Annotated in this window: 82 protein-coding genes and 4 pseudogenes; 36 read left to right on the forward strand and 50 right to left on the reverse strand. The window is 68.6% G+C overall.

The genetic code is table 11. From position 1 onward, the window contains the following. Positions 1–54: 54 nt before the first annotated feature. Positions 55–162 (forward strand): hypothetical protein, encoded by a 108-nt coding sequence (locus tag ACWDO5_RS05270; protein ID WP_450528677.1) that lies wholly within the window; start codon positions 55–57, stop codon positions 160–162. Between the two features lie 31 nt (positions 163–193). Here the strand turns inward: ACWDO5_RS05270 and ACWDO5_RS05275 are convergent. From ACWDO5_RS05275 to ACWDO5_RS05290, 4 genes and pseudogenes are all read right to left on the reverse strand, one after another. Further along, positions 194–334, reverse strand: a pseudogene (locus tag ACWDO5_RS05275) (hypothetical protein); the annotation flags it as partial. Positions 335–524: 190 nt separating this feature from the next. Then, on the reverse strand, positions 525–1,454 hold the full coding sequence (locus ACWDO5_RS05280) for an ABC transporter substrate-binding protein (protein ID WP_450528540.1): 930 nt from the start codon (positions 1,452–1,454) through the stop codon (positions 525–527). Beyond that, positions 1,454–3,004, reverse strand: coding sequence for a phytoene desaturase family protein (locus ACWDO5_RS05285; protein ID WP_450528541.1), 1,551 nt, complete (start codon positions 3,002–3,004; stop codon positions 1,454–1,456). The genes ACWDO5_RS05280 and ACWDO5_RS05285 overlap by 1 nt, the downstream gene beginning before the upstream one ends. Before the next feature lie 75 nt (positions 3,005–3,079). Further along, positions 3,080–4,612 carry an aldehyde dehydrogenase family protein gene (locus tag ACWDO5_RS05290; protein WP_450528543.1) on the reverse strand — a complete coding sequence of 511 codons (1,533 nt, stop codon included), beginning with the start codon at positions 4,610–4,612 and terminating at the stop codon, positions 3,080–3,082. Between the two features lie 144 nt (positions 4,613–4,756). On the opposite strand from ACWDO5_RS05290, the gene ACWDO5_RS05295 reads away from it, so the two are divergent. Next, positions 4,757–5,692, forward strand: coding sequence for a LysR family transcriptional regulator (locus tag ACWDO5_RS05295; RefSeq protein WP_450528545.1), 936 nt, complete (start codon positions 4,757–4,759; stop codon positions 5,690–5,692). Between the two features lie 539 nt (positions 5,693–6,231). On the opposite strand, the gene ACWDO5_RS05300 is transcribed toward ACWDO5_RS05295, so the two are convergent. The 8 genes from ACWDO5_RS05300 to ACWDO5_RS05335 form a co-directional block, all read right to left on the reverse strand. Next, positions 6,232–7,614, reverse strand: coding sequence for an amidohydrolase family protein (locus tag ACWDO5_RS05300; protein ID WP_450528547.1), 1,383 nt, complete (start codon positions 7,612–7,614; stop codon positions 6,232–6,234). Positions 7,615–7,760: 146 nt separating this feature from the next. Continuing rightward, positions 7,761–8,537 carry a FadR/GntR family transcriptional regulator gene (locus ACWDO5_RS05305; protein ID WP_450528548.1) on the reverse strand — a complete coding sequence of 259 codons (777 nt, stop codon included), beginning with the start codon at positions 8,535–8,537 and terminating at the stop codon, positions 7,761–7,763. 280 nt (positions 8,538–8,817) lie between these two features. Then, complete coding sequence (locus tag ACWDO5_RS05310) at positions 8,818–10,557, reverse strand: amidohydrolase (protein ID WP_450528550.1); 1,740 nt, start codon at positions 10,555–10,557, stop codon at positions 8,818–8,820. A gap of 18 nt (positions 10,558–10,575) precedes the next feature. Further along, positions 10,576–11,436, reverse strand: a complete 861-nt coding sequence (locus tag ACWDO5_RS05315; RefSeq protein WP_450528552.1) for an enoyl-CoA hydratase/isomerase family protein — start codon at positions 11,434–11,436, stop codon at positions 10,576–10,578. Positions 11,437–11,476: 40 nt separating this feature from the next. Further along, the gene (locus ACWDO5_RS05320) at positions 11,477–12,928 is read right to left on the reverse strand and encodes an NAD-dependent succinate-semialdehyde dehydrogenase (protein WP_450528553.1); all 1,452 of its coding nucleotides are present in this window, start codon (positions 12,926–12,928) and stop codon (positions 11,477–11,479) included. Beyond that, positions 12,928–13,824, reverse strand: coding sequence for an NAD(P)-dependent oxidoreductase (locus tag ACWDO5_RS05325; RefSeq protein ID WP_450528555.1), 897 nt, complete (start codon positions 13,822–13,824; stop codon positions 12,928–12,930). Before ACWDO5_RS05325 ends, ACWDO5_RS05320 begins: the two co-directional genes overlap by 1 nt. Positions 13,825–13,851: 27 nt before the next feature. Next, positions 13,852–14,832 carry a transketolase family protein gene (locus tag ACWDO5_RS05330; protein ID WP_450528557.1) on the reverse strand — a complete coding sequence of 327 codons (981 nt, stop codon included), beginning with the start codon at positions 14,830–14,832 and terminating at the stop codon, positions 13,852–13,854. A 16-nt stretch (positions 14,833–14,848) separates the two neighbouring features. Beyond that, positions 14,849–15,649, reverse strand: coding sequence for a thiamine pyrophosphate-dependent enzyme (locus ACWDO5_RS05335; RefSeq protein ID WP_450528558.1), 801 nt, complete (start codon positions 15,647–15,649; stop codon positions 14,849–14,851). Positions 15,650–15,934: 285 nt separating this feature from the next. Between ACWDO5_RS05335 and ACWDO5_RS05340 the strand changes: the two genes are divergently transcribed. The 3 genes from ACWDO5_RS05340 (at position 15,935) to ACWDO5_RS05350 (ending at position 17,086) form a co-directional block, all read left to right on the forward strand. Further along, on the forward strand, positions 15,935–16,120 hold the full coding sequence (locus ACWDO5_RS05340; protein WP_450528560.1) for a hypothetical protein: 186 nt from the start codon (positions 15,935–15,937) through the stop codon (positions 16,118–16,120). Then, a complete protein-coding gene (locus ACWDO5_RS05345; RefSeq protein ID WP_450528561.1) occupies positions 16,093–16,485 on the forward strand; it encodes a hypothetical protein in 393 nt (130 codons plus the stop codon). Before ACWDO5_RS05340 ends, ACWDO5_RS05345 begins: the two co-directional genes overlap by 28 nt. A 115-nt stretch (positions 16,486–16,600) precedes the next feature. Then, the gene (locus ACWDO5_RS05350) at positions 16,601–17,086 is read left to right on the forward strand and encodes a hypothetical protein (protein WP_450528562.1); all 486 of its coding nucleotides are present in this window, start codon (positions 16,601–16,603) and stop codon (positions 17,084–17,086) included. 671 nt (positions 17,087–17,757) lie between these two features. Here the strand turns inward: ACWDO5_RS05350 and ACWDO5_RS05355 are convergent. Next, positions 17,758–19,881 (reverse strand): PQQ-dependent sugar dehydrogenase, encoded by a 2,124-nt coding sequence (locus tag ACWDO5_RS05355; RefSeq protein ID WP_450528564.1) that lies wholly within the window; start codon positions 19,879–19,881, stop codon positions 17,758–17,760. Between the two features lie 42 nt (positions 19,882–19,923). Continuing rightward, the gene (locus tag ACWDO5_RS05360) at positions 19,924–20,889 is read right to left on the reverse strand and encodes a LamG-like jellyroll fold domain-containing protein (protein WP_450528565.1); all 966 of its coding nucleotides are present in this window, start codon (positions 20,887–20,889) and stop codon (positions 19,924–19,926) included. Between the two features lie 132 nt (positions 20,890–21,021). Between ACWDO5_RS05360 and ACWDO5_RS05365 the strand changes: the two are divergent. Both ACWDO5_RS05365 and ACWDO5_RS05370 read left to right on the forward strand, forming a co-directional pair. Beyond that, a pseudogene (locus tag ACWDO5_RS05365) lies at positions 21,022–21,421 on the forward strand (glycogen debranching protein GlgX); the annotation flags it as partial. Positions 21,422–21,577: 156 nt separating this feature from the next. Beyond that, complete coding sequence (locus tag ACWDO5_RS05370) at positions 21,578–22,321, forward strand: DeoR/GlpR family DNA-binding transcription regulator (RefSeq protein ID WP_450528566.1); 744 nt, start codon at positions 21,578–21,580, stop codon at positions 22,319–22,321. 55 nt (positions 22,322–22,376) lie between these two features. Here the strand turns inward: ACWDO5_RS05370 and ACWDO5_RS05375 are convergent, their stop codons facing one another. Genes ACWDO5_RS05375 through ACWDO5_RS05405 form a run of 7 tightly spaced genes read right to left on the reverse strand, consistent with a single transcriptional unit; the run spans position 22,377 to position 29,259 of the window. Continuing rightward, a complete protein-coding gene (locus ACWDO5_RS05375) occupies positions 22,377–22,613 on the reverse strand; it encodes a hypothetical protein (protein ID WP_450528568.1) in 237 nt (78 codons plus the stop codon). Continuing rightward, positions 22,610–23,425, reverse strand: a complete 816-nt coding sequence (locus ACWDO5_RS05380; protein ID WP_450528570.1) for an FAD-dependent oxidoreductase — start codon at positions 23,423–23,425, stop codon at positions 22,610–22,612. Before ACWDO5_RS05380 ends, ACWDO5_RS05375 begins: the two co-directional genes overlap by 4 nt. Continuing rightward, positions 23,418–24,875 (reverse strand): FAD-dependent oxidoreductase, encoded by a 1,458-nt coding sequence (locus ACWDO5_RS05385; RefSeq protein ID WP_450528571.1) that lies wholly within the window; start codon positions 24,873–24,875, stop codon positions 23,418–23,420. Before ACWDO5_RS05385 ends, ACWDO5_RS05380 begins: the two co-directional genes overlap by 8 nt. Next, the gene (locus ACWDO5_RS05390; RefSeq protein WP_450528572.1) at positions 24,872–26,401 is read right to left on the reverse strand and encodes a xylulokinase; all 1,530 of its coding nucleotides are present in this window, start codon (positions 26,399–26,401) and stop codon (positions 24,872–24,874) included. Before ACWDO5_RS05390 ends, ACWDO5_RS05385 begins: the two co-directional genes overlap by 4 nt. Before the next feature lie 49 nt (positions 26,402–26,450). After that, on the reverse strand, positions 26,451–27,218 hold the full coding sequence (locus tag ACWDO5_RS05395) for an ATP-binding cassette domain-containing protein (protein ID WP_450528574.1): 768 nt from the start codon (positions 27,216–27,218) through the stop codon (positions 26,451–26,453). Further along, the gene (locus tag ACWDO5_RS05400) at positions 27,215–28,213 is read right to left on the reverse strand and encodes a sugar ABC transporter substrate-binding protein (protein WP_450528576.1); all 999 of its coding nucleotides are present in this window, start codon (positions 28,211–28,213) and stop codon (positions 27,215–27,217) included. The genes ACWDO5_RS05395 and ACWDO5_RS05400 overlap by 4 nt, the downstream gene beginning before the upstream one ends. After that, positions 28,210–29,259 (reverse strand): ABC transporter permease, encoded by a 1,050-nt coding sequence (locus ACWDO5_RS05405; RefSeq protein WP_450528577.1) that lies wholly within the window; start codon positions 29,257–29,259, stop codon positions 28,210–28,212. Before ACWDO5_RS05405 ends, ACWDO5_RS05400 begins: the two co-directional genes overlap by 4 nt. 324 nt (positions 29,260–29,583) lie before the next feature. On the opposite strand from ACWDO5_RS05405, the gene ACWDO5_RS05410 reads away from it, so the two are divergent. The 5 genes from ACWDO5_RS05410 to ACWDO5_RS05430 all read left to right on the forward strand — a co-directional run bounded on the left by ACWDO5_RS05410 (position 29,584) and on the right by ACWDO5_RS05430 (position 33,949). Continuing rightward, the gene (locus ACWDO5_RS05410; RefSeq protein WP_450528579.1) at positions 29,584–30,444 is read left to right on the forward strand and encodes a PIG-L deacetylase family protein; all 861 of its coding nucleotides are present in this window, start codon (positions 29,584–29,586) and stop codon (positions 30,442–30,444) included. Continuing rightward, positions 30,441–31,442 (forward strand): Gfo/Idh/MocA family protein, encoded by a 1,002-nt coding sequence (locus ACWDO5_RS05415; RefSeq protein ID WP_450528581.1) that lies wholly within the window; start codon positions 30,441–30,443, stop codon positions 31,440–31,442. Before ACWDO5_RS05410 ends, ACWDO5_RS05415 begins: the two co-directional genes overlap by 4 nt. A gap of 31 nt (positions 31,443–31,473) precedes the next feature. Beyond that, a complete protein-coding gene (locus ACWDO5_RS05420) occupies positions 31,474–32,397 on the forward strand; it encodes a hypothetical protein (RefSeq protein WP_450528583.1) in 924 nt (307 codons plus the stop codon). 269 nt (positions 32,398–32,666) lie between these two features. Beyond that, positions 32,667–33,146, forward strand: a complete 480-nt coding sequence (locus ACWDO5_RS05425; RefSeq protein ID WP_450528585.1) for a ribose-5-phosphate isomerase — start codon at positions 32,667–32,669, stop codon at positions 33,144–33,146. 5 nt (positions 33,147–33,151) lie between these two features. Further along, positions 33,152–33,949 carry a triose-phosphate isomerase family protein gene (locus ACWDO5_RS05430; RefSeq protein WP_450528587.1) on the forward strand — a complete coding sequence of 266 codons (798 nt, stop codon included), beginning with the start codon at positions 33,152–33,154 and terminating at the stop codon, positions 33,947–33,949. 464 nt (positions 33,950–34,413) lie between these two features. Here ACWDO5_RS05430 and ACWDO5_RS05435 read toward each other — a convergent pair whose 3' ends face one another. From ACWDO5_RS05435 to ACWDO5_RS05450, 4 genes are all read right to left on the reverse strand, one after another. Next, entirely contained in the window at positions 34,414–35,586 is a 1,173-nt protein-coding gene (locus ACWDO5_RS05435) for an acetamidase/formamidase family protein (protein ID WP_450528589.1), read from the reverse strand. A gap of 345 nt (positions 35,587–35,931) precedes the next feature. Further along, positions 35,932–36,117, reverse strand: coding sequence for a hypothetical protein (locus tag ACWDO5_RS05440; RefSeq protein ID WP_450528591.1), 186 nt, complete (start codon positions 36,115–36,117; stop codon positions 35,932–35,934). Positions 36,118–36,347: 230 nt separating this feature from the next. After that, complete coding sequence (locus ACWDO5_RS05445; RefSeq protein WP_450528592.1) at positions 36,348–37,634, reverse strand: MFS transporter; 1,287 nt, start codon at positions 37,632–37,634, stop codon at positions 36,348–36,350. A gap of 540 nt (positions 37,635–38,174) precedes the next feature. Beyond that, complete coding sequence (locus tag ACWDO5_RS05450; protein WP_450528594.1) at positions 38,175–38,348, reverse strand: hypothetical protein; 174 nt, start codon at positions 38,346–38,348, stop codon at positions 38,175–38,177. A 431-nt stretch (positions 38,349–38,779) separates the two neighbouring features. Between ACWDO5_RS05450 and ACWDO5_RS05455 the strand changes: the two genes are divergently transcribed. The 11 genes from ACWDO5_RS05455 (at position 38,780) to ACWDO5_RS05505 (ending at position 49,510) form a co-directional block, all read left to right on the forward strand. After that, positions 38,780–39,328 (forward strand): hypothetical protein, encoded by a 549-nt coding sequence (locus ACWDO5_RS05455; protein ID WP_450528596.1) that lies wholly within the window; start codon positions 38,780–38,782, stop codon positions 39,326–39,328. Then, positions 39,325–40,284, forward strand: a complete 960-nt coding sequence (locus ACWDO5_RS05460; protein WP_450528598.1) for an ABC transporter substrate-binding protein — start codon at positions 39,325–39,327, stop codon at positions 40,282–40,284. Before ACWDO5_RS05455 ends, ACWDO5_RS05460 begins: the two co-directional genes overlap by 4 nt. Continuing rightward, a complete protein-coding gene (locus ACWDO5_RS05465) occupies positions 40,281–41,363 on the forward strand; it encodes an ABC transporter substrate-binding protein (protein WP_450528600.1) in 1,083 nt (360 codons plus the stop codon). The genes ACWDO5_RS05460 and ACWDO5_RS05465 overlap by 4 nt, the downstream gene beginning before the upstream one ends. 20 nt (positions 41,364–41,383) lie before the next feature. Beyond that, a complete protein-coding gene (locus ACWDO5_RS05470) occupies positions 41,384–42,247 on the forward strand; it encodes an ABC transporter permease (protein WP_450528602.1) in 864 nt (287 codons plus the stop codon). Between the two features lie 4 nt (positions 42,248–42,251). Then, on the forward strand, positions 42,252–43,055 hold the full coding sequence (locus ACWDO5_RS05475; RefSeq protein ID WP_450528604.1) for an ABC transporter ATP-binding protein: 804 nt from the start codon (positions 42,252–42,254) through the stop codon (positions 43,053–43,055). Beyond that, a complete protein-coding gene (locus ACWDO5_RS05480) occupies positions 43,052–43,942 on the forward strand; it encodes a carbon-nitrogen hydrolase family protein (RefSeq protein WP_450528606.1) in 891 nt (296 codons plus the stop codon). Before ACWDO5_RS05475 ends, ACWDO5_RS05480 begins: the two co-directional genes overlap by 4 nt. A gap of 14 nt (positions 43,943–43,956) precedes the next feature. Beyond that, complete coding sequence (locus ACWDO5_RS05485) at positions 43,957–45,501, forward strand: amidohydrolase family protein (RefSeq protein WP_450528607.1); 1,545 nt, start codon at positions 43,957–43,959, stop codon at positions 45,499–45,501. Beyond that, a complete protein-coding gene (hydA, locus tag ACWDO5_RS05490; RefSeq protein ID WP_450528609.1) occupies positions 45,498–46,883 on the forward strand; it encodes a dihydropyrimidinase in 1,386 nt (461 codons plus the stop codon). The genes ACWDO5_RS05485 and hydA overlap by 4 nt, the downstream gene beginning before the upstream one ends. 41 nt (positions 46,884–46,924) lie before the next feature. Next, positions 46,925–47,647: a GntR family transcriptional regulator gene (locus ACWDO5_RS05495; protein ID WP_450528611.1), complete on the forward strand. Its 723-nt coding sequence runs from the start codon at positions 46,925–46,927 to the stop codon at positions 47,645–47,647. A 179-nt stretch (positions 47,648–47,826) separates the two neighbouring features. Then, positions 47,827–48,243, forward strand: a complete 417-nt coding sequence (locus ACWDO5_RS05500; RefSeq protein ID WP_450528613.1) for an allophanate hydrolase-related protein — start codon at positions 47,827–47,829, stop codon at positions 48,241–48,243. Between the two features lie 10 nt (positions 48,244–48,253). Beyond that, entirely contained in the window at positions 48,254–49,510 is a 1,257-nt protein-coding gene (locus tag ACWDO5_RS05505; protein ID WP_450528615.1) for a hydantoinase/carbamoylase family amidase, read from the forward strand. A 158-nt stretch (positions 49,511–49,668) separates the two neighbouring features. Here the strand turns inward: ACWDO5_RS05505 and hpxZ are convergent, their stop codons facing one another. Next, complete coding sequence (gene hpxZ / locus ACWDO5_RS05510; RefSeq protein ID WP_450528617.1) at positions 49,669–50,580, reverse strand: oxalurate catabolism protein HpxZ; 912 nt, start codon at positions 50,578–50,580, stop codon at positions 49,669–49,671. 47 nt (positions 50,581–50,627) lie between these two features. Continuing rightward, the gene (locus ACWDO5_RS05515) at positions 50,628–51,911 is read right to left on the reverse strand and encodes an amidohydrolase family protein (RefSeq protein ID WP_450528619.1); all 1,284 of its coding nucleotides are present in this window, start codon (positions 51,909–51,911) and stop codon (positions 50,628–50,630) included. A 439-nt stretch (positions 51,912–52,350) separates the two neighbouring features. Here ACWDO5_RS05515 and ACWDO5_RS05520 point away from each other — a divergent pair, with 439 nt between their 5' ends. From ACWDO5_RS05520 to ACWDO5_RS05535, 4 genes are all read left to right on the forward strand, one after another. Further along, positions 52,351–53,559 (forward strand): amidase, encoded by a 1,209-nt coding sequence (locus ACWDO5_RS05520; RefSeq protein ID WP_450528621.1) that lies wholly within the window; start codon positions 52,351–52,353, stop codon positions 53,557–53,559. A gap of 874 nt (positions 53,560–54,433) precedes the next feature. Then, positions 54,434–55,357 carry an acetamidase/formamidase family protein gene (locus tag ACWDO5_RS05525; RefSeq protein ID WP_450528623.1) on the forward strand — a complete coding sequence of 308 codons (924 nt, stop codon included), beginning with the start codon at positions 54,434–54,436 and terminating at the stop codon, positions 55,355–55,357. Further along, on the forward strand, positions 55,354–56,367 hold the full coding sequence (locus ACWDO5_RS05530; RefSeq protein WP_450528625.1) for an alpha/beta fold hydrolase: 1,014 nt from the start codon (positions 55,354–55,356) through the stop codon (positions 56,365–56,367). The genes ACWDO5_RS05525 and ACWDO5_RS05530 overlap by 4 nt, the downstream gene beginning before the upstream one ends. Before the next feature lie 102 nt (positions 56,368–56,469). Beyond that, the gene (locus ACWDO5_RS05535) at positions 56,470–58,266 is read left to right on the forward strand and encodes a gamma-glutamyltransferase family protein (RefSeq protein ID WP_450528627.1); all 1,797 of its coding nucleotides are present in this window, start codon (positions 56,470–56,472) and stop codon (positions 58,264–58,266) included. A 74-nt stretch (positions 58,267–58,340) separates the two neighbouring features. Here ACWDO5_RS05535 and ACWDO5_RS05540 read toward each other — a convergent pair whose 3' ends face one another. The 7 genes from ACWDO5_RS05540 to ACWDO5_RS05570 form a co-directional block, all read right to left on the reverse strand. Then, positions 58,341–59,345: an ABC transporter ATP-binding protein gene (locus ACWDO5_RS05540; protein ID WP_450528629.1), complete on the reverse strand. Its 1,005-nt coding sequence runs from the start codon at positions 59,343–59,345 to the stop codon at positions 58,341–58,343. Beyond that, positions 59,342–60,388 (reverse strand): ABC transporter ATP-binding protein, encoded by a 1,047-nt coding sequence (locus tag ACWDO5_RS05545; protein ID WP_450528631.1) that lies wholly within the window; start codon positions 60,386–60,388, stop codon positions 59,342–59,344. Before ACWDO5_RS05545 ends, ACWDO5_RS05540 begins: the two co-directional genes overlap by 4 nt. Then, positions 60,385–61,293, reverse strand: a complete 909-nt coding sequence (locus ACWDO5_RS05550; RefSeq protein WP_450528633.1) for an ABC transporter permease — start codon at positions 61,291–61,293, stop codon at positions 60,385–60,387. Before ACWDO5_RS05550 ends, ACWDO5_RS05545 begins: the two co-directional genes overlap by 4 nt. After that, positions 61,290–62,246: an ABC transporter permease gene (locus ACWDO5_RS05555; RefSeq protein ID WP_450528635.1), complete on the reverse strand. Its 957-nt coding sequence runs from the start codon at positions 62,244–62,246 to the stop codon at positions 61,290–61,292. Before ACWDO5_RS05555 ends, ACWDO5_RS05550 begins: the two co-directional genes overlap by 4 nt. 11 nt (positions 62,247–62,257) lie before the next feature. Further along, positions 62,258–63,871, reverse strand: a complete 1,614-nt coding sequence (locus ACWDO5_RS05560; RefSeq protein WP_450528637.1) for an ABC transporter substrate-binding protein — start codon at positions 63,869–63,871, stop codon at positions 62,258–62,260. Positions 63,872–64,007: 136 nt separating this feature from the next. After that, the gene (locus tag ACWDO5_RS05565; protein WP_450528639.1) at positions 64,008–64,742 is read right to left on the reverse strand and encodes an amidase family protein; all 735 of its coding nucleotides are present in this window, start codon (positions 64,740–64,742) and stop codon (positions 64,008–64,010) included. A 707-nt stretch (positions 64,743–65,449) separates the two neighbouring features. After that, the gene (locus ACWDO5_RS05570) at positions 65,450–66,046 is read right to left on the reverse strand and encodes an MBL fold metallo-hydrolase (protein WP_450528641.1); all 597 of its coding nucleotides are present in this window, start codon (positions 66,044–66,046) and stop codon (positions 65,450–65,452) included. A gap of 138 nt (positions 66,047–66,184) precedes the next feature. Here ACWDO5_RS05570 and ACWDO5_RS05575 point away from each other — a divergent pair, with 138 nt between their 5' ends. After that, the gene (locus tag ACWDO5_RS05575) at positions 66,185–66,337 is read left to right on the forward strand and encodes a hypothetical protein (RefSeq protein ID WP_450528643.1); all 153 of its coding nucleotides are present in this window, start codon (positions 66,185–66,187) and stop codon (positions 66,335–66,337) included. A 36-nt stretch (positions 66,338–66,373) separates the two neighbouring features. Here the strand turns inward: ACWDO5_RS05575 and ACWDO5_RS05580 are convergent, their stop codons facing one another. Then, positions 66,374–67,216, reverse strand: a complete 843-nt coding sequence (locus tag ACWDO5_RS05580; RefSeq protein ID WP_450528645.1) for a creatininase — start codon at positions 67,214–67,216, stop codon at positions 66,374–66,376. 88 nt (positions 67,217–67,304) lie between these two features. Next, positions 67,305–68,864: an amidohydrolase family protein gene (locus ACWDO5_RS05585; RefSeq protein WP_450528647.1), complete on the reverse strand. Its 1,560-nt coding sequence runs from the start codon at positions 68,862–68,864 to the stop codon at positions 67,305–67,307. Positions 68,865–69,657: 793 nt separating this feature from the next. Here ACWDO5_RS05585 and ACWDO5_RS05590 point away from each other — a divergent pair. The 3 genes from ACWDO5_RS05590 (at position 69,658) to ACWDO5_RS05600 (ending at position 71,677) form a co-directional block, all read left to right on the forward strand. After that, entirely contained in the window at positions 69,658–70,158 is a 501-nt protein-coding gene (locus ACWDO5_RS05590; RefSeq protein ID WP_450528649.1) for a hypothetical protein, read from the forward strand. 614 nt (positions 70,159–70,772) lie between these two features. Continuing rightward, positions 70,773–71,198, forward strand: a complete 426-nt coding sequence (locus ACWDO5_RS05595) for an Hsp20/alpha crystallin family protein (protein ID WP_450528678.1) — start codon at positions 70,773–70,775, stop codon at positions 71,196–71,198. Between the two features lie 83 nt (positions 71,199–71,281). After that, positions 71,282–71,677: a DUF2267 domain-containing protein gene (locus tag ACWDO5_RS05600; RefSeq protein ID WP_450528651.1), complete on the forward strand. Its 396-nt coding sequence runs from the start codon at positions 71,282–71,284 to the stop codon at positions 71,675–71,677. Positions 71,678–71,741: 64 nt separating this feature from the next. Here the strand turns inward: ACWDO5_RS05600 and mptB are convergent, their stop codons facing one another. The 3 genes from mptB to ACWDO5_RS05615 all read right to left on the reverse strand — a co-directional run bounded on the left by mptB (position 71,742) and on the right by ACWDO5_RS05615 (position 77,074). Continuing rightward, complete coding sequence (mptB, locus tag ACWDO5_RS05605) at positions 71,742–73,202, reverse strand: polyprenol phosphomannose-dependent alpha 1,6 mannosyltransferase MptB (RefSeq protein WP_450528653.1); 1,461 nt, start codon at positions 73,200–73,202, stop codon at positions 71,742–71,744. 488 nt (positions 73,203–73,690) lie between these two features. Next, positions 73,691–74,389, reverse strand: a complete 699-nt coding sequence (locus tag ACWDO5_RS05610) for a dienelactone hydrolase family protein (RefSeq protein WP_450528655.1) — start codon at positions 74,387–74,389, stop codon at positions 73,691–73,693. Between the two features lie 231 nt (positions 74,390–74,620). Next, entirely contained in the window at positions 74,621–77,074 is a 2,454-nt protein-coding gene (locus ACWDO5_RS05615) for a SpoIIE family protein phosphatase (RefSeq protein WP_450528657.1), read from the reverse strand. Positions 77,075–77,436: 362 nt separating this feature from the next. Here ACWDO5_RS05615 and ACWDO5_RS05620 point away from each other — a divergent pair, with 362 nt between their 5' ends. Further along, on the forward strand, positions 77,437–78,237 hold the full coding sequence (locus tag ACWDO5_RS05620) for an alpha/beta fold hydrolase (RefSeq protein WP_450528658.1): 801 nt from the start codon (positions 77,437–77,439) through the stop codon (positions 78,235–78,237). 116 nt (positions 78,238–78,353) lie between these two features. Here ACWDO5_RS05620 and ACWDO5_RS05625 read toward each other — a convergent pair whose 3' ends face one another. Together ACWDO5_RS05625 and ACWDO5_RS05630 are read right to left on the reverse strand one after the other, a co-directional pair. Further along, positions 78,354–81,272 (reverse strand): SpoIIE family protein phosphatase, encoded by a 2,919-nt coding sequence (locus ACWDO5_RS05625; protein ID WP_450528659.1) that lies wholly within the window; start codon positions 81,270–81,272, stop codon positions 78,354–78,356. A 597-nt stretch (positions 81,273–81,869) separates the two neighbouring features. Continuing rightward, positions 81,870–82,193, reverse strand: a complete 324-nt coding sequence (locus ACWDO5_RS05630; RefSeq protein WP_450528661.1) for a hypothetical protein — start codon at positions 82,191–82,193, stop codon at positions 81,870–81,872. A gap of 218 nt (positions 82,194–82,411) precedes the next feature. On the opposite strand from ACWDO5_RS05630, the gene ACWDO5_RS05635 reads away from it, so the two are divergent. Beyond that, positions 82,412–85,174, forward strand: coding sequence for an ABC transporter substrate-binding protein (locus ACWDO5_RS05635; protein WP_450528662.1), 2,763 nt, complete (start codon positions 82,412–82,414; stop codon positions 85,172–85,174). Between the two features lie 492 nt (positions 85,175–85,666). Next, positions 85,667–86,176 (forward strand): cupin domain-containing protein, encoded by a 510-nt coding sequence (locus ACWDO5_RS05640; RefSeq protein WP_450528663.1) that lies wholly within the window; start codon positions 85,667–85,669, stop codon positions 86,174–86,176. Between the two features lie 149 nt (positions 86,177–86,325). Here ACWDO5_RS05640 and ACWDO5_RS05645 read toward each other — a convergent pair whose 3' ends face one another. Then, positions 86,326–86,772, reverse strand: coding sequence for a nitroreductase family deazaflavin-dependent oxidoreductase (locus ACWDO5_RS05645; protein ID WP_450528665.1), 447 nt, complete (start codon positions 86,770–86,772; stop codon positions 86,326–86,328). A gap of 273 nt (positions 86,773–87,045) precedes the next feature. On the opposite strand from ACWDO5_RS05645, the gene ACWDO5_RS05650 reads away from it, so the two are divergent. Next, positions 87,046–87,402: a DUF779 domain-containing protein gene (locus ACWDO5_RS05650; protein WP_450528666.1), complete on the forward strand. Its 357-nt coding sequence runs from the start codon at positions 87,046–87,048 to the stop codon at positions 87,400–87,402. Between the two features lie 528 nt (positions 87,403–87,930). Here the strand turns inward: ACWDO5_RS05650 and ACWDO5_RS05655 are convergent. The 6 genes and pseudogenes from ACWDO5_RS05655 to ACWDO5_RS05680 form a co-directional block, all read right to left on the reverse strand. Beyond that, positions 87,931–88,125, reverse strand: a complete 195-nt coding sequence (locus ACWDO5_RS05655; protein WP_450528667.1) for a hypothetical protein — start codon at positions 88,123–88,125, stop codon at positions 87,931–87,933. 129 nt (positions 88,126–88,254) lie between these two features. Next, a pseudogene (locus ACWDO5_RS05660) lies at positions 88,255–88,716 on the reverse strand (hypothetical protein); the annotation flags it as partial. A 26-nt stretch (positions 88,717–88,742) separates the two neighbouring features. After that, positions 88,743–89,840 carry an acyl-CoA dehydrogenase family protein gene (locus tag ACWDO5_RS05665; RefSeq protein WP_450528668.1) on the reverse strand — a complete coding sequence of 366 codons (1,098 nt, stop codon included), beginning with the start codon at positions 89,838–89,840 and terminating at the stop codon, positions 88,743–88,745. Next, positions 89,837–91,054 carry an acyl-CoA dehydrogenase family protein gene (locus ACWDO5_RS05670; protein ID WP_450528669.1) on the reverse strand — a complete coding sequence of 406 codons (1,218 nt, stop codon included), beginning with the start codon at positions 91,052–91,054 and terminating at the stop codon, positions 89,837–89,839. The genes ACWDO5_RS05665 and ACWDO5_RS05670 overlap by 4 nt, the downstream gene beginning before the upstream one ends. Continuing rightward, positions 91,051–92,019: an NADPH:quinone oxidoreductase family protein gene (locus ACWDO5_RS05675; RefSeq protein WP_450528671.1), complete on the reverse strand. Its 969-nt coding sequence runs from the start codon at positions 92,017–92,019 to the stop codon at positions 91,051–91,053. The genes ACWDO5_RS05670 and ACWDO5_RS05675 overlap by 4 nt, the downstream gene beginning before the upstream one ends. Before the next feature lie 79 nt (positions 92,020–92,098). After that, a complete protein-coding gene (locus ACWDO5_RS05680) occupies positions 92,099–92,683 on the reverse strand; it encodes a helix-turn-helix domain-containing protein (protein WP_450528673.1) in 585 nt (194 codons plus the stop codon). Positions 92,684–92,763: 80 nt separating this feature from the next. On the opposite strand from ACWDO5_RS05680, the gene ACWDO5_RS05685 reads away from it, so the two are divergent. Further along, positions 92,764–93,675 carry an NAD(P)/FAD-dependent oxidoreductase gene (locus ACWDO5_RS05685; protein WP_450528675.1) on the forward strand — a complete coding sequence of 304 codons (912 nt, stop codon included), beginning with the start codon at positions 92,764–92,766 and terminating at the stop codon, positions 93,673–93,675. Between the two features lie 111 nt (positions 93,676–93,786). Here the strand turns inward: ACWDO5_RS05685 and ACWDO5_RS05690 are convergent, their stop codons facing one another. Beyond that, complete coding sequence (locus ACWDO5_RS05690) at positions 93,787–95,085, reverse strand: alpha/beta fold hydrolase (protein ID WP_450528680.1); 1,299 nt, start codon at positions 95,083–95,085, stop codon at positions 93,787–93,789. Positions 95,086–95,346: 261 nt separating this feature from the next. Beyond that, positions 95,347–96,002, reverse strand: a pseudogene (locus ACWDO5_RS05695) (glycoside hydrolase family 5 protein); the annotation flags it as partial. Positions 96,003–96,145 lie beyond the last annotated feature (143 nt).

A 96,145-nucleotide genomic window follows, 5' to 3' on the forward strand; every position in this document is an offset into this window, starting at 1 on the left:
CTGCAGATCCACGGCAGCGCCCAGCTGGCCCAGTCCCTGCTGGCCGCCGGGCTGATCGACACATTGCGGCTCGTGATCGCCCCGGTCGTGGTGGGACAGAGTCGACGCCTGTTTCCCGGACGGCGGAGCATCGGCCGGCCTGCGGCTCGTCAGCCATCGTGACGTGGTTGGTGCCGGCGGGCAGGGCCCGTACACCCACGATCGCCAGGCCGGCCATGATCGCGCCGGACCAGAATATCCAGTGGTACGAGGTGTGGTCGATCAGCAGACCGCCCAGCAGAAGGCCCCCTCCGGCGCCGATACCGGCGATCGCCGAGATCAGCCCGAGCGCACCCGGCCTGCGGTTACGTCACGTCTTACCGACCGGGGGACCGACCCCGCGGACGACGAATCCCGTCTGGGCACTCCCAGTAGGGCACCTTGAGAACAGGGCCTCTCGTGAGTCGTTCGGATTTGCCTCCACGATCAGACGAGAGGCCCTGCCTCACGCCCCTACCTGGGAAAGATCACCCGCGTGACCTCGGTCAGGCCATGTACGCGAACCGTTCGTCGATCAGGGCTCGCGGACGTCGCACCTCGGCTGCGATGTCGACGTCCTCGGCGAAACCTCCCCAGCGTTTACGGAGTTCGAGAATCGCTTCCAGTTGGGCCGACGTGATCACTGCGTCCGGTACCAAGCCGGTCCGGGCGTCCGCGGCTGCGTCGACCATGCGCTGAGCAATGTCAGGATTGATCTGCCATTCGCTCACGACCAGTTCGGTGCAGTCTGCGTGATGCGTTGGGTCGAGGCAGTAGTTCATCGCTTGCCGATATGCCGAGACAAACCGAGAGACCGTGTCAGGTGCTTCATCCAGATACTGGCCTCGGCCGGCGAGAACCATGGAGAGGTAGTCGGGGACGACATCCACGGTCGGGATGAGGAGGGATGCCCCCTCAGCCTGCGCCCGGACGTCGAAGCCGGCGTTGAGGAGCGTGGCCTCGAAGCTCCCGGAGAGGAGTGCCTCGAATCTGCCCGGGGTCCCTCCCGCTTCCACCACGCGGTAGTCGATGTCGAGCGACAGGCCCCGGCTCTGCAGGAGTTCGTACAAAAGAAACGCGAACCCCGAGTCCCACGCATCGACCGCGACGGTCCCATTTCCGACCTGGCCCGGCTCGTCCACCCCGGGCCGGCCCATCAGGGAGATGCCGCCCGCCTGGTCGACCGCGGCAATGATTCGTGCGTCGACAGGTCCGTCGCCGACTCTGTTCAGGCGGAAGTTCGCGATGTTGTCCGGCGAGGTCAGCGCCACATCCAAATCCCCGTCGCGCAGGGCCCGGAACAACCCTGCCGAAGAGGGAATGCGTTGCTGCTCAACCGTCACACCGCTGTCTTCGTAGTAGCCCTTCCGGACGGCAACGAGATGGGGCAGGGAGGGGCTGAACAGTCCGAGACGCAATGGCGTCCGGTCAGCCATCACCGACCACCCATGACCGTGGTCGGGTTGATGCCGGCGGCTGAGAGAACCGCATGTGCGGCGTTGCGGCCGGGCCACCCTGAAACCGAGCCGCCGGGATGCGCGGTGGAACCGGTCAGGAACAGCCCGTCCAACGAGGACGCGTGGGTCGGCCAGCCGAGGATGTACTCGCCGCTGGGCAGAAGGAACTCTCCGCCGTGGCACGAGCCCCCAATGTTCTGCGGATTGCGACGCGCGAGACCGGTGGGCGTCTCGGGAACCACGGCCAGCACATCGGCTTCGTCGAGACCCTCCACGTAACGCCCGGCGAGAGTCATGAGCCGTTCCGCGTAGCGGGGTCCGAAGCTCTCCCATGACTCACCGCTGGCGAGGCTGTGCGGTGCACACGTAAGGATCTTGAAGGTGCCCCCGCCCTCCGGTGCGCGGTCGGGGTCGACCGCGGTGGAGGAGACCAACAGCATCCAGGGATCGTCCATCTCGGGTTCACCAGTGGAGAGACCGGCGACTTGACGGCGGGTGCCCTCCGGGCTGCCGAGCCCACCAGAGGTGGAGAGGATCGACTCGCCGCCGACTCGGTACCGGACGTCCTGCCGCAGCGCCGCGTGGACTGCGAACAGCGAAACTCCGGGGCGCCACGAAGCCGCTGCCGCCGTCAGGTCTTCGGGCGTCTCGTCGCCGAGCATGCCGGGCAGGGTGGTCAGGTGCGCGGAGGACACGACTCCGATCCGAGCCTGGATGCGTCGGCCGTCGTGGGTCTCGACACCAAGGGCGCGCCCCTGGCCGACGAGGATGCGCGAGACGGCCGAGTCGACGAGGACCTGACCGCCGTGATCGGCTATGAGTGCGGCCAGAGCTGCCGGCAGAGCTCCGGATCCTCCGATCGGGGTCGCCCAACCGAACTCGAGCCGCCCGTTGGTGACGCTGACGGGGAGGGCACCGGTCCCACCGCGTGTCGGTGGCTGGAAGGTGGCGAAGCCCATCCACAGCATCATGCGGCGCGTGACTTCGTGCTCGAACGCGTTGTGGATCACGTCCCAGGCGCTCTGGCTGCGGAGCGCTTCGTAGGCGACCGCGCCCGCATCAGTGCCGAGAGGCAGGCCCGCGTTCCACCGCCGGTGAACGGCCTTCAGGACCGAGTTCCACTCCCCCACCATCTCGGTGAAACGCGAGGCGTCCTTGCGCGAGAACCTGGCGATCTCCTCCGCCGTCTCCTCGACCGACCGGTGCAGGACGATGGCGTCCCCGTCTTCGAGAGGGAGCACCGCGGCAGGCTCGGTATAGGCGTAGCGCAGGCCGTACTTCGAGATCAGGCCGAGTTCATCGTCACGCAGGACGGGGTTGGACTGGATCAACGCATGGGCGGACGAGCACGAATCGTGCTGCCACCCTTCGAAGGTCAATTCCTCAGTGACCGTGTTCCCGCCAATGATCGGTTTGGCCTCGAGTACGGCGACCTCGAGGCCGGCCTTCGCCAGGTAGCCGGCAGTGATGAGGGCGTTGTGGCCCGCGCCCACCACGATGACATCCACGCTCAGGTCGGATTCAGACATGTGCTCATCTCCAGGGGTTCATGCATGAGAGGCCGACGGTCTCGCCGGGCCGGACTTCAGGTCGCCGGTCGCCACTCACCGGCGCGGCGGCCAGGTGGGGACGACACCACGGCCGGATACGAATCGGACGTTCTTGGCCCGTACGAACTCGTGCAGGGTCTCGGGGGCGTACTCCCGTCCGAAGCCGCTGCCCTTCACACCGCCGAAGGGTGAGCCGATGAAGGCGCGGCGGGTGTAGTTGTTGACGAACACCATGCCGACCTCGAGCCGCCGGGCAAGCTTGGCGGCGCGGACCTCGTCACGCGTGCAGATCGCGGCTGTCAGCCCATAGTCGGTCGCGTTCGCGATCCGCACGGCCTCGTCGTCGGTGTCGAACCGCATCACACTCGCCACGGGCCCGAAGATCTCTTCCCGCGCCACGGTCATGTCCTCGGTGACACCGCCCAGCACCGCCGGGGCCACGAAGAATCCTTCGGCCAGCCGCTCATCGTTGGGAAGCAAGGCCTGGTACAACAGCTCGGCGCCCTCGGACAGGGCCACTTCGAGGTAGCCGTTCACACGGTCACGCTGGCGCGCGTCGACGAGCGGCCCGATGTCGGTCTCGGCGACCAGGGGGTCGCCGACGACGAGTGCCTCCGTACGTCGGACGAACTCCGCGGTGAACTCGTCGTAGAGGGACGAGTGCACCAGCAGGCGGGATGTCGAGGTGCACGCCTCGCCCTGGTTGTAGAACATGCCCTCGATGGCGACGTCCAGGGCGTTGTCGAGGTCGGCGTCGTCGAGCACGATGAGCGCGTTCTTCCCGCCCAGCTCCACCGTCGTGTAAGTGAGGTTCTCCGCTGCGCTCCGGAGTACCTTGCGGCCGGTCGCCGTGGCGCCGGTGAAGGTGATGCGTTCAACCCGCGGGTGCGAGGCCAGGGCGGCCCCGGCCTCGATGCCGCCCACCGCATTGATCACACCGGGGGGCAGAACCTGATTCGCCAGCTCTACGAGGCGCAGCACCGTCAGGGGCGCCTGCTCGCCGGGCTTGATCACGACCGTGTTGCCCACCGCCAATGCGGGGGCGGCCTTCTTGGCGAAGTGGATCGGCGGCCAGTTGAAGGGAAGGATCGCGGCCACAACGCCGTAGGGCTCGTAGTCGACCCGGGACTCGATCGCGCCCTGGTCGAGGATCTCGCCGTGGACGGTGTCGGCGATTCCGGCGTAGTAGTCGAAGCCGGTGTGACAGGACATGATGTCCACGCGCCGAGCGTCCCGCATCGGCTTGCCGACCTCACGGGCGACCAACTCGGCGAGCTCGTCGGCGTGGTCACGGATGACCGCGGCGACCTGCCTCATCAGATCGCCGCGCTCCTTCGGAGACAGGTCGCGCCAGGTTTCCTCATAGGCGCGACGCGCGTCCTTCACCGCACGGTCCACGATGGCCGCGTCGGCGGTCACGAGATCGGCCAGACGAGTCCCGGTCGATGCCTCCAGTACCGGGATGGTGGCCGCGCCGTCGGCGTCGACGAAGGCGCCACCGATGAAGGGGCCCCAAACTGGCCGGTCACGCAGCAGCTGGTCCGTCACGTCGGGTACCGCCATGGTTCGGGAGGCAGGCAAGCTCATGGGAGGACTCCTGATCGGTCTGTTGACGGGTCTGTGTCGATCGGACGGGACTTTCGCAGCCAAGTCCGGGTCGAACTCAGCCGGTTGTCCATCACCATGTCTGCCTGCGGTTATGCTGTCCAACGAAGAGTTTTCATGACTGTCATGAATCTGGAGAATGAAGTGGAGCTGCGTCACCTCAAGCACTTCGTCGCGGTCGCCGAGGAAGGCAGCTTCACGCGTGCCGCGGAGCGGATTCACCTCGTGCAGTCGGCTCTGTCCGTCTCGATCCGGTCGCTCGAACGCGAGCTCGGCAGTCGACTGTTCGAGCGCACCACCCACCATGTCGAACTCACCGACGCCGGCCAGGCTCTGCTCGTCGAGGCACGTCGCACACTACGTGCGGCCGATGCCGCCCGCGATGCCGTCGCCGCCGTACACGGCGGGGTCCGCGGCACCGTGCGCGTGGGCATCATGCACTCATCGGCGCTCATCGATCTCGGCAACCTGCTCGCGCGCTACCACCAAGAGCGGCCCCTGGTACAGATCGTGCCGAGCGCCGTGCAGGGCGGGTCCACCGAACTTGCCCGCCAGGTCATCGACGGCAATCTCGATCTTGCCTTCACCTCGCTTCCGGGTGGGTACCCGCCCGGCCTGACCGCGCACCTACTGGTGTCCGAGCCAATGTCGCTGGCCTGCCCCCCCGATCACCCGTTCGCCGGCCATCGCGTCGTCCCACTCGCGGAGCTCGACGGCGCACAGTTCGTCGACTTTCCGCCCGGTTGGGGAACGCGACGCAGCATCGACCAGCTCTTCCTGGAATCGGGCTTGCAGCGCGAGATCGCGGTCGAAGTGGCTGATATCGGCACCGTCGTCGAACTGGTGAGAGCAGGTTTCGGGTTCGCGTTCCTGAGCCCGTCCCTCGTTCCCGACACCCGCCGTGTCACCCTGCGCCCAGCGCAGCCGAGACCGGTGCTCTCCGTATCGCTCATCACGCCGAACGACCGTCCGCTGTCAGCAGCGGCCCGAGCGCTGATCGACTTGGTGCTGGCCACCTATCGCACCATCGACCCCCGCCAGGACCAGCCGGCAGAGGATTGACCCTGCGTGTGCGTGATATCCGCCGGCCCGCGCGACTGGTCCGACGGCTGCGGATCGGGTGCGGATTCCGCGGGAAGTCCATGACGACCTTTATCAAGCGTTCCTCCGCCCGGCATGCCCCCTCGAACTGCCGAAGCCGACCGATCAACCTCTCGTACCAAGCCACCGGCGGAACGAATCGGAGCCCGACGAAGGTCGCAAACGGCCCTTCTTCGAGGAACATCACAGAAACCGGCAACGGCCCGGAACGCCCGTTCATGACTTGGGCTGATACGGTTTCGCGATCCGCCGAGGGCCGCCCCGGCCGTGGCCTATAGAGTGAAGGCGCCGGCCTGGCCAACTACCGGTACGGTCGGCGGTTCTGGAGTACTGCCGTCGGCCCAAGTGCCGAAGTCCGTCCGGCGTACTGGGACCCGCGAATGTGCAAGTTGTCGGCCGTCCTGGCGACCCGCCGAACACGACAGGCCACGCACATGGGCGCGCATCAGCCTCTCAGTGATACGGCGACCTACGGGCTGGTAGTGCCAAGCCCAAGCGGCTCAATCAAACGAGGGGACCCAGCCGGGGCGGATTCCGGCGCGATTCAGCAAGTCGGCGCTGCGACGACTTCCTTCTGCGGCAAGTGATGTGGAGTCCAAACCCACAACGACACCGTCGGCCTTCAAACGCCGTCCTGCGACGAACACATTGTCGACCGCTCGACGACTTGCCTGCTGGACCACTGCAGACACCGGGTCAAGAACGGGGACCATGGAGATGTCATCGGTGCGGATGGTGATGATGTCGGCCTGCTTTCCCTCGGCCAGACTGCCGATCTTGTCCTCCTGCCCCAGAGCTCGAGCGCCCTCGACCGTCGCCATCTCCAGAACCTGACGCGCCGTGAGAGTCGAACTCCAGGGATTCTCCTGCTTGTCCAACGCCGTGGCATTGCTCTGTCCACGAGTGATTGACATCGCACATCGCATAGCCGTGAACTGATCGCCCCCGGCTGCCATACACGTGTCGATTCCGACGTTGGTTCCCACACCCGCTGCCAGGAGCCGTCCGATCGGCGGCCAACCGTGACCCATTCCCGCTTCGTCCTCGGGGGTGACGCTGGCTGTTACTCCCGCATCAGCCATCATCTTCATTTCCTCGTCCGTGAGCTGATTACAGTGCCCGAACGTCATGTCGGAGCCGAGGAGACCGGCTTCGTGCAAACGTTGAACAGCCGGCCTCCCGGGAAAGATCCCCTGGCCGATGTGAACGTTGATTCGAATGCCGAGGCTGCGCGCGAGGGACCATTCCTGCTGAACGATCTCCATTGTGGACATGTCCGGTCCCCTCCCCGCCAGACCGAGCGTGACCAGTGCGTCGTCGGAGGACAGGACCCCCTCCCGAAGCCTCCTCACCTCGGCTTCCGGCATGGGAGACGTACTCAGGAAAGGCTCCGCCAAACACTCGACGTACTGGTTCGCGGAGCCTCCGTAGCCGAAGGTGGCTCGAATGCCCGTTCCCTGCAGTGCCTCCACCATCGCATCGGTGTGTTCGGGACTGAGCTGGCTGTGCGACCAGTCGAATACTGACGTGACTCCCGAGTCGAGAGCGTCCAGTGCCCCCAGCTTCTCGCCGAGATGGACATCTTCGGGGGTGAAGTGATGGCCGATGGTGCCGAACATGGCGACGCAGTACTGGACCAGCGACCAGTCGGTGGCAAGCCCCCGCAGAAGAGCCTGATACAGGTGCCGGTGGCTGTCGATGAAACCCGGCAGGACGATGTGTCCGGACACGTCGACGATCTCGGCGTCATCGGCCTCCAATGTGGGGGCGATACTCCGAATCGTTCCCCCATCGATCAGGATGTCTCCGATGAGGTCGCCGGTGCCCGTGTCCATGGACACGATGGTCCCGCCTTTGAGAATGGTCTTCCGAGCTGAGGTCATTCCGTGCTCCCTTGATCGCGCCAGAGGCGGCCGAGCCAGAAGTGGATTAGCCACTAAGCTAGACCCGCGGTCAGACGAGAACAATGGGTGTGCACTAACTTGTTCGCCGACTCTGGAATCCCAGGCAGCGACGCCTGTTTGCCTCGCTAATGACTTTCGGCGAGATGCTCGGCCATGGCCTCATGGTGACGCAGCACAGCTTGCACGCCCATGGCGATGTCGCCGGAGCGCACTGCATCGAGGATCGGCTCATGGAGCGCATTGAGCGCCTCCGCCTCGGATTTCTCCAGCCAGGCGGGCACAGTCCCCCTTTCTACCCACGCCTGGTACTCGTAGTTGATGACTGTTGTGTGAACGCTCTCGAAGATGGATGACAGGTAGGGGTTCTGCGAAGCACGAACAAGGGTGGTGTGGAAAAGCGTGTCCGCGCTCATCCAGGCGGCGACGTTCCCCGCGTTGCTGCGAAGTTGCTGCAGTGCCGCCTCGCCGGCCGCTATTTCCTCAGGGGTCGCCCGCTCGGTCGCTCGCTCAATCCCAGTGGTTTCCAACCACAGGCGCAACTCAGTGAGGTGCAGTACGGACTCCTGGTTGAGGTCCAGCATGAGACCGACGGTCGTCGCCAATTCGGCTTCAGGGCGACGGGTGACATAAGCGCCGGAGCCACGCCGGGATTCGACCAGGCCGCGTACCACCAGAATCCTGATGGCTTGGCTCACGGTCGGCCGACTCGCACAGAGAATCCTGACCAGGTCACGCTCCGAAGGGATGCGAGCACCTTCCTGCAGCTCTTTGGCGGTGATGAGTTGCTGTATCTGCGTCGCGAGGTCTTCTGCCGCGCGTGGCCCAGTCTTGCTCCGCTGCAACGACTCCCGTTCGACTCTGCTCCACAAACGTTCGTCGGTCACGGGCTTTGAACGGGTCACGCTTCCTCCTGCATCGTTGGCCACCTCAGGATAGCGAGGCAGCGAGATGCGAGCCCAGTCGTCCTGGGCCCGAGCCGGGACAACCCCGACGCGGTATTCAGCGTGGTCTCGGTCAGTCCATGCAGGCCAGCGTTCGCCGACGTCCTGGGAGAAACAAACCTCCCAGGACGTCGGCCGAGTCGTCCGTGCGCTTACGCCGAAACAGGCGAGAGACCGGGCCAGTGGCGCAGTAGTAAGGCCGTCACGTCGGGTGCCGGCATGGATCGGGGCGCGGGAAAGCTCATAGGAGGACTCCTGATCGGTCTGTCGAGGGGTCCGTGTGGGACGGATAGGGACTTTCGCGACTCAGGTCCAGATCGAACGTGCCCGAGTTGTGCATCACAAAGCCACCGCAGACGGTCAGGTCGGACGTGATCTCCGCGATCTCGGACTCGTCGATGGTGAACACATCGTCCGACAGGACCGCTAGGTCCGCTGATGCTCCTGGACGGAGGTGGCCACGATGCTGTTCCTCGAACGAGAACCAGGCGCTGCCCTGTGAGTACGCATTCAGGGCTTCGGCTCGGCTCAGGAGATGCTCATTCGCACGACGCGGGCCCCCGTCCCACGGAATTCCCGTGATGAACCACGAAAGCGCGTGCCATGGGTTGTAGGAGGCGCCCCGTGTGCTGTCGGTGCCGGCTCCGATGGGGACACCCGCCCGCATGAGGGCCCCGAGTGGCGGCCCGTTCACGACCGCTTCTTCACCCCACCGGTCGGCGCACACGGCTGCCTTGTGGAGCAGGCGCCCTTGAAACGCCACACCGATGCCCAGATCGGCGATTCGGCGAATGTTCGCCTCCGTCAAGCACTCGGCGTGGCAAAGGTTCCAGCGCAGGGGGGCCAGGGGAACCTGCTGATTGACTAGCTCGAGGGCGTCGAGGATCCGCGTGATGGAGGCGTCCAGGATGGCATGGATGGTGTGCGGCCACCCCGAGCGAGCACCTGTCAGGCAGATCTCGACGAACTCCTCGAAGGATTCGTCACTGATCTCAAAGGGCGCCATGCCCTCCCAGTCATGGCATCCCATGACGAGCACCTCGCCCAGGCCGAGCACCGACAGCCATTCGTCACCGAAACCGGGGGCCATGAACTGCCGCCAGGCGTCGAGCTCTTCAGCCTCCGACCCAGGGCTGGTGGCGCAGAGATTGAGCCGCACCCTCAGTGGCAGCCGTCCCTGGGCCCGCGCGAGGCGAATCGCGTGATACCTGTCCGGGCGCATACCCAGGCCACCCGCGTCCACGATGCCGGTGATTCCGAGGGAGGACAGACGTTCCAGGAAAGCGACAGTGGAGTCGACAGTACGCTCGAGAGGGGGCTGAATGATGGCTCGATTGATGTGCTGATAGGCCTCCAGGCCCGAGAGACGCCCATCCGGTGCTCCCGAACCGTCGCGGTGGAGGATGCCTCCCGCCGGGTTGTCGCACCGGCCCTCCCACCCGAGTTCCGACAGGGCCGCGCTGTTGAGGACACCGAAGTCGTCGTAGCTGTAGAGCGGATGAACGAACACCGGATGATTGGGAGCCGCGGCGTCCAGTTCTGCCTTGGTGGGCATCCGTAGCTGTTTGAATTGCGTGGGGTGCCATCCGCCGAGCGCTGCGACCCATTGGCCTGCCGGACGGGCCGCGGCCAGGTCGCTGATGCTCTTCAGCGCCGCGTCGAGATCCCGGTAGAGCGTCCAGTCGAGCTCGTCGATGTAGGTGAGACCCGCGCGGACCGCGTGGATGTGGGAGTCGATAAGACCCGGGATCACTCGCCTGCCACCGAGGTCCAGGTGCGTGGTCGCCGCACTCGCAAACCGTTCGACATGCGTTCGTGTACCAAGGGCACGAACCCGGCCCCCGCTGAGCAGGATGGCCTCCGGGCCGGCCCCGGCAACCGGCGCCGACCCGCCGGGCCAGATCTGGCCGTTGTGGAGCAACAGGTCGGGGACATTCCGCTTGTCAGAGACCTCATAGGGCCCCTGGTTGTGTTGCATCATGCTCGGCGCCTCCCGTCGTCAGTCGAAGTTGTTCTTCCTGCCATCACGGACGTAGTCCACGGTTCCGGCGATGTGATCGCGTTCGTGAATGGTGTGCTGCTTGGCGACATGGCCGAACATCTGGATCCCGAAGCCGCCGTCGAGGTCGTTGACGATGCGTTGCTTCCACGGCCGGCGCACGATCTGTGTCGTGAGGCGACGAGTTGTCCGCGGCTGACTCATGATGTGATCGGCGATCTGGTAGGCCCGCTTGATGAGATCCGCGCGCGGCGTGATCTCGTTGACGAGTCCGTACTCGAGTGCCTGCGCGGCCCCAATGGCCTGTCCGGTCAGCAGGGCGTACGCGGCGCGCTTGGTGCCGAGGAGTTCCTGGAACGCGTTGTGGATGCCATCGGCGGGAACCGAACCGATGTCGAAGTGCAGGTCGAAGATGGTCGCGTCGTCGGCGGCCAACGTGATGTCGCACATGAGGACGATCTCGGAATGGAATCCGTGTCCGTTCAGGAGCCCGATCGTGGGGATCTCAAGGTCGTTGACCAGGGAGCTGACGTTGATCCGCCCGTCCTTGTAGGCGTATTCGTACGCCCAGTGGGGCAAGTCCTCGGCTTCGAGTTCGAAGCCCTGCGGGTCCGAGTCCATCATGAACTCGTCCCCTGAACCGGTCAGGATGAGGATCTCGTTCTCCGGGTCGGCACCGATGATCTTCAGCATCTGGCCGAGAGCTCGATGGTTCTGGACACTCAGCTGAATGGGTCCGCCCAGGGTGTGTGCCTCGGCCAGGATCACACCATCCTCTCGACGGGTCAGTCTGAAGAAGTCCTTGAAGGTCTCGGCGTACTCCTCGAACTTCGGTGTCGGGATGAATTCTTGAAGCGACATGTTCCCTGCTTCTTTCGGTCTGCTTCGCTGACAATGGTGCTCACCAAGAGGTGGCGATGTACTTGGTCTCGGTGTACTCGAGCATTCCTTCGTGGCCGCCTTCACGACCGATCCCGCTCTGTTTCATGCCTCCGAACGGTGCGCTGGGGTCGGACACCAGCCCGCGATTCAGTCCGACCATCCCGGAATTGAGACGCTCCGCCGTGCGCAACCCCAGGCCGACGTCGTCGGTGTAGACGTAGGAGACCAGCCCGAACTCCGTTGCGTTGGCTGCCTCGACCGCTTCATCGAGATCTTCGAATCGCACCAGCGGAGCCACCGGACCGAAGATTTCCTCGTCCAGGATCGAAGAAGACTGGTCGACCCGATCAAGAACTGTCGGCGGGTAGTAGAAACCGACTCCGCTGGGGGCCGACCCGCCCGTGAGTACTGTCGCGCCGCGGTCGACCGCGTCGTCCACGAGCGCCCCCACCTTTCCGCGGGCTTCCGCGTTGACGAGCGGGCCCAGGTCGGTGCCCGGCGCATACCCGGGCCCCATCTTGAGACCGGCCATGGCCCGGGCGAAGGACCGTGAGAACTCGTCTGCGAGTGATTCGTGCACGTAGAACCGGTTCGCGGCGGTGCACGCCTCTCCCCCGTTGCGCATCTTCGCCGTCAGCGCACCCGCAACAGCAGACTCCACATCCGCCCCGGGGAGCACGAGGAAGGGAGCGTTTCCCCCGAGTTCCATCGACGTGCTCAGCACCCGGGCGGCCGCCCCCTTGAGCAGATCGATGCCCACCTCGGTGGAGCCTGTGAACGAGATCTTGCGCACCGGCGACTGATCCAGCATGGTTCGGACGATCTCCCGCGACCGCCTGGCCGGCAGCACGTTCACCACGCCGTCCGGCACCCCTGCCTCCTGCAGCAGCGCCGCCAACGCGAGGGCGGTCAAGGGCGTGTCACTGGCCGGCTTGAGGACGACCGTGCACCCGGCAGCGAGTGCTGGACCGATTTTGCGCGTGGCCATCGCCGCCGGGTAGTTCCACGGAGTCACCAGGACGGCGACACCGATGGGCTGGTGTTCGACGACGATGCGGTAGTCGCCCGACGGGGCCGTGGACAGCGTGCCCGTGAGCCGAACGGCTTCCTCGGCGTACCAGCGGAAGAACTCGGCAGCGTAGGAGACTTCGGCTCGGGCATCGGCGAGTGCCTTGCCGTTCTCGAGTGAGATGAGGAAGGCGAAGTCGTCCAGTCGCTGTGTCAGGAGTTCGAACGCTCGTCGCAGGATTTCGGCACGTTTTCGCGGAGCCACGGACCCCCAGGACTCTTGGACCGCGGCAGCACTGCCGACCGCGACGATCGCGTCGGCTTCGCTTGCCGAACTGACCTCGACGATGGCCTGCTCGGTCGCGGGATCGATCACATCGAAAGTCGAGTGGTCAGATGCCTCACACCACTTGCCACCGATGAAGAGCTGCGTGGGCAGTCCCGCTATGACTTCGGGCGTCATCACTGAGGCTTCACCTCCATGCCCGAGGACAACGCCTGCACTTCGAAGAGGGATAGAAAATCGAGGTCCCTGTGTCCGCGCCCGATGGCGGCCTGGACAAGCTGAAGCACGCTTGCGGCGAGGGGCATCGTGACCTCTTGCTCTCTTGCGGCAGCGAGCCCGAGGTCGAAGTCCTTCCGGAGCAACTCCGTGGTGAAGGTGGGGGTCCAGTCCAGCGAGAGCAAGTCCGGAGTGCGCTTCCGCACCCAGTCAGTTGCCAGCACAGTCTCGTTGAGGAAGCTCAGGAAAGCCGCTCGCGGGACACCCGACTTCTCGGCCAGGGTGGTGACTTCCGAGACGGACTGGGCGATGAGTCCGAGATAAAGGTTGTGGCAGATCTTGACCAGTCGCGCCTGTTCGTCCTCCCCTACCCACACGGCGCTCTTGCCGATCTTGCGGAGATACGGCTCGGCAAGGTGGTAGCTCTCCTTGGGCCCGGACGCGACCAGCACGGCTTCGCCCTCCGCGACAACGTGCGGATTGCCGCTGATCGGTGCGGCCAGAAACATCACGCCTCGCTCACCGACAGCCTCTCGCACCTGTGCGGACGCCTCGGTGTTGACCGTCGAGCAATCGACAATCATGCGCGGCAGCCTGTCTGCAGAAAGCAGGCCCCGGGGGCCGTTCACGACCTCGTCGAGGTCCTTCGGTGTCGAGACCATGACGAAGACAATGTCGACGGCGGCGAGGTCCACGATGTCGTCGACGACGTGCGCGCCGGCTCGCGCGAGTTCATCGGTCTTGCTGCGGGTGCGATTCCACACTGTCATGTCGTAGCCGGCATCGACGAGTCGCCGAGCCATGGCCGATCCCATGCGCCCGGTGCCGAGCCATCCGAGGGAGGATGATGTGGTCATTCTGGGTCCTCACGTGTTCAGTAGGTATTAGACGGGTGAGTACTCGCCGATGGTGGCTTCGTTCGGCACGGCCCGAGGGGCCTCCCCGTCGCGCTGCAGAATCGACCACGTCTGGTCGACGACGTCCTGGGTCCCAAGGCCGTACTTCTGGAACAGCGGGGGGGCAGTCCGAGCCCCCTCAGCGAACGTGTCCTGAAGCCCCACCCTCCGCATCGGACGGCTGGCTCCGGACTCGGCGAGCACCTCCGCAATCGCTGAGCCCAGACCTCCGATGACCGAGTGGTTCTCGACGACGACGCTCGCGCGCGTGCTTCGGGCAGCGGCCAGGACGGTTCCGGCGTCCAGTGGTTTCACGACCGGAACGTTGACAACCCTGGCGGTGACGCCCCCCTCCGCGAGCACGTCAGCTGCCGCCAGCGCGGAAGCAAGCATCATCCCGTTGGCGAACAGCGTCACGTCGTCGCCGTCGGTGAGCACTTGCGCCCGGGTGAGTGAGAACTCGTGGTTCTCCTCGAAGATCACCGGGATCTCGCCACGCTTCAAGCGCAAGTAGACCGGTCCGGGCACATCCACGATCGCCGGGACGACGCTGGCGATCTCCACCGCGTCCGCGACGTCGATGACCATCATGTTGGGGATGGCCCGCATCAGCGCCACGTCCTCGATCGCCTGGTGGCTGGGGCCACCAGGGCTCGACACCCCGGGCATGAACCCCACGATCCGGACGGGGAGATTGGGGTAGGCGACCGCGTTGACGATCTGGTCGAGGGGCCGGCGCGTGGCGAAGACCCCGAAAGTGTGTACAAACGGCAGGAAGCCGCGCCGAGCCAGGGCGCCGGCCATGCCGATCATGTTCGCCTCGGCCATGCCCGCGTGGATGAACCGCTCCGGCAGTGCATCGCGGAACAGGTCGATCTCGGTCTGCTTGGTCAGGTCCCCACTCAGGCAGAGCACTTCCTCCCGCTCACGAGCGAGGGCGAGCAGAGCGTGGCCATAGGGCTTGAGCACGGTGGAATAGGGCTTGCTACGCAAGGCGGGCCTCGACTTCCGAGATGGCGGACGCGGCGAGATCCGCGGGGAGTTTGATGAAGTGGCCGTCCGCGTCCTCGGGGAGAACAGTCAGGCCGTGAACGGTCGAAGTCCGCCCGATCACCACGGCCGGCCTCGGATCCGCGATGGCGGATTCGAGAGCGGCGTGCACCGCGTCCACGTCATGTCCGTCGACGTCGAAGGCCGCCCAACCGAAGCTTTGCCACTTGTCGGCGATGGGCTCGATCGTGGTGATTTGGGACACCGGACCGTCGACCTGCGAGTTGTTCGCATCCAGCAGAACGGTGAGATTGCCGAGCCCGTTGTGGGCGGCGAACATCGCCGCCTCCCAGGTCTGCCCCTCCTCGAGCTCGCCATCGCTGACGAACACGAACACCCGTGCGTCGGTGTCGTTTCGCATCTGCCGGGCCAGCGCGAATCCCACGCCTCCCGACAGCCCCTGCCCCAGCGACCCGCAGGTGAGGTCCACAGCGGGAGACTTCTCCGTACCGATCGCCTCGAGCGACGAGTCGTCGTGCCCGTACGTCGCCAGGACCGCCTCGTCCAGGCATCCCACTTCAGGTGCGGCCGCGAAAACGCTGATGCTGTAGTGGCCCGGAGAAACGACCAGGTCGTCTCGCGAAGGCACGTAGTGTCCCGAGTAGAGCGCGGCGAAGAGCTCGGCGGAGGACAGAGCCTGACCCAGGTATCCGAATCCATGCGGGGCGACCATGCGGAGAGCTCTCAACCGGATCCGGTCGGCAATCGCCGTGCGTTCGGCGGACTGTATGGACACTGCACTACCTCCCGTAAGAGGCCGACCCATAGTGGCCTAGCCAGTAACGTCAGTGAAACACCCCTGGCCTACTGCGTCAACGGCATCGCTCGGATTTCCCAGGTCCGGACCGCCCGCCAGGTGCACGACCTCGACGCGCGCCACATCGCGCCCGACGGCACACAGACACCCCGACCAAGAGGGCATCTGATCCAGGTAGTTCGTGTTCTGGGATGGTCCTGTGAGCGCACGCCCCTGGTGGTCACTGCCTGGCGAGCGAGCGCTCGTCGCCCTTGTCGCGGTGCCGTGTCCTATGCCAGGTGGACATGGATCGAGCCGGTGTTCACCGCCTGGCGGGCCGCCCCGAGCGGGCCCGGTACGGCAGCAGGGGTCCACGATCTGCGGGAGATCGCGAATGCGATCCCGTACGTCGAGCGCAACAACTGCGGCGGCAAAGCGCCGACATGGTCAACGGCCCCGGCCACACCCTGAACGTCGACGGCCACGCCTACGCGTGGATCGCTCTCGTGGTCGAGAGCATCCCTCGCGAGACCACCCTGGAGCTCCAACCGATCGGCATGCCAGCCATCGCCGTGACCCGCCAAGACCCCGACTTCCTCTTCCACCAACTGCGCTCGACCACCGCCGTCCTGGACTACCTCTTCCGCGTAGCCCCCCTGCCCGCCGTATTGCTGGGCGAGGAACCCGTGCGCTACTACGAGCACGCCGCGGCCGACCTGAACACGCCTCCCGGGCAGATGAACCCCGACCTGGTCGACCCCGGCGGCCAGGTGGCCTCCACCCACAGCTGCCACAGGCTCCGGCCGGCGACGACGGCACCCAGGCGCACCTCATAATCCGTCTCGCCCTGGAGGACCTCGCCAACAGCCCGATGGACGGCTACCTCACCGTAGCCAACCGCCTCACCGTGCTCTGCGACATCGACCGGCTGCCCGTACCCACACGCACCGAGTGGGCCACCTCCTGCTGGACATGCTCGACGACGTCCGCCGCGTCCCCGACGGCCACTGCACGTGGCGATTTCGCCGCCATCTCGCCGAAGACGGCGCCCACCAGCTCATCTTCGGCGCCGCCACCCGCTACGACCCTGAAATCCAGGCAGCCTTCTCCGCCTACGTCCAGCTGCGCCACCACGAAGTCGGTGCACGCACCAGCCGCGCCGAGGAGTCCTCCACCCTCTGCGTGCTACTCACCCCGCGCCATGACGGGCACCGCCCCTGGGACACCACCATGGTGCGCACCCACGGCCCGAGCCAGTTGACCGAGGGAGAACTGCGCGCGTTCGATCAGGTATGGAACCGCAGCGGTGAGCCGGATCCGGTAACTGAGCTGGAACTCCATGCCGACGTAGGCCGAGTGCGGCCGCGGTGGTGGACAGGCCGCAGTCAAGGTTCCGCAAAGCCGGACCACGGGACCCCCGCCTTCCAGCAGGCGTGACCAGCACCAACAGCGAGGTGACGGACCGTCAGAACGTGCGTCAAACGTGCGTCACGTGCATCAAATATGCGTCAAGATATCGCCCGTAACGTCCACAACGCACATAATGCACACCACCTAAAACCGCAGGTCAGGACCGCTTTTCGGCAGGCTCAAGAATGGCCACGCACTCCACATGATGCGTCATCGGGAACAGGTCGAAGGCGGGTCAGCGAGGCACACGAGCCTCAACGCCGCATGCCAATAGTCCGCTGTCGACCAAAGCATCGCGGAGTCGATCCTTGGTCGCCCCGCAGGGCGACCGGGCCAGCGAGTGCTTACGACGTCGTGGCGGTCGCTCTCCTTCAGCGGGGGCGGTGACCTCGCCCAGGCATTCGGACAACCGAGGCGAGAATCCCGGCCATTCACGGACCAGCGCCCTGCCGGCCGCAGTCATCTTCGCCATTTCGACAGTTCAGCACTGGTGTGGCGTCTGTACCACCAGCAGACGAAGAACCTGCTGGTCAGCTACTCGCCGAAGAAGCTCGGCTTCTTCCAGGGACACAAGAGAAGGCGCCTGAACTGGGCTTATGCCCGTCAGGCGCCTTCTTCCTGGTTCATTGATGGCGCCAGTCTGCGGGGAGACGAGCCGGTCCCGGGAGCGGGCCGACGGTCGCGGCCCGCTCCGGCGTTCAGTCCCCGGCCGGAGTGCCCGTCACCTTCAGATGACGGATGCGGCCGGCATTGTCGAAGGAACCGAAGCCCACCCGGCCCGAGGCGAAGACCGGGTCGGTGGCGGTGATCAACGGGGTGCGGCTGCCGTCCATGTAGACCGCGGTCTCGCCGGTGTCCGCGCAGTGGGTGAGGCGCACCTTGTGCCATCCGGCGTCCTTGATGGCCGGGGGCGCGCCATAGGAGCCGTTCCACTGGTCGTCGATGCGCAGCCGGTCCGCGTCGTTGACCGTGAACAGGCCGTTGTGCGGATAGATGGTGTTGTCGCTCGACAGGTGTGCGTACTGGAACCGGGTGTCGGACTGGTAGTCCCAGACGAGGATGACATCACGGTTGGTGATCTCGACGGGGGTGTCGATCCGTACTTCTGCCTCGATGGTGACGGAAGAGTAGCGCGGGCCCGCGGTCAGCACGGCGTACTCGAAGGGGCGGCGCGGTCCCGGGCGGGAGACGCCGGGCTCGGTCAGGATGGTCTCGCGCTCGGTGTACGCCCACTTGGCCGGAGTGACCGGGGCCCAGTTACCAGCGCCTGTGGTGTGGGTGGTGGGGGTGTTGCCTATCTCGCAGTCGGCGAAGGTGCGAGTCCCGGTCACCTTCCAGACCTTGCCGTTGGCCTTGGAGACGAGGTAGAGGCCGCCGCTGCGGTCGGAGCCGAAGCGCAGGTCGACACGCTGGTCGCCGGCGAGGTCGCGCATGGTGACCTTCTTGCCGGTGGACTTGTCGAAGAGCATCAGCTGCTTGAGCGGCGCGAGGCCTGCGCCGCGGCGCATGTCGCGGGTGTCGGCGGCGAGGATCCGGCCGTCGACCAGGTCGCCGAAGATGTATGTGCCGCGCAACTCGGGCGCGTCCTTGCCGCGGTAGACGAAGCCTCCGGCGATCGCGCGGCCCACGTCGGAGCGGCAGTTCCAGTCGGCTCCCGGGTCGTGGTCGTAGGCGGCGACCGGATAGGTGTAGCCGTACTGGGAGTCCTCAGCCGGGAGAGGGAGGATACGGGCGCACGGGTCGGTGGTCTTCTTGTCGAACACGAAGGGGCCCTCGCGTTCGCTCCAGCCGAAGTTGTCCCCGGCCTTGACCTCGTAGACCGACTCGACGGCGTGCTCGCCTATGTGGCCGAGATACATGCGGTGGCTGCCGCCGGTGTCCCAGCTGAAGCGGTGCGGGTCGCGCATGCCGACGGCGTAGATCTCGCCGAGGGCGCCGGGCACCCCGACGAACGGGTTGGACGCGGGGATGCCGTACTTGCCGTTGGCGCTGTCACGGCCCGCCGGGTCGATGCGCAGGAGCTTGCCGTGCGGGAGTGCCATGTTCTGCGGCTCGCTGTTGCCGACGCCCTGCCCTCCGTCGCCGACCGCGAGGTACAGCAGGCCATAGTCCTTGTCGTGGGGCTTGGCCGTCGGGTTGAAGTCGATCTGCTGGATGCCGTGCACCTGGCCGGTGAAAGCGATGCGCAGGACCTCGCGGTGGGTGCCGTGGAAGACGGCCGCTGCCGGGTCGTCGGCGGTCCACTCGGTGATGATGCCGTGGTAGGCGGCCGTACCGGCCTGCTTGAAGTCCGGGGTCTCGGTGGCCTGCGAAGCGAGCTCGGTGTGGATGGTGTAGAAGCGGCCGTTCTTCCCGAATTCGGGGTGGAACGCGGCGTACCCGAAGCCCTGGCCGAGGCCGCGGCCCGAGAAGAAGTGCGGGAAAGCGGCCTTGACGTCGAGGTAGGGGTGCGGGGCGCCGGCGGTGGTCCGCGTTGCGGCGCCGCGGTCGGTGAAGTACAGGGTGCCGTTGAGGTCCGGGGTCGCCATCCGGCCGGAGCCGTCGGGGAGTTCGTTGATGGTGTTGATCCGGGCGTGGCGCATCAGACGCGGGTCCGTGGGGGCCGGGGCAGGATCCGACTTGGGGAACTGCGCGAACTCCTGAAGGACGAGGCCCGTCCTGGACTGGGCGGGCTTCTGCGGTATGGGGTCGGTGAGGGCCGCTGTCGCGGCGGCGGGCGCGGGCTCGTCGGCGTGGGAGGGCGCGGCGAGACCGCCCAGGGCGAGGGCGGCACTAACGGCCAGGGCTGCCCAGTTTCTCCGATACGTACGTCGTGATGCCATGCGGGTCCCTTCGGGATGGCGCGAACGGCTGGGGAAAGTGGGTCAGTGGCCCTGCGTCATCCGCCGGTACTCCGCGCCGACCTGCCCGGCCGGCACCGCGCGGTCAAGGAAGAGGAGGTCGTCCATGCGGCAGTCGCAGGCGTTGTTTTCTCGGGTGTTCTGCGGGAAGCTGCCGCCGATCTTGATGCCCCGGGGATCGGTGGGCGAGGCGCGGTGCGGTGCGGGCGTGGTGGTGAGCTCCCAGGGGTCGCCGGGCGTGACGTAGAAGCCGTCCACGGGCTTGCCGTCGCGGTACAGAGCCATGGTGCCGTCTCGGAAGTCGAAGGTCGCGGCCAGATGAACCCACTCGTCGCGGGGCAGCAGTTCCTGCCAGTCGGCGGAGGCGGCGAAGGTCTGGGAAGCGCCGCTGTCGAGGCGCCTGCCGAGCGCGACCAACTTCAACTCGCCGTTGACCTGGATGAGTTCAAGCAGCGCGCGCACCGCGTGGCCGTCGGAGGTGCCGGACAGAACACCGGCGAGCCCGATCGCGCCGTAGCGGTCGGTCGGGTTGGCCGTGTTGGAGTTGAGGGCGGGATTGTCGCCCGTCATCTTGAACCAGCCCATGACGGTGGCGCCCTTGGCGCTGTTGAAGGCCCCGAGGGACTTCATGCCGCCGGCGTCCCAGGTGCCGGCCTTCCAGTCGTCGTTTCCTGCCTTGGCAGGATTCTGCTGGCGCACCTGCAGGGCGGGCGAGCCGCCCGGGTACGCCTCGTCGGCCACGCGCATGGCGGAGCCGCCGTTGATGAGTGTGAGCGCGGTGCCGGAGCGCCCGATGTCCCGCTCGCGGCCGGGGTCGGCGGGTTCGGGGTGCCCGAAGTCGTACGCCGCCACGGCCTGGGCCCGCAGCGGAGTGCCTACGTCGACGGGGGCGGGGCCGCTCGCCTGCGCGGGGAGCGCGGCGGCAAGGGCGGCGGACGCGGCCAGTGCCGCGGCGGCGAGTGCGGAGCGTCTGGTGCGGGGCGGTGTCATAGAGCCTCCCAGCGGGAGCGAAGGGGTTGTCGGCCGGGAATTCCCAGCCGATAGAAAGCGCTTTCGTTCACGTGCGGAGACCATGTAACTCGCTCGCCGCAACCCTGACAATGGGCGTGTACTCGCCAATTTTTGCGTGCACGGCGGCCGTCGCTCCGCCGCGCCTTCTTCTCCGGTCGCCCACAAACGGCGGACGGCCTGCGGGACCTGGCGTGGTTCATCCAGCACGGTACGGAGATGACGCAGGAGGACTTGTACGCACCGGCCACAACACTCTGCCTCTACCTCTCCGGCCGAGACATCCCGGGCAGCCGGGACGCCCGGGGCGAACAGGTCACGGACGACAGCTTCCTGGCCGTCCTGACGCCGCCGACCGCCCGAGCCGCTTCCAACTGCCCGGGCCACCGGGGGCAGAGACATACGAACTGGTCCTGGACACCTCCCGCGAGGACCAGCCCCCCGTCCCGGAACGCTCCACCGCGGCGGCACGATGCTGACGGTGCCGACGCGATCGCCCAGTGCGTCAGCGTGAACGGGAGACCTCTGCCCGAGTTGACGGCGTACTGCCATTCGCCGGCCCCTCTTCGCACTCAGTTCGATAGACTTCTCACCGGATCTGAGATGAAGTTGGGGTCGTTAGATGGTGGATGCGCACTCGAGCGCGGCTGTGTCACGGCGGCAACAGCAAATGGCACAGCTCGTGATCGCCGATGGCCAGGCCACAATCGCCGACCTTGCGGAGCGGCTCGGGGTGAGCCAGATGACCGCGTACCGCGACGCCAATCGCCTCGCCGAACTGGGAATCGTTCGGCGCGTGCGCGGCGGCATCACCGCTCAGCCGTCGTCGATCTTCGAGAGCAGCCTTGAGTACCGCATGCACGTCTTCCGTGCTGAGAAGGAGGCCATCTCGGAGGCCTGCCTGACGTTGATCGAGCCGGGGATGTCGTTGATGATCGACGACGGGACCACATTGCTTCCGCTGATCGGACGGCTCCACGAGCGGACTCCGCTGACTGTGATGACGACCTTCTTTCCCGCCATCACGGAACTTTCCCAGGTGCCCGGCATCAATCTCGTGGTGCTGGGCGGCAGTTACCGCCGACACTACGACAGCCTCGGCGGTGCGCTCTGTGCCGACATGATCAGCCAGCTGCGGGCGGACCTGCTCTTCCTGTGCCCGTCGGCCGTCCACGGCGGCGTCGCGCTGCACCAGGAGGAAGAAATGATGGTGACGAAACGGGCGATGATGAATTCGAGCGAGCGGCGTGTGCTGGCCGCGGACCACAGCAAGCTGGGTCGCCTTGCCACCCATCGCCTCGCGCCGGTGGAGGAGTTCGAGCTCGTCATCACCGACGACGGCGCCGATGCGGACGGGCTGGCCCACATCCTCGACCGTGGAACGCCAGTCAAAGTCGTGCCAATGGGCCGCTGAGACGACCGTGCGGACGACCGGAGGACGGCCGCCCGCATCGTCCTGCGAACTCCTGTCAGAGCCAGAGCGCCCCGACGGCGACTCCGACGCCGACAAGGAGGAGGGCGGCGCTCCCCAGGATGACCGCCAGCGCAGGCGAAACCCGCCCGATCACGGCGGGAATGTCGCTGGGTACCGCTTCGACGGTCGCCGGCCACGTGCCCATCCTTCCGCGGAGAAGGATGTCGCGCTTGCGCAGCGACACGGATGTGACGGTGAAAGGGAAGCGCCCGACGGGCGAGTCGATGATCACAGTGCTCCTTCTGGGTGGGGTGACTCGAATGCGGCGCGACGTGCCCTCGACACCACAGCGTCGGCGTCGAGGGCGGGGTCGACAGGCTGGACGAACGTGACGTTCGCGGTGCGGTCCCGCACGGCCCCGTCGACGTTGCGGAGCGGCCTCGGGTCGGCGGCGAGCACCACGCAGTCGCAGTGGATGTCGAACTCGGCACGTCCGTCACCGACGACGAGCGTGGAAACGCGCTCGGTGCCGGTGAGCCGCAATGGCCGGTAGCCGGGCCACCAGTTGGTCGAGGCGGGAATAGGGGGGCCGGTCCAATCGCTGCCGGGAGCATCTCCGCCGACGATTGTGACCGTGCCGTCGTGCGACAGATGAGGGAGGACGAGACCCGCGGCGTGGGCGGTTCCGACGACCACAGGCCGACGACCGAGGACGACGCCGGCATCGAGCAGATGGTGGGCGACGGTCGCGGCGAATACTCCGGCGAGGCGTCCGCCGGCGATCCCGAGTTCAGCAGCGGTTGCCGGCCTGCTTCCGCCGGCGAACACGAGACGATCGGCCTCGAGCCACGCGATGCGCCCGGGGCCGAAGACGAGCAGGCGGCCGTCGCGCCAGCGGAGAGCGCTGATTCCGAGCAGGAACTCGACGCCGGCGGACGAGCATTCGGCAACAAGCGCGGCCATGAGCGGGTGATCGAACCCCCAGACGCCGCCAGGGGCGGGAAGCCGCTCCACCAGCGTGACGGATGCGGTGGGGGCGAGTTCGGCGGCAACTGCGAGGCCGCTGAGACCGGCTCCCACAACGATGATGCGTTCGTCAGCCACGACCGACCACCCCTGCTCCCGTCCCCATGCGCACGGCGCCCGGTTCGACCTGGCGGGCGTTGGCGCACATGAAGATGACTCCTGCCATGCACAGCGACCCCTGACAGCGCCCCCCTGTCGCTCTGGTGCGTTTGCGGACTCCCTCGATCGAAGCTGCCGGAACGGTGCAGTTGAGGGCGTGGTCGATCTCCGAAGCCGTGACTTGTTCGCAGAGACACACCACGAGCTCTTCGGTCGCGGTGCGGCTGGTGCGTGTCTCCGGCGACGTCTCCTCGCGTAGCCTCGGCGGGATGTCCAGACGGTCGATCGCATCGGAACGCGGTCGCACATCGACGCCGAACTCGCCCAGCATCCGGGCGATGCGGCGGCCGATGGCGGGCGAGGTTGACACTCCCGTCGAACGGTTGCCGGCGTGCAGGAGATTGGGGACGGTGTGATCCGGACGCACGCGCACAGGCTCGTCAGATGCCGGCCGGTTGCCCGCGTACGATTTGATGGCCCGGTCGAGCGAGACGGTCGGGATGAGCCGCTTGGCGAGTTCGAACACGTTCGCGAGGCCGTCCCGATCCGTCTCGGTGTCGGTGGGAGAGCCGCCTTCGACGGCGTCCGGTCCGAGCAGAAGCGAGCCGTTGGTGGTGGGGGCGATCTCGATTCCGCGGGTCGTGGCGGTCGGGATGGGGAGCACGATCCGCGAGACTGTCTCGCCGAAGTCGCGGTCGAGAATCCAGTACTGCCCGTGCCGTGGCCACATCCTGAGTTCGTCGCCGCCGGCGAGTGCGCTTACGTGCCCCGAGTGCATGCCGGCCGCATTGACGAAGAACCGCGCACGGATCGAGCCGTTCGGAGTGTGGACCGCCGTGAGCCTGCCGGTCTTGTCTGTGTCGAAGCCGGTTGCCGGGCTGTCGAACAGGAAGGCCGCGCCGTTGACTCCGGCCAGTTCCGCGTAGGCCCAGGTGAGCCGCATCGGGTCGATGATGCCTTCGTCGGGGTAGTAGATGGCGGCGATGCACTCGTTGCTGAGGAGGGGCTCGAGCTCGCGGGCCTGATCGCCGGTGAGACGGTTTACCTTGGCGCCGGCGGCATGGACGTCGGCTTCGAGGGCTTCGAGCCCGGGCAGATCGTTTTCGCTCAGCGCAACCGTGAGCGCACCGACCCGGTTGTACGGCACGTGAAGGCGCGCGCAGAGATCCTCCCAGTCGTCGTTCGACTCGTTCAGCAGCTCGCAGTCGATCGTCCCTTTCGGCGCGTAGTAGGAACTCGTGATTCCAGCATTCGCCTTGCTGGCGCCATCTGCGACATCCGCGCCGGCCTCGATAACGCAGACCGTGGCATTGCTGCGTGAAAGCTCGGCGGCGATCGCCGTGCCGATGACGCCTGCGCCGATCACGACCACATCGAAGGTTGTGCCGGCCACGCGGTCGATGTCGGTCCGTCCAAGGGGACGGCTCATGATTCGCCTCCCCCGGCGGGCCGGAAGGCCGAGGCGATGCTGTCGAAGGTCACCAGGTAGTCCTCTCGTATTGACGTGTATTCCCGGTGGGCGGGATCGTCCGGTTCGATCGCCCTGGAGTAGCGGACCATCCTCGAGGCCGCCTCCTCGGGGGACGAAAAGCACCCAGCGGCGGTCGCGGCGAGCACGGCCGCTCCCATGGCGGCGGCCTCGGTCACGACTGTGGTGCGGATCGGCCGGCCGAGGATGTCGGTCTTCAATGTCGTCCAGGGCAGGCTCGCGGCCTCGCCGTCGACCATGGTGAGCGGTTCTCCTGTCACCGCAACGTCCTGCCGGTCTACGAGCAGTTGGAGCGTGCGCGGATAGAGCAAGGCGATGCCTTCCAGCACAGCCCTCGCGAGGTGCTCGCGGCCGTGATGGCTGGTGATGCCGAAGAAGACACCGGAGGAATTCTCGAGGTAATAGGGCGCCCTCTGGCCGCCATCGACGAACGGATAGAACCGCACCCCGGCGGCGCCACGGGGCGCTGTCATCGCGACGTCGATGATCTGCGGATAGTTCAGCTCCGGGCAGATGCTGTCGCGGAACCAGCGCAGGGACGATCCGGCGCTGTCGATCGTCACTTCGCGAACGAAGGTCCCCGGCGTCACATGGGTGGCCGTATCACCGACGCCGGTCGTGTCGGGACAATACTCGGGAAGGACGAGACGCCAGTCGCTGCATGTCCCCGTCCCGAGGCAGATGTCGCCCGGCGCAGTGGCACCGCCGCCGAGCGTAGCTGCCTGGTCGTCCGCCCCGCCCACCGCGATCACGACTCCGGAGCCGAGCCCGAGCGTCTCTGCCCACCCGGAGTCGAACTCGCCCCACTGCTCCCAGGGTTGAAGCGAGGGCGCGCCGAAGAGCTCCGGCGGCACGCCTTCTGGTGCGAGGATCTCGTCGCTCCAGGCGTTCGCAGCGATATCGAAGGCCATGCTCCTTGTCGGGGTTGTCCGATCAGTCACCGTCCGGTGTCCGAACTGCCCAAGTACATAGTCCTTGGGTGAAATGGCGCGAGTGGCGCGCGCCCAGACGTCCGGGAGCTCATCCCTCGTCCAGAGCAGATTGCCGAGGCCGAGTCCGACGATCGGACGCGCGCCCGTGATGGCGATGAGACGCTCGTCGCCGAGGCGTTCACGAACGGCCGCGGTCTGCTTCCTCGCGCGTTGATCGGTCCAGCTGATCGCCGGTGTGAGGGGTCGTCCGTCTTCGCCGAGAAGTACGAACGGGTCGCGCTGGGCGACGAGTCCCACCGCCCGGACGACCAGTCCGGCGTTCCGGGCCGTCATGGCCAATTCAGAGACCACGCTCACGAAGGCGCGGCGCCAGTCATCTGGATCGTTTTCGTTCCAGCGGGCACGCGGCGAGAGCATCCGGTACTCGGAGCGCGCGCTGCCGTGCGAGGTGCCGTCCAGCGTGACGAGTACGGCCTTGGTGCTGCTCGTACCCAGGTCGACACCGATCACGGCTTCGGCTCCGGATGCTCCCATCGCCCTCTCTTCTCTGTCTCCACGTGCATAGGTGAATTTGTCGGGTCTCTCAGCTCAACCCGACGCCGGTGGTGATGTAGTGCACGAGCTCTTGCGTGCTGGTCTCCTCTGTCGGTATCCCAGCCACCATGCCGCCACCCCTCAGCACGAACACCTGGTCTGCGGTGTCCATCACCTGTTGCATGTTGTGACTGATGAGCAGCACGCCCAAGCCCGAATCGGCCAGGCTGCGCACTACATCCAGCACTTTCGCGGTTTCCTGTACGCCGAGGGCTGCTGTCGGCTCGTCCATCAGCACAGCCTGGGTGCGGCCGGTCCCGACGGCTCGCGCGATGGCGACTCCCTGCCGCTGGCCTCCGGACAGCTGGCGCACCTGCGCCCGTGCCGACGGCATGTTGATGGCATACCGCCTGAGAAGTTCCTCGGAGCGCCGGTCCATCTCCTTCGTGTTCAGCCGGTACAGGCCCCGGAGCCCGTGCCGCAGCTCTCGGCCGAGGAAGATGTTCGCGGAGACGTCGAGGTTGTCGGCAAGCGCGAGTTCCTGGAACACCGTCTCGATGCCGGAGGCGCGGGCGCCGAGTGGATTCGCGAACGCGACCGCTTCGCCGTCCACCAGGATCTTGCCCTCGTCGGGGGCATGCACGCCGGAGAGGCAGCGCACCAGTGTTGACTTGCCTGCGCCGTTGTCACCGACAAGCGCGGTGACTTTGCCGCGAGGAACGGTCATCGACACGCCGGCGAGAGCAACCACTCCGCCGAAACGCTTGACGACGTCGCGGACCTCGAGCGCATTGGCTGAGAGCTTCACCGTGCTCACGAGACGCAGCCGCTCAGGGTGGCACCGGCTTCCTTGGCCATTGCGGCGAGGTTGGACCGGTTCACCGGCTTGGCGGGGAACAGCACCTTCTTCGTGACGTCCTTGCCCGCCTTGATCGTCTTGGCCGTCTTGATGACCAGTTCGGCCTCCGCCTTGGGGAAGGTCGCCATGCTCTGTGTCATCTGCCCCTTGCAGATGGCCTGCAGTGCGGCGGAGGTGCCGTCGACGCCGATCACGACCTTCTTCGTCGGGTCCTGTCCGGCCGAGACCATGGCGCGGATGGCCCCCAATGCGACGTCGTCGTTCCCGCCGAAGACGGCGTCGACCTCGCCATGAGCCTGGATGGCATCGGTCATCTTCTGTTCGGCGTCGCGAAGCGTGTAATCCGTGTTGATCTCGGCGACCAATGTGATGCCCGGATACTTCTTCAGTGCGGCGTCGCATCCCTCGGCACGCTGCTTGGCGGCGAGAATTTGCAGCGGGCCCGTGAGGTTGATGACCTTCCCCTTGCCCTTCAGCGCCTCCGCGAGCGACGTGCATGCGTTGAAGCCGTCTTTGACGCTGTCGAGGTAGATGAGGGACGCGTATTCGCCGCCGGAGGGTTCGGCGATGAGGCTGATCACCGGGATGTTGGCCGCCTTCGCCGCGTCGAGCGCGGGAACGATGGCCTGCGGGTCTATCGCGTCGATCGCGAGCACGTCGACGCCGCGGGCGATGAGCGTGTTGACGTTGTCGAGCTGGGTCGCCGGGTTGTCGGAGGCCTGGGTGTCGATGATCGACACATCCTGCGTCTTTCCGAGCGCTTTCTCGGCCGCCAGTTCATCGGAGAAGAACTGGTTGTCGAGGTTCTGGTAGCTGTGACCGATGGTCAGCCCGCCGCTCGAGCCCGCGGAGCCCGCAGTGCCCGCGGAACAGCCGGTCAGGGCTGCGGCGCCGAGCATCATGAGGGCCGTCGCCGCGCCGAGTGAGCAATGGATGACAGGGGAACGACTCATCGAAGGGCCTTTCTGGCGAAGAGGGAGGCGATCGTTTTCTGGAGGGAGGCCTCTGGTGAGAGCAGCACGGCGACGAGCAGAGCGAGTCCGAGCGCCATGGTCTGCCAGAACCCGGATATACCGACGAGGTTCAGACCGGTCTGGAGGACGGTGAGGATGAGGACGCCGAGGAAGGTGTCCCTGAGGTTGCCACGGCCGCCGAACAGGCTCGCGCCGCCGACCACGACAGCTGCGATGACCTGGAGCTCGAGACTCTGGCCTGTCAGCGGGCTCGCCGTGCTGAGCCGTCCCGTGTAGAGCACCGAGGCGATCGCAGAGAGTACGCCGCTGACGACGTAGACGCCGATGAGCACGCGATCGGTACGGATGCCCGAGAGCTTCGCGGCCGCGGGGCCACCGCCGACGGCGTAGACGTGCCGGCCGAACGTGGTCTGGTTGAGCATCCAGTAGCCGACGGCGAGCGCGACCGCGAGCACGATGACCGGAATCGGGATCGGGCCGAGATAGCCGGAGCCCAGCCAGATGATGAACGGGTCATGCATCGGCAGCGGTCCACCGTTGTTCCACAGCTGCGCGCCCGCGATGAGCACGTACATCGTGCCGAGAGTCGTGATGAGGGGCGGCACACGGAACTTGGCGACGAACGTTCCGTTGACCAGGCCGGAGATCACGCCCATCGCGAGAGCGACCAGGATGACGACGACCGTGTTGCCGCCGAGTGCGAGGGTCGTGGCACACCCCATGCCCACCAAACTCACGAGGCTGCCGACGGAGAGGTCGATGCCCGCGGTGAGGATGACGAACGTCATGCCGATCGCCATGATTCCGATAGCCGACGACGCGCGGGCAATGTTGATGAGGTTCGCCTCGGTCAGGAACGATGGCGCAAGAACCGACCACAGCGCGATCTCCGCCGCGAGCACGGCCGGCAGGGCAAAGTCACGTCGCTTCCGAGAGATCGACTCTCCCAGGCGTTTGAGCAGGGCGGCGCGCTGTGCACGGATCGTGGCGGTGCCGTCGTGCATCGGGGACGACTGAGCGGCCATGTGACGCATCCTCCGGTCGGTGCTGTGCTCGGGCCTTCGAAGATGAGGGCTCGGAGAGTTGAACGAGACCTAACTACCATCCAGCGTGAGAAGTCAACGCCAGATTTGTAAAAACTAAGTTGCGCCGCTCCGGGTGAAGCGGCGGGAGCAGCCATCGATGCTGGTCAGAGGTGGTCCGTTATGCGTTTGGTGTCACGAAAAGCGGAGCCGGCAGACGGACCCGCTGCCCAAGAAGGCAGGTCCAAAGGCTTTCCTCTGGCGCAGGTCTCTTCACATCAGGCGTGATTTTCACGTACCTTCTGTTCACTCAACCAGGAGGTAACGATGGCCGAGCATCCCGGAGCACCGACGACGACACCCCGGCGGGTGGCCCTGGCCGTCGCCGCCCACGCTGACGACATCGAATTCATGATGGGCGGCACCCTCGTTCTGCTGGCCGAACGCGGCTGGGAGACGCACTACATCACCCTGGCCAACGGCTACGTGGGCAGCACGACCCACCACGTCGAGCAGATCGTTCAGGAGCGTGCCGGCGAGGCGAGGAACGGCGCGGACTTGCTCGGCGCCACCTGGCACCCCAGCCTGGTCAACGACATCGAGATCATCTACTCGGTCGAGCTGCTCAGGCGCGTGACGGCCGTGATCCGCGAAGTGCAACCGTCGGTCATCCTCACCCAGGCGCCCGACGACTACATGGAAGATCACATCGAGACGTCGCGGGTCACAGCCAGTGCCGCGTTCAACAGGAACATGCCCAACTTCCAGTCCACGCCTCCGCTTCCGGCGTACATGGACGACGTCACCGTGTACCACGCCGAGCCGCACGGACTGCACGATCTGCTCCGCCGCCTCGTGTATCCCGGCCTCTACGTCGACACCACCGCCGTTCAGGACCGGAAGCGGCAGGCTCTCGCGGCGCACCGAACCCAGGCCCAGTGGCTCGACGACACCCAGGGGTTCGGCTCCTTCACCGCCGAGATGGACGACGTGGCGCGAACGGTCGGACGGATGTCGGGCCGGTACGAGTACGCGGAAGGGTGGCGCCGCCACTCTCACCTGGGCTACTCCGCGAACGACATCGACCCGCTCGCCGACGCGCTCGCCGACGTGTCCTTCATCGACGAACTGTACGAGCAGGGGCTGAAAGCCCACCCGGTCAGCGGACACGACGGGGGCGCGCGGTGAGGATCGGAATCGCCGGCTGCGGCATCCGTGGTCAGCTCTTCGCCCGGGCTCTGGCGCACGAGCCCGGAGTGGAGGTCGTCGGGATGTGCGACCCCTCGCCCACTGCGCGCATACGCGCCTCGGAGATGTTCACAGGCGCGATCCACGACGACCACCTCGCACTGATCGCCGAGCGCCTCGACGCTCTCATCGTCGCGACGCCCGACTTCGCGCACCGCACGGTCGCGGTCGACGCGGCCAACGCCGGTCTGCAACTGATGGTCGAAAAGCCCATCGCCACCAGCTCCGATGACGCGCACGCCATAGAGGAGGCCGTCGCATCGGCCGGCGTGAGCTGTTTCGTGGCGTTCGAGAACCGATGGAACCCGTACTTTCGCAAGGTGCGCAGGATGGTCGCCGACGGCGAACTGGGCGACATCGTGTCCATCACCGCCGTTCTCTCCAACAGCTACTACGTCCCCACCACCATGCTGTCGTGGTCCCGGTTGAGTTCCCCGGCCTGGTTCCTCATGCCGCACATTCTCGATCTGTCGATGTGGATCAGCGATTCACAGCCCCGGTCGGTTGTCGCCAGAGGGCGGCGAGGCGAGCTGGACTCGCGGGGAATCGACACCTGGGACAGCGTGCACGCGCTGATCGACCTGGGGGGCAGCGCCGTCGCGAACCTCAGGACCGAGTGGGTTCTCCCTGACGGCCGTCCCTCGATCGTCGACTTCCGCGTGGACGTCGTCGGAACGAGGGGAACGGTGACCGTCGACCACGGGGACCAAGGGCTCCACCTGGCGACCGAGGGAGCCTATCGGTCGCTCGGCTCCCTTCCGGAGGACATCGACGGCGAGGAGCAAAGTATGGCGGCCTGGATGGTCCGCTCGTGGGCTCGTGGACTGAGAACTGGCGCTCCGGTCGGTCCTGACGCCTCCCACGGCGCGCTCATCACGCGTGTGGTCGAGGCCGCCCACCAGTCGCTCACCAGTGGCGACGCGTACACGCTCGACTGAGCCCAGGCGGGCCGATCGACCAGGAGGAACAATGACGAACGACTTCCGCTATGCCCCCGCCGCCTTCGTGGAGTTCCGCGACGTCGAGGCGTGCGAACGCGTGCGCGGTATCCGACGCGATCAGCTGTCCGCGCATCCAAACCCCGATTTCGCCATCGGCGTGATCGACGCCTCCGACACTTTCTACCGTGCGTTCGCGAACGACATCGTGGAGCGCATCGTCGAGGCCCGGGATGCTGGACGCCGGCACGTCGCAATCCTTCCGTGCGGACCAGTGCCGCAGTTCGCCATCGCGGCCGAACGTATCAATCGCGAGCGCATTTCGCTCTCCCACGTGCACACCTTCAACATGGACGAATACGCCAACGACGACGGGGTCACCGCCCCGATCGGCTGGGCCGGCTCGTTCCAGGCGGCGATGTACGCAAACTTCTTCGACCTCATCGATCCGGAACTGCGACCGCCGGCCAGTCAGATCCACTTCCCCACGACCGAGGCGATCGACGGCTACAGCGACGCCATCGCCGAGCTCGGCGGCGCCGACGTCTGCTACGGCGGCATCGGCTGGGGAGGACACATCGCCTTCTGGGAACCTCAGCTCGGCCATGAGTTCGGCGGAGACCTGGATGCATACCAGCAGGCAGGTGCTCGCCTGGTCGAACTGCATCCCATGACCATCATGCAGAACGCGCTCCACTCATTCTCGAGCGATTGGTCATGGGTCCCCCCGAAGGCGAACACCATCGGCCCCAAGGAAATCCTCGGAGCGAAGCACCGCAGCTTCTGGCTGGACGGCGACCTCGGCGGCGGCGCATCGTGGCAGCGGTTCATCGCCCGGCTCGTAGCGTTCGGTCCGGTCTCGGAGTTCGTCCCCGGCTCGTTGCTGCAACTGCGTCCCACCGACTACACGCTGCTCGGTGCAGTCGCCGACGACGTCATCATTTCAATGGCGTGACTGTGAAAGGGGGCGTGCGCGTTTTCGCCGGGCATTCCGGCCGCCCCTCGCCAAAGCAACGTGCGACCGTCGCGTCTCCACACCTCGGCAACGCCAAGAACACTGCCGCCTTCGCGCGAGTGCGGCACGCCGGCCGAAGGAGCGAAGGAGAGGCTCGAGGGACGACCGCGTCGTCAGCACCTCGCTCATCGGCTTGGTGAGCGGACGCGATGTCATCGTGCTCGATGACGAGATCGCGATCGAGCGCCAGATCACTGAGAGGAAACAACATGGCTGGACAGCTCCGCATAGTCGTCGGTTCCGACGACGCAGGATTCCGCTACAAAGAAGCGCTGAGAAGCGATCTCGAGACGAACGAACTCGTCGCATCAGTCGTCGATGTCGGTGTCGGTGTGGAAGGCCACACCCCTTATCCGGATGTGGCCATTGCCGCGGCCAAGCTGGTGGCGTCGGGCGAGGCCGACCGTGCGCTCTTGGTCTGCGGGACCGGACTCGGCGTGGCCATCTCCGCGAACAAGGTGCCCGGCATCCGGGCCGTGACGGCTCACGACTCGTTCTCGGTCGAGCGCTCGGTCCTCTCCAATGACGCCCAGATCCTCTGCTTCGGCGAACGGGTGGTGGGTCTCGAGCTCGCACGCAGACTCGCGCGGGAGTGGCTCACCTATCGGTTCGACCCGTCCAGCCCCTCGGCGGAGAAGGTCGCAGTGCTCAAGCGTTACGAGCACCGCGCCACCTCCGGCACAGCCTGACGACCGTGACGACCCGGAGGGCTCCCGCCCCATTCACGATCGGCATCAGCCTGAAGATGTATCTCGGGCACGCCCACACGCTCGAGTGGGCAGCTGAAGTCGCGCGCATCGCATCCAGCCATACCGCCACCAGGACCGGCATCGCCAAGCTCTTCGTCGCGCCCACCTTTCCTGCCTTGGTCCCCGTCCGCGGCGTGCTCGCCGGCAGCGGGGTGGCGCTCGCGGCGCAGAACATGTTCTGGCAGGACTGCGGGCCGTTCACCGGCGAAGTGAGCGGCCGGGAACTCGCCGACATCGGCTGCGTGATCGTCGAGATCGGGCACGCCGAACGGCGCGCCCTGTTCGCCGAGGACGACGCGATCGTCTCGCTCAAAGTGGCGGCGGCTTATCGCAACGGACTCATCCCGCTGATCTGTGTCGGAGAACCCGAGCAGGCGCAGCCGTCCGTCGCAGCGCTCGAGGTCGTCTCGCAACTCGAGTCAGCTTTCTCCGTGGTGGACGCTGAAGGAGGGGGCGGACAGGCTCTCATTGCCTACGAGCCGCAGTGGGCAATCGGCCGCGCTGAACCCGCGGAGCCCGGCTATGTGAGTCAGGTGGTGTCGGAGATCCGCCGATGGCTCGACGGCCGGCGCACCGAACGTGGAAGCGCTGTGCTCTACGGTGGCAGTGCCGGCCCTGGGGTGCTGGCCGCACTGGTCGAACGCACCGATGGCGTGGGCGGGCTTTTCCTCGGCCGGTTCGCCCACGATCCGGTTGCGGTCGCGGACGTGCTCGACGAGGTGATGGAGCTCAGGCGAGACTGACGCGTCGCTTGCTCCGCCAACTCAGGCTGCCTACGCCCGCGTGCTGTTGGCCACGTCGCGATCGAGCATGCCAGCGACTTCACGCGGCGTCAGCTCCGCGGTTCTCGAATGGCCGGGCGGGTGCCGGGTATGTCCAGTCGAGCGGCCGCCTTCCAGCCCGCGTGACCAGCACGGTCAGCGAGGTGACGGAGCGCGGGCCGCGACGTCACCTTCGGCGAGGACGCGTCCGGGGTGCGCACCGCAACGCACCCCGTGCCATGGCGTCCTTGCGCAACCTGTCGAGCCGGGCGTCTTGGCGACGGTGCGTCTGCTGACGGCTGGATGACGTCGGCGCGGGCAGGTGCCGGACTCCTCCGGACCTGACCGGACACGGCGCGCGGGGTCGGGATCGTTTCCCGGTGATCCTGTCGGGGAGATACCGGGATCGGTCGTATAGATGGTCGCACCCGCGCGCCGGGGCGGTGTCAGTGCGTAGTGGGGTCAACAAGCGTGCGAATCACGTCCGCCGGTGCGGCGGTGGGCGAGAGGGACGCGAAGTCCGCCTTCCTGATTCGGGCATGCACGCCCTTGACCTGGTCCACGACCTGGGAGATATCGAAATCGGCCGCCGCGCTGAGGTAGGCGTAGGCCAGTCGCCGGTCCATTCCGTACCGCCCGGCCAACTGCCCGATGGCATGCCGCACGCAGCTTCGCATCGCCTCGTCCAGATCTTCGTGCAGGCCGATCGGCACCACGTACTCCGGGGTTTCCGCGAAGGGCGCGACGACCGGGCCGTACCGCCGTTCGGCTTCCAACCGCGGGACCAGATCGAACCGGACGCTGGCCCGCAACGGAGCTTCCAACGCCGTCAGGGCGACCTCGCCGTTGCCCTGTGCGAAGTGCGGGTCACCGACGTAGGCCAGTGCTCCGGGCACCTGCACGGGCAGGTACAGGGTCGTACCCGGGACCAGCAGGGCGATGTCCAGGTTCCCGCCGTGTGCGCCGGGCGGCACGGAGTGCGGCCGCTCGTCGGTGTCCGCGGCGACACCCATGGTGCCGAGGAACGGCCGCAAAGGGAAACGTACGAGCTCCTCGGGTGCGTCCTCCCGCAGCGGAATGCAGCCGACCTCTCCGGACCCCGTCGGCTCCACCAGGCAGAACGCGCTGTACACCGGATCGTCGCCGATGACCTCGCCGGGCAGAGCGCCCTTGCCGTGGCGGCTGGACACAACCCCGTAGGGCACCCGCATCCGAAGGTCCAGAACCGTCATCGCCAGCAGGTCTCCCGGTTCGGCGCCGAGAATCTCGACCGGACCGGTGACCACGTGCGGTCCGTCGGTGGACAGGTCGCGCGGCACGGCGGAGGCGGCCAACGTGATCGCGTCGGTGAGCACGCCGTCGGCGGGCACGCCGTGCGATCCGAAGAACGCCAGCGGGTCGCGTCCCTGGTCCTCCAGAATGCCCTCGTGGCTGATGGTGTCGAAGGTGACCACCTCACCGGGACGCACCCGCAGCACAGGCTGATCCTTGCGGCCCGGCAGCCGGCCCCACATCGTGTTGCCCAGGGTGGCCGGCAGGTAGTGGTCACCGGCCGCGCCGTCGAGATCGAGGGCCTGTAGCGCGGGCAGCCACGAGAGAGCCTTGCTGACGTCAAACATGAATGATGACTCCTGGGTTGAGACTGCGGGGGATGCCGCTCGCGCGGACGCCCCGCATCGTCGGGTGGAGCGAAAGGGTGGAAGCGGCGGCCCGGATCAGTCTGCCGGTCGCCGCGGGCCCGCCGAGGTCAACCGGTCGACCTCGGCGAGATGCCGGGGCATCGCATTGGCCGCCTCTGCGGCGCTGCGGTCCAGGACCGCCGCCGAAGATCGCCCGGTGGCCGGCCACGGGGATTCGGCGTCCCTGCCGCGTCCCGTGTGAGTCCTTCTTGACCGGGGGGTCCGCGAACCCGACCATCGTGGCCGGCGCCACCAGCAGCGGATTGTGGCTCGCTTGCGCCAGGCTCAAGTGGAACTGCACGTCGAGCTCTGCGACTTGGCGGCCAGGCTCCAGTGCGAGCCGTGCAGGATGTTCTCCATCTGCAGCAGATCGGCGTTGGTGGCCCACAGCGCAGCCGGCTCGGCCGTCTTCGGCTCGATCACCGTGCGGAGCTCGGCGACGCTGGCGAGCTCCCGGTCCTCCTCGGCCAACTCGTCATTGACGCACGGAGGTCGACCCGTGGCGCGGTGCCAGGACCACGGTTCCTCTGCCCTGGCGGCGTCCGACGAGGTGCTTGGCCTTCAGTTGCTGCAGTGCCTCCCCGAAGCGAGGCCCGTGACACCGACAGTGACTCGGCCGGCTCACGTTCGGCCGGCAGTTGTCACCGGGACCAAGCTCGCCCATGACGATGAGCTGCTCGGCACCCGGCTCCCCCTGCGGCTCAAACCGTCTCCTTGAGCCGGTGCTCCTCCGTGACCTCCTGCTCCGCCTCGTCGACGGCCGCCGTCGGCCGGGCGAAGAGGAACACCACCGCGCCGACCAGCAGCAGCGCAGCGGAGATATAGAACCCGACTTCCAGTTTCCCGGTCACATCGGCCAGATATCCGGTGATGTAGGGCGCCAGGATCGACGAGAGCATGCCGGCGAAGTTGAACATGCTGTACGACCGTGAGTACATCGCACGGGGTGTGATCCCGCCGAGGTAGGAGATCAGAATCGGGTCCAGGGCGAGCTTGCCGACCAGACCGTAGATCACCAGGGCGGTGATGACGAGCGAGTACTGCTCGGCCCAGGGAATGATGATCTGGCATGCCGCACCGAGCAGGCACAGCACCAGGATCAGCGGCTTCTTCGACTTCATGCGGTCCGACAACAGCCCGAACAGGATGGCACCGGGAACCGACGCCCACGGCACGAGCGAGGCGATGATGCCGGTCTGTGCCGCCGGTACCTCCCGGACCTGCTGCAGGTACAGCGGCAGCCAGGTGAGCATGTTGAAGAACCCGTACAGCGAGCAGAAGATCAGCACGTAGGCCAGCACGTGGTTGGTGGTGAACAGGCCACGCCAGCCCACATTCCCGGTCGCGCCGCCGGTCGGGACCGACTTCGCCCTGCGGTCGATCGGCCCCAGGAAGTACTGGATCAGCCCGGTGACGACCAGTGTCGCGACACCGAAGACGAAGAAGACGGTCTGCCAGCCGAGGTTGAGATCGAACGCCAGCACGCTGGAGCCGATGAATCCCAGTGAGATGCCCAGGGCCATGCCGCTGTTGATGATCGCCGCGGAAAGCCCGCGGAACCGCCGGTCGATGGTGCTGGACGCGATCCCGTACGCGGGACCGTAGTACGTTCCCTCGCCGAACCCAGCGAAGGCCCGGACGAGCAGGAACACCATGAATCCCGGGGCGATCCCGCTGAGGAACGTGCCGATCGCGAAGAGGGCGTAGCCGATGACGATCGTGCGGACCCGTCCGAATCGGTCGGCGAAGATGCCGGCCGGAAGCTGCATCAGGGCGTACGCGATGAAAAACACCGTGGACATGAGGCCGAGCTCTGCCTTGCTCAGCCCCCACTCGGTACCGATCACCCCGGTGATCGGGCTCAGCACCGTGCGGTCGGCGTACATGAACACCCATCCGAGGCACAGGAGGGCAGTCACCGTGTAGGGCCCAGGCTGCCGTCTGCGCCGGGTGTCCACGGCGTCCGTCGTGTTGCTGTTCTCTTGCATGGCGAATTGCCTTCGCTGTCGGCCAGCCCGCACCGCACGGTCATCCGGTGCTCGGAGACACCGTGATCACGTGGACGTCTGCGGCCACGGTCGAGGTGGAAAAGGCTGGATGGTCGGACCAATTGCGGACTGAACATACGGGTCGACGAGCGCCGTATGTTCAGGCAGATGGGGTTCGCGCGAAGCCTTAACGCGGTCTTTACGCGAATCAGCCGAAGCGGATGTTGCAGACATGCTGCCGACACAAATCTGTAACCGAAGCCTCGTCCGGGCAGGTCAAGCGGGGTGTTGGTACTCGTGCAGGAGGCCGCCCAGGCGCTCGCGTTTGCGTATTCCGATCTGTCGGTTTGGCGTACTCGATCGAAGCGTCGTACACCCCTGCGAGGGCATGGCCCTGGGCCACCGCTCCGCCGCCAGGCCACGGATCCGTGGCGGGGATACCGCTGAGCTGCGTCTGCTGGTGCCGACTCGACCGTCTGCCCGGCCTTCTGGCGGTACAGAGTCACCAGCGCACGGCGGACCAAACCATGAGCGACAAGGTCATGATCCTCCCCCGGCTTCGGCCGGCTCGACGGCACGCTGCGTCCACGCGAGTGCAGCCAGCTCGTTTCCCGAGTCCTGCATCAGCCAGCCGACGTCCTCGGCGTACCCGACGCCGCCCAGGCCGGCCACCACGGAGGCGGCTCCTGCGGCCATCACCTGCCGGCGGCCCATCGGCCGGAACCAACTCTGCTGTAGTGGACGAGCCCGGCGAGACCGGCAAGCGTGACCCCGGGGGCGAGACGCAGCCTCCGCAACTCCTGCCCCAACTGCTCGGACTGTTCGGGCTGCTGAACCATGTGACTCGTCTGATCCCGTGGAGACGGCCCCGGCCGTTTCCGGTCAACGCTCCTATGGCGCACCGCCGGTGACGTCGCGCGCGGGGGCCGGGACAGAGCAACGAACAGGATCGTCGGTCCCTGTCGCAGTGGCAGTGACTACCACAAGTGCCGCTATTCGCACGGCTGATGCCCTGGTGTCGCTGGCCGGACAGGTGCACACCCGTAACCATCCGCCCCAATGATTAACGGACAACCTGCAAGTAGGAAATCGGCCGGTAATGCGCTGACTGTCTCATCCCCTCCATGCGATGTATACAGGACACAATGCGAGCGGCGGGGGTGTTCACAGCCCTCGAACGGGGCGGGCTGGCCGGGGACTCCGATGTCGCCGCGCTCCCCGGCGTCGTGGGCCTGCGCCTACGCATCGCGGCTGGTGAGACCGCCTCGCGCTGCTGCGGCTCTGCGTCCATGGCGCTGGTCGCCGCCGCGCCCACCGACCCGTCATTGCCCGAGGCCGTGGCCGCGGCTCTGGACGGGCTGGCCGCGGGCAGTGCGGTGGCCGCCACCGCACTGGACGAACTGGTGGGCGGATGGATCGCGATGCCGGGCCGGGACGTCGAGGTGGCCGCCAGCGCCGACCTGGGGCATGACGCCGTGGTGGCCGTCGCCTTCGACGACGCCGTGGCGTTCCTGCTGGCCGACCACGACGACCGCCTGGTCGTCCACACCACGGCGGTACTCGCCGGAAGCCCGGATGCGGCAGGCGAGTCGGCCGGCCCGCCGGCCGGCTGGCAGGTCGTGGCACACCAGGTTCCTTCCGTGCCGCTGCTGATCGCAGCGCCGCACGCAGACGACGGGAGCTGCGCGGCATGAGCGAGCGACTGGTACTCACCCACGGCTGTTCCCTGTCGAACTTGCCGCTGTTCGTCGCGGTGGGGGAGGGAATGTTCGCCGACGAGGGTCTGGAGGTCCACGCCCCCTACTTCAACGACATCACCTCCACCGCGGAGTTGCTGGCCACCGGGGTGGCGGACCTGGGCACCGCGGCCTTCACCCAGCCACTCATCGACGCCTTCCGCAACGACCCGCCGGTCCTCGTGGGCGGCAGCGGTCTGATGGGTGTCGCGGTGCTGGCCCAGCCGCATGTCGACAACGTCGCCTCGCTGGCCGGGCAGCCCGTCGGCACCTTCCGTTCGGACCCGATGGAGGTGCTGCTGCACGACGTGCTGGCCGCCGCCGGGCTGGGCATGCAGGACGTGGGACTGCGCTACTTCGACATCCTGGACGAGGCTATCGACGCATGGCGGTCCGGCGAACTGACGGCCCTGACCCTGGCCGAGCCGTACGCCAACCGGATGCGCGGCGAAGGCGCGCGGACCCTGTCCTACGGCACCGAGTTGTGGGGCGACCCCTTCCCCGACACGGTCCTGGTCGCCTCCGCCAAGTTCCTGCGCGAGCGCCCCGATCAGGTGCGCTCGGCACTGCGCGCCATGCTCAGGGCGGAGCGGCTCATCGCGGCCGATCCGGTCGCCGCCCTGGAGCACGCACTCCCCTTCTATCCCGGCTTCGGCGTCGAGGAACTGGCCGAAGCCGCCCGCCTGCAACCCGCCTGGGTGGACATCCGGCCGCTGCGCTCGGTCGTGCTCGGCCGGTGGGACAGCCTGCGATCCCTCGACCTCGTACCCCGTGACGCCGAGGCGCCCACCGGTGCCATCGCCCTGGACCTGCTCGACGCCGAAATCGGCGCCGCGCCTGCCTCCCCCGCCCCTCTGGCCATCCCCTCCATCCCCGCCCCGCCCCCCGCCACCCCCGTCAAGGAGAAGTCATGACCGACAACCGCCCCGGCATCGCCGGGACTTCCCTGGACCGCAGGCAACTCTTCCGCCGAACCGCGGCCGCCGGCGCCGCAGTGGCCATACCGTCCTGGCTGCTCACCGCATGCGGCAGCGCCCAGTCCGGCTCCACGGCGAGCTCGGGCGGCGCTGCCGGCGCCAAGCAGACCCTGAAGGCGACACACGGCACCGGTCTGTGCAACCTGAGCATGTTCCTGCTCAAGGAACGCGGGCTGGCCAAGCCCGACGTCGACGTGCAGTTCGTGGTGACGCCGACGAACGCCGACATCGTCACCCTCTTCGGTGCGGGTCAGGTCGACATGTCCCTCATCCCGTACACCCAGTTCATGACGCTGCACGACGCCGGTGCTCCGGTGACGATCGTGGCCGGAGGCGGTGTCCAGGGCTGTGTGATCGTGGCCCAGCCGGGCATCAAGAGCGCGCAGGACATGCGCGGCAAGACGCTGGGCACCTTCCAGGCCGACACGCTGGAGATGCTGCCCTACGACTACCTGAAGAAGGCCGGGATGTCCTTCAAGGACGTCAAGGTGCGCTACTTCGGCACCTCGCCCGAACTCGCTCAGGCTTTTACCAGCGGCTCGATCGACGCCATCTGCCACATCGAGCCCTACGCGACCCAGGCGCTCAAGGGGCGGCCCGGCTCCGTCAAGCTCTCCGACGGCACCGATGTCTACGGAACCGGCTACACCGACTGTGTGCTGGCGGTACGCAACCCACTGCTCCAGGAGAACCCGGATGCGGTCAAGGCCGTCATCAAGGGTCTGTTCAAGGGACAGCAGCAGACCGAACAGGACCGTGAGGGCGCGGTGAAGGCCACCACCGGTACCTACTTCAAGGCGAGCCTGGCCGACGTGCTGCTCGCCTCCACCAAGCAGCCCAACGTCACCGACCAGCGCGACAAGGCGCAGTTCATGCTGGACCGGGCCAAGAACATGATGGAGCTCGGCTACCTCAAGAAGCTTCCTGACGAGAAGATCTTCGACTGGACCCTCCTGGAGCAGGTCATCAAGGAGAACCCCGACCTGTACACCTCACTGAAGTTGAAGACCGCGTGACGCCGCCGACCGAAGGCCCTGTGGCCAGCGTGTCCGCGCCGGCCACAGCGGTGCAACAGTTGCCCGCCGTGTTGCGCCGCCGCGCCGTGTCCGCCGCCTGGTGGGTTGCGTCCGTCGCGCTGTTCGCCGGCCTGTGGGAGCTGGCCTGGGCCGTGGGATGGGCACCGGAACTGCTTCTCCCGCCGCCGCACATCTTCCTGAGCCACTTCTCCGCCCAGGCCAAGTTCTTCCAGTCGGACACCATCGGCCAGGCGCAGGGGGCGCCGCTGGTGGCGGTGGGCAGCACGGTGCTGGCCACCGTCGCCCGGGTGCTGTCCGGGCTGGCGATCGGGTTCGTGGCGAGCCTGGCGACCGGCATCCTGGTCACCCGGTTCAAGATCTTCAACAGGCTCTCGCTCCCCATGCTGACGCTGCTGGCGCCGATCTCACCGGTGGCATGGCTCCCGGTTGCGATCTTCCTGTTCGGCATCGGCAACGGACCGGCCGTCTTCATGGTGTTCGTCGGCGTCTACTTCGTCATGACGCTCGCGACCATCAGCGAGATCGAATCGGTGAGCGGGACCTACCTCAACGTGGCACGCACGCTGGGCGCCACCCGCAAGCAGATGCTGTTCCAGGTGGTGCTGCCGGCAGTCCTGCCCGGGCTGCTGCGCACGCTGCGGATGAATCTGTTCGCCGCGTGGATGGTGGTGCTCATCGCCGAGGCGGTGGGTGTGGGCAGCGGCCTGGGCCAGGTCGTGGTGCTGTCCCGCAACACCTTCAACGCCAGCCTGGTGTTCTTCACCATGGCCCTGATCGGGGCCACCGGGTACGTAATGGATGTGCTCTTCCGCCAGTTGCAGAAGCGGCTGCTGTGGTGGGCACCCGCCGGTCAGGGAAGGTGACGCGATGACACGGCACAATAGCGGCGCGGTGCGCTGCCGTTCGGTACGCAAAGTCTGGGCCGAGGGCACCGGCAAGGAGACCGTGGCCCTGGACGGCATCGATCTGGATGTGGCTCCCGGCGAGTTCGTGGTGATGCTCGGTCCCAGCGGCTGCGGCAAGTCCACCATGCTGTCGCTGATCGCGGGCCTGGAGCAGGCCACCGGCGGCTCGATCGAAGCCGACGGGGAACCGGTCGTCGAACCGGGACCGGACCGCTGCATGATCTTCCAGCAGTCGTCGCTGTATCCGTGGCTGTCGGTGGCGGAGAACGTCGGGTTCGGCCTGAAACTTCGCGGCCGGCCTCGCGCCGAACGCCGCCGGGTGGCAAAGGAGTTGCTGCGCACCATGGGGCTCGGCGACGTACTGGACAAGCACCCCGACGAGCTCTCCGGCGGCATGCGGCAACGAGCGGCGATCGCACGCGCGCTGGCGATGGAGCCGAAGGTCCTGCTGATGGACGAGCCGTTCGCGGCCCTCGACGTCCAGACACGCGCCAAATTGCAGGACTTCATCGGACAGGTGTGGCGGGACAGCGGCGCGTCGGTGCTGTTCGTCACGCACAGCATCGACGAGGCGGTGTCGCTCGCCGACCGGATCGTGGTGTTCACCGCCCGCCCGGGCAGGATCAAGGCGGTCATCCCCGTGGAGCTGGACCGTCCCCGGGACCCGCGCTCGCCGGAGTACCACCAACTGCACGACCGCCTCATCGACTTGCTCGCCGATGAGGTGGACAGGGCCTTCGCCCAACAGGAACAGGCGGCGTCATGAGTACGGTGCGGATCGCCGCGGCGCAGCTGCCCGCCTGCGCCGAGGACCCCTCGGCGAACCTGGCCGCCGTCCGGGTCGCGCTGCACGACGCGGCCCGGGCGGGCGCCGCCGTGGTGGTGCTCCCCGAGCTGGCGACCGTGCCGTACTTCGCCGCCGAGCCGGCCGGGGTGTACGACCACTGGGCGCAGCCGGTGCCGGGCCCGCTGACCGACGAGATCGGAGCCCTCGGCGCATCCCTGGGGATCACCGTGATCCTCCCGCTGTTCGAGTACGACCCGTCCACCGGCACCCGGCACAACGCGGCCGTGGTCCTGCGAGAAGGCCGGATCGTCCCGGCCGTCGACCGCGGGGGCAAGACCCACCACGTCGCCCGCAAACTGCATCTTCCCGTCGGCGACGACCCGCCACCGGGGTTCGACGAACCGGCGCACTTCACTCCCGGTGAGTGGCTGGGCGTACACGACCTGGGCACGCTGCGGCTGTCCACCCTGATCTGCTACGACCGCCGCTTCCCCGAGTGCTGGCGCGAGGCCCGCTCGCTGGGCGCGGATCTCGTGGCCGTGCCGGTGGCCGGCAGCGGCGGGGACAGCAGCGCCTTCTTCCTGGGGGAACTGTGCACCCACGCCCGGGAGAACGGCCTGTTCGCGGTGGCCGCCAACAAGGTCGGCACCGAATGGGTCGCCGGCAAGGCGGTGGACAACTTCGGGGAGTCCGCCATCGTCGGCCCCGACGGGGAGCTGCTGGCCCACCGCCGCGAGGACGAGGGCCCCGGGCTGGTGATCGCCGACCTCGACCTTGATCTGCTGGCCCTTACCCGCGAGCGGCTGCGCTACTTCGAGCACCGCCGCACCGACCTGTTCCCCGGGCCCCCCAGCCCACGCTCCTGACGGAAGGCCAGTTCGTGACAACCCTCTTCCGCAACGCACTTGTGGTCGCCATGGACGACACACACCGTGCCAAGCCCTTCCGCGCCGACGTACTGGTCGAGCACGACCGCTTCAGCGCGGTGGGGAAGGACCTTCCGGTGCCCGACGGCACCACCGTCGTCGACGCCACCGACCGCCTGCTGATGCCGGGCCTGGTCAACGCCCATGTGCACTCGTGGGAGGCGCTGTTCAAGGGACGCTACGACAACCTGCCCCTCGAACTGTGGATGCTGCTCGCCTACCCGATCCTCGGCCTGGAGCCGATGCCGGAACGGCTGGTGTATCTGCGGACCCTGCTGGTCGGTATGGAGTCGCTGCGCAGCGGCACCACCTGCCTGCTCGACGACGTGATCGAAATGCCGACACAGAGCATGGACGCGCTCGACGCGGTCTTCCGCGGCTACGAGGACATCGGCATCCGCGCCAACTGCTCCGGAAACATCGTCAACCGCCGTTACATCGATACCCTCCCCTTCGTCGACGAGGTGCTCCCGCCCGACCTGCTGGCCGCGGCCCGGGAGACGACGCCGCGAACCACCGACGAATACCTGGAGTTCAGCAAGGAGGCGCTGGCCCGCTACGACGGCCGCGCCGGACGGCTGCGGTACGTGATCGCGCCCAGCGGGCCGCAGCGCTGCACCGACGACCTGCTCGTCGCCGCCGACGAACTGTCAAAGCAGCACGACACCACGCTCCACATCCATGTACTGGAAACCAAGATCCAGGCCGTGACCGGAAGGGAGTTCTACGGCTCCACCCTGGTCGCCCACCTGGACCGGCTCGGGGTGCTCAGCGACCGCGCCACCCTGGCGCACGGCATCTGGCTCACCGACGACGACATCGCCCGCCTCGGCGAGAGCGGCGCATCGGTGGCGCACAATCCCCTCTCCAACCTGAAACTCGGGTCCGGTATCGCGGCCTGGCGTGCCCTGCTGGACGCCGGCGTCAACATCGGCCTAGGCAGCGACGGACTGTCCACCAACGACAGCGCCCGCATGCTGGACGTGGTCAAGTCCGCCGCCCTGCTGCACAAGGTCAGCCACCCCGACTACCGGACCTGGCCCACCGCCGACGAGGTCCTGTGGGCGGCTACCCGGGGCGGCGCCCGCTCGGCCCGCCTGACCGACGAGGTCGGGGCCATCGAGCCGGGCCGCAAGGCGGACTTCGTCGTGTTCGACCTCCGGTCGGTCAACTTCACGCCGCTCAACGACGTCCCCTCGCAGCTGGTCTACGTCGAGAACGGCGACTCGATCCGCGAGGTGTGGGTCAACGGTGACGTCGTCGTACGCGACGGCCGCTGCCTGCTGATCGACGAAGAGGCGGTGCTGGCCGAACTGCGGGAGCTGGCCGCCAAGTACATGGAGCGCTTCGCCGCCGTCGAGCAGGCCAACCAGGTCTTCGAGCCCTACGTCGCACAGATCTACCAGCGCTGCTGCGCCGAGCCCATGGGCATCAACCGCTGGAGCGGCGACGAGCGGACATGGCTCGGCGGCCCGGCGGCAAGGGAGGGCGGGGCATGAGCAGCCTCCTGATCACCGGCGCGCGGGTGGTCACAGCGGCCGACGACTACGTCGCCGACGTCCTCGTCGAGAGCGGCAGGGTGACCACCATCGGCGCGTCACTGCCGGCCGTCGCCGACAAGGTCATCGACGCCTCGGGCTGCTACCTGCTCCCCGGCGGCGTCGACCCGCACACCCATCTGGCCTCCCGCCTGGGCAGCGGCACCACGACCGCCGACGACTACGAGTCCGGCACCATCGCCGCCGCCTTCGGCGGCACCACCACGGTCGTCAACTTCGCCCAGCAGCGGCCCGGGCAGCACCTGCGCGCGGCCATCGAGGACGGCATGGCCGCGGCCGAGGGCAAAGCGGTCATCGACTACGGCCAGCACATCGTGATCACTCAGCTCGACGAGGGCTCCCTCGGCCAGATCGACGAACTCGCCGACGAGGGCGTCACCAGTGTCAAGCTCTTCATGGCCTATCCGGGCGAGCTCATGGTCGATGACGCCGTCCTGTTCCAGGTCCTGGAGCGGGCCGGCCAGGTGGGATCGCTGGTGTGCGTCCACGCCGAGAACGGGCCGGTCATCGATGTGCTGGTGCGCCGCGCCCTGGCCGAGGGACGCACCGGGCCGTCCTGGCACGGCCGCACCCGGCCCGAACTCGCCGAGGCCGAGGCCACCCACCGCGCCATCGCCGTCGCCGAGATGGCGGACGCACCGGTGTACTTCGTGCATCTGTCGTGCACCGAGGCGCTGGCCGAGGTCACCGCGGCCCGGGACCGGGGACGTCCGGTGTTCGCCGAGACCTGCCCGCACTATCTGTTCCTGGACTCCGGCGTCTACGACGACGAGAGCTTCGACGCCGCCAAGTACGTGCTCACCCCGCCGCTGCGGGATGCCTCCCATCACGAGGCCCTGTGGCGCGGCCTGCGCGGCGACGACGTGCAGGTGGTCTCCACCGACCACTGTCCGTTCTGCCTGAACGGACAGAAGACCCTCGGTCGCGGCGACTTCTCGAAGATTCCCAACGGAGGGCCCGGTATCGAGCACCGGCTGGCCCTGCTGTACTCCGGCGTCGTGGCAGGGAATCTGTCGCTGCGCAGGATGGTGGAGGTGTTCGCCGCGGCCCCGGCCCGCCTTTTCGGCCTGTACCCGCGCAAGGGTACGATCGCGGTGGGTTCCGATGCCGACCTGGTTGTCTTCGACCCCGCCGCCCGGACCACGATCAGCGCGGCGACGCACCACATGAACGTCGACTACAGCCTCTACGAGGGATGGAAGCTGACCGGCGCCGTCCGCACCGTCATCGCCGCCGGAGCACCGGTCGTGGAGAACGGCCTGTTCGTCGGCACCCCCGGCACCGGCAGGTACCTTTCTCGCCAGGCGAGCGGGCAGAGTTGAGTACCGTGTCCGATCCCCGATCCCAGAAGGTTGAACCGACCATGGACAGCAGGCCGAGCGACTCCGGCCTCAGCGAGGTGGGCGCCCTGCCGGCCGAGATCCGGCAAATGCACACCTACGACCACGTCTATCGGAGACTACGCAAGGCCCTGGCCACCGGCAACATCCCCGCGGGAACCCGCCTGCTGGAGACCGAGCTGGCCGCGCGGCTGGGCGTCAGCCGGACCCCGGTGCGCGACGCGCTGCGCCGCCTGCAGAGCGACGGGTTCGCCGAGCGCGGTGCCGGCGGAGGTCTGTGGTCCCGCCCGCTCGACCCGGAGGACGTCGAGAATCTGTTCCTGATACGTGCGGAACTCGACGAACTCGCGGCCCGGCTGGCCTGCGAACGAGCCAAGCCGGAACACTGGCAGGAAGCCAGGGGCTTACTCACCGCCATGGACGAGGCCGTCACCGTGCATGGCCCGGCCTCGAACGCGTTTATCGAGGCACACCTGGCCTTTCACACCGCCATCTACCGCATCGCGTTCGGGGCCCGGTTCGCCGGCTTCCTCGACAACCACCTGCTGCAGTATCTGGAGATCGCCGCCGACCTGAGCTACCAGCAGCCCGCGCACACCCAGCCCCCCGCCCACCAGCACGAACTGCTGCTGGGGGAACTGGCCAGTGGTGACACCGCGCGTGCGGTCGCCGCCGCCGAAGCCCACGTACGGCGCAGCGAGGCGGACGCCCGGCAGGCAGCGGCCGAACCCGAGGCGACCGCCTAGGCCGAGTTCCAGAAGTCGCGCCTGCCGCGGGACTTCTGGAGCGTAGCCAGTCCCACGGACACCCGACACCAGCACATCTCTTCCACTCCGCTCCAAGGGGCCGGCGCGCGATGACAGGTGCGCGCCACCGGCCCTGGGCCACAGCGGCCTGCCCCGCCCTCCCACGAAAGGTGCTTCCCATGAGACGCATGTTCCTCAACGGCACGGCCATGTCGGGCCAGAAGGACCATGGAGCCGTCAGCGGTGCCACGTTCCTCGGTCCGGCCCGCACCGCCGCCGGCTACCGCTTCTTCGCCGTGCGCGATTCCTTCCCCGGCCTGCTGCCCGTCGAGTCCGACGGGCTGTCGATCAACGGCGAACTGTACGAGATGCCCGACGAGATGCTTTTCGACGAGCTGCTGCCCCAGGAGCCCGAGGAACTCGAACTCGGCTCGATCCAGCTCGAGGACGGTTCCACCGTGCACGCGATGATCCTGCAGCCGGAGCGGATCGCCGGCCCTGACAAGGTCGTCGACATCGCCGACCTCGGCGGATGGCGGGCCTACCAGGCTCACCTGGCAGCGAACGAGCGTGCCGGTGACCTCCTCGGCCGCTGAGCGCGGACCCGTGACCGCCCAATCCGGCCCCCGGATCGACGGCGAACGGCTGTTGGCGCGAATCCGGCGGCTCGCTGCCATCACGGACGGCAGGCACGGCGGGGTGACCCGCCCGGCCTACTCTCCGCAGGATGCCGAGGCCCGTGACGTGGTCGCCCGTTGGCTGACCGAGGCAGGGCTGGCCGTCCGGACCGACCAGGCGGGCAACCTGTTCGGACGGCTGCCCGGTTCGGACGGCCGGCGAGCGGCACTCATCACGGGCAGCCATCTGGACACCGTCATGGAAGCCGGGCCCCTGGACGGCGCCTACGGCGTCCTGGCGGCCATCGAGGCGGCGGACGCGCTGCGTTCCGCCGGCCTCCGCCTCGGCCACGACCTGGTCGTCGCGGCGTTCAGCAACGAGGAAGGCGCCCGCGGGACGCCCGGAATGACCGGGTCCAAAGCGGTTGCAGGGCTGATCACCGCCGCGGACCTGGCCAGGGCGGACGACGAGGGAGTGACGCTCGCGGCCCGGATCGCGGCGGGCGGCGGCGATCCCGGCCGTCTCGGCGAAGCGGTCTGGGACGCGGCCGACGTCGCCGCTTTCCTTGAACTGCACATCGAGCAGGGGCCAGTTCTGGAAGGCCTCCCCCGGAGGATCGGTGTGGTCACCGCGATCACCGGGCAGGCCAAGGCCGACATCACCGTCACCGGCCAGGCCAACCACGCGGGCACCACCCCCATGGACAAACGGCACGACGCCGCCGTAGCCGCCGCCCACCTCGTTCTGGCCGTCCAGGCCCTGGCCGCGGACGGTCACGTGCAGAGGGCCACCACCGGCGTCGTTCAGACCGGACCCGGTGTCCGCAACATCGTCCCGGGCCGGGCGGTACTCGGCGTCGACGTCAGGGACACGAAACCGCACAGGATCACCGGCGCCCTGGAGCGGCTGGCGGACGCCGCTCGCGCTGTCGCCCGGCTGACTGGCACGACCGTCGAGCTGCGCCCCGGCCCGGTAGTCGCCCCGGTGCCGGCCGACCCCTGGCTGTCGGGATGCGTGGCGGCGGCGGCCGGCGAACTCGGTGTGCCCCCTCACAGTCTGCACAGCGGCGCCGGACACGACGCCCAGATCATGGCGCGGCTCGCGCCAACCGCGATGATCTTCATCCCCAGCATCGGCGGCCTGAGCCACTGCCCTCAGGAGGCGAGCACCCCCGACGACCTTGTCCTGGGCGCCGACACCCTGCTGCGGGCCCTGATCCGAGCCGACCGCACCGCTCCGTCATAGGACCATGCCGGGCCCCCGGCGGCTCCCGTTCCCGTCAAGCGCGCGCAAAGGCCCGGCCAGGTCGGCCTGCCCCCGTCACCGCGACCTGTTCCGCAGTCACCTTGCCCTCCAGCCGGGAGGCGGCCGCGAGCACGGCCTCGACGCCGGTAGGACCGCGCTCACTTCCGCGAGGAGACGTGGGCGGCGACGACTCGCCATCCCTCGGGGAGGCGGACCCAGGCCTGGGACTGGCGGCCGACTCCGGGGACGCCGTCGCGGGTGAAGGCCATGCTGGTCACCGCGAAGTCGTCACCGAAGGTCGTCAGCTCGGTCCGGCCGGGGACGCGGTCGAGACCGGCCGCCGGACGGGCCCGGCGGAACTTTGCGATCTCGTCGTAGCCGAACAGCTCTTCGCCCGCGCCGAGCCGGACGGTGTGCGGGCGGTCCAAGAACAGCTCGTCCAGGACTGCTATGTCGTTCGACGTGAGCGCTTTCTCGTAGCGCTCGAAAGCCGCGCTCAACCCGGCCAGTGCGGTGGGATCGTTGACGCTCGGCCCGGACGGGACCGCGGATTCGACGGCCTTCTCTTCGCGTACAGGGAAGGTCAGCTTGCCGGCCAGGTAGGCGAACACCGGGCCGAGCGCGTTCATGGCGACCACGGACACCCAAGCCGCCCAGGGGTCGCCTGCCTTGAAGCCGAAACCGCCGAAGAAGGTGGCGAAATAGGAGGCGAAGCCGAAGAACATCCCCGGGATCAGCGACAGTGCCCTGAGCCTGCCGGAGTACATGAGCGCGCTGTTGACGACGAAGATCGTGCCGGCCAGTACCGTGTCCTGGGCGAGACGGCTGCTGCCGAGGCTGTCGCCGATGTGCTGCATGATCAACACGATGACCATGGCGAAGAACGATCCGGCGGGCATCGCCGCCCACAGCCGCTTGGCCACGGCCAGGCTCGGTCCGCCGGCGAGGTGGGTCCCGGCCCAGGAGATGAAGATCGCCCAGGGCGGCAGGTTGAGCGCAGTACCGCCGATGAAGGCGGTCGTGGCGGCGAGGATCGACGCCGCGATCTCATGGGGAATGCGTTCGCGCACAGCGGTCTCCTTCAAGACACCGGGGACATAAGAGATGTGACGGCTAATCAGGCTGCGGGGAAGAACAATTCGGTGCGGCGCGTGGTACGGGCGACGACACGCCCGGCCTTGATGACGGCCGTACGCACCGGGCGGTCCAGCAGAGCGTCGGCGACCCGCCTGGTGTCCAGCACGACCAGGTCCGCCTGGGCGCCGGGCCGCAGCCCGTAACGCTCCGCGACGCCGACCACCCGGGCCGCCTCGGTCGTCGCCATCGCCAGGACCCGGGCGAGGTCGTCGGGGCTGGACAGATGGCCGGTCTGGGCCAGGAAGAGCCCGATGTCGAGCAGGTCGGCGTTGCCGTACGGAGTGAAGGCGTTGCGTACGTTGTTGGACGAGAAGGCGGTGGTCACCCCGGCGTCCCACAGCTCGCGCACCGGGGCGATGCCGCGCCGGGTGTTCACCTCGTCCGTCCGCCCGCCCAGGTGCATGTCGGTGGCCGGCAGCGGGACCACGGCTACACCCGCTGCAGCGAGCTTCGCCAGCACGGCGCGCCGCTCGGCCGGCGGCCGGCCGGCCAGCGAGGTCATATGGCCCAGGGCGACCCGGCCGCCCATCCCGGAGCGCGCGGTGGCCCCGGCGATGTACTCGGCCATCGCGAAGCGCGGGTCGGAGGCGTCGTTGCCGAAGTCGGCGTGCAGGTCAGCGGGGACGCCGAACTCCGCGGCCAGCTCGAAGACCAGGTCCACGTGGCGCCGGCAGTCGTCCAGGTCCGCCTCGTTGTAAGAGCAGCCGCCGATGACGTCGGCGCCGCGCCGCAGCCCCTCGCGGAGCAGGTCGAGCGTTCCCGGTGCCTTGATGATGCCTTCCTGCGGGAAGGCGACGACCTGGAGTTCGACGACCTCCTGGTACTCCTCCTTGAGCTCCAGCATGACGTCCAGCGCCATCAGTCCGATGATGGGGTCGACATCAGGGTGGGCCCGGATGACGGTCGTCCCATTGGCGACCGCGGACTCCAGTACGGCGCGCGCGCGTTCGCGTACCGCTTTCGGGGTGAAGGAGCGCTTCAGCTCCCCGGTGACGGCGATCGCTCCCGCGAGGGAGCCCTCCAGGTTGGGCTTCTCCCGGTCGAGCAGGGCCTTGTCCAGGTGGAGATGAGACTCGATCAGACCGGGGATGACGACGCGTCCGGCGCAGTCGAGCTCTTCGGCGCCCGCCAACGTCTCCACGGGGGCGGCAAAGTGGGCTGGGGCGGCGGGCGTGATGGAGGCGACCAGTCCGTCGCGCACCACGATGTCTACGAGTCCGCTGTCATCGGCGATGCGCGCGTTCCGGAGTATGAGGTCTCGCATACAGCCCTTTCCATGGTCCGGCGGCCCGCTGAGAGGGCGGACAGCGAAGACGTACGCGGTTTATGTACAGGCCACGTATTGCGCGAAAACGACCGGGATGCAACGGCAGTGTTTCCGGATGCTCATTACCCCAGGCCGGAACCGCCGTACGGCGCCCAACGGTTCCAGCAGGGCGGGGACCTGGGGATCTCCGGCTTCCTCCGACCACGTCCTCGTAGACCGCCCGGCCGAGCGCCTGGCTGTGACCCGACTGCGCTCCCCGCCGTGCCCCCGTGTCCCCGTTCACCCACGACTGAATACACTTGCCGCCTCCACCGGGAAGGATTGATGTGGTGAACGTGCTGCAACCAAGCAGCGGTACGGTCGAGGGCGAGTCCTACGTGCGTTCCGCTCCTGAACGGACGCCCACGGCCGGCCCCGCGAGTCTTGGGGAGCCGGCGTGCTGAGGACCGGCATTGACCCCTTCGTCGACTGGATCCCGAACTCCATCCCGCCCGCACAGGCCGAGGACGGGCCGCTGCGCGGGGTACGCCTAGCGGTCAAGGACGTGATCGACGTCCAAGGCCTGCCGACCGGCGCGGGGCATCCGCTCTGGCTGGAGACGCACGACCCGGCGGCCCGCGACGCTGAGGCCGTGGCCCGGCTGCGCACGGCCGGGGCACTTGTCGTCGGCAAGACGCACACCGACGAACTCGCCTACAGCCTCGGCGGCACCAACGCCCACTACGGCGTCCCGGTCAATCCCGCCGCTCCCGACCGGGTGCCCGGCGGCTCCTCCAGCGGCAGCGCCTCGGCGGTCGCGCTCGGGGCGGCAGACCTGGGCCTGGGCACCGACACCGCCGGGTCGGTCCGGGTGCCCGCCTCGTACTGCGGCCTCTACGGGTTCCGTCCCACGCATCGGCGGGTCTCCCGCACCGGAATGGTGCCGCTTGCTCCTTCCTTCGATGTCCCCGGCCTGCTGGCGCGGGACCCGGCCGTGCTCGACGCGGGCGCGCGGGCACTGCTGGAACCGGCACACAGCCACCACCCAGCGAACCGGCTGCTCGTACCGGAAGACCTTTGGCCCGTCGTCGACGGACCGGTGCGCGAGGTTTTGCAGCCACTGCTCGACCTGTTCTGCTCGGCGCTGCCGGTGGACCGCACGCCCCTGTTCGAGACTCTGCCGGACGCTTGGCAGCAGACCCGTGCGGCCTTCGCCACTGTCCAAGGGGCCGAAGCGTGGGCGGCCCACGGCGCGTGGATCGGCCGGGAGCGGCCCCGGTTCGGCCCGGGGGTGACGGAGCGTTTCCGGGTGGCCCAAGGCATCACCCCGGACCAGGCCCGCGGGGCACGCGCCGTGCTGGCCCGGACGGCGGCGCTGCTCGCCGGGAGACTGGAAGGCGGCGGGGTACTGGCGCTGCCCACAGCACCCGGGCCCGCTCCGCAGCTGGGCGTTCCGGCCAGGCCGGAACACCGACTCGCGACCGTCCTGCTGACCTGTCTGGCCAGCGTCAGCGGCGCCCCGGCGCTGAGCGTCCCCGGCGCGGTGCTCGACGGCGCGCCACTCGGACTGTGCCTGGTCGCGGCGCCGGGCGCGGACGAAACCCTGCTCGACCTGGCCTCGACGCACCGTCACCGTCGTCCACAGTCATCGGCAACAGGCCTTTGAACGCCAGCGTGTTCGTGACAGCAAGGTAGGCCAGGCGCAACAGCACGGATGGTCATGATGCCAGCCCGCCCGCCCTGTTCTCCCCAATCTCGGCGAGCTGTACCAGGCGGGACTGGTCACCTATGCGGAATTCCGCGCGAAGAAGGCCGAGTTGCCGGCCTGGCTGTGACGGCCGGGGCCCAACTGCGGGACCCCGGAGGTGAACGGGCAGGACGGACTTCTGGGGCCCGCCCGACGCGGCCTGGGGCCATCACAGCCGGGTGACTTTGCCATGACCGACCGGCCGCGGCCGCCGTAACGCCCCAGGCCGACGATCACCGGTAACAAGGCGGTTACATGGCAGAAAAAAACAGCAGTCTAAATAGGTCAGGCGTCTGGCACTGAGCGGAGGGCCAGCCTCGGACAATTGGATCGGAGCCATGGCACAGTCGCAGGAGCACGGCGGAGACCCTCGGTGACCGTCGGCCCCGCAACCCAGCCGTGCCCACGACTCCGCCGGACCTCCCGGCCCGGAGCCCGGAACCGCCGGGCGACCCCCGGCTCCCGGCCCGCGCCCGCCCCGTCACCGCCGACAGCGTCCAGGTGACCGCCGGACACCGCGAACCGGCGCGCAACGCGAACCACCCCGTCACCACCCCGCTCGCCGGTCCACGCCGCCGGAACACCGAGGCGTCACCGGCGCCGAGTTCCCCTCCCGATGCCGGTCCGGTGACCGGCCGTTCGGCCTGCGCACCGCCGCGCGGCGTCTCCGCGCCACCGAAGCCTGCCGCTGGTGACGACCGGATGCCGCCAGGGGTGACAGCTCTCGCCGGCAGCCCGTCGGCCGGGGAAGGCAGCCCACCGCATCCCGACTCCGCTCGAAAGGTAGTCCGACGTGGCCGAATACCGACTTGATCCGGCACCGGAGACGGTGACCGACGTCTTCTCCAGCGAACTCTCCCCGGTGCTGAGCATCGACCCGGGGGACACGGTCGTCGTCCGTTCCCTGGACGCGCACGGCTATCTCGAACGTCAGAAGACCCCCGGCGAGGCCCGGCCGAAGATGTTCGACGCCTGGCGCGGGCATTGCCTGGCCGGACCGATCGAGGTGCGCGGTGCGCGGCCCGGGACGGCCCTCGCGGTGCGCCTGGAGTCGCTGACCCCCGACGAATGGGGCTGGACCGTCGCCGCCGCGCACGACACCCCGCTGAACCGCCGGCTGGGCTTGGGCGACACCGCCCCGTCCTGGCTGCTGTGGGAGCTCGATACCGAGCAGGGCACCGGCACCAACCAGTACGGACACAGCGTCGGCCTGGCGCCCTTCCTCGGCGTCATAGGGGTGCCGCCCGCCGAGCCGGGCGAACACTCGACCGTCCCGCCCCGGGTGTCCGGCGGCGGCAACATCGACTGCCGCGAACTCATCGCCGGTTCCACCCTCTTCCTCCCGGTCACCGTGGACGGCGCGCTGCTGTGCGTCGGTGACGGCCACGCGGCCCAGGGCGACGGAGAGGTCTCCGGAACCGCCATCGAATGCGGCATGACAACCCGCCTCACACTGGAACTGGAACCCGCCCCGCCGGTTCCCACCGTGCACGCGGTGACCCCGACGGGCCGGATCACCTTCGGTTTCAGCGAGGACCTGAACGAGGCCTCCGCTCAAGCCCTGGACGCCATGCTGATCTGGATGCAGGCGTCCTACGGCCTGGAGCGGGCCGCCGCCCTGGCCCTGGCCAGCACCACCGTCGACCTGCGGGTCACCCAGGTGGTCAACCAGACCTGGGGTGTACACGCAATACTGGCGAACGGAGCTGTGCGATGACCTGGAACGTGACCGAAGGAGCTTTCCAGCTTGGGGACTTCGAGGTGGAGAAGGGCGGTGTCATCCAAAACGCCCGGCTCACCTGGCGGACCCATGGCACCCTGAACGACGCCCGGGACAACGTGATCGTCTACCCGTGCAGTTATACCGCCGACTCCGAGGGCCTGAGCTGGCTGGTCGGCCCGGACGGCATCCTGGACCCGACCCGCTGGTTCATCGTCATCCCCGACATGTTCTCCAACGGCCGGTCCTCCTCCGCTTCGGACACCGAGGACTACCCGCCGGTGGTCACCATCCGGGACAACATCCTCGCCCAGCACCGGCTGCTCACCGAGCACTTCGGGATCGAACGGGTCGCGGGGGTCTACGGGTTCTCCATGGGCGCCATCCAGGCGTACCACTGGGCGGCGCTGTTCCCGGAGATGGTGGAGCGCGCCATGGTGGTCTGCGGCAGTTCCCGCACCGCCGTGCACAACAAGGTCTTCCTCTCCGGACTGCTGCGCGTCCTGGAGGCCGCGCCGGAACACCTGGGAGGGGGCCGGTTCTCCGCCGAACCGGTCGCCGCGGTGCGGGCGTTCTCGCATGTCTACGCCGGCTGGGGGCTGAGCCAGGACTTCTACCGCGAAGGGCTGTACCTGTCCGCGCTGGGGGCGCCGGACCTGGACACCTTCCTGAAGACGGACTGGGAGGACCGCTTCGGCGCGCTCAAGGCCGCCGACCTCTATGCGCAAGTGCTGACCTGGCACCACGCCGACATCAGCGACAACCCTCTGTACGGCGGGGACCTGACCGCCGCGCTGAAGGCGATCACCGCCAAGGTGCTGCTGCTGCCGGGCGAGACCGACCTGTACTTCCGGGTCGCCGACAGCGCCGCCGAGCTGCCCCACCTGGCCGACGCCGAACTGCGGCCCATTCCCAGCATCTGGGGCCACCGGGCGGGCAACCCGGCAGGCATTCCCGAGGACTTCGCCTTCCTGCGGGACGCCGTGCGCGACTGGCTGGACCGCTGACACATCCGGGGCGGAGCGGCACCGCCACCCGCCCCGGAGTTCGTCCGCGACCGCACAACGGGAGAGTGCGCAGCCGGACCCCCACGAGAAGGAGCTTTCCCCTTGTTCACCACCCGTCCCACCCTGCAGGGCACCTTCGGCATGGTGTCCTCCACCCACTGGCTGGCCTCGTCGGCGGCCATGGCCGTCCTGGAGGACGGAGGGAACGCGTTCGACGCCGCGGTCGCGGCCGGATTCGTCCTGCACGTCGTCGAGCCGCATCTCAACGGTCCCGGCGGTGATCTGCCGATCATCTTCGCGCCGGCCGGCGCCGAACCGACCGTGATCTGCGGTCAGGGTCCCGCCCCCGCCGGTGCCACCATCGCCCACTACACCGGGCTGGGCCTGGAACTGGTCCCGGGCACCGGCCCGCTGGCCGCCGCCGTCCCCGGCGCGTTCGACGCCTGGATGCTGCTGCTGCGCGACCACGGCACCAAGCGCCTCGCCGACGTACTGAAGTACGCCATCGAGTACGCCGAGCACGGGCACCCGGCCGTCGAACGGATCGGCCTGACCGTGGAGTCGGTGCGCGAGCTGTTCGAGGATGAGTGGACCACCTCCGCCGAGGTCTATCTGCCCGGCGGCACGTCGCCCGCGGCCGGCGCGCTGTTCAAGAACCCGGCGCTGGCCGCGACCTGGCGGCGGATCATCGCCGAGGCGGAGGCCGCCGGATCCGGCCGGGAGGCCCAGATCGACGGGGCCCGGCGCGCCTGGCGGGAGGGCTTCGTGGCGGAGGCGCTGGCCGAGTTCGCGGCCAAGCCCGTCATGGACACCTCGGGTGAGCGGCATGCCGGCACCTTGACCGGTGAGGATATGGCCGGCTGGTCGGCCACCTACGAGTCCCCCGTCACCTACGAGTGGAACGGCTGGACGGTCGCCAAGGCCGGTCCGTGGAGCCAGGGTCCGTCCTTCCTCCAGCAACTCGCTCTGCTGCCCGAGGAAGTCCCGGCGTACGGCAGCACCGATTACGTGCACACCCTTATCGAGGGCACCAAGCTGGCGATGGCCGACCGTGAGGCCTGGTACGGCGACGCGGCCGACGTGCCGCTGGACGACCTGCTGTCCGACAACTACAACACCGCGCGGCGCGCCCTGATCGGCGGGACCGCTTCCACAGAGCTGCGTCCCGGCAGCCCAGGCGGCCGGGAACCCCGGATCGCCAAGTACGCGCTGCGCGCGGCCGAGGGCGGGGCCACCGGCGGCGCTCCGGCTGCTGCGGGCGCCGGTGAACCGACCGTCGCCAAGGACGGCTCGACCCTGGGTGACACCTGCCAACTGGACGTGGTGGACCGCTGGGGCAACATGATCGCCGCCACCCCGAGCGGCGGCTGGCTGCAGTCCAACCCGGTCGTTCCCTCGCTGGGCTTCCCGCTCGGCACCCGGCTGCAGATGAACTGGCTGGAGCGCGGCCTGCCGAACTCGCTCACCCCGGGCCGCCGCCCCCGTACCACGCTCACTCCGTCGATGGCGCTGCGCGGCGGTACCCCGGTGATGACGTTCGGCACCCCGGGCGGCGACCAGCAGGACCAGTGGAGCTTCCACTTCTTCCTCGCGGTCGCGCTGCGCGAGCAGGTGCGCGGCGGGCTGGATCTGCAGGGCGCCATCGACGCCCCGAACTGGCACACCGACAGCTTCCCCAGTTCCTTCTATCCGCGCGGCATGCAGCCGGGCGGTGTGACCGTCGAGGGGCGGATCGGCGAGGACGTGATCGAGGGGCTGCGCGGCCGGGGCCACGATGTGACGGTGGCCGAGCCCTGGTCGGAGGGGCGTCTGTGCGCCGTCGCCCGGGATCCCGAGAAGGGCGTCCTCTCGGCCGCGGCCAACCCGCGCGGCATGCAGGGCTACGCGGTCGGCCGGTAACGGTAATCGCAGACATGGAACGAGGGGCCGCCGGATGGGCGGCCCCTCGTTCCATGGGCTGTCCGCCGCCGGGGTCAGTCGGCCACGGCGGACGATCCCACCGCCTTTTCCTCCCCCGTACCGGCCGGGTTGACCAGGTGGCAGGCGGTCGCGTGGCCGGTTCCGAGGAGTTCCGGCGACCGGGTGCGGCAGATGTTCACCGCGACCGGGCAGCGGGTGTGGAACCGGCAGCCGGCCGGCGGGTCGATCGGGCTGGGGATGTCGCCCCCGAGCACAACCCGCTGTCTGCGGCGCTGCTCGGCCGGGTCCGGCACCGGGGCAGCGGACAGCAGGGCCTGGGTGTACGGGTGCTGCGGATCGCTGAAGATCTGCTCGCGGGGCCCCGTTTCCACGATCTTGCCGAGGTACATTACCGCGATCCGGTCGGCCAGGAACTCCACCACCGACAGGTCATGGGTGATGAACAGGCAGGAGAAGCCCATGTCCTGCTGGAGGTCGCTGATCAGGTTGAGCACCGAGGCCTGGACCGACACGTCAAGTGCGGAGACCGGTTCGTCGGCGACCACCAGTTTGGGCTCCAGCGCCAGCGCGCGGGCCAGCCCCACGCGCTGGCGCTGCCCGCCGGACAGTTCGTGCGGGTAGCGGGACCGCATCTCGGCGCGCAGGCCGACACGTTCCAGCATCGCAGCGGCCCGCTCGTCGGCCTCGCGGCCCCGAGCCACCTTGTGGGACAGCAGTGGTTCGCTGACGATCTGTCCGATCGTGAAGCGCGGGTTGAGCGAGGAGAACGGGTCCTGGAAGACCATGTGCATGTCGCGGCGGAGCGGCAGCAGCATGCGGCGCGACAGCCGGGTGATGTTGCGTCCGTCCAGCGCGATGGTGCCCGAGGTGGGGTCGGTCAGCCGCAGGACGCACTTGCCGATGGTCGACTTTCCACTTCCGGACTCCCCCACCAGGCCCAGCACCTCACCCCGGCCGATGGTCAGCGACACACCGTCGACGGCGTGCACGACCTTACCGCGGCCGTCGGCCGGATAGTGCTTGACCAGCTCCGTCACTTCGAGGACGTTCCCCTTCACCGGCTACCTCCTGGAGCGGGTACTTCGGTCACCTTGGGACCGTCGAGTGGTTCCGGCACGGCCGATTCGCGTGTCGCTGGGTGGAAGCAGGCCGCCAGATGACCGTCGCCGTACGCGGTGAGTTCCGGCCGAGAGGCTGCGCAGTCGTCCTGTGCGTGGGCGCAGCGCGGGCGGAAGGCGCACTCGTCCGGGTCGGCGAACGGCTGCGGAACCATGCCGGGGATCTCGGTGAGCCGCCGCCGGCCGTCCGCCGCCGTGGTGGCGACCGACGGGATCGCTCCCATCAGTCCCACCGTGTACGGGTGCCTCGGCCGGCTGAACAGTTCGCCGACCGGGGCCTGTTCGACCGCCCGGCCGGCGTACATCACCACCGCCCGGTCCGCGATGTCGGCGACCACCCCGAGGTCGTGGGTGATCAAAATGATCGCGGTGCCCAGCCGGTCCCGCAGATCGCGGAACACATCGAGCACACCCGCCTGGATGGTGACGTCCAGGGCGGTGGTCGGCTCGTCGGCGATCAGTACCTGGGGCGAACAGGCGACGGCGATGGCGATCATCACGCGCTGTCGCATCCCGCCCGAGAGCTGGTGCGGATACTCCTTGATCCGCTGGGCCGGGGCCGGTATGCCCACCAGTTCGAGCAGTTCGACGGCGCGGGCCCGGGCAGCCGCCCGGGACAGGCCCTCGTGCCGGCGCAGCACCTCGGCGATCTGGAAGCCGACGGAGAAGCCCGGGTTGAGGGACGTCATCGGTTCCTGGAAAACGACCGAGACGTCCTTGCCCCGTACCTCCCGCATCTCCTTGTCGGTCAGGTCCGTCAGCTCGCGTCCGGCCAGCCTCACCGAGCCGGACAGCTTGGTGGACCCGGGCGGCAGCAGCCGCGGTACGGAGAGCGCGGTGACGGACTTGCCGGACCCGGACTCGCCGCAGAGCGCGAGGATCTCTCCCTGCCCCAGCTCCAGCGAGACATCCTTGACGGCATGCACGTCTCCGTCTTCGGTGTCGAAGGTCACCTTGAGGTCGGCGATTTCGAGGAGGCTCATCGGCCGCTCCTGGGATCGAGGACGTCCCGCAGGCCGTCCCCCAGCAGATTGAATCCGAGGGTGGTGATCGCGATCATGACGCCGGGCCAGACGGCGAGCCCCGGTGCCTGGTCCAGAAACTGCTGGGCGTCGGTGAGCATGACGCCCCAGGAAGGCGTCGGAGGCTGTACGCCAAGGCCCAGGAAGGACAGGGTGGACTCGCCGATGACCGCCGCCGGGATCCCGATGGTGGCCTGCACGATCAGCGCGTCGGCGGCGCTGGGGAGCACATACCGGTACAGGATTCCCATGTCGCCGACGCCGTCCACGACGGCCGCCGCCACATAGTCGGTCTCGCCGGCCGCCAGCACCTCGCCACGGGTGATCCGGACGATCCCGGGGATCTGGGCGACCCCGAGCGCGATGATGACGTTACGCAACGAGGGCCCCAGGATGGCGGCCATGCCGACGGCGAACACCAGCGCGGGGAACGCCAGCACCACGTCGACCAGCCGCATCACCACCGGGTCGAGGACCTTGCGGTAGAAGCCGGCCACCAGACCGATCGGCACGCCGACCGCCATCGCCAGCAGGGTGGAGAAGACCCCCGCCTCCAGCGAGGTGCGCGCCCCGTAGGCGATCCGGGCCAGGGTGTCGCGGCCCAGGTCGTCGGTGCCCAGCGGATGGGCGCCGGAGGGTGGGGCCAGGGTCGCCGCGTAGTCCTGAGCCGCCGGGTCGCCGGTGACCAGCGGCCCCACGATCGCGAGGATCAGGAACAGCCCGACCATCACCAGTCCGGCCATGGCCATCGGACGGCGCCGGAAGCGCCGCCACCGGCGGGCGAGGCGGCCCGCCCGGCCGGGTGCCTTCGCGGGGGCGGGTTTCTCCTGGTCGCCCGATACCGGGGATAGCAGCCTTTCGGTCACCGGGCACCTCCTGACAGCCTGATCCGCGGGTTCAACAGTGCGTAGGCGACATCCACCAGGAGGTTCACCACGACGTAGCCCACGACGGTCACCAGCACCACGGACTGGATGACCGGATAATTTCGGTCCAGCACGGCATCGACGGTCAGCTTGCCGAACCCCGGGATGACGAAGATCGACTCGGTCACCACCGCACCGCTGATCAGTTCCCCGAGCTGGAGGCCGAGGATCGTCACCACCGTGGTCAGGCTGTTGCGCAGGGCGTGCACCCCGATGACCTTGCCCTCCGCGATGCCCTTCGCGCGGGCGGTTCTGGTGTAGTCGGCGGCCAGCGAGTTCAGCATCGCCGCCCGGGTCTGCCGCATCAGCACCGCCGCGAACCCGGTGCCGAGCACCGCGACGGGCAGGATCAGCCGGCGCAGGTTCTCCAGCTGGTCGTCGGAGAACGCGACGAACCCGGAGGCGGGCAGCCAGTGCAGGTTCACCGCGAACACCAGGATGCCCAGCAGACCCAGCCAGAAGTGCGGAACCGAGAGCCCGACCAAGCCGAACGCGGTGGCGAAGTAATCCGCAGGCCGGCCTCTGCGGGCGGCGGCGATCACACCGGACAGCACGCCGATGCCGATCGCCACGATCATGGAGAGCAGGGCCAGTTCGAAGGTGATCGGCAGCCGCTCCATCAGGATGCCGGCGACCGGCAGCCCGTCCTTGGTGGACCTGCCGAGGTCACCGTGGAGCAACTGCCCCAGGTAGTCCACGTATTGCAGCGGCAGCGGCTTGTCGAGGCCGTACTGGTGCCGGATCGCGGCGATCACCTCCGGCCCGGCCTCCTGCCCGGCGAGCACCCTGGCGGGATCGCCGGGCAGCGCCCTGATCCCGAAGAAGATCAGGACGCTGGCCAGGAAGAGGACGATGACCGCCGCTCCGGCACGGCGCAGAATGAACAGTGTCACGAAGAATCGCCCTACTTGCTGTCCGCCGCGTAACCGGCGGCCTTGACGCGCGGGAGTCCGTCTGCGTAGTACTCCACGCCGGCGATGTCCTTGTTCAGACCCATGAAGTACTCGAGGTGGTACAGGTAGATCGTGCCGCGGAGTTCCGCCTGGCGCGCGATCGCCTTCGCGTACAGGGCCTTGCGCTGTGTCAGGTCGGTCTCGACGGAGGCCTGGTTGATCGGGTCGTCGATCCCCGGGTCGGACAGGCCCGGGTAGTTGACGGCGCCGCCGGTGGTGACCAGGTTGGTGAGGTTGCCGTCCGGGTCGACCCGTCCCGACCACTGTTCGATCATCGTGTCGAAGGTCCCGGCCGCGCCTTGTTCCAGGCCGGTGGCGAAGTCGATCGGCCGCACCTTGACGTCGAAGCCGGCTTCCTTGGCCATGCTCTGGATCACCTGGCCGAGCCGTTGGTCAGTGCTGTTGTCGGGCACCTGAAGGGTCACCGGGATCGGCGTCTTGACCCCGGACTGGGCGACCAGGGACTTGGCCTTGGCGACGTCGTGCGGGGTGCACGTGGTCTCGGTGCGGAACTCGCTCTTGAGCGGGATCGGGCTGCAGTCCGGCTGGTAGAGCCCGTTGTAGACGGCCTTGTTGATCGCCTCGCGGTCCAGGGCCAGTTCGAACGCCTCACGCAGCTCCGGGTACTGGGCCAACGGGGTGTTGACCTTGCCGGGCTTCTCCGTGGAGCCGTTCACATTGCCGATGTTGACGTCTATCGAGGTGTAACCGAACCCACCGCCCGCGACCACCTTGAGGTTCGGGTCGCCCTTCACCCCGTTCACCGAGGTGGTGGCCAGGTTGTCGGCTATCTGTATATCGCCGGACTTCAAGTTCGCGGCACGCACATTGGGGTCAACAATGATCTTGTAAATGACGCGGTCGAGCTTCACCTTGGACTCGTCGTAGTAGTACGGCGACTTCTTGACCACGATCTGGCTGCCGGAGGTACGGCTCTCGAACGCGAACGGTCCGACACAGACCGGCGCGGTGCCCAAGTTGTCACCGAGCTTGTCCAGCGCCGTCGGCGACATGACCATCCCGGCCCGGTCTGCGAGCTGCGCGGTGAGCGGCGTGAACGGCCGGGACAGCGTCAGCCGCACCGTCGTCGGGTCCACGACGGTCACCTTGGAGACGGCCGCCACATCCGACCGACGGGCGGATTTCGACCACGTACGGTGCCGGTCCAGGGACTTCTTGACCGCCGCCGCGTCGAACGGGGTGCCGTCGTTGAACTTGATCCCACTGCGCACCTTGATGGTGGCGGTCTTCCCGTCGGCCGACATCTGCGGGAGCGCGGTGGCCAGCTGCGGCACCAGCTTGGACTGGGAGTTGATGTCGTAGAGCTTCTCGCAGATGCTCGTGAACACCTCGCGCCCGACCAGGGTGGTCCCGCTGCTCGGGTCCAGCGCGTCCGGGTCCGCGTTCAGCGCGACGGTGAGCGTTCCGCCGTTCTTCACGGCGCGGTTGTCCGAGGTGGCGCGGGAGGGCGCCGTGGTGGTACCGCCGCTGCCCGAACTGGAGCAGGCGGAGAGGGCGGTGAGGGACGCGAGGACGAGTGCGGCTGTCAGCCGTCGGACTTGCATGAACGGACTCCCTTTCACCGACGGCGAGTCGGTGGTTGTGCTGATCGGGTTTACGGACGGGGGCGGCACAACCGCACCCAGGCGGCGATGCCTGGTACGGGAGTACAGGGGTACGGCAGGCCCCGCGGCGGGACGTCTACCGTGCGGCGGAGCGGAAGACCGCGGCGACCCCGGAGCCGGCGCTGGAGCCGCCCGGCGTCTGGCTGGCGTCGTACGGGTTGACCACCTGGCCGCCAAGAGAGCTGTAACCGCTGGGCATGCCGGTGGTGAGGTAGTTGGCGAACTCGGTGAGGTTCAGCTTGCCCAGGACGACCGCGCCGGCTTCCCGCAGCAGCTTCACCAGGGGGGCGTCCTTACGGGGAAGGGAATGCTCCAGGGCCGGCGAACCCGCCGTGGTGGGCATGCCCGCCACGGCGATGTTGTCCTTGATGAGCACGGGAATGCCGAGCAACGGACTGCCCGGGCCGCCGCTCTTGCGTCGTTCGTCGCCGGCCTTCGCCTCCTTCAGCGCGTCCGGGTTGAGGGCGCGCACCGAGTTCAGCGCGGGCCCGTGCACGTCGACCGCCTGGATACGGTTCAGATAGGCCTGGGTGAGCGCAGCGCTGGTGATCCGGCCGGACTCCAGCAACCGGGTCAGCTCGGCGACCGTCGCCGTCTCCAGGTCGGCCGGGAAGGGCTCCTCGGTCGGCTCGGGTTCCGAAACGGCCGCCTCGGGGGCGGACTCCGCGGTGGTGGGCGCGAATCCGCCGGAGGCGTCCGGCAGAGCGCGGGTCAGCTCACCATGGCGAGCGGTGAGCAGACGCGTCAACCGATTGGTACTGATGTCGCGCTCCCAACTAGTCTCGTGTTGAACGATCCACTGGGCGTTCATGGAAGCCGCGATGTGTCTCGGCGCTATTTCCCGCCGGAGGCGATCGCGTTGCCAAGTCGTTCATGAACATCAGATACGTGAGATTTCGCCTCGGCTGCCGGATATCACCACGTCACCTCCGGCCAGGACGCCCGCCACGAGGGCTCTTCACGTCACGCCGACGTGAAGGACAGGTTCCGCAAACAGCAACGGGCTCCGAGGACTTGACCCGCGATCGGCCTCCCAGCATTCGAGCGGTACGTAGCCAGCGGACAATCCGTGACCTTCTACAGGTCAGGCGTTGCCCATCACGTGATCATTGGGGCTGACCAATGGCGCCGTGAACTGGCCGTCTCCAGAGGCGGACCCAGGCCGCGGAGGCACCTCCTGAGACTTCAGGTCCTGCGGTGCTCCATGGCCATGCGGACCGCCAACGTCGTTGTTGCTGCTGCACTCGGCATCGCCGGACCGGCAATGGGCGAAGCCGTAGCCGGGCCCGGCCTGACAGCGACGACGACCGTTTCGGTCAACGGCACGACCGGCACATGGGCGGCCCGCAATCCCCACGTCACGCCGGCAGCCAACGGCGCACCCGAACACCCCTCCGGCCTGAGGGCCGCGAGGCTCCATCCCGATTGCATCCCGGCGTAGACCGAAGGCGCTGCGCCGGCCCGCCCGGAGATCGGACTGTCGCAGATGGGGCTGTACGGACGCGCCGGCGACTCATCTCAGACCGACTCGCCGGGCGTCAGATACCGGTAGCCGTTGTCGGTCTCCTCGGCAAGCCAGCCGTTGACGCTGCTGAGGCCGCGATCGTTGATCTGGGCGTCGTGTATCGCGAACGCCCGCTGCGGTTTGATCGCCTTGACGAAGTCGATCGCCTCCGCCATCTTCAACCACGATCCTTGGACCGGAACCAGGAGCGTCTCGATCGGCTGCTCGGGGACGTGCAGCGAGTCACCGGGGTGGTAGATCGCCTCGTCGATGATGTAACCGAGGTTCGCGCAGTCTGGCCGGCCGCCGTAGATGAACGCGTGACGCCCGCCGACCGCCCGTACGTGGAAGCCGGCGGCGGTGAACTCCGCCCCGGAGAACACCCCAGTGACCTCCAGCCGTGGAATGTTCGCTTCGGCCGGGGCGTAGACCGGCACTCGGAGCCCCGCCAGGCGAAGGACATCGATGTGATCGGCGTGTTCGTGAGTCACCAGCACGGCGTCCGCGCCGTTCAAGGCAGCCGGCTCGCTCCACGTCCCGGGATCGATGACCAGCACCCGGCCATCGTGTTCAAGCCGTACACATGCGTGGGTGTACTTCGTGATCCGCATGGCGTCCAAACGTACGCCGGCCCGCCGGAGATGGACTGCTCTTGAGGTCCCGGGGGGCGATCCATAAGGGCTCGTCCAGTCGAGTCGACCCATCGAGGCCGGTCAGGTTGTCTGACCCGGGTGCCATGCTGTGCCGTCATGGATATCGAACAGTTCTGGAACCTGATTGAACAAGCTCGCGGCAGAGTCGCCGATTCGGCCGATGCCGAAGACATCGCCCACCAGGCCGCCGCGCGCCGACGTCCGTCCGCCGCCGTGGTGGAGGCCGACGGGATCGCGCCCTGCGTCTGAAACGATGACTTGGGCGGCCTGGCTCGACGTTTCGCCTCAGTCGGCAGTGGCGGCCCCCGTGGCCCGGTCCTGCGCGCCGGCCGCGCCCGAGGCCGGGAATTCCGTTTCGATGATGTCCAGGATGTGCTCGCTGATCCGCTTTGCCAGCAGCTTTCCCTTCTCCGCGCTCGCCTTGGTGGGCGAGGCAAGTACGCCACTCGCGGTGGACATCGTCGTGTCGATCGGCACTACGTCATAGGGCGGATGCCGAAGCGGCGCGTCGTCGCGGATCCGGTCTTCCCGGATGGCGCCGGGCCGCAGATAGGCGAACAGCGAGGTCTCGATGAGCGAGGCATGTTCCAGTTCGAGACCGGGGAAGCCATCCGGGAACAGCTCCGCCAGATCCTCTTCGGAGAACTGCGGCAAGCCCTGCTCCACCACCACAATCTTGACCTGCGGGTGGCGTTCGGAGACCAGGAAGGCCGGCTCGTACACGAATCCGGCATTCTCGAAGTGCCAGTTGTAGACAACGATGCGAGTGAAGCCGGCGCGCACGAGTTCGTTGAGAACGTCCTCCAACACCGCCATCAATGTGGTGGCGCGTAGCGAGAGCGTGCCAGGAAAGTGCTGGCCGCCACCGCTGCCGGGACGGGAGCGGTAGCCCAGCCGGAGCGCCGGTCCCACGACGAAGTGTCGTTCGGCCGCGGCCAGCCGCAACAGTGCCTGGGGGATCGCCCAGTCCGCGGACACCGGTAGGTGCGGGCCGTGCTGCTCGGTCGCCCCCACCGAGATGACCACGGGAGTATCCCGCCGGGCCTCCTGGTCGATCTCCTGCCATGTCATCCACTCGTACTCGGCGGTCCCTGCGCCGATCTGCGGACACATCAGGTCGTCGATCACTTCGACCCCTTCCTCGTCGTCACTCGCGACGCGCCCGGCGCTGTCGCATCGGTAATAAGCGGGTGGTTCCGGCCCCGTTTCACGGCGGTCAGAGGTTGTTCCATGACGCTCTCTGCCGCGTGATTTCGCGCCATTCCCGCCACGGGGGGCTGGTGTAGAAGCGGGCCACAGCGGCCTCGAGCGCCGCGGCGGCGGATTTGCGGTCCTGTTGCTCAGGGCCTTGTCGGCCGGCCAGGAATCGGCGTAGTTCCATCCGCATCGCGGAGCCGTCGACCTTGGTCGTCCGGCCGTCGGCGAAGACGAGTTCGCCGTTGACATACACCTGCCGCAACGCGGCGGGGCGTGCCCGTCGTACGACCGCATCGATCGGTTCGGCCGTTGGGTCCAGGTACGCGCCAGTGATCGATTCCCAGTCCAGCACCAGGAAGTCCGCGGCATAGCCCGGTTGCAGGCGGCCGATGCGGCCGGCAAACGGTGTGGTAGCCGCCGATCCCTCCAGCGCCATGTCCAGTGCCTGGGCCGCCGTGGTGCGCGCGGTGGTGTCCTGACCGGGTGCCTGGGCCAGCGCCCAGGCCAAGCGGATCTCGCTGAACATGTCGCGGTCGTCGGCCAGACCGGCCTCGTCGATCCCGAGTGCCAGCCGGACGCCATTCGCCCGTAGCCGCGCCGTGGGTGCCAGGCCGCTGCGGAGCCGCAGGTTGCTGCCGGGGTTGTGGCAGACGAGCGTGCCGCTTGCAGCCAGTAGGTCGATGTCGGATTCGTCGATCCACACGGCGTGGCCGAGGGTCAGCCGAGAGGACAGCAGTCCGCGTTCGTGCAGGTACCCCACTGCGGTGCGGCCGCCTGAGCGCTGAGCAGCGTAGACCTCTTGGTAGGGAGTTTCGGACAGGTGCATGTGCATACCGACGTCGTCGCGCGCGGAGATCTCGGCGGCGGCCAGCAGCATTTCCTCGCTGCACCAGTGCAGGTTCGCGGGCGCGAGTTGGATGGCGATGCGGCCGTCGGCGGCCCCGTGCCACTTTTCGCGTAGCCGCGTGTAGCTCGACGCCAGTTGCTCTTCGGGGGTTTCGTAGGAGGCGGGCGTCAACATGCGCACCGCCTCCTGCTCGGCCGGGGAGAGCGAGGCGATGAACTGCTCGTCGTCGGAGTACACGAAACGGTTCTGGTCCGTCAGTCCCCGGGAGTAGGACACCCTCATGCCGACGTCGGCGTAAGCCCGTAGGACGGCCGTGTCGTCCGCCTCGTACTGCTCGGGGTCGCCGTGTAGACGCCCGCCCAGGTGTTGGACTGTGGTGACGCCGCCGGCGAGAAGCTCCACGGCGCCGCACACGGTGTCGAGGTAGGGATCCACCGCCGGTGGCCCGTGCCTGCGGGCGATCCACAGTTCGAGCGAGTCGTCGGGCACCCCGAGCTGGGTGGGGGTGAGTCCGACATGGTGGTGAGCGTTGACCAGTCCGGGCATGATCAGAGAAGTGGTGGCGTCGATCTCGACCACGTCACCGTCGAGGTCGGGCAGGTCCGCACGCGGTCCTGCGTAGCGCACCATCGCGTCCTGGATGACGAGTGCGGCGTCGCGGATCATGTGTGAGGTGCCCTGGTGTGAACCGGTGAGCAGTCGTCCCACAAGAATCACTGTCGTGGTTGTCATCAAGCCCCACCGCCTCCTGCACTGTGAAAGAGCTTCGTCACGAAGCCTCCCTGCAGGATCACACTTCAGCGGTCATTCATCACATCCCCGTTAAGCGGCATGACGCACCCGTTAAGGAGTTTGGCGGGGGCCTGTTACCGGCAGTCCCCAAGGCGTTCCCGGCCTGTTCGGAGTGGCTTGATGTCTGATTCATCCGGATCTTGGGGTCACTGGAGTTGACGGCCCGTCAGGACCCCGGCCGAGAATGGAACATTACTGAGCTGCCGGAAGGCCCCGCCGGCGGCGTGGGCGCCCGGCGGTGAGGGGTGGCATACGATATGGACATCGATGTGTCACCCAGACGAAACAGGACTTCCCTAATTTCTGTCGAGCGACAGGGAACGTCCGTCGACTCCGCGGCATGGCCCGCACTCGGAAACTCGGCTTCCGCCAGGGGCACGAAAGAAGGCGTCCGACCTGGGCCTAGGCCCGTCAGGCGCCTTCCGCGCGATCCGATTACAACGCAGCCCGGATTGCGCCGTCCATCCCACTTCCGCGCACTGGTCTCCCACTCCTGACCAGCAGTTGCGGACCAGTCGCGGACCAGATCCGACACTCAGCCCGGGAGGCTGCGCCTTCGCCGCGCCGGTCCCACTCATGCATGGACTGCTCGATGAGCCCGGCGGCATTGTTGTTCCACTCGGCGTCCTGCCGCGTTCCAGATCGCAGATCTCCGGTACTGGCCCGCCCGCTGATCGCGCGTCGCATCGCCCCCGCTGGGGCTCGCACAGCTCCGTCGGCCATACTGCTCGCCGTGAAGCAACAGCGCATCGATTCAAACATCCCGCCGGTACACGCCGCCGGGCTCGATCCGGCATACATTCCCGGTCTTGTGCCCTCACGCCCCGAGGCGGCGGACGAGGCGGACGCCCCGGAGCAGGGCGGCGAAGCCACCTCGACGGACCCCGCCCCGGCAGAAGAGGCCGTCGACGCGAAAGCGCAGGAGGATCCTGCCGGCGAAGAGGACAATGGGCCCGTCTTCGAGGTGTCTGACCGGCGGGGCGCCATCGTCGCCGACCGTGCAGGCATCACCTTCCGGCTGGACGAGGAAGAAGCCGAGTTCGGCTGGGACGAGATCGGGGCGGTGGAGATCGACACCTCGCGGTTCGGGCGGCGGTTCGGCGTCACGGTCTATATGTCCGACCGGCGCTGGTTCCAGGCGGATGTGAAGGCCCAGTCCAGAGCGATGCTCAAGGAGTGGGCGCAGGAACTCGACACGGTTCTGGACGCCCGGTTCGAGGAAACCGCGGCGTAGGCCCTCGTTTCTCAGGACCCCTCCCTCAAGGCCCTTTCCTGCATGGCCCCTTGAACGATGCTCAGGCAACTGGTGGTCGCGGGGCCGTGCTGGGCCGTGGTCCGGGTGAGCGCCGGGATGTCGCGACACATGCGGGGAGAGGTCGACGCGGTTCTCGACATCGTGGCGCTCAGAGCCAACTGGGTCCCGATGCGGGCTAGTTGCCGTGCCGCGCCCTCAACGAAGAGGTACTGCGATGAGTACTGCACGCCGGAGACCCGAGTGAGCAACGACGACGTCCTCGGTGACGTCTCGCCCCAGGATGGATACGGCCAGCCGGTGCGGGCACCGATGTCCCAGCCCCTGGACTACGCGGGCTGCTACCTCGGCCACCGGACAGGCCGCGATCGAAGAGCTGCGTCAACGTGCCGCGTGCAGCGAGACGCTGTCGTCGGTCGACGTCAGCCGGGCGCGAGCCCTCACAAGCCTCCATGGGTGTTCGGCCAGTGTGACAGGCGGGCTGACCAGCACCCTTCTCTGGGGTGGAGTCGAGGGTTGTCAACTTTACTGCCGCGAGGTATATAGGGGATGTGTCCGTCATGTGCATCCCGTCTTCGGGAGAGGAGTGACCGATGATGCTCATGCGAACCGACCCCTTCCGGGAGCTGGACCGGCTCACCCAGCAGGTGCTCGGCACCGCGGCGGCAAGGCCGGCGGCCATGCCGATGGACGCCTTCCGCGACGGTGACACCTTCGTCGTCGAACTCGACCTGCCCGGCGTGGACCCCGAGAGCATCGACCTGGGCGTCGAGCGCAATGTGCTGACGGTCAAGGCCGAACGCCGCCCGAGCGCCGGCGAGGACACCGAGGTCCTGATCGCCGAGCGGCCCGCCGGGTCCTTCAGCCGCCAGCTCTTCCTCGGCGAAACCCTCGACAGCGAACGCATCGACGCCTCCTACGACGCCGGTGTGCTGCGGCTGCGGATCCCCGTCGCCGAGCAGGCCCAGCCCCGAAAGATCACCATCAGCGGCGGCGACTCACGCAAGCAGATCGGCGGCTGAACACAACGGGCGGGGCGTGACACCCCGCCCGCGACCGACAGCCCCTGCCGGGCGACGGCTATGAGGCTGGACAGGGAGGACTCATGCGCATGCACTGGGACGCGTTCCTGGCCACCGTTCAGGACCGCGGCGAATACCGCTCACAGGAAGAGGCCGAACGAGCCGCTCGAGTGGTTCTTGCCCTGCTGGGCGCACACCTGGTGGGTGAGGTGCGGGCCGAGTTGGCCTCTCGGCTTCCGGAAACGTGCGAGCTGCTACTGCTCAACCCCCTCCAGGCGCACGAACCGCTCCCGCCCGAGCGCTTCATCCGGGCGACAGCAGCCTGGATCGAAGGGGCCACGGAGCAGACCGCGACGTGGGACGTCAGTGCCGTGCTCAGCGTCGTGGCCGACGCTGCGGGCGAAGACCTGATGCACCGGATCCTGCTCCAGCTCCCCGTGGGCTACGACCTGCTCTTCGGCCGCCCGCAGCCCATCTGAGACACAGCTCCCGCCCCAACACCGAGTGGCTGCACTGCCATGCCTCCTCCTGAGGACGCGCCTATCAGGTATGCGCATCCTCGGTACGCGCCCGCTCCGCGGGGCGCGGGCCCTGCACCGGTGCCTCGTCCGCCGCGGTCGGGTCGCGGCGGACGAGCAGCGTGCCGATCACGCATGCGACGCCCGCCAGGACGAAGCCGTACGCCGGGGTGCCCCCCGAGGGATGGGTCTCGTACACGAGCGCCGCCGACAGCACAGTCAGCACCCTGCCGGTGCGGCCGTGCCACGTGGTGGCGGCGATCACCGTTGTGCCCCACAGCAGGTACCAGGGCTGCACCATCGGCGAGAGGGCGACCAGGGCCAGCAGAGCCAGGCCCAGGGCATGGGCCGGGTTCAGGCGGCCGCTCATCGCCCGCCACGCCAGGTGGGCGATCAACGCGAGCGCCGCCGCCAGGCCCAGGGTCTGGACGGCAGCCTTGACCGGGCCCGGGTCGGTGCCGATGAGCAGGTGCAGCAGCTCGCCGAGCCCAAGGCCCAGGTCGCTGGTGGCCGACAGCGCGGTGTGTATGTTGCCCGCGACGCTCTGGGTCCTGAGCCAGCCAAAGCCGGTACCGCCGAGCAGCGTCGCCGCGACGGCGACCGCCCCTGCGACCAGGCCAGGTGCCAGCCCCTTCACCACCCGGCGTACGAGCGGGCCGGTCGCCGCCCTGCTCACGAGCACGCCGATGAACAACAGCGCCACTGCCGCCGGGGACTTGACCATCATGGCGAGCCCGACGAGTGCGCCCCCCGCCATCCACCTCCCGCGCATGGCGAGCACCACGCCCGCCAGCATGAGACCGATCATCAGCCCGTCGTTGTGCATGCCGCCGACCACATGCATGAGCAACAGCGGATTGAGCGCCCCGAGCCATAGGGCACCGCTCTCGCTCTTGCCGTGCTCCCGCGCGAGGCGCCGCAGAGCCCACACGATCAGCGCCAGCGCGCCCACGGCGACGAGCCGCATCACCAGCACAGCGGGAACGATCGTCCCACCCGTCACCCAGGCCACGCCTCGCGCGAGAATCAGGAAGAACGGGCCGTACGGCGCGGGGGCGTCGGTCCAGTTCCCCCCGACGCTCGCGGCGGCGTCGGCACCGAGCCCGACGGGGCCAAGGACCGACGGCCCCACGCTGTAGACGTCGCGTCCTTCGAGGACCATCGCGCCCTGGGCGATGTAGCTGTACACGTCGGCGCTGTAGAGCGGCGGTGCCAGCACAAGCGGGGTCGCCCACCAGGCAAGGGTGACGAGCGTGTCGCGCACGGAGGCCCCAGCCCTGCCGTACCGCCACCAGGCAACGACGAGCAGGGTCAGCCCGGCGTACGCCATGACGGCGGCCGCCACGGTCACCGCGGACCCGTGGGGCACCCAAAGCCCCCACGGGTCACGGGCCGGCAGTGTTCCGGCGGCCCAGCCGCCCACGGCGGCCGCGGCGGAGCCGGCCGCGCCCAGCCGACGGTACCCGCCGGCGCTCAACGCCCACATGGCCCGCCAATCTATCGAACGGGTGCGCAGGCTTCCCCGAAGGGTCGCCGTCAGCCAGGCCGGGGGACGCCGCTGGTGCAGGCTGGAGGGACTGCCAAGCCGCCCGGCTGGTGACGCGCCAGAGCGCCGCTCCGTCGCGAAACCCCCAACCAGGACGCGATCCGCGGTTGGCAGAACCGGGGATCCTCCGCACCGTTAGTAGTCCACCGCCATTCCCTGACCGCCACGTCGAGAGGCAGCACGACGACCACACCCCACAACTGCACACCCGCCCGGCCATGTCCACGCTCACCGCGGACACGCCGGACGAGCCCCCGCTACGCCGCGGCGTAACTGAGGCGGAACAGGTCCTGGGCCCGCTCCAGGTCCCACTCCGTGCCGGCGCGGGATCAGGCCGCGTTGGCGGAGCGTCGGATCAGGAACGCAGTTGGCGATCCGTCACCCGGTGACGGCCCGGTGAGGCCGGGCCGTCACGGGCGACAGGGATGTCAGGCGGCGGTCAGGTTGGCCCGCAGGAATTCGAGGGTGCGATCCCACGCCAACGCCGCGGACTCGGCGTGGTAGGCCTCGGGACGCGCGTCGTTGAAGAAGGCGTGGCCCGCCGGGTAGACGTGGAAGGTCGGGACTGTGCCGGACTGGGACTTGATGGCGGCCTCGACCTCTTCCAGGGCGGGCAGCGGCACTGTGTCGTCGAATTCCCCATAGTGGCCGAGGATCTCCGCCTTGAGCTGCGAGAAGTCGGGCACGCCTTCCTTGTTGACACCGTAGAACGGAGCGGCGGCCGCGACCCGCTGATCCTTGGCGGCGAGACTGAGCACGAATCCGCCACCCATGCAGAAGCCGACGCTTCCCACCCTCTCGCCGTCGGTCTCGGCACGGGACAGGAGGTAGTCCACCGCACCGGAGAGCAGATCGACCCCGCGCTCCGTTGGCAGCTCGAGCATCAGGCGCAGGGCCTCCTCGGAGTCGTGGGCGACCTTGCGGCCGTACAGGTCCGGGGCCAGCGCCACAAAACCGGCCTGTGCGAACCGGTCGGTGATGTCCTTGATGTGGTCGGTCAGCCCCCACCATTCCTGGATCACGATGATCCCGGGCCCATGGCCGGCGGGCGGCAGGGCCAGATAGCCGTGCGCGGTCGCTCCGGCGCTCGGGAACGTGACGTTGTGCGGGGCGGGCTCGGTGGCCATGAAGGATGCTCCAGATAGTTGAACGATGAACGTTACGATCATAGGAGGCTGTGGGTGCTGGACAACACCATGGTGGCGGAGACCGGGCCCCCGACGGCTGATTGTTTGAGTGCTCTTCGCCATCGGTTCGGCCTCCGGTGTGGTGGGCGTCCCCGGCCCCGCCCGCTCAGCAGCGGGTATACCGTCGCGGCGATCCAAGCGTGGCTCCACCCATGATCTGCCAGACAGGCCCTACTCCGGAATGCTCTGCCTGGCCCAGATGATCTTGCCGGCCGTGGTGTAGCGAGTGCCCCAGCGCCGGGTGAGCTGCGCGACGAGAAACAGGCCTCGGCCCCCTTCGTCGGTGGTACGGGCGTGGCGCAGTCGGGGGGAGGTGTTGCTGGCATCGGAGACTTCGCAGATCAGGCCGTTCTGCCAGATCAGTCGCAGCCGGATGGGGGCGCTGCCGTAGCGGATGGCGTTGGTGACGAGTTCGCTGACGATCAGTTCCGTGGTGAACTGCAGCTCGTCGAGCCCCCACTCGGCGAGCTTGCTGACGGCGAGGTCGCGGGCGTCGGCGACGACGGCCGGGTCGGCGGGCACGTCCCAGGAGGCGACCTGGCCGACGTTCAGTCCATGGGTGCGGGCGACGAGCAGGGCGGCGTCGTCGCGGGGGGGACCGGTCATCAGGGCGCCGACCACGTTCTCGCAGATATCGTCCAGTTTCGGGCCGGGGCGGGTCAGTGCTTCGGAGAGGCGGGCCAGCCCGACGTCCATATCCCGCCCGCATGCCTCGATGAGGCCGTCGGTGTACAGGGCGAGCAGAGTGCCGTCGGGCAGTTCCAGTTCAGCGGACTCGAAGGGCAGGAAGCCCAGGCCGAGCGGTGGTCCTGCGGGCAGGTCGGGGAAGGTGGCTGTGCCGTCGGCCATGACGATCGCCGGTGGTGGGTGACCGGCCCGGGCCAGGGTGCACCGCCTGCTGACCGGATCGTAGACGGCGTACAGACAGGTGGCACCCAGCAAGGAGGTGGTCACGGCCTGATGCCCCTCCGCGGCCGCTTCCGTACCTTCCTGCTCGACAAGGCTGATAACCAGGTCGTCCAAGTGGGCGAGCACTTCCTCGGGAGGCAGGTCGAGATCGGCGAGTGTGTGCACGGCGGTACGCAGACGGCCCATGGTGGCGGCGGCGTTGGTCCCGTGACCGACCACGTCGCCGACGACCAGGGCGACGCGGGCTCCGGACAGCGGGATCACGTCGAACCAGTCGCCACCCACCGCGTTCGGGGCGTCTGCCGGAAAGTATCGCGATGCCACGTCCAGCACGGTTCCCGCAGGCAGCACGCGCGGCAGCAGGTTGTGCTGCAGGGCCAGGGCCGCCTTGCGCTCGCGGGTGAAGCGGCGGGCGTTGTCCACGCACACACTGGCGCGGGCCAGGAGCTCCCCGGCAAGGCTGACATCGTCCTGGTCGAACGGATCCGGGCGCCGCGAACGCGCGAAGGTCGCGACGCCCACGAAGGCCCCCCGGGCTCGCAGCGGCGCGACCAGGACCGAGTGGATCCCGAAGGCACGGGCCCGCGCCGCCCGGGCCGGGTCCTCGGCCAGCCAGGTGCTGGTGGAGACGTCGGCCAGCGATTCGACCACGGCCACGCCATCTCTCAGACATCGGGCCGCCGGCGAGGTGGGGAGAGGGCGGAGCGCCTCCCCGGTCCTCTCGGTCATCTCAGGGCACCCCGGGTTGATGGACTCCTGAGCCGTACGCCGCAGGCCGGGGCTTCCGTCCCCCGGCCGGGGAGGGGGTTCCTCACCGTGCAGGACCGTGTCCAGCAGGTCGACGGCGACGACATCGGCGAAGCGCGGCACCGAGACCTCGGCGAGTTCCTCCGCGGTCCGTACGACATCGAGCGTGCTGCCGATGTGCGCGCTGGCCTTGGTCAGCAGGGCCAGCCGTTCCCGGGCTCGCCAACGTTCGGTGTTGTCCACCGCCATGGCCCACAGGCCCAGCACCCGGCCGGTCGAGTCCTCGAGCCGGAACATGGACGTCCACCACGCGCCCTGCCGGCTCGGCTCCACCGGACTGGGCGCGATGTACTCGTAGTTGAGGACCGGAACGCCTGTCTCCAGCACCTTCCGCAGCTCTCTCTCGAGCCGCTCCCCGTGCTCGATCGGGAGTACCTCGGTCGGCCGCCGCCCCAGCCGCCGCTCCCGTGGCAGCGCCCCGCCGTACGTCAGCACATCATTCACCCAGACGAACCGCAGGTCCGTATCCAGCACCACCACGCCGACCGGTGCATACGCGAGCAGCGGTTCCATCATCATCCGGCTCAGCTCCGACCCAGGCGTTCTCTGCTCCTCCCGGGCCAGGATCGTCCACTGCGTGCTCCCTGCCGGGTCATGCACCGCGAAGACCCGCACCGCCAGTGTCAGCCGCCGCCCGTCACGATGCCGGACGGCCATCGCGCCTTCCCACCCGTCCTGCGCGCGGCACTCCTTGGCTGTGTCGACCGCTGTCGCCCCGTCCTCGGGCTGATCCAGCAGGGCCAGGGCAGGCGTGTCCAAGATCTCCTTGTCCCGGTAGCCGAGCAGCCGTTGCGCCGACTCGGTCCAGCCGATGACTACTCCCTGCGCGTCCAGCACCGCCACGGCTATCTGCGCTACGTCGAACAGCCGCACCGACCCCTCGGGTATGACATTCTCCGGGAACATCATCGCCGACCCGTCCCATCGACTGCTCGGTGCTACCCGGCGACGTCGGGCCGCGGGCCGCCCCGGGACTCACCCCGCCGATCCATTAGTCGCCTCCCACTCCCTATGATCCACCGATTTTCGGCTCCCGCCCTGCCGGGGTCGGCGGCCGGACCGCCCGCGGCGGGCCGGAGGGGCCGGACCGCTCTTCAGAGCCATGTCAGCTCGTGGCGGCCAGTCACCCCCGGCGGGCGCGCCGACGGCTCGGTATACAGAAGATCCTCAACACCTGGCGTCTGGACGGTGGCGCGGCGAGCCGCTCGTCTACGTCGCCCTGGCTATCATGCGACACGCAGCCACACCACGGGCCTCTGAGAGGAGGTCTCATGTCGTTCGTCTCCGTAGAGGACAACGTCAATCTGCACTATCGCGTTGCCGGCGACGGGCCGACGCTTTTGTTCCATCCCGGGTTCTCCAACACGCTGGACCTGTGGAACTGGCTGGTCCTCCGGCTCTCCCCGACCCACCGCTGCGTCACGTTCGACCCGCGGGGCCACGGCGCCTCGGACAAGCCCGACTCGGCGTACGACCTCGCCGAACTGGCCGGGGATGTCGTCGGCCTGGCCGAGAGGCTCGGTCTGACCGACGTCACACTGGTGGGGCACTCGCTCGGCGGCGCGGTCAGTCTGAAGGCCGTGCTCGACCACGACAGCGCGGGCCGAATCAGCCGCCTCGCGCTCATCGACCCGGCACTGCCGACCTTCCTGCGCGCCGAGGGCGAGGAATTCGGTGTTCCTCCCGACGTGTACGAGCAGATGCGGACCGACATCGTCTCCAGCTGGGTACCCACCCAGCTGGAGACTGCGAAGATCTTCTTCCACCGCACGGACCCGGCTACCGCACGCTGGATCTTCGAGCAGACCCTCGCCATGCCGGTGCACATCGCCGCCCGGTACTTCGCTCAGCTGCCCTCGATCGATTTCCGCGACCGGCTCACCGAGATCACACTTCCGGTCCTGCTGTTGTGGGGTGCCCACGACAGACTCACCGACCCCCGGTGGACGGAGTGGTTCCGTGCGCGTGATCTGCCTGGTTGGCGGGTCGAAATCCTGGAGCAGAGCGGGCACGGCGCGATGGTCGACGAGTCGGCCCGCATGGCCGAGTCGCTGCGCGAGTTCACCGGCTGACTCATCACCGGCCGACGCCCGCGCATACGCTTCGACGTCTCCGCGTCCAAACGTCGCCCCCCCCGCAGGGGCACGCGCCGACGTCGGTCAGGGGGTACTCGGCACAGCTCCCCTGCTCACCACAGGCCGGTGGTGGACTGCTGTACGGGCATGCCGGTTGGAGCGGTCTGGCGGCGCGGCCGGGGTTCGGAGAGGCGCTGGGCGGTCGGCAGCGGCTGCTCGGCCCAGATGGTCTTGCCCTGTTCGGTGCTCCGGGTTCCCCAGCGCTCGGTGAGATTCGCGACGAGGAACAGGCCGCGGCCGCCCTCGTCCGTGCTGGCGGCGCGTCGCAGCCGGGGTGAGCTCAGGCTGCCGTCGGACATCTCGTAGATCAGCGTCCTGTTCGTGTCATCACGGATCAGGCGGAGCCGCAGAGGGCCCCGGGCGTGCCGGACCGCGTTGGCGACCAGCTCGCTGACCACCACTTCGGCGGCGAAGGTCATGTCTTCCAGCCCCCAGCCCAGCAAAGTGCGCGTGACGTCGGCGCGGACGGGCGCGACGGCGGCCGGATCGAACGGCACGTCCCAGGTCGCGACCTGCTCGGTGTCCAGGGCCCGGGTGCGTGCGATGAGCAGGGCCACGTCGTCGCGGGGGCGGGCGGGCAGCAGCGCCTCGATGACAGCCTGGCAGGTGTCTTCCAGGGAAGAGGCCGGCTGGTCCAGGGCCTTGGCGAGCAGACCGAGACCGATGTCGATGCCGTGGTCCCTGGCCTCGACGAGCCCGTCGGTGTAGAGCGCCAGCAGGCTGCCCTCGGGCACTCCCAGCTCCACGCTCTCGAAAGGCAGTCCCCCGAGGCCGAGTGGAGGGCCGGCCGGCAGCTCGAGGAACCGGACGCCGCCGCCCGGGTCGACCAGGGCAGGCAGCAGATGACCCGCGCGTGCCATGGTGCAGCGCTGGGACACCGGGTCGTAGACGATATACAGGCAGGTCGCGCCGATGAGGCCGTCGCCGTTGCCGGAGCCGTCCGCGCGGTCGAGGTTGCCGACCAGGTCGTCGAGACTGGCGAGGAGTTCGCTGGGGGCCAGCTCGAGAGTGGCGAAGTTGCGGACAGCGGTGCGCAGCAGTCCCATGGTGGCCGCCGCGTGCACACCGTGGCCGACGACGTCCCCCACCACCAGGGCGACGCGGCTGCCGGACAGCGGGATGACGTCGAACCAGTCACCACCCACGCTGGCGTGCGAGGGCAGGTAGCGGCGGGCTACCTCCACCGCGCTGAGTTCGGGGAAGTCGTGCGGCAGCAGGCTCTGCTGGAGCGCGAGGGCCGTCTCTCGTTCGTGGGTGAAGCGCCGCGCGTTGTCCACCGCCAGCGCGGTCCGGGCGGTCAGCTCCTCCGCGAGAGCGAGGTCATCCTCGTCGTACGGGGTCGGCGACCCGACGCGGTAGAAGGTCACCAGGCCCAGTACGGCGCCGCGGGCGCGCAGCGGCGCCGCGATCATGGAGTGCGCGCCGGCCACGGGGGCGCTCCGCACGGGACCCCGGTCCTGCCCCGACCCGGCGGCCATGCGCGCCGGATCGCGTTCGAGGACTGCCCGGCCTGAGGTGAGACTCTCGGCCTGGGGCGTGCGCGACGCGAAGGCGACGGGGTGACCAGCGAGGTGGAAGGGCATACCGGGCCCGGCGCCGCGGACGGCGGTGCGGCGCAGCGGCGTGGCACCGGAATCCTCGCCCGGGACGAGCAGGTCGAGCAGGTCGACGGTGATGATGTCGGCGAACCGCGGAACGACGAGTTCGGCCAGCTCCTCGACGGTCCGGGTCACATCCAGTGTCGTGCCGACGCAGACGCTGGCCTGGTAGAGAAGGTTCAGCCGTTGGCGGGCCTCTGCGGCCAGCCTGCCCACATTGGATTCGCCTGCGATCAGCAGCCACACATCGCCGGGGGTGTCTTCCGGTGCCGCCGGGAACGCTGGGGGCGGGGCCGTCGTCGTGGTCGGGCCGGCGACGGGCGAGCCCGAAGGCGGTGAAGTGGCGTCGACGGACCTGCGCGTGGGGAGCGCCGCCGGGACGGCACCGTGGCCCCCGTCGCCCGCCGCCGGCCGCACCGCTGTCAGCCCGCTGACCTCCAGGGCCGGCGCCGTGTCCCACACCCTGACTTCCACCACGGCCCCGGGGATCCCGGACTCGCTGGTCACCGGACGGCACAGCAACGTGGCGACACGGCCCCGGGACAAGGGCACCTCGTTCGCTTTCCGGCGCCCCTCGGAGATCATCTCGGCCGCCATCGTGTTCAGCACCAGGTGATCGTCGGGCGAAAGCGCCGTGAGCGCTTCGGTGTCGGCCGCCGTGCCGGACGGCTCCCCTCTGATGATCACCCCGGACGGCCGGGTCCCGGCGCCGGTCCGGAAATACTCTCGCAGCAGTGCGCGCTCCGCCTCACTGCCGAGTTCCAGCATCCGCTGCTCGATGTCCGCAGCGGCCTGCCGGGACACGTCGGACATGGCCGGGTTGGTTTCCGCACGCAGGCAGGTGAGGTCGATGATGCCCACGATCCGCCCGGTGAAGGGATCGCGGACGGGGGTGCCGACGCAGGAGAAAGGCTGCAGACGTTCCGAGAAGTGCTCAGTGCCGATGACGCTGTAGGCGCTCCTTTCGGTGAGAGCACTCCCGATGCCGTTCGTGCCGGCGAAGTCCTCGGCGTAGCTGAAGCCCACCGTCAGGCTGATGGCGTCGAGGCTGTCGTTGAGCATGTGATCGCCCGCCCGCCGCTGGACGATCCGCGCGTCGCCGTCGGTGAGGATCGCACTCATGCGGGTGCCTGCGAGCATGGACTCCAACCGGTCCAGTACCGGGCGCGCCGCGTGGAGCAGGCGGCCGTCGAGATCGACCTCGTCGGGCCGGTAGGGCAGCTCAAGCCGGTCGGCCGGCAGGCCGAGGGACTGGCAACGCTGCCACGACGTGAAGATCGGGCCGCGGACGTCTTTGCGCATCGGCTCACCCGCCAGCATCCGCTCTCTGGCACGCATCACGCGCCGCGTGAAGTCCTCGCGGTCTGCCACCATCTGGATCACCTACTCATCCGGTCGCGTGCCACGGGCGCTCGGCCGTGCGGGTACGGCCTGCGGCCGGCCCCCTCTTGGGGGCCTCCGGGGGCCGTTCTCACCAGGTCCGTGCCACCGCGGCACGGGGTAGCGCTCTCCATGCTCCCCATACTGCAGTACACCACCCCAATCCGGACACCCATTCGAGGGAGTACACCTTACAGAGGCAGCACACGTGACAGGCGCCTGGCGTGCCGGCCGCGGGGGCCGGCCGGCCCTTTCCCACCTGGTCCGGCGTGTGCCGGCAGATCTCGAGGTTGCCGTCGCCGGTCTCGTGGTGCTCGAATATCGCGTGCAGGTGTCGCGTGCAGGCGCAGCACGGGCAGCAGGCTTCCCCAGGGTGCCCATGCGGCGGCGCTGCTCGGCGAAGCCGAACGTCAGCTCCTTGGAGCGGTGCCACTTGGCACACCCGTACTGCAGCGCGGAGGTACGGGCACCGGTCGGAGACCCCCCGGGTGCCGCCCGCGACCCGCCCCACCGGAGCGGACCTGCCTGCGGCGGGGTGCAGGCGGTCGTGCGGAAGGGGCACGCCAACCCACCGCACCCTTCCCCCCGGGGTTACGAGGCAGGGGCACCCAGTTTCTCGCCCGGAATCGGCGGCACGAGCGGGGATGGCACCCGCAGCCGCGACGCCTGCTCATAGGCGTACGCGTACCCGAGCAGTTGACCATCGCTGTAGGGCCTGCCCATGAACGAGATCGTCATCGGCAGTCTCTGCGTGCCGATGTCCATCGGCACGGCGATTCCGGGGAAGCCGATCGAGCTGTAGCCGGCGAAGGTCGCCGGCTGCGGGCGCGTGGACGGCACAAACGTGGGGTCGGAGATGCTGAATGCCGGGTTGCTGATCGGGGACGCGAAGCTGGTCGTGTACGGGAAGACCATTGCGTCGAGGTGGTGCCTCTTGAACCGTCGATGAGGCCGGGCCGGTACTGGGCCACCGAAGGGTGGCGCGGTACGACCCGGACGCGCCAGGGCATCAGGAAAGCCGAGGGCAGGGCCCCCGGCAGGATTGTGCCTGCCATGTGATCCAACTCGACGCTTGTGTATGGCAGTTAAGGGGAATAACCCTTGCTTCTCAGGGGGAACAAGGGGGCCTGCTCATGACTGCGGGGGATCCACAAAGCCGTATTCCGGCCTATCCGGGCGTCGAGCGCTTCATCGACGCGTTCGACAAACTGGTGGTACAGCCGCGGCGCAGCCGCAGCAGAGTGCCGGTCGTCCTGCTCAGTGAGCCGGGCGGCGGCAATGCGGGACGCCGGATCGTCACGGGGCTCCGCTCACGGATGCGCGGCCGCAGCGAGGTCCTCGCCCCGCACGCGTACATCCCGCAGATCCCGGACGGGGTCGACCCGCCGCCGCTCGAACTCTTCGAGCATCTGACCCTGCAGCTCGCCGAGACCATGCCGCCCGGCACCGGTGAACTACGGCTGCACAGCTACCGGTTGCTGCGCTCCGTCGTCACCGCACCCGCCATCGAGGGACTCATGGAGCGCCGCCACGCCGAGCTGCGCAACCACTGCTACGCGGAGCACCGCAACTGGTCCCGTACCGCCCAGTCCCTGTGGTGGCTCGGCGGCCGCGACCAGGCCAGCGGCGGTACGCTGCTCGAGCTGTTGTGGAACTTCATCGCAGGCCCACTCTTCCAGCGGTTGCCGCGCGCCTTCTACGGCTGGCGCGCCAACCGACGCATGCTCGGGCGGGCCCGCAGCCGCAGTTGGTACGCGGAGTGGGTGCGCCGTCAGCACGGCAGCCCACCCACCGACTTCTTCCGCTCCGCGCTCGACCTCGTACACGGCGAGCCCGCCCATGAGCCGGAGCGTATGGACCGAGTGCTCATGCACGCCCTGCTCGCCGACCTCGACCAGGCGTGCCGGGCCCGTCTCTTCAACCCCTGGCGGCGGCGCCGCGCCTCCCGCTTCGTGCTTCTCTTCGACGAGGCAGGGACCGCCGACTCGCGCGTCCAGCGCTTCCTGCGTGAACTCCGCTCCGCCATGGAGGACTTGCGCTGCACCTCGGTGTTCGCAGTGGCGGGCGGCGTACGCTCGCTGGCCTCGCGCATCCCCGACATCGACGCATCGGGCCTCGCCCACGCCGGCGCCGAGCTGATCAACATTGAGCGGCGCGGGATGACGCCGGGTCAGCCGACCGGCATGGTCGTGCCGGTGGCCGAGGGACCCGAGGACGACCAGGCTGCGGTGTACTGGCTCGGCCGCTGGCCCACGCTGGTGACGCCGTCGCCGCGCTGGGGTCCCGGCGCCGAGGTGGCCGGAGTGCTCGGCATCGGAACGCTCGCGCTCGCACTCGCCGCCGGCCTCGTCCTCGTACCGGACATCGGGGGCCGCGAAAAGGACGACCCCTGCCAGGGCTCCACCTTCCTCGGCACGGACGGACAGTGCGTCGGCGTGGCCGAAGGCTCGGCCGGCTTCGGCAAGGAGCCCAGTGAGCAGGCCGTACGGGCCGTGCTCCAGCAGATCGAGCGGCAGAACGAGGAGGTCGACAAGGAGCTCGCGGGCAGGCCCGGCGACGACCCGCGCCCCGGTCGCCGCACCGTCGTCTACTTCGGCCCACTCACCGGCGGCAAGAACGCCGAAGACCCGGTGCGCGGCGGCACGTTGGCGGAGCTGCGCGGCATCGCCCTGGCACAGCAGCACATCAACGCCCAGGCGCTGCGTTCCGGCGAGCGCGTCCCGCTGCGGGTGCTCGCCGCCAACGCGGGTGACCGCTTCAAGGACGCACCCGCCGTCGCCGACCGGATCGCGGAGCTCGCCGCGAGTGATCCGTCCATCGCGGGCGTCGTCGGTTTCGGGCAGAGCCGCCGCAATACGTACGACGCGATACGCACCCTCGACAAGGCCGGCATCCCGATGGTCGGTACCTCGGGCACCGCCGATGAACTCCTTCGCCAGGGCGAGCACTACTACCAGACGGCCCCCACCGATACGCGGGCCGCCGAGCTGATGGCAGCGTTCGCTTCGAGCGCCGGGATGACCACGGGCGGGCAGAAGGCGCGCCGGGTGAGTCTCGTTGCCGACGCCACCGACGCCTACAGCAACAGCCTTGCCGCGTCCTTCCGTGCCTCGTACGGGCCGGGGCGCACCGACGTACTCCTCTACACCCCCACCGACGCACCGGAACCGGAACCGGTTCCGGGTGCGCTCGGCGGGCGGCCCGTGCCGACCGTGGAGGACCTGGCCCGCGAGGTCTGCCGTGCCGTGAATGAAGAGCCGCAGACGGCGGTGGTGTGGTCTGCGCGAGCCAGCCAGTTCCAGCTCTTCCTGGCCGAGATCGCCCGTATCTCCGGCGACTGCCCAAAAATCAGCGTGCTCGGCGGCGACGACGTCACCAACACACTGACAGAAGAGCAGCGCCCCTGGGACGACTTCAAGGGCCTCACCCTCTTCTACGTGTCGCACGGCTACGCCCCCACGCTGGCGGCACGGAGCCCGGAGGCCGCGGCCTTCCTCACCGCGTACGACCGTGCCTACGGCGGCGACAACAGCGCCAGGACGCAGGCGATGCGCGAGGACGGCCATGTCGCGCTCGCCTGGGACGCGTTGCGCTATCTCGCCGAAGGCATCGACCAGGCCTGGCGCACCACCGGCGGACATGACGACCGCCTCGACCGCGGACTGCTGCAGGGCGTGCTCTACCAGGGCCTGGGTGGCGGGGGCTTCGACGGCGCCACCGGCCGTATCGACGCGCACGGCGCGGCGGGCGGGGGACGGCTGACGGAGGACAAGCTGCTCGCGGTGCTACGGGGCAGCAGCGACGAGCCGGCTACCGAGCTGCTGTGCGGCACGGTGGCGCGCGGCGATGAACGCACGACGTGGGGGCCGAAGGGTGAGGAGCACCCCTGCCCGTAACCACGTCGGCTCACGCGGGGCCAGGGCGTGCTGTGGATCCGCAACCTGCTGACCGGCTCGCCGCCGACGGCCGCACGGTCTCCGTGCCCTCGCACCTGATGAGCGAGATGGCGCTGGTCGCGGACCTGATCATCGTCGGACGTGGCCGCCTCCTGGCCGACACCACCGTTCCCCCGCCTCACCCGGCGCCTTCTCGACGCCTGCGCCCACCCACCTGCCCGCGAGCCCGCACGGCCAGGAGGGCCGTATGGATGGCCGCACAATGGGCTCCGGTATCCCGGGCTGGGGCGGGCCTGTTAGCGCGACCACGCAGGTCACAGGCCTCTCGTCATCGGCACACACCGATTCCGCAGCCTGTCAGGGCATCGACCCCGCGGCACTCATTGCAGGCTTCGACGCCCGGCCGGCGCGAGCCCCGGCCCGCGCTGGGCACCTCACGCATACCAGGCATAGGCTGGCTGAAGAGGATGAATACGACACCTGGAGGCCGTCATGGGGGCTCTCCGCTTCGTAATCGAACCGACCGAGGGCAAGTCGATCTGGCTCGGGGGCCTAGGGGTCGACTTCAAGATCTGGGGGGGGGAGGAGACCGGCAACCAGTTCTCGATTGTCGAGCACCCGATCGAACCGGGACGTCTCGTACCACCGCACGTGCACAGCCGCGAGGACGAGTTCTCATACGTCCTGCAGGGCCACGTCGGTGCACGGGTGGGTGACCAGGAGGCCACGGCAGGCCCGGGCTCGTACATCCTCAAGCCGCGAGGGATCCTGCACACCTTCTGGAACGCCGGACCGGAACCGGCGAGGATCCTGGAGATCCTCTCCCCGGCCGGCTTCGAGCGGTTCTTCGCAGAGATGGGCACGGTCGCCGAGACGGCGGCCGATCCTGCCGAGTTCGTCCAGCGCCGCGCCGAACTCGGCGAGAAGTACGGTCTCGAGTTCTCGGAGGAGTGGGTAGCCGAACTGACCGGCAGGTACCGGCTCAAGCTCGTCGGCGAGTAGCTGCCCCGACCCGGCAGGGTGACACAGCACGGCCGGCGATGGGCCGACGCCGCGCGCCGCGAGCGGAGCGAGCCGCCGGCCCAGAAGGCGGGCCGAAGGCCTTGGACCGCGGGGCTGCCGGTCCAAGGCTTCCTCGGTACTCCCCCTGCTCAGTGCTCCTCGGCCGCCGGCTCCACCACGAAGACCGGGATCTCGCGGTCCGTCTTCTTCTGGTAGTCCGCGTAGTCGGGGTAGGCCGCGACCGCGCGCTCCCACCACAGCGCCTTCTCGTCCCCCGTCACCTCACGGGCCTTCATGTCCTTGCGGACCGGGCCGTCCTGCAGTTCCACCCGTGGGTCGGCGACGACGTTGTGGTACCAGACCGGGTGCTTGGGCGCACCGCCCAGCGAGGCGACCACCGCGTACGTGCCGTCGTGTTCCACGCGCATCAGTGGGGACTTGCGGATCTTGCCGCTCTTGGCGCCACGGGTCGTCAGGACGATGACGGGCATGCCCCGCATCGTCGTGCCCTTGGTGCCGCCGGACCTCTCGTACATCTCTACCTGGTCGCGTACCCACTTCTCCGGGCTCGGCTCGTACTCACCCTCAAGCGGCATGCCGTCCATCCCATCGTCGAAGACTTCTCGTGGCAGGCTCAACGCCCTGGAGCCAGGCAATCATCCCTGGGGGCGTTCGTAGCGCAGCAGCACCGTCCGCGAGTCGGACGAACGCGAATCGACGAGCTGGAGGGTCACTCGCTCCTTCGGCTTGTGGAACAGCGGCCTGCCGCCGCCGAGGACCACCGCTCGCGCAATCGACGTCCCGGAGGAGAAATCCTCCGCGAACGGGCCGCAACGGCATTGCAACCTCGCCGGTGCTCTGCTGGACGGATGACACAGTCCCCGCGCGTGGAGTTGACCCCCGCGGCCGCCGGTCTGTTGCGGCGGCTGCGGGAGGCCCACGGTCCGCTGATGTTCCACCAGTCGGGCGGCTGCTGCGACGGCAGCGCGCCCATGTGCTACCCGGACGGGGAATTCCGTACGGGCGAGTCCGATGTCCTCCTGGAGAGCCTCCGGCTGGAGGGCGTCGAGGAGCCGGTCTCGTTCTGGATCTCCAGAAGTCAGTACGAGGTGTGGAGCCACACCCGGCTCGTCGTCGATGTCGTCGAGGGCCGGGGCAGCGGCTTCTCGCTCGAAGCGCCGGAGGGAGTGCGGTTCCTGATCCGCTCGCATGTGGTGGAGGGCTGAGCCCCAGCCACGGGGCGGATGGTGAGCGGCGCCCAGTTGTTGTCGTACGCAGGTCCCGTGCCGGTCAGCCGCTTCCGTTGGCCGGTGCGGAAGTCGGCGGCGGCCGCGCGCCGGCTGACATGCTGGGAGATGTGAACGCCCCCACTCGCGGCGCATGGCTGCGCGCCGGAATCAGCCGCAACGGCGGACCGCTGCGGGAGAACGAGCAGGTGGTCTGGCTCCAGATCGACGCCTACTACGCGGACAGCCGCGGCTTCGCAGGCGTCACCACGTACGAAGGCGAACTGGTCCGCTTCCACCATGACATCGGGGAGCCGGGCGAGGATACGGGGGCGCTGGAGCGGTCGGGCGACCGGATGATCGAGACGGGTGTGAACCCCGACGGCAGTACGTTCCTCGAGGTGTGGACCCGCTGCCGGACAGTGACGGAGCATTGGCGGGTGGGGCCGGCGCAGATCGTCCGCGTCGGCAGGCATGTAGTGCACGTGGACAACGTCCGCGGCAGCTACTTCGAGCTGCCGGCGGACGTCACGGCCGGAGGCTGCCGACCACGTTGGCGGTGGCCGCGATGCCGTCCTGGATGGTCGGCGCCATGCTCGTGCCCGCGAGGAAGAAGCCGAGCAGGACGCAGACAATTGCGTGGGAGAGCTTCAGTCCGCCGTTGCGCAGAAAGATCACTGCGAGCACCACCAGAAGCAGCACGATCGAGATCGAAATGGCCATCGCCAACCTCCTCCGCCGCGCGGAATTGCGGCATTCGGCGGTAAGTCTCGCGCAGCGGAGGGCCCGTACGGTCGACTGGCGTGTCCGCGTACGGGTGATGTGTGGCGGGGATCAGGCGCGGGCTACCGGCTACTGGCCGCGGGCGCGGAGGAAGCGCTCCAGGCCGGCCAGGTCGTCCGTGTTGACGTGGTCGACGCGGGCGGCGAGCAGCTCGGTCCACAGAGCGTCGCGTTCCGGCCCGGCGACGTCGGGGGTGGCCCAGAAGCGGACGCGCTGGCCGTGGTCGTGGGCGGCGGCGACGATCGCGTGCAGCTTCTCCCGCTCGGCAGCGGGGAATTGGCCGCCGCCGAGCCAGCTGAAGCTCTGCGTCCAGTTGCTGGAGATCAGCGGGACGAAGGAGGCGGGGGCGGCGCTGCCGAGGTCGTCGAGCCGGCCGTCGTAGAAGGCGTACCGGACACGCTGGGCCTCCATGGGCGCGCGGGCGGCGCGGTCGCCGGAGATGACGGGGGTGACGGCGCCGAGGCGGACGTGGCCGTGGGAGTAACTGCTCAGCATCCGCCGGTAGTACCGCAGCTGTCGGTCCAGTTCGAGAAAAAGGGTGCGACCGCCTCCCGCCCCTACGGAGCCTGGAGACCGACGAGTTCGGCCAGTGCCTCCTTGTGACGCCCCGGCGTGCCGAGGGCGATCTCATCGGCCTTGGCACGCTTGAGGTACAGATGCGCGGGGTGCTCCCAGGTCATGCCGATGCCGGCGTGCAGCTGAACGCACTCCTCCGCGGCGTCCACGGCGACCCGGGAGCTGTACGCCTGCGCGACGGCCACCGCCAGCGGGGCCTCCGGGCTGCCGGCGGCAAGGGCGTCGGCGGCATTGCGCGCCGCGGCGCGGGCCGAGAGGACCTCGAGCCACACCTGCGCCATACGGTGCTTGAGCGCCTGGAAGGACCCGATCGGCCGGTTGAACTGATGCCGCTCGCGGGTGTGACGGACCGTCTCCTCCAGACACCACTCGGCAAGCCCCAGCTGCTCGGAGGCGAGCAGCCCGGCCCCGGCCAGCAGTCCGCGTTTCACGGCTGCGCGTGAGGTGTCCGGGTCAGCGAGCAGGTGACCGTTCGCACCGTCGAAGGCGACACGGGCGACAGGGCGTGTCAGGTCGAGCGAGGTCTCCGGCTCGACAATGACCCCGGGGTCCGAGCTGTCCACCGCGTACAGCCCCTGACCGGTCGGCACAAGCAGTACATCAGCGAAGGTGGCGTCAGCGACAACGGGGACCATGCCGTCGAGACCACCCCTGAACCACACCCACTCGGGGCCTGAGGAGAACCGGAGGGCGAGTACGGCAGTCTTGCGGCCGGTCGCCAACTCCTCGATCAGACCGCCCACTTCGGGGGTCTCAACGTCAAGGGCGAGCAGCGTCTCGGTCGCGATCACCGAGCTGGTGAGATACGGCGCGGGCGTGACGCTACGCCCCAACTCCTCCAGGACCACCGCGGCCTCCCGGTGCGAGGCGCCCTGCCCGCCGAGCTTCTCCGGTACGAGCAGACCCGCCGCACCGATGTCACCGGCGAGCGCCTTCCACAGCTCGGGGTCGTACGGCGCGCCCGCCTCGGCGCGCACCAGCACCGACGCGGTGTCCCCGCGGTCGGCGAGCAGGGCGCGTACGGCGGCGCGCAGGTCGTCTTCGGCCTCGGAGTACAGCAGATCGGGCTGCGTGTTCATCGGGTCAGGTCCTTCCAGGCGACGTCCTTGTCGTTGCGCGGCTCGGAGGGCAGCCCGAGTACGCGTTCCGCGACGATGTTCAGCAGCACCTCGCTGGTGCCGCCCTCGATGGAGTTGCCCTTGGAACGCAGATAGCGGTAGCCGGCGTCGCGCCCGGTGAAGTCGACGAGTTCGGGGCGGCGCATGGTCCAGTCGTCGTACAACAGGCCCTCTTCGCCGAGGAGTTCCACCTCCAGACCGCTGATCTCCTGGTTGAGGCGGGCGAAGGCGAGCTTCATTCCGCTGCCCTCGGGGCCCGGCTGTCCGGCGGCGAGTTGCTGGCGCAGCCGTTCCCCGGCCAGCCGGGCGACCTCGGCCTCCACCCACAGGGTCAGCAGCCGCTGGTGCACATCGTGCGTACGCAGCTCGGGGCGTTCGCGCCAGGTCTGCGCGATCGGGCCGATCATGCCGCCCTCGCGCGGGATACGGCTGCCGCCGATCGAGACGCGCTCGTTCATCAGGGTGGTCTGGGCGACCTTCCAGCCCTCGCCGACCTCGCCGAGCCGGTGCGCGTCGGGAATCCGCACATCCGTGAGGAAGACTTCGTTGAACTCCGCCTCCCCCGTGATCTGGCGCAGCGGCCGCACCTCGACGCCGGGGTCGGTCATGTCGCAGATGAAGTATGTGATGCCGCGGTGCTTGGGCAGATCGGGGTCGGTGCGCGCGATGAGGATCGCCCAGCGGGCCACATGGGCGCTGGACGTCCACACCTTCTGCCCATTGATCACCCAGTCTCCCCCACTCTCGGCTTCGCTCGAGCGGGAGGTGCCCCCATCGTCCCGTACCGCGCGGGTGCCGAGCGCGGCCAGGTCCGAGCCCGCGCCGGGCTCGCTGAACAGCTGGCACCACACCTCCTCGCCCACCCACAGTGGCCGCAGGAAGCGCTGCTTCAGCTCTTCGGTGCCGTACTTGAGGATGGTAGGCGCGGCCATGCCGAGGCCGATGCCGATACGGCGCGGATCGTTGTCGGGCGCGCCCGCGGCCGTCAACTCCGCGTCCACGACGGCCTGCAGGGTGCGCGGGGCGTCGAGTCCGCCCAGCCCCTTCGGGTAGTGCACCCAAGCCAGGCCCGCGTCGAAGCGTGCCTTCAGGAAGTCCGTACGGTCGGTGCCGGACGGAGAGTACGCGGCGAGCAACTCCTCCGTACGGCTGCGTAGTTCGGCAGCGTCCGTCATCGGCTCTCTCCTTCCGGGATGACGACCAGGCGGCCGGTGGTGGTGCCGTCGGCGACCCGCTGGACGGCGTCGGCGGCGTCCTTCATGGCGACGCGCCCGCTGATCAGCGGCTTGACCACGCCCTCGCCCGCGAGCTTGGTCAGTTCCTCGTGGCAGCCGCGGACGGCAGCCGGGTCCATCCGGTTGTACAGGCCCCAGTGGAGGCCGACGATCGAGTAGTTCTTCACCAGGGCGTGGTTGAGACCCGGGGTGGGGATCGCGCCGCTCGCGAAGCCGACGATCACGATCCGGCCCTCGAAGGCGATGCACTTCACGGACTTGGCGTACGCGTCGCCGCCGACCGGGTCGTAGACGACGTCCGCGCCGCGGCCGCCGGTCGCCTCCTTGACCGCCGTGACGATGTCGTCCTCGCGGCGGTCGACGACGACGTCGCAGCCCAACTCCCGTGCGGCACGTGCCTTGTCGGCGCCACCGACGACGCCGATGACCCGCGCGCCGGCCGCCTTGCCGAGCTGTACGGCCGCGCTGCCGACGCCGCCTGCCGCCGCGTGCACCAGCAGGGTCTCGCCCTCCTGGAGGCGGGCGCGGCGGTGCAGACCGAACCAGCCCGTCTGGTAGCCGATGTGCAGGGCGGCCGCCTCGGCGTCGGCGAGGGCATCGGGTGCGGGCAGCACGGCCGCGGCGTCGGCGAGGACATAATCGGCGAGTCCGCCGTTCGGCAGCGCGGGGTTGGCGATCACGCGGCGGCCGTCCTCGGTCTCGCCGCAGATCTCCACGCCCGGCGTGAACGGCAGCGGCGGCCGGATCTGGTACTGGCCGCGGCAGAGCAGCGCATCGGGGAAGTTGATGTTCGCGGCACGGACCCTCAGCAGCAACTGCCCCTCGCCCGGCGGGGGCCGCTCCACCTCTTCGAGCCGCATCACCTCGCTCGGCTCGCCGTTCCGGTGCACTCGCCATGCCTGCATCTCGGGGCCTCCACAAACCGTAGGCAGTACCACGCTCCGTCGCATACTAAGCGGTCGCTTGCCGCTCGGGAAGACCCCGTCAGCCGCGCTTCGGCCTGGCCCGCACGTGCATGCGCTCGCCCTGCGGGCCGAACAGGCTCAGAAACTCCACCGGCCCCTCGCCCGTCGAGCCGAACCAGTGCGGCACGCGGGTGTCGAACTCCGCGGCCTCGCCGGCGCCGAGCACCACATCGTGGTCGCCGAGCAGCAGCCGCAGTCGGCCGGACAGGACGTACAGCCACTCGTACCCCTCGTGCGTGCGCAGCTCCGGCTCGCCGCTGCCAGGTTGCTGCACCACCTTGTACGCCTGGAGGCCGCCCGGCTGCCGGGTGAGCGGCAGCATCGTCCTGCCGTGCCGGACGATCGGCTTCGACCGCACCCGCGGATCACCGACCGGCGGCGCGCCGACCAGTTCGTCGAGCGGCACCTGGTGGGCCCGGGCAATGGGCAACAGGAGCTCCAGGCTCGGCTTGCGCCGCCCCGACTCCAGCCGGGACAGGGTGCTCACGGAGATCCCGGTCACCTCCGAGAGCGCGCCGAGTGTGGCACCGCGCTCCCGTCTGATCCTGCGGAGGCGCGGCCCCACCTCATCCAGTACTGCGTCCAGCCGTGCGTCGTCATCCATGGATCCATTTGCGGAAACAGCAAGGTGGTTTGTCAATCCCATCGGTCCGGAACGACTGTCGGTGTCGGAGGTGGTCGTAGATGTACGACGTAGTGGTGATCGGCGGCGGAACCGCTGGCCTGAGCGCGGCACTGATTCTGGGGCGCTCGCGACGCCGCGTCCTGGTGGTCGACGCGGGCGAGCCCCGCAACGCGCCGGCCGCGCAGATGCACGGCTATCTGTCGCGGGACGGGATGAGCCCGGCGGAGTTCCTGGCGGTGGGGCGGCGGGAAGTGGCGGCGTACGGCGTGGAGTTGTGGGACGACCGGGTGACGGGGGTGTCGGCAGACGGGGACGAGTTCTCTCTGACGGTCGCGAGCGGGCGTTTCGCGCGGGCGCGCCGGCTGATCGTGACGACCGGGCTCGTGGACGAGCTGCCGGACATCGAGGGTGTCGCCGAGCGGTGGGGCCGGGATGTACTGCACTGCCCGTACTGCCACGGCTGGGAGGTCCGGGACGAGGCCTTCGGGGTGATCGCCTCGCCCGTGAAGGGCGCGCATCAGGCGCTGCTGGTCTCGCAGTGGTCCGACGACGTCACGCTCTTCCTGCACACGGTGGACAAGCTGCCGGACGAGGACTGGCGGCGGCTCGCCGCGGCGGGGGTCTCCGTGGTGACGGGCGAGGTGGCCGGGCTGGTCGTCTCCCAGAACCGACTGTCGGGTGTACGGATGGCCGACGGCCGTGTCATTCCCCGGGCCGTGGTCTTCGTCGGCCCACGATTCCGGCCGCAGGACGGCCTGCTGACGTCGCTGGGCGCGGCGACGCACGACACACCGTTCGGGCGGTTCGTGAAGGTGGACGAGACGGGGCGGACGAGTGTGCCGGGGGTGTGGGCGGCGGGGAACGCGGCGGGGGCGGGAGAACAGGTCGTGAACGCGGCGGGGGCGGGGTATCGGGCGGGGGCGACGCTGAACAACGAGTTGGTCTTTGCGGAGGTGGACGCTGGGGCGTGAGGGGGGCGCGGCGGGGCGGACGCTGGGGGCTGAGGTGTGCGGCGCTGGGCCGCCGGGCGCGGGACAGGGCTCTGCCCCGCAGGTGCGGGGCGTCCGGCGCCGCGGGCCCGGTCAGGCATCCCCGCGGGCGAGGGCGAGCAGCCTGTCGAGCACGCGCGTTCCGCTCGCCCGCACCCCGTCGTGCTCGTACTCGTCGGTGACCCAGGTGCGCAGTCCGCGGATGGTGCGGGCGGTGCGCAGCGAGTGTTCCGTGTCGACGTACATGTCGTCGTGGTAGATGGCCGCGGCGACAGGAACCTCGTTGGCGGCGAGCCTGGCGGGGTCGTAGAGCGGGGTCCAGTCGGTGCGGGCGGCCAGCAGTTCGGCGGTCTGGCGCAGCGGACGCAGCGCGGGGTCCGCCTCGAAGTGCCAGGGGTGCACGCTCTCCCCGGTGAAAAGCAGCGGTCCGTCCCCGGCCAGCGTCTTCGCCGCGTCGAACTGCGGGAATTCGGCGCGCACCCGCTCGGCGGCCCAGGCGGTCGGCTGTGCGCCCTGGGCGTAGATCGCCTCGTGCAGCACGGCGTACAGCGGATGTGCCGCGTACGAGAGGGCGGCGAGCACGCCCTGCTGGAAGGCGTCGGAGAGTTCGTGGCCCTGTCCCGTACGGACGAAGGCGTCTTCGAGCAGATAGTGCAGCTGGTGGCTGCCGTCGCCGCCGCCGAGCAGGATCCCTAGGGACTGGAAGGCCTCAGGCGTGAGGGTGTAGCCGCCGGGCAGCACCGGCCGGTGCTCGGCGAGGTGTTCGGCGATGCGGCGGGCCCGTCGCACATCCTGCGGATAGCGGTCGTAGTGCGCCTCGACCTTGCGCTGGATGCGGGGGTACGCGGCCCGATAGACGTCATCGGCAGCGACGTCCAGGGCGGGCAGACCGCCGGTGACGATCACCGTGCGCAGCCCTTCGGGGGCGGTGGAGAGATAGTGCGTGGCGCAGAATCCGCCGAAGCTCTGGCCGAGAACGGTCCAGGGCGCGCCGCCGGTCACCTGCGGTCTGATGGTCTCGCAGTCGCGCACGATGCTGTCGGCGCGGAAGTGGGCAAGGTGCTCGGCCTGGGCCTGTGGTCCGCCGCGCAGCGGCAGGGTCTGCCTGTTCTGGGGTGTGGAGCGGCCGGTGCCGCGCTGGTCGAGGAGCAGTACGCGGAACTCCTGCACCGCCCGACCAAGCCATGCCTGTTTGCCGATGAAGCGGCGGGAGCCGAAGCCGGGGCCGCCCTCCAGATAGACCAGCCAGGGCAGATCCGCACCGGCCCGCCCGCTCGCTACGACCTCGCGGCCGTACAGCTGGAGCTGCTCCCCCGCCGGGTCGGCGTGGTCGAGCGGGACGGTGAAGCGCCGGTCGGTGAGAAGAATTCCCGGCTGGCGATAGCTGGTCACTGCTGCTCCGTTCTGTGCGCCCCCGCCCGCCCATGGGATCACACCGGCGGGCCGGCGACGTACGGAGCCGGTGGGGAAGTCGTCCGGAGTCCTGGTGCGGTCACGGACCCAGACGCCGGCGGGCTTGAGTGGCCCGGTCCCGGTCCAGGGGCCGTTGTTGTCGCAGGTGCCGCCCTTGAAGACAGCACCGGAGCGCCTGTCGTCGGAGTAGTTCCAGTTGGACCAGCTGATCTTCTTGCTCGCCATCAGATCGATGTACTGCTGGGCTCTGGAGAAGTTGTTGCCGCCGTCGCCGGATGCGGTCTGGGTGCCGAACTCGGTGACGAACATGGGGAGTCTGTCCGCGGCACGGGAGAGCGTGTCCAGGTACTCGGTGCCGTGCGATGCCGCGTAGAAGTGGAACGTGTACATGATGTTGGACGCGTTGACCGGGCTGTTCACGATCTCGGTCTCGTCCGAGCCCTCGGAGACGCCGAGGGAGGACCAGGCGCGGGTGCCGACGAGGACGGGGGTGTCCGGGTCGTTCTGCCGGATGACCGGGATGAGCTGCTCGGCGTAGCTCTTGATCCTCGACCAGCTCACGCCGCTGGGCTCATTGGCGATTTCTTGGAGCAGGTTGTTCTTGTTGGCGTGGCGCTGCGCGATTCGGTGAAGAAGGTCTTGGCGCGGGAGAGGTTGTGGTTCGGGTCGCCGGGGCTGAGCATGTGCCAGTCGACGATTGCGTACATGCCGCGCGCGGTGGCCTGTTCGATGATCGAGTGGACCAGGTCGGTGAACTTGCGGGGGTCGGTCTCGTAGCCGCCCTCCTGGATGTACATGGAGATGCGCAGGACGTCGGCGTTCCAGTCGGTGGCCAGGGCGTCGAGCGAGCCCGAGGTCACGCACTGGCTGTACCACTGCAGTCCGTGGGTGCTCATGCCACGCAGCTGGATGGGCTTGCCGTACGTCCACTGGAGGTAACTTCCGGCTCTGGTCCACTTCTTGTGACGAGTGACGCTGCGTTATGGCTCGACATCGAAGAGAGCGATGGCAGGCGGCGCCGGGTCAAGCACTGCGCGCA

This window comes from Streptomyces sp. NPDC000880 (genome assembly GCF_053599675.1).

Coding starts and splice junctions, on each gene's coding strand:
- ACWDO5_RS05280 (WP_450528540.1), bottom strand. CDS start 1,454: ATGGCTGACCGGACGCCATTGCGTCTCGGACTGTTCAGCCCCTCCCTG.
- ACWDO5_RS05495 (WP_450528611.1), top strand. CDS start 46,925: ATGGACAGCAGGCCGAGCGACTCCGGCCTCAGCGAGGTGGGCGCCCTG.
- ACWDO5_RS05475 (WP_450528604.1), top strand. CDS start 42,252: ATGACACGGCACAATAGCGGCGCGGTGCGCTGCCGTTCGGTACGCAAA.
- ACWDO5_RS05545 (WP_450528631.1), bottom strand. CDS start 60,388: ATGAGCCTCCTCGAAATCGCCGACCTCAAGGTGACCTTCGACACCGAA.
- ACWDO5_RS05370 (WP_450528566.1), top strand. CDS start 21,578: ATGGCACAGCTCGTGATCGCCGATGGCCAGGCCACAATCGCCGACCTT.
- ACWDO5_RS05670 (WP_450528669.1), bottom strand. CDS start 91,054: ATGACGGACGCTGCCGAACTACGCAGCCGTACGGAGGAGTTGCTCGCC.
- ACWDO5_RS05315 (WP_450528552.1), bottom strand. CDS start 11,436: ATGTCGCTTCAAGAATTCATCCCGACACCGAAGTTCGAGGAGTACGCC.
- ACWDO5_RS05635 (WP_450528662.1), top strand. CDS start 82,412: ATGACTGCGGGGGATCCACAAAGCCGTATTCCGGCCTATCCGGGCGTC.
- ACWDO5_RS05640 (WP_450528663.1), top strand. CDS start 85,667: ATGGGGGCTCTCCGCTTCGTAATCGAACCGACCGAGGGCAAGTCGATC.
- ACWDO5_RS05625 (WP_450528659.1), bottom strand. CDS start 81,272: ATGGTGGCAGACCGCGAGGACTTCACGCGGCGCGTGATGCGTGCCAGA.
- ACWDO5_RS05295 (WP_450528545.1), top strand. CDS start 4,757: ATGAATCTGGAGAATGAAGTGGAGCTGCGTCACCTCAAGCACTTCGTC.
- ACWDO5_RS05595 (WP_450528678.1), top strand. CDS start 70,773: ATGCTCATGCGAACCGACCCCTTCCGGGAGCTGGACCGGCTCACCCAG.
- ACWDO5_RS05310 (WP_450528550.1), bottom strand. CDS start 10,557: ATGATGCAACACAACCAGGGGCCCTATGAGGTCTCTGACAAGCGGAAT.
- ACWDO5_RS05465 (WP_450528600.1), top strand. CDS start 40,281: ATGACCGACAACCGCCCCGGCATCGCCGGGACTTCCCTGGACCGCAGG.
- ACWDO5_RS05300 (WP_450528547.1), bottom strand. CDS start 7,614: ATGACCTCAGCTCGGAAGACCATTCTCAAAGGCGGGACCATCGTGTCC.
- ACWDO5_RS05500 (WP_450528613.1), top strand. CDS start 47,827: ATGAGACGCATGTTCCTCAACGGCACGGCCATGTCGGGCCAGAAGGAC.
- ACWDO5_RS05400 (WP_450528576.1), bottom strand. CDS start 28,213: ATGAGTCGTTCCCCTGTCATCCATTGCTCACTCGGCGCGGCGACGGCC.
- ACWDO5_RS05455 (WP_450528596.1), top strand. CDS start 38,780: ATGCGAGCGGCGGGGGTGTTCACAGCCCTCGAACGGGGCGGGCTGGCC.
- hydA (WP_450528609.1), top strand. CDS start 45,498: ATGAGCAGCCTCCTGATCACCGGCGCGCGGGTGGTCACAGCGGCCGAC.
- ACWDO5_RS05355 (WP_450528564.1), bottom strand. CDS start 19,881: ATGGCATCACGACGTACGTATCGGAGAAACTGGGCAGCCCTGGCCGTT.
- mptB (WP_450528653.1), bottom strand. CDS start 73,202: ATGTGGGCGTTGAGCGCCGGCGGGTACCGTCGGCTGGGCGCGGCCGGC.
- ACWDO5_RS05615 (WP_450528657.1), bottom strand. CDS start 77,074: ATGATGTTCCCGGAGAATGTCATACCCGAGGGGTCGGTGCGGCTGTTC.
- ACWDO5_RS05360 (WP_450528565.1), bottom strand. CDS start 20,889: ATGACACCGCCCCGCACCAGACGCTCCGCACTCGCCGCCGCGGCACTG.
- ACWDO5_RS05560 (WP_450528637.1), bottom strand. CDS start 63,871: ATGCAAGTCCGACGGCTGACAGCCGCACTCGTCCTCGCGTCCCTCACC.
- ACWDO5_RS05320 (WP_450528553.1), bottom strand. CDS start 12,928: ATGACGCCCGAAGTCATAGCGGGACTGCCCACGCAGCTCTTCATCGGT.
- ACWDO5_RS05530 (WP_450528625.1), top strand. CDS start 55,354: ATGACCTGGAACGTGACCGAAGGAGCTTTCCAGCTTGGGGACTTCGAG.
- ACWDO5_RS05585 (WP_450528647.1), bottom strand. CDS start 68,864: ATGACAACCACGACAGTGATTCTTGTGGGACGACTGCTCACCGGTTCA.
- ACWDO5_RS05420 (WP_450528583.1), top strand. CDS start 31,474: ATGACGAACGACTTCCGCTATGCCCCCGCCGCCTTCGTGGAGTTCCGC.
- ACWDO5_RS05515 (WP_450528619.1), bottom strand. CDS start 51,911: ATGCGAGACCTCATACTCCGGAACGCGCGCATCGCCGATGACAGCGGA.
- ACWDO5_RS05675 (WP_450528671.1), bottom strand. CDS start 92,019: ATGCAGGCATGGCGAGTGCACCGGAACGGCGAGCCGAGCGAGGTGATG.
- ACWDO5_RS05345 (WP_450528561.1), top strand. CDS start 16,093: ATGGTCAACGGCCCCGGCCACACCCTGAACGTCGACGGCCACGCCTAC.
- ACWDO5_RS05410 (WP_450528579.1), top strand. CDS start 29,584: ATGGCCGAGCATCCCGGAGCACCGACGACGACACCCCGGCGGGTGGCC.
- ACWDO5_RS05450 (WP_450528594.1), bottom strand. CDS start 38,348: ATGGGCCGCCGGCAGGTGATGGCCGCAGGAGCCGCCTCCGTGGTGGCC.
- ACWDO5_RS05405 (WP_450528577.1), bottom strand. CDS start 29,259: ATGGCCGCTCAGTCGTCCCCGATGCACGACGGCACCGCCACGATCCGT.
- ACWDO5_RS05325 (WP_450528555.1), bottom strand. CDS start 13,824: ATGACCACATCATCCTCCCTCGGATGGCTCGGCACCGGGCGCATGGGA.
- ACWDO5_RS05620 (WP_450528658.1), top strand. CDS start 77,437: ATGTCGTTCGTCTCCGTAGAGGACAACGTCAATCTGCACTATCGCGTT.
- ACWDO5_RS05565 (WP_450528639.1), bottom strand. CDS start 64,742: ATGAACGCCCAGTGGATCGTTCAACACGAGACTAGTTGGGAGCGCGAC.
- ACWDO5_RS05390 (WP_450528572.1), bottom strand. CDS start 26,401: ATGGGAGCATCCGGAGCCGAAGCCGTGATCGGTGTCGACCTGGGTACG.
- ACWDO5_RS05650 (WP_450528666.1), top strand. CDS start 87,046: ATGACACAGTCCCCGCGCGTGGAGTTGACCCCCGCGGCCGCCGGTCTG.
- ACWDO5_RS05460 (WP_450528598.1), top strand. CDS start 39,325: ATGAGCGAGCGACTGGTACTCACCCACGGCTGTTCCCTGTCGAACTTG.
- ACWDO5_RS05385 (WP_450528571.1), bottom strand. CDS start 24,875: ATGAGCCGTCCCCTTGGACGGACCGACATCGACCGCGTGGCCGGCACA.
- ACWDO5_RS05425 (WP_450528585.1), top strand. CDS start 32,667: ATGGCTGGACAGCTCCGCATAGTCGTCGGTTCCGACGACGCAGGATTC.
- ACWDO5_RS05630 (WP_450528661.1), bottom strand. CDS start 82,193: ATGGTCTTCCCGTACACGACCAGCTTCGCGTCCCCGATCAGCAACCCG.
- ACWDO5_RS05435 (WP_450528589.1), bottom strand. CDS start 35,586: ATGTTTGACGTCAGCAAGGCTCTCTCGTGGCTGCCCGCGCTACAGGCC.
- ACWDO5_RS05655 (WP_450528667.1), bottom strand. CDS start 88,125: ATGGCCATTTCGATCTCGATCGTGCTGCTTCTGGTGGTGCTCGCAGTG.
- ACWDO5_RS05685 (WP_450528675.1), top strand. CDS start 92,764: ATGTACGACGTAGTGGTGATCGGCGGCGGAACCGCTGGCCTGAGCGCG.
- ACWDO5_RS05665 (WP_450528668.1), bottom strand. CDS start 89,840: ATGAACACGCAGCCCGATCTGCTGTACTCCGAGGCCGAAGACGACCTG.
- ACWDO5_RS05570 (WP_450528641.1), bottom strand. CDS start 66,046: ATGCGGATCACGAAGTACACCCACGCATGTGTACGGCTTGAACACGAT.
- ACWDO5_RS05445 (WP_450528592.1), bottom strand. CDS start 37,634: ATGCAAGAGAACAGCAACACGACGGACGCCGTGGACACCCGGCGCAGA.
- ACWDO5_RS05680 (WP_450528673.1), bottom strand. CDS start 92,683: ATGGATGACGACGCACGGCTGGACGCAGTACTGGATGAGGTGGGGCCG.
- ACWDO5_RS05290 (WP_450528543.1), bottom strand. CDS start 4,612: ATGAGCTTGCCTGCCTCCCGAACCATGGCGGTACCCGACGTGACGGAC.
- ACWDO5_RS05645 (WP_450528665.1), bottom strand. CDS start 86,772: ATGCCGCTTGAGGGTGAGTACGAGCCGAGCCCGGAGAAGTGGGTACGC.
- ACWDO5_RS05600 (WP_450528651.1), top strand. CDS start 71,282: ATGCGCATGCACTGGGACGCGTTCCTGGCCACCGTTCAGGACCGCGGC.
- ACWDO5_RS05285 (WP_450528541.1), bottom strand. CDS start 3,004: ATGTCTGAATCCGACCTGAGCGTGGATGTCATCGTGGTGGGCGCGGGC.
- ACWDO5_RS05610 (WP_450528655.1), bottom strand. CDS start 74,389: ATGGCCACCGAGCCCGCCCCGCACAACGTCACGTTCCCGAGCGCCGGA.
- ACWDO5_RS05480 (WP_450528606.1), top strand. CDS start 43,052: ATGAGTACGGTGCGGATCGCCGCGGCGCAGCTGCCCGCCTGCGCCGAG.
- ACWDO5_RS05575 (WP_450528643.1), top strand. CDS start 66,185: ATGGATATCGAACAGTTCTGGAACCTGATTGAACAAGCTCGCGGCAGA.